The 112,467-nt window shown below is 68.3% G+C and carries 116 protein-coding genes and 2 pseudogenes (1 of these 118 running past the window's edge); 73 read left to right on the top strand and 45 right to left on the bottom strand.

The window, feature by feature from the left end; all coding sequences use genetic code 11:
- Positions 1-320 carry the 3' portion of a hypothetical protein gene (locus BM150_RS23690; protein WP_139219494.1) on the top strand. The gene continues 58 nt to the left of window position 1, outside the view, so the window shows 320 of its 378 coding nt (coding positions 59-378); the start codon falls outside the window, past its left edge; its stop codon occupies positions 318-320.
- A 331-nt stretch (positions 321-651) separates the two neighbouring features.
- The gene (locus BM150_RS09520; RefSeq protein WP_092926156.1) at positions 652-1,068 is read left to right on the top strand and encodes a VOC family protein; all 417 of its coding nucleotides are present in this window, start codon (positions 652-654) and stop codon (positions 1,066-1,068) included.
- A gap of 70 nt (positions 1,069-1,138) precedes the next feature.
- Here BM150_RS09520 and BM150_RS09515 read toward each other — a convergent pair whose 3' ends face one another.
- Positions 1,139-2,374, bottom strand: coding sequence for a cytochrome P450 family protein (locus BM150_RS09515; protein ID WP_175496754.1), 1,236 nt, complete (start codon positions 2,372-2,374; stop codon positions 1,139-1,141).
- Positions 2,375-2,578: 204 nt separating this feature from the next.
- Between BM150_RS09515 and BM150_RS25240 the strand changes: the two are divergent.
- Positions 2,579-2,644 (top strand): annotated as a pseudogene (locus tag BM150_RS25240) (hypothetical protein); the annotation flags it as partial.
- 162 nt (positions 2,645-2,806) lie between these two features.
- Here BM150_RS25240 and BM150_RS09505 read toward each other — a convergent pair.
- Complete coding sequence (locus BM150_RS09505) at positions 2,807-3,424, bottom strand: DJ-1/PfpI family protein (RefSeq protein WP_092926152.1); 618 nt, start codon at positions 3,422-3,424, stop codon at positions 2,807-2,809.
- Positions 3,425-3,574: 150 nt separating this feature from the next.
- Between BM150_RS09505 and BM150_RS09500 the strand changes: the two genes are divergently transcribed.
- Complete coding sequence (locus BM150_RS09500) at positions 3,575-3,976, top strand: PPOX class F420-dependent oxidoreductase (RefSeq protein WP_092926150.1); 402 nt, start codon at positions 3,575-3,577, stop codon at positions 3,974-3,976.
- A gap of 110 nt (positions 3,977-4,086) precedes the next feature.
- Here BM150_RS09500 and BM150_RS09495 read toward each other — a convergent pair whose 3' ends face one another.
- The 5 genes from BM150_RS09495 to yczE all read right to left on the bottom strand — a co-directional run bounded on the left by BM150_RS09495 (position 4,087) and on the right by yczE (position 8,900).
- Positions 4,087-5,472: a phytase gene (locus BM150_RS09495; RefSeq protein WP_245755385.1), complete on the bottom strand. Its 1,386-nt coding sequence runs from the start codon at positions 5,470-5,472 to the stop codon at positions 4,087-4,089.
- A 231-nt stretch (positions 5,473-5,703) separates the two neighbouring features.
- On the bottom strand, positions 5,704-5,931 hold the full coding sequence (locus tag BM150_RS09490; protein ID WP_092926148.1) for a hypothetical protein: 228 nt from the start codon (positions 5,929-5,931) through the stop codon (positions 5,704-5,706).
- Between the two features lie 399 nt (positions 5,932-6,330).
- Positions 6,331-7,359, bottom strand: coding sequence for a magnesium and cobalt transport protein CorA (locus tag BM150_RS09485; protein WP_092926321.1), 1,029 nt, complete (start codon positions 7,357-7,359; stop codon positions 6,331-6,333).
- A 37-nt stretch (positions 7,360-7,396) separates the two neighbouring features.
- Positions 7,397-8,251 (bottom strand): protein phosphatase 2C domain-containing protein, encoded by an 855-nt coding sequence (locus BM150_RS09480; RefSeq protein ID WP_092926146.1) that lies wholly within the window; start codon positions 8,249-8,251, stop codon positions 7,397-7,399.
- Positions 8,252-8,258: 7 nt separating this feature from the next.
- Positions 8,259-8,900 carry a membrane protein YczE gene (gene yczE, locus BM150_RS09475; RefSeq protein WP_092926144.1) on the bottom strand — a complete coding sequence of 214 codons (642 nt, stop codon included), beginning with the start codon at positions 8,898-8,900 and terminating at the stop codon, positions 8,259-8,261.
- A 62-nt stretch (positions 8,901-8,962) separates the two neighbouring features.
- Here yczE and yczR point away from each other — a divergent pair, with 62 nt between their 5' ends.
- From yczR to BM150_RS09460, 3 genes are all read left to right on the top strand, one after another.
- Positions 8,963-10,399 (top strand): MocR-like transcription factor YczR, encoded by a 1,437-nt coding sequence (yczR, locus tag BM150_RS09470; RefSeq protein ID WP_245755384.1) that lies wholly within the window; start codon positions 8,963-8,965, stop codon positions 10,397-10,399.
- A 1,165-nt stretch (positions 10,400-11,564) separates the two neighbouring features.
- Positions 11,565-12,158 carry an RNA polymerase sigma factor gene (locus BM150_RS09465; protein ID WP_092926140.1) on the top strand — a complete coding sequence of 198 codons (594 nt, stop codon included), beginning with the start codon at positions 11,565-11,567 and terminating at the stop codon, positions 12,156-12,158.
- Complete coding sequence (locus tag BM150_RS09460; RefSeq protein WP_092926138.1) at positions 12,155-12,709, top strand: hypothetical protein; 555 nt, start codon at positions 12,155-12,157, stop codon at positions 12,707-12,709. The genes BM150_RS09465 and BM150_RS09460 overlap by 4 nt, the downstream gene beginning before the upstream one ends.
- Before the next feature lie 232 nt (positions 12,710-12,941).
- On the opposite strand, the gene BM150_RS09455 is transcribed toward BM150_RS09460, so the two are convergent.
- Complete coding sequence (locus tag BM150_RS09455) at positions 12,942-14,108, bottom strand: pyridoxal phosphate-dependent aminotransferase (protein ID WP_092926319.1); 1,167 nt, start codon at positions 14,106-14,108, stop codon at positions 12,942-12,944.
- 244 nt (positions 14,109-14,352) lie between these two features.
- Between BM150_RS09455 and BM150_RS09450 the strand changes: the two genes are divergently transcribed.
- Positions 14,353-15,558: a DUF445 domain-containing protein gene (locus BM150_RS09450; RefSeq protein WP_092926317.1), complete on the top strand. Its 1,206-nt coding sequence runs from the start codon at positions 14,353-14,355 to the stop codon at positions 15,556-15,558.
- Positions 15,559-15,606: 48 nt separating this feature from the next.
- On the opposite strand, the gene BM150_RS09445 is transcribed toward BM150_RS09450, so the two are convergent.
- A complete protein-coding gene (locus BM150_RS09445) occupies positions 15,607-16,218 on the bottom strand; it encodes a CGNR zinc finger domain-containing protein (RefSeq protein WP_245693804.1) in 612 nt (203 codons plus the stop codon).
- 45 nt (positions 16,219-16,263) lie between these two features.
- Between BM150_RS09445 and BM150_RS09440 the strand changes: the two genes are divergently transcribed.
- Complete coding sequence (locus BM150_RS09440) at positions 16,264-16,677, top strand: VOC family protein (protein WP_092926136.1); 414 nt, start codon at positions 16,264-16,266, stop codon at positions 16,675-16,677.
- A 125-nt stretch (positions 16,678-16,802) separates the two neighbouring features.
- On the opposite strand, the gene BM150_RS09435 is transcribed toward BM150_RS09440, so the two are convergent.
- Positions 16,803-17,564: a nucleotidyltransferase domain-containing protein gene (locus tag BM150_RS09435; RefSeq protein ID WP_092926134.1), complete on the bottom strand. Its 762-nt coding sequence runs from the start codon at positions 17,562-17,564 to the stop codon at positions 16,803-16,805.
- 295 nt (positions 17,565-17,859) lie between these two features.
- On the opposite strand from BM150_RS09435, the gene BM150_RS09430 reads away from it, so the two are divergent.
- The 4 genes from BM150_RS09430 (at position 17,860) to BM150_RS09415 (ending at position 20,449) form a co-directional block, all read left to right on the top strand.
- Positions 17,860-18,327 (top strand): helix-turn-helix domain-containing protein, encoded by a 468-nt coding sequence (locus BM150_RS09430; protein ID WP_175496763.1) that lies wholly within the window; start codon positions 17,860-17,862, stop codon positions 18,325-18,327.
- Positions 18,328-18,332: 5 nt separating this feature from the next.
- Entirely contained in the window at positions 18,333-19,187 is an 855-nt protein-coding gene (locus tag BM150_RS09425; protein WP_175496753.1) for a hypothetical protein, read from the top strand.
- 171 nt (positions 19,188-19,358) lie between these two features.
- Positions 19,359-19,646 (top strand): DUF2516 family protein, encoded by a 288-nt coding sequence (locus BM150_RS09420; protein ID WP_092926130.1) that lies wholly within the window; start codon positions 19,359-19,361, stop codon positions 19,644-19,646.
- Positions 19,646-20,449: an alpha/beta fold hydrolase gene (locus tag BM150_RS09415; protein WP_245755382.1), complete on the top strand. Its 804-nt coding sequence runs from the start codon at positions 19,646-19,648 to the stop codon at positions 20,447-20,449. Before BM150_RS09420 ends, BM150_RS09415 begins: the two co-directional genes overlap by 1 nt.
- A 273-nt stretch (positions 20,450-20,722) precedes the next feature.
- On the opposite strand, the gene BM150_RS09410 is transcribed toward BM150_RS09415, so the two are convergent.
- The gene (locus BM150_RS09410; protein ID WP_092926127.1) at positions 20,723-21,472 is read right to left on the bottom strand and encodes a maleylpyruvate isomerase family mycothiol-dependent enzyme; all 750 of its coding nucleotides are present in this window, start codon (positions 21,470-21,472) and stop codon (positions 20,723-20,725) included.
- Between the two features lie 113 nt (positions 21,473-21,585).
- Positions 21,586-22,137 carry a DUF2505 domain-containing protein gene (locus tag BM150_RS09405; RefSeq protein WP_092926125.1) on the bottom strand — a complete coding sequence of 184 codons (552 nt, stop codon included), beginning with the start codon at positions 22,135-22,137 and terminating at the stop codon, positions 21,586-21,588.
- A 39-nt stretch (positions 22,138-22,176) separates the two neighbouring features.
- Here BM150_RS09405 and BM150_RS09400 point away from each other — a divergent pair, with 39 nt between their 5' ends.
- Together BM150_RS09400 and BM150_RS09395 are read left to right on the top strand one after the other, a co-directional pair.
- Positions 22,177-23,274 carry a UDP-N-acetylmuramate dehydrogenase gene (locus BM150_RS09400; RefSeq protein ID WP_092926314.1) on the top strand — a complete coding sequence of 366 codons (1,098 nt, stop codon included), beginning with the start codon at positions 22,177-22,179 and terminating at the stop codon, positions 23,272-23,274.
- A gap of 81 nt (positions 23,275-23,355) precedes the next feature.
- Positions 23,356-24,414 (top strand): chymotrypsin family serine protease, encoded by a 1,059-nt coding sequence (locus BM150_RS09395; RefSeq protein WP_092926123.1) that lies wholly within the window; start codon positions 23,356-23,358, stop codon positions 24,412-24,414.
- 236 nt (positions 24,415-24,650) lie between these two features.
- Here the strand turns inward: BM150_RS09395 and BM150_RS09390 are convergent, their stop codons facing one another.
- On the bottom strand, positions 24,651-25,430 hold the full coding sequence (locus BM150_RS09390; protein WP_092926311.1) for an SDR family NAD(P)-dependent oxidoreductase: 780 nt from the start codon (positions 25,428-25,430) through the stop codon (positions 24,651-24,653).
- Between the two features lie 154 nt (positions 25,431-25,584).
- Between BM150_RS09390 and BM150_RS09385 the strand changes: the two genes are divergently transcribed.
- The 12 genes from BM150_RS09385 (at position 25,585) to BM150_RS09330 (ending at position 40,147) form a co-directional block, all read left to right on the top strand.
- Positions 25,585-26,769 carry a L,D-transpeptidase gene (locus tag BM150_RS09385; protein WP_217641491.1) on the top strand — a complete coding sequence of 395 codons (1,185 nt, stop codon included), beginning with the start codon at positions 25,585-25,587 and terminating at the stop codon, positions 26,767-26,769.
- Positions 26,770-27,078: 309 nt separating this feature from the next.
- Positions 27,079-28,377, top strand: coding sequence for a D-inositol-3-phosphate glycosyltransferase (mshA, locus tag BM150_RS09380; protein WP_092926121.1), 1,299 nt, complete (start codon positions 27,079-27,081; stop codon positions 28,375-28,377).
- Positions 28,378-28,468: 91 nt separating this feature from the next.
- On the top strand, positions 28,469-28,996 hold the full coding sequence (locus BM150_RS09375) for a type III secretion system chaperone family protein (RefSeq protein ID WP_092926119.1): 528 nt from the start codon (positions 28,469-28,471) through the stop codon (positions 28,994-28,996).
- A 672-nt stretch (positions 28,997-29,668) separates the two neighbouring features.
- On the top strand, positions 29,669-30,418 hold the full coding sequence (locus BM150_RS09370) for a phosphoglyceromutase (protein ID WP_092926117.1): 750 nt from the start codon (positions 29,669-29,671) through the stop codon (positions 30,416-30,418).
- Between the two features lie 397 nt (positions 30,419-30,815).
- Positions 30,816-32,060, top strand: coding sequence for a sensor histidine kinase (locus BM150_RS09365; RefSeq protein ID WP_281243674.1), 1,245 nt, complete (start codon positions 30,816-30,818; stop codon positions 32,058-32,060).
- Positions 32,057-32,743: a response regulator transcription factor gene (locus BM150_RS09360; protein ID WP_092926115.1), complete on the top strand. Its 687-nt coding sequence runs from the start codon at positions 32,057-32,059 to the stop codon at positions 32,741-32,743. Before BM150_RS09365 ends, BM150_RS09360 begins: the two co-directional genes overlap by 4 nt.
- Positions 32,744-33,099: 356 nt before the next feature.
- Positions 33,100-34,089 carry a Ppx/GppA family phosphatase gene (locus BM150_RS09355; RefSeq protein WP_092926305.1) on the top strand — a complete coding sequence of 330 codons (990 nt, stop codon included), beginning with the start codon at positions 33,100-33,102 and terminating at the stop codon, positions 34,087-34,089.
- A 60-nt stretch (positions 34,090-34,149) separates the two neighbouring features.
- Entirely contained in the window at positions 34,150-35,724 is a 1,575-nt protein-coding gene (locus BM150_RS09350; RefSeq protein WP_139219493.1) for a hypothetical protein, read from the top strand.
- Between the two features lie 179 nt (positions 35,725-35,903).
- On the top strand, positions 35,904-36,758 hold the full coding sequence (locus tag BM150_RS09345; RefSeq protein ID WP_092926111.1) for a sugar phosphate isomerase/epimerase family protein: 855 nt from the start codon (positions 35,904-35,906) through the stop codon (positions 36,756-36,758).
- Positions 36,759-36,855: 97 nt separating this feature from the next.
- Entirely contained in the window at positions 36,856-37,686 is an 831-nt protein-coding gene (gene proC / locus BM150_RS09340; protein ID WP_092926109.1) for a pyrroline-5-carboxylate reductase, read from the top strand.
- 316 nt (positions 37,687-38,002) lie between these two features.
- Complete coding sequence (locus BM150_RS09335) at positions 38,003-39,037, top strand: NAD-dependent epimerase/dehydratase family protein (protein ID WP_092926107.1); 1,035 nt, start codon at positions 38,003-38,005, stop codon at positions 39,035-39,037.
- Between the two features lie 9 nt (positions 39,038-39,046).
- Positions 39,047-40,147 (top strand): lysophospholipid acyltransferase family protein, encoded by a 1,101-nt coding sequence (locus BM150_RS09330; protein ID WP_092926105.1) that lies wholly within the window; start codon positions 39,047-39,049, stop codon positions 40,145-40,147.
- Positions 40,148-40,158: 11 nt separating this feature from the next.
- On the opposite strand, the gene BM150_RS09325 is transcribed toward BM150_RS09330, so the two are convergent.
- From BM150_RS09325 to BM150_RS09315, 3 genes are all read right to left on the bottom strand, one after another.
- Entirely contained in the window at positions 40,159-40,917 is a 759-nt protein-coding gene (locus BM150_RS09325; protein ID WP_092926103.1) for a GAF and ANTAR domain-containing protein, read from the bottom strand.
- Positions 40,918-40,961: 44 nt separating this feature from the next.
- A complete protein-coding gene (locus BM150_RS09320; protein ID WP_092926303.1) occupies positions 40,962-41,711 on the bottom strand; it encodes a GAF and ANTAR domain-containing protein in 750 nt (249 codons plus the stop codon).
- Positions 41,712-41,868: 157 nt separating this feature from the next.
- A complete protein-coding gene (locus BM150_RS09315; RefSeq protein WP_092926301.1) occupies positions 41,869-42,579 on the bottom strand; it encodes a GAF and ANTAR domain-containing protein in 711 nt (236 codons plus the stop codon).
- A gap of 743 nt (positions 42,580-43,322) precedes the next feature.
- Between BM150_RS09315 and BM150_RS09310 the strand changes: the two genes are divergently transcribed.
- Positions 43,323-45,110: a putative bifunctional diguanylate cyclase/phosphodiesterase gene (locus BM150_RS09310; protein WP_092926101.1), complete on the top strand. Its 1,788-nt coding sequence runs from the start codon at positions 43,323-43,325 to the stop codon at positions 45,108-45,110.
- 32 nt (positions 45,111-45,142) lie between these two features.
- Here BM150_RS09310 and BM150_RS09305 read toward each other — a convergent pair whose 3' ends face one another.
- Entirely contained in the window at positions 45,143-45,559 is a 417-nt protein-coding gene (locus BM150_RS09305; protein WP_175496751.1) for a peptidoglycan-binding domain-containing protein, read from the bottom strand.
- 126 nt (positions 45,560-45,685) lie between these two features.
- Entirely contained in the window at positions 45,686-46,984 is a 1,299-nt protein-coding gene (locus BM150_RS09300) for a peptidoglycan-binding protein (RefSeq protein ID WP_092926097.1), read from the bottom strand.
- Between the two features lie 365 nt (positions 46,985-47,349).
- On the opposite strand from BM150_RS09300, the gene BM150_RS09295 reads away from it, so the two are divergent.
- Positions 47,350-47,835, top strand: coding sequence for a helix-turn-helix domain-containing protein (locus BM150_RS09295; protein ID WP_092926095.1), 486 nt, complete (start codon positions 47,350-47,352; stop codon positions 47,833-47,835).
- Positions 47,836-47,984: 149 nt separating this feature from the next.
- Here BM150_RS09295 and BM150_RS09290 read toward each other — a convergent pair whose 3' ends face one another.
- Together BM150_RS09290 and BM150_RS09285 are read right to left on the bottom strand one after the other, a co-directional pair.
- Positions 47,985-48,938 carry an HAD family hydrolase gene (locus BM150_RS09290; protein ID WP_175496750.1) on the bottom strand — a complete coding sequence of 318 codons (954 nt, stop codon included), beginning with the start codon at positions 48,936-48,938 and terminating at the stop codon, positions 47,985-47,987.
- 336 nt (positions 48,939-49,274) lie between these two features.
- Positions 49,275-49,919, bottom strand: a complete 645-nt coding sequence (locus tag BM150_RS09285) for a sigma-70 family RNA polymerase sigma factor (protein ID WP_245755381.1) — start codon at positions 49,917-49,919, stop codon at positions 49,275-49,277.
- A 410-nt stretch (positions 49,920-50,329) separates the two neighbouring features.
- Here BM150_RS09285 and BM150_RS09280 point away from each other — a divergent pair, with 410 nt between their 5' ends.
- The 18 genes from BM150_RS09280 to BM150_RS09190 all read left to right on the top strand — a co-directional run bounded on the left by BM150_RS09280 (position 50,330) and on the right by BM150_RS09190 (position 68,680).
- Positions 50,330-50,581 carry a glutaredoxin family protein gene (locus BM150_RS09280; RefSeq protein WP_092926091.1) on the top strand — a complete coding sequence of 84 codons (252 nt, stop codon included), beginning with the start codon at positions 50,330-50,332 and terminating at the stop codon, positions 50,579-50,581.
- Between the two features lie 738 nt (positions 50,582-51,319).
- Positions 51,320-52,168, top strand: a complete 849-nt coding sequence (locus tag BM150_RS09270) for a redox-sensing transcriptional repressor Rex (protein WP_092926087.1) — start codon at positions 51,320-51,322, stop codon at positions 52,166-52,168.
- On the top strand, positions 52,165-53,589 hold the full coding sequence (locus tag BM150_RS09265; RefSeq protein ID WP_092926085.1) for a glutamyl-tRNA reductase: 1,425 nt from the start codon (positions 52,165-52,167) through the stop codon (positions 53,587-53,589). Before BM150_RS09270 ends, BM150_RS09265 begins: the two co-directional genes overlap by 4 nt.
- The gene (gene hemC, locus BM150_RS09260) at positions 53,586-54,524 is read left to right on the top strand and encodes a hydroxymethylbilane synthase (RefSeq protein WP_092926083.1); all 939 of its coding nucleotides are present in this window, start codon (positions 53,586-53,588) and stop codon (positions 54,522-54,524) included. The genes BM150_RS09265 and hemC overlap by 4 nt, the downstream gene beginning before the upstream one ends.
- Positions 54,525-54,538: 14 nt before the next feature.
- Entirely contained in the window at positions 54,539-56,071 is a 1,533-nt protein-coding gene (locus BM150_RS09255) for a bifunctional uroporphyrinogen-III C-methyltransferase/uroporphyrinogen-III synthase (RefSeq protein ID WP_092926081.1), read from the top strand.
- Positions 56,072-56,382: 311 nt separating this feature from the next.
- Positions 56,383-57,378 carry a porphobilinogen synthase gene (hemB, locus tag BM150_RS09250; RefSeq protein WP_092926079.1) on the top strand — a complete coding sequence of 332 codons (996 nt, stop codon included), beginning with the start codon at positions 56,383-56,385 and terminating at the stop codon, positions 57,376-57,378.
- A complete protein-coding gene (locus BM150_RS09245; protein ID WP_245755380.1) occupies positions 57,375-57,932 on the top strand; it encodes a hypothetical protein in 558 nt (185 codons plus the stop codon). The genes hemB and BM150_RS09245 overlap by 4 nt, the downstream gene beginning before the upstream one ends.
- A 73-nt stretch (positions 57,933-58,005) precedes the next feature.
- Positions 58,006-58,830 carry a proline-rich domain-containing protein gene (locus BM150_RS24090; RefSeq protein WP_175496749.1) on the top strand — a complete coding sequence of 275 codons (825 nt, stop codon included), beginning with the start codon at positions 58,006-58,008 and terminating at the stop codon, positions 58,828-58,830.
- Between the two features lie 37 nt (positions 58,831-58,867).
- Positions 58,868-59,311: a hypothetical protein gene (locus BM150_RS09235; RefSeq protein WP_092926075.1), complete on the top strand. Its 444-nt coding sequence runs from the start codon at positions 58,868-58,870 to the stop codon at positions 59,309-59,311.
- Entirely contained in the window at positions 59,290-59,907 is a 618-nt protein-coding gene (locus BM150_RS09230) for a hypothetical protein (protein ID WP_139219492.1), read from the top strand. The genes BM150_RS09235 and BM150_RS09230 overlap by 22 nt, the downstream gene beginning before the upstream one ends.
- A gap of 24 nt (positions 59,908-59,931) precedes the next feature.
- Complete coding sequence (locus BM150_RS09225; RefSeq protein WP_175496748.1) at positions 59,932-60,345, top strand: hypothetical protein; 414 nt, start codon at positions 59,932-59,934, stop codon at positions 60,343-60,345.
- Between the two features lie 186 nt (positions 60,346-60,531).
- Positions 60,532-61,881, top strand: a complete 1,350-nt coding sequence (gene hemL, locus BM150_RS09220; protein WP_092926071.1) for a glutamate-1-semialdehyde 2,1-aminomutase — start codon at positions 60,532-60,534, stop codon at positions 61,879-61,881.
- Positions 61,878-62,513 (top strand): histidine phosphatase family protein, encoded by a 636-nt coding sequence (locus BM150_RS09215; RefSeq protein WP_092926069.1) that lies wholly within the window; start codon positions 61,878-61,880, stop codon positions 62,511-62,513. Before hemL ends, BM150_RS09215 begins: the two co-directional genes overlap by 4 nt.
- Positions 62,510-63,250, top strand: a complete 741-nt coding sequence (locus BM150_RS09210; protein WP_092926067.1) for a TlpA disulfide reductase family protein — start codon at positions 62,510-62,512, stop codon at positions 63,248-63,250. The genes BM150_RS09215 and BM150_RS09210 overlap by 4 nt, the downstream gene beginning before the upstream one ends.
- A gap of 214 nt (positions 63,251-63,464) precedes the next feature.
- A complete protein-coding gene (locus BM150_RS09205) occupies positions 63,465-64,250 on the top strand; it encodes a cytochrome c biogenesis CcdA family protein (protein WP_092926065.1) in 786 nt (261 codons plus the stop codon).
- The gene (gene resB / locus BM150_RS09200; RefSeq protein WP_092926063.1) at positions 64,250-65,899 is read left to right on the top strand and encodes a cytochrome c biogenesis protein ResB; all 1,650 of its coding nucleotides are present in this window, start codon (positions 64,250-64,252) and stop codon (positions 65,897-65,899) included. The genes BM150_RS09205 and resB overlap by 1 nt, the downstream gene beginning before the upstream one ends.
- The gene (ccsB, locus tag BM150_RS09195; protein WP_092926061.1) at positions 65,896-66,915 is read left to right on the top strand and encodes a c-type cytochrome biogenesis protein CcsB; all 1,020 of its coding nucleotides are present in this window, start codon (positions 65,896-65,898) and stop codon (positions 66,913-66,915) included. The genes resB and ccsB overlap by 4 nt, the downstream gene beginning before the upstream one ends.
- A gap of 262 nt (positions 66,916-67,177) precedes the next feature.
- Complete coding sequence (locus tag BM150_RS09190) at positions 67,178-68,680, top strand: MinD/ParA family ATP-binding protein (RefSeq protein WP_092926059.1); 1,503 nt, start codon at positions 67,178-67,180, stop codon at positions 68,678-68,680.
- Between the two features lie 338 nt (positions 68,681-69,018).
- Here BM150_RS09190 and BM150_RS09185 read toward each other — a convergent pair whose 3' ends face one another.
- Complete coding sequence (locus BM150_RS09185) at positions 69,019-69,207, bottom strand: hypothetical protein (RefSeq protein ID WP_092926295.1); 189 nt, start codon at positions 69,205-69,207, stop codon at positions 69,019-69,021.
- A 512-nt stretch (positions 69,208-69,719) separates the two neighbouring features.
- Positions 69,720-69,962, bottom strand: coding sequence for a BldC family transcriptional regulator (locus BM150_RS09180; RefSeq protein ID WP_092926057.1), 243 nt, complete (start codon positions 69,960-69,962; stop codon positions 69,720-69,722).
- Positions 69,963-70,131: 169 nt separating this feature from the next.
- Here BM150_RS09180 and BM150_RS09175 point away from each other — a divergent pair, with 169 nt between their 5' ends.
- Complete coding sequence (locus BM150_RS09175; RefSeq protein WP_092926293.1) at positions 70,132-70,536, top strand: DUF4229 domain-containing protein; 405 nt, start codon at positions 70,132-70,134, stop codon at positions 70,534-70,536.
- Between the two features lie 94 nt (positions 70,537-70,630).
- Here BM150_RS09175 and BM150_RS09170 read toward each other — a convergent pair whose 3' ends face one another.
- From BM150_RS09170 to BM150_RS09145, 7 genes are all read right to left on the bottom strand, one after another.
- Positions 70,631-70,855 (bottom strand): hypothetical protein, encoded by a 225-nt coding sequence (locus tag BM150_RS09170; RefSeq protein WP_092926055.1) that lies wholly within the window; start codon positions 70,853-70,855, stop codon positions 70,631-70,633.
- Positions 70,852-71,697, bottom strand: a complete 846-nt coding sequence (locus tag BM150_RS09165; RefSeq protein WP_092926053.1) for a hypothetical protein — start codon at positions 71,695-71,697, stop codon at positions 70,852-70,854. The genes BM150_RS09170 and BM150_RS09165 overlap by 4 nt, the downstream gene beginning before the upstream one ends.
- A 244-nt stretch (positions 71,698-71,941) precedes the next feature.
- The gene (locus BM150_RS09160) at positions 71,942-72,358 is read right to left on the bottom strand and encodes a hypothetical protein (protein ID WP_092926051.1); all 417 of its coding nucleotides are present in this window, start codon (positions 72,356-72,358) and stop codon (positions 71,942-71,944) included.
- Positions 72,355-72,612, bottom strand: a complete 258-nt coding sequence (locus tag BM150_RS09155; RefSeq protein ID WP_175496747.1) for a hypothetical protein — start codon at positions 72,610-72,612, stop codon at positions 72,355-72,357. Before BM150_RS09155 ends, BM150_RS09160 begins: the two co-directional genes overlap by 4 nt.
- 280 nt (positions 72,613-72,892) lie before the next feature.
- Positions 72,893-73,162, bottom strand: coding sequence for a hypothetical protein (locus BM150_RS23675; RefSeq protein WP_139219491.1), 270 nt, complete (start codon positions 73,160-73,162; stop codon positions 72,893-72,895).
- Positions 73,155-73,418 carry a hypothetical protein gene (locus BM150_RS09150; protein ID WP_175496746.1) on the bottom strand — a complete coding sequence of 88 codons (264 nt, stop codon included), beginning with the start codon at positions 73,416-73,418 and terminating at the stop codon, positions 73,155-73,157. The genes BM150_RS23675 and BM150_RS09150 overlap by 8 nt, the downstream gene beginning before the upstream one ends.
- Positions 73,415-73,633, bottom strand: coding sequence for a hypothetical protein (locus BM150_RS09145; protein ID WP_092926048.1), 219 nt, complete (start codon positions 73,631-73,633; stop codon positions 73,415-73,417). Before BM150_RS09145 ends, BM150_RS09150 begins: the two co-directional genes overlap by 4 nt.
- Positions 73,634-73,762: 129 nt before the next feature.
- On the opposite strand from BM150_RS09145, the gene BM150_RS09140 reads away from it, so the two are divergent.
- Positions 73,763-74,617, top strand: coding sequence for a helix-turn-helix domain-containing protein (locus BM150_RS09140; RefSeq protein WP_092926046.1), 855 nt, complete (start codon positions 73,763-73,765; stop codon positions 74,615-74,617).
- Positions 74,614-74,805, top strand: a complete 192-nt coding sequence (locus tag BM150_RS09135; RefSeq protein ID WP_092926044.1) for a DUF397 domain-containing protein — start codon at positions 74,614-74,616, stop codon at positions 74,803-74,805. Before BM150_RS09140 ends, BM150_RS09135 begins: the two co-directional genes overlap by 4 nt.
- Positions 74,806-75,350: 545 nt before the next feature.
- Here the strand turns inward: BM150_RS09135 and BM150_RS09130 are convergent.
- Both BM150_RS09130 and BM150_RS09125 read right to left on the bottom strand, forming a co-directional pair.
- Positions 75,351-75,749: an Imm1 family immunity protein gene (locus tag BM150_RS09130; protein WP_092926042.1), complete on the bottom strand. Its 399-nt coding sequence runs from the start codon at positions 75,747-75,749 to the stop codon at positions 75,351-75,353.
- Entirely contained in the window at positions 75,746-76,525 is a 780-nt protein-coding gene (locus BM150_RS09125; protein ID WP_092926040.1) for a DddA-like double-stranded DNA deaminase toxin, read from the bottom strand. Before BM150_RS09125 ends, BM150_RS09130 begins: the two co-directional genes overlap by 4 nt.
- A 572-nt stretch (positions 76,526-77,097) precedes the next feature.
- Here BM150_RS09125 and BM150_RS09120 point away from each other — a divergent pair.
- The gene (locus BM150_RS09120; protein ID WP_092926038.1) at positions 77,098-77,289 is read left to right on the top strand and encodes a DUF397 domain-containing protein; all 192 of its coding nucleotides are present in this window, start codon (positions 77,098-77,100) and stop codon (positions 77,287-77,289) included.
- Positions 77,290-77,399: 110 nt separating this feature from the next.
- On the opposite strand, the gene BM150_RS09115 is transcribed toward BM150_RS09120, so the two are convergent.
- The 3 genes from BM150_RS09115 to BM150_RS09105 all read right to left on the bottom strand — a co-directional run bounded on the left by BM150_RS09115 (position 77,400) and on the right by BM150_RS09105 (position 79,224).
- Positions 77,400-77,816, bottom strand: a complete 417-nt coding sequence (locus BM150_RS09115; protein WP_092926036.1) for a nuclear transport factor 2 family protein — start codon at positions 77,814-77,816, stop codon at positions 77,400-77,402.
- 123 nt (positions 77,817-77,939) lie between these two features.
- The gene (locus BM150_RS09110) at positions 77,940-78,692 is read right to left on the bottom strand and encodes an SDR family NAD(P)-dependent oxidoreductase (protein ID WP_092926034.1); all 753 of its coding nucleotides are present in this window, start codon (positions 78,690-78,692) and stop codon (positions 77,940-77,942) included.
- Between the two features lie 100 nt (positions 78,693-78,792).
- A complete protein-coding gene (locus BM150_RS09105; protein WP_092926291.1) occupies positions 78,793-79,224 on the bottom strand; it encodes an Rrf2 family transcriptional regulator in 432 nt (143 codons plus the stop codon).
- A 239-nt stretch (positions 79,225-79,463) separates the two neighbouring features.
- Between BM150_RS09105 and BM150_RS09100 the strand changes: the two genes are divergently transcribed.
- A complete protein-coding gene (locus BM150_RS09100) occupies positions 79,464-80,651 on the top strand; it encodes a dipeptidase (RefSeq protein WP_217641486.1) in 1,188 nt (395 codons plus the stop codon).
- Between the two features lie 771 nt (positions 80,652-81,422).
- On the opposite strand, the gene BM150_RS09095 is transcribed toward BM150_RS09100, so the two are convergent.
- The 3 genes from BM150_RS09095 to BM150_RS24435 form a co-directional block, all read right to left on the bottom strand.
- The gene (locus BM150_RS09095; RefSeq protein WP_092926030.1) at positions 81,423-81,857 is read right to left on the bottom strand and encodes a hypothetical protein; all 435 of its coding nucleotides are present in this window, start codon (positions 81,855-81,857) and stop codon (positions 81,423-81,425) included.
- Between the two features lie 45 nt (positions 81,858-81,902).
- Positions 81,903-82,355 carry a MerR family transcriptional regulator gene (locus BM150_RS09090; RefSeq protein ID WP_175496745.1) on the bottom strand — a complete coding sequence of 151 codons (453 nt, stop codon included), beginning with the start codon at positions 82,353-82,355 and terminating at the stop codon, positions 81,903-81,905.
- A 527-nt stretch (positions 82,356-82,882) separates the two neighbouring features.
- A complete protein-coding gene (locus BM150_RS24435) occupies positions 82,883-84,451 on the bottom strand; it encodes a radical SAM protein (protein WP_245755378.1) in 1,569 nt (522 codons plus the stop codon).
- A 346-nt stretch (positions 84,452-84,797) separates the two neighbouring features.
- On the opposite strand from BM150_RS24435, the gene BM150_RS09070 reads away from it, so the two are divergent.
- The 3 genes and pseudogenes from BM150_RS09070 to BM150_RS25030 form a co-directional block, all read left to right on the top strand.
- Positions 84,798-86,063 (top strand): helix-turn-helix domain-containing protein, encoded by a 1,266-nt coding sequence (locus BM150_RS09070; RefSeq protein WP_139219490.1) that lies wholly within the window; start codon positions 84,798-84,800, stop codon positions 86,061-86,063.
- The gene (locus BM150_RS09065; RefSeq protein WP_092926287.1) at positions 86,060-86,533 is read left to right on the top strand and encodes a hypothetical protein; all 474 of its coding nucleotides are present in this window, start codon (positions 86,060-86,062) and stop codon (positions 86,531-86,533) included. Before BM150_RS09070 ends, BM150_RS09065 begins: the two co-directional genes overlap by 4 nt.
- Before the next feature lie 524 nt (positions 86,534-87,057).
- A pseudogene (locus tag BM150_RS25030) lies at positions 87,058-87,301 on the top strand (zinc-binding dehydrogenase); the annotation flags it as partial.
- Positions 87,302-87,358: 57 nt separating this feature from the next.
- Here the strand turns inward: BM150_RS25030 and BM150_RS09055 are convergent.
- Complete coding sequence (locus BM150_RS09055; protein WP_092926022.1) at positions 87,359-88,219, bottom strand: helix-turn-helix transcriptional regulator; 861 nt, start codon at positions 88,217-88,219, stop codon at positions 87,359-87,361.
- A gap of 86 nt (positions 88,220-88,305) precedes the next feature.
- Here BM150_RS09055 and BM150_RS09050 point away from each other — a divergent pair, with 86 nt between their 5' ends.
- The 5 genes from BM150_RS09050 to BM150_RS24085 all read left to right on the top strand — a co-directional run bounded on the left by BM150_RS09050 (position 88,306) and on the right by BM150_RS24085 (position 91,951).
- Positions 88,306-89,067: an SDR family oxidoreductase gene (locus BM150_RS09050; RefSeq protein ID WP_092926020.1), complete on the top strand. Its 762-nt coding sequence runs from the start codon at positions 88,306-88,308 to the stop codon at positions 89,065-89,067.
- Positions 89,068-89,095: 28 nt separating this feature from the next.
- Positions 89,096-89,302 carry a tautomerase family protein gene (locus BM150_RS09045; protein WP_092926018.1) on the top strand — a complete coding sequence of 69 codons (207 nt, stop codon included), beginning with the start codon at positions 89,096-89,098 and terminating at the stop codon, positions 89,300-89,302.
- Positions 89,303-89,980: 678 nt separating this feature from the next.
- Entirely contained in the window at positions 89,981-91,297 is a 1,317-nt protein-coding gene (locus BM150_RS09040; RefSeq protein ID WP_092926016.1) for an MFS transporter, read from the top strand.
- A gap of 127 nt (positions 91,298-91,424) precedes the next feature.
- Positions 91,425-91,619: a hypothetical protein gene (locus BM150_RS09035; protein ID WP_139219489.1), complete on the top strand. Its 195-nt coding sequence runs from the start codon at positions 91,425-91,427 to the stop codon at positions 91,617-91,619.
- A complete protein-coding gene (locus BM150_RS24085; protein ID WP_175496744.1) occupies positions 91,607-91,951 on the top strand; it encodes a hypothetical protein in 345 nt (114 codons plus the stop codon). Before BM150_RS09035 ends, BM150_RS24085 begins: the two co-directional genes overlap by 13 nt.
- 363 nt (positions 91,952-92,314) lie before the next feature.
- Here the strand turns inward: BM150_RS24085 and BM150_RS09030 are convergent, their stop codons facing one another.
- Positions 92,315-94,645, bottom strand: a complete 2,331-nt coding sequence (locus BM150_RS09030) for a GmrSD restriction endonuclease domain-containing protein (RefSeq protein ID WP_175496743.1) — start codon at positions 94,643-94,645, stop codon at positions 92,315-92,317.
- Positions 94,646-95,578: 933 nt separating this feature from the next.
- Here BM150_RS09030 and BM150_RS09015 point away from each other — a divergent pair.
- From BM150_RS09015 to BM150_RS08995, 5 genes are all read left to right on the top strand, one after another.
- On the top strand, positions 95,579-96,184 hold the full coding sequence (locus BM150_RS09015) for a DUF3558 family protein (RefSeq protein ID WP_092926008.1): 606 nt from the start codon (positions 95,579-95,581) through the stop codon (positions 96,182-96,184).
- Between the two features lie 139 nt (positions 96,185-96,323).
- Positions 96,324-96,653, top strand: a complete 330-nt coding sequence (locus tag BM150_RS09010; RefSeq protein WP_092926006.1) for a hypothetical protein — start codon at positions 96,324-96,326, stop codon at positions 96,651-96,653.
- A gap of 127 nt (positions 96,654-96,780) precedes the next feature.
- Entirely contained in the window at positions 96,781-97,764 is a 984-nt protein-coding gene (locus tag BM150_RS09005) for a WXG100 family type VII secretion target (RefSeq protein WP_092926004.1), read from the top strand.
- A 49-nt stretch (positions 97,765-97,813) separates the two neighbouring features.
- On the top strand, positions 97,814-98,248 hold the full coding sequence (locus tag BM150_RS09000; RefSeq protein WP_092926002.1) for a hypothetical protein: 435 nt from the start codon (positions 97,814-97,816) through the stop codon (positions 98,246-98,248).
- Positions 98,249-98,258: 10 nt separating this feature from the next.
- On the top strand, positions 98,259-98,735 hold the full coding sequence (locus BM150_RS08995) for a hypothetical protein (protein WP_139219488.1): 477 nt from the start codon (positions 98,259-98,261) through the stop codon (positions 98,733-98,735).
- A gap of 91 nt (positions 98,736-98,826) precedes the next feature.
- Here BM150_RS08995 and BM150_RS08990 read toward each other — a convergent pair whose 3' ends face one another.
- Together BM150_RS08990 and menE are read right to left on the bottom strand one after the other, a co-directional pair.
- Positions 98,827-99,699: a 1,4-dihydroxy-2-naphthoate polyprenyltransferase gene (locus BM150_RS08990; protein ID WP_092925998.1), complete on the bottom strand. Its 873-nt coding sequence runs from the start codon at positions 99,697-99,699 to the stop codon at positions 98,827-98,829.
- A 111-nt stretch (positions 99,700-99,810) separates the two neighbouring features.
- On the bottom strand, positions 99,811-101,016 hold the full coding sequence (gene menE, locus BM150_RS08985; protein WP_092926283.1) for an o-succinylbenzoate--CoA ligase: 1,206 nt from the start codon (positions 101,014-101,016) through the stop codon (positions 99,811-99,813).
- A gap of 193 nt (positions 101,017-101,209) precedes the next feature.
- Here menE and menD point away from each other — a divergent pair, with 193 nt between their 5' ends.
- Entirely contained in the window at positions 101,210-102,928 is a 1,719-nt protein-coding gene (menD, locus tag BM150_RS08980; protein ID WP_092925996.1) for a 2-succinyl-5-enolpyruvyl-6-hydroxy-3-cyclohexene-1-carboxylic-acid synthase, read from the top strand.
- Between the two features lie 86 nt (positions 102,929-103,014).
- Here the strand turns inward: menD and BM150_RS24080 are convergent, their stop codons facing one another.
- Positions 103,015-103,182 (bottom strand): hypothetical protein, encoded by a 168-nt coding sequence (locus tag BM150_RS24080; RefSeq protein WP_175496742.1) that lies wholly within the window; start codon positions 103,180-103,182, stop codon positions 103,015-103,017.
- Positions 103,183-103,327: 145 nt separating this feature from the next.
- Here BM150_RS24080 and BM150_RS08970 point away from each other — a divergent pair, with 145 nt between their 5' ends.
- Positions 103,328-103,618: a hypothetical protein gene (locus BM150_RS08970; RefSeq protein WP_092925992.1), complete on the top strand. Its 291-nt coding sequence runs from the start codon at positions 103,328-103,330 to the stop codon at positions 103,616-103,618.
- Positions 103,619-103,651: 33 nt separating this feature from the next.
- Here the strand turns inward: BM150_RS08970 and BM150_RS08965 are convergent, their stop codons facing one another.
- Complete coding sequence (locus BM150_RS08965; RefSeq protein ID WP_092925990.1) at positions 103,652-103,897, bottom strand: hypothetical protein; 246 nt, start codon at positions 103,895-103,897, stop codon at positions 103,652-103,654.
- Between the two features lie 154 nt (positions 103,898-104,051).
- Here BM150_RS08965 and BM150_RS08960 point away from each other — a divergent pair, with 154 nt between their 5' ends.
- Positions 104,052-105,572 (top strand): M1 family metallopeptidase, encoded by a 1,521-nt coding sequence (locus BM150_RS08960; protein WP_092925988.1) that lies wholly within the window; start codon positions 104,052-104,054, stop codon positions 105,570-105,572.
- 225 nt (positions 105,573-105,797) lie between these two features.
- Positions 105,798-105,998, top strand: a complete 201-nt coding sequence (locus tag BM150_RS08955; protein WP_092925986.1) for a PqqD family peptide modification chaperone — start codon at positions 105,798-105,800, stop codon at positions 105,996-105,998.
- Positions 105,999-106,040: 42 nt separating this feature from the next.
- Here the strand turns inward: BM150_RS08955 and BM150_RS08950 are convergent, their stop codons facing one another.
- Positions 106,041-107,186 carry an isochorismate synthase gene (locus BM150_RS08950; protein WP_245755376.1) on the bottom strand — a complete coding sequence of 382 codons (1,146 nt, stop codon included), beginning with the start codon at positions 107,184-107,186 and terminating at the stop codon, positions 106,041-106,043.
- Between the two features lie 485 nt (positions 107,187-107,671).
- Here BM150_RS08950 and BM150_RS08945 point away from each other — a divergent pair, with 485 nt between their 5' ends.
- The 3 genes from BM150_RS08945 (at position 107,672) to BM150_RS08935 (ending at position 110,163) form a co-directional block, all read left to right on the top strand.
- On the top strand, positions 107,672-108,166 hold the full coding sequence (locus BM150_RS08945; protein ID WP_245755375.1) for a DUF3592 domain-containing protein: 495 nt from the start codon (positions 107,672-107,674) through the stop codon (positions 108,164-108,166).
- A 167-nt stretch (positions 108,167-108,333) separates the two neighbouring features.
- The gene (paaC, locus tag BM150_RS08940) at positions 108,334-109,284 is read left to right on the top strand and encodes a 1,2-phenylacetyl-CoA epoxidase subunit PaaC (protein ID WP_092925982.1); all 951 of its coding nucleotides are present in this window, start codon (positions 108,334-108,336) and stop codon (positions 109,282-109,284) included.
- Positions 109,285-109,518: 234 nt separating this feature from the next.
- Entirely contained in the window at positions 109,519-110,163 is a 645-nt protein-coding gene (locus BM150_RS08935; protein WP_092925980.1) for a hypothetical protein, read from the top strand.
- 15 nt (positions 110,164-110,178) lie between these two features.
- Here the strand turns inward: BM150_RS08935 and BM150_RS08930 are convergent, their stop codons facing one another.
- Positions 110,179-111,018 carry an inositol monophosphatase family protein gene (locus tag BM150_RS08930; RefSeq protein ID WP_092925978.1) on the bottom strand — a complete coding sequence of 280 codons (840 nt, stop codon included), beginning with the start codon at positions 111,016-111,018 and terminating at the stop codon, positions 110,179-110,181.
- A gap of 548 nt (positions 111,019-111,566) precedes the next feature.
- Here BM150_RS08930 and BM150_RS08925 point away from each other — a divergent pair.
- Positions 111,567-112,262, top strand: a complete 696-nt coding sequence (locus BM150_RS08925; RefSeq protein ID WP_092925976.1) for a demethylmenaquinone methyltransferase — start codon at positions 111,567-111,569, stop codon at positions 112,260-112,262.
- The last annotated feature ends 205 nt before the right edge of the window (positions 112,263-112,467 follow it).

The raw sequence follows: 112,467 nt of genomic DNA, 5'->3' as shown, positions 1-112,467 counted from the left end.
TGGTCATGTGGATAGTTGGCCTCATCGCACTGCTGGTGGGAATTTTACTCGTCGTATCGGGAAATCACCTTATTGCCGGGTGCGTCCTGCTGGCGTGGACAGTAGTGGACTCCGTCGTTTCCTCGGTTCGTCGCCGCAAAATTCACGCCGAATTCCGCGAGAGATTTCCGACGTCGGATGATGTGGCTCTGTCTCTGGATCGTGAAAAAATTCGACGACTGCGTGACGACGAAGGAAAAGTGCAGGCCGTTCGTCAGGTGCGTCGGGATGTCCCGGGGACGCCGCTCGTGGAGGCCGCGAACCTGGTGGATAAGCTGTGACTGGTGAGCGGACTGGTCACGAACATCGTCGTAGCGACGACGCAGCCGGCGGGCAGGTGAAGTGACGCGAGAAGGTTGACTGCCACTGCTGGCAGCCCTGCCACCAGTGGACCGACCGCGAACGCCATCTCCCCGCCACGGCATCGAGACTGATTCCGCGTGTTCACGGACCGCCCGGGCCGGTGTCGGGACGCTGGGGCGAGTTCGTGCGTGAAGAGTAAGCCACCTCGGAAACGGAACAGGAAGCAACCGCACCCGGTGCGGACCCCGCCGAATCCGTAGTGGGGCCGTGCTCGTGCTTCCGCCCAGGAAACACCGCTATGTTGGGGCCATGACTGACAGCTCGGCGTCCTCGGTCTGGCCGATCCTGCACTACGACGACACGCGCGCCGCGCTATGTTTTCTCGTCGATGTCCTGGGATTCCACGAGGTGCTCGCGGTGTCGGACGACGAGAACGACATCGTGCACGCCGAGCTGCGTCGGCCCGGCGGTGGTGCGCTGGTCTTCGGATCGACGAAGCACACCGACGGCGTGCACGGCCGGATGCGAGCCGGGAGCAGCGCCGTCTACATCGCCACCGAGGACGTGGACGCCGTCCACTCCCGAGTGAAGGAGGCAGGAGGCGACGTCGTCGAGGCGCCGCACCACACCGAGTTCGGTTCGGGAGTCGGATCGTACGCGCTCACGGTGCGGGATCCGGAGGGAAACCTGTGGACCTTCGGTACCTACCGAGGTATCGAGGCGTAGCGCGCCGACGTCGTGCCCGCTACCGCACCGCGCCGGTAGCGGAGTCCGCGCCAGTCGCTGTTTCCGAGTGTCAGCCGAGGTGAACGGGCAGCTCCTCGTAGCGTGTCCAGAACGGCATCGGTTCGAGTGCGAGTTCGGAGCGGTCGGTTGCCAGCCGCAGGTTCGGGTTGCGGCGGACGAGCGCCCGCAGTGCGACGCGGGTTTCCATGCGGGCCAGGTTGGCGCCGAGGCAGAAGTGCACTCCGTGGCCGAATCCGAGGTGGGCGTTGGGGTGGCGGTCGATGTCGAAGGTGTCCGGATCGTCGAACGCGGCGGGATCCCGGTTGGCCGCGGCCAACACGGGAATCACCGTCGCACCGGCCGGGATCGTCGTGTCGTGCCAGGTGACGTCCTCGACGGTGGTGGATGGTTTGGTTCCGCCGATCGGCCCGCCGTAGCGCACGAGTTCCTCCACGGCGCTCCGCCACAGCGCTTCGTCGTCGGGTGCGGCGCGCAGCCGCGCGAGCTGGTCGGGGTGATCCAACAGCGTGAGCACCGCGTTGGTGATCAGGTTGTACGTGGTCTCGTAACCCGCGGTGACCAGTAGGAAGACCATCGCGACCAGTTCGTCTTCGGAGAGGCGCTCTCCGTCCTCCTCGGCCTGGATCAGACCGGTCAGGATGTCCTCGCCGGGTTCGGATCGCTTGTGCTCGATCAGCTCGCGCACGAGCTCGGTCAGGGCGTTCATCTCCCGGGCCCAACTCTCCTGGCCGAGCCGCGCCATGCCCGTCACGAGGGCATTCATTCCCCGACCGAAACGCTCCCGGTCGGCGTGCGGCACTCCGACCATCTCGTTGATCACCGTAGCGGGGACGGGCAGCGCGAACCGCTCGCGCAGCTCGACTCGACCAAGGGGTTCCAGCTCGTCGAGCAGCCCGTGCGACAGCTCGTCGACTCGCCCGCTGATTCGCTCGATCGCTCGGGGGGTGAAGGGTTTGGCAACCAGCTTGCGCAGGCGTCGATGCGCCGGGTCGTCCATCAGGATCATGTTGCTGGTAGTCATCAGCCGTATCGGTTCGCGGACCGAGTCCGGAAACCCCGCGAGCATCGCCGGTCCCTGCCCTTCCGGGGAACGCAGGAACCGGTCATCGGCCAGCATCAGGCGGCAATCCTCGTAGCGGGAGACCAGCCACACGTCCTGATCACCCATGTAGGCCATCCGACCTCTGTGGACCGGTGCGTTCGTACGCAGCCACGCGTAGTGCGCGTGCGGATCGGCGACAAATTCCGGGCTGCCGACGGTGATCGTGGTGTCTGGTGTGGTCATACAGGGCTCCTCGGCCAACTCTGCACTGCCGCTCATCACGGAGGACTACGGAACCGTCGCTGTCTCCGACAGTCGTTTCGAGTGGTGGAATCGTTCGAGACCGGATTCGACGGGGCGGCGCGACACGGCTGGTTGTCGTGGTTGCTCGCAGTGTAGTGAAATGCCCGGCTCGGCGTCAGAGACCGAGGTGGAACCGCCACCGACATCGCCAGGACTCTCGGCGAAGCATCGCTCGGCATCGAGCACGTCGGTTCCACGGCGGTGGAGGGACTCGCGGCCAAGGACGTCATCGACATCGACCTCACCGCGGCCGACCCCCGGGCGAGCGGGCGTACGTCTCCGCGCCGGCGGAGCTGGGATACGTCCGCACGATCCGGGAGCCCTCCTTCCACGAGCACCGGTGCCTGCGGCTGTCGGGATCCCGCCGGTGCGTCAGCCGGTCGGTGTCGGGGCGTACTCGATGCCCTCGCGGACCTGGCGCGCCCGCTCGACACCCGCGAGGCGTCCGACGAGGTGCAGCGCCATCTCGATGCCCGCCGCGATACCGGCGGAGGTGACCACATCGCCGTCGTCGACGTACGGCACCCCGCCGTGCACCGCGACGGTCGGGTCCAGACCGCTCAGCCGTTCGAGCGCGGAGCGGTTGCTGGTGGCCGCCCGTCCCCGCAGCAGACCGCCCGCGGCGAGAACCAGTGAACCGGTGCACACGCTCGTCAGCAGCGACCCCCGCTCGCGTTGCTCGCGCAGCCACCGCAGATGCCCCGCATCGCCGCTCAGCCGCTGTGTGCCGTCGCCACCGGGGTGCAGCAGCACCTCCAGCTCGGGCACCGTGGTCATGCTGTGGTGCGCCTCGACGACGAGTCCCTTCTCGCAGTTCACCGCCGCACCGTCGTGCGAGAACGTGGTCACGGCGTAACCGTCCTCGGGAAAGTGCCTGGTCCACCACGCGAAGACCTCCCAGGGGCCGACCGCGTCGAGCTCCTCCATCCCGTCGAACAGCAGGATTCCGATGTGCCGGGTCTCGGTGGTTCCACCGTGCGTCTCGCTCATGTCCCCATGCTTCCGAAGCGACGAGGCGGAACCAAGTGGCAGGACTGCCCGGATGCACCAGGATCCTGCCATCGTGCGTACGGTGGCCGCGCTGCCGGTCGCGCGTGAGACTGGGCGACGAGCCGCTTTCCCGCTCGAAAGGTGGGCATCATGACCGAGACATCGGTGCCCGCGGTGCTGCGCCCGTTCGTCCGGCAGGGGACGGTCCTACTGCGGACCAGGAAACGCGACGGGAGCTGGGTCGACACCCCCGTCAACATCGTCGTGCGCGGCGACCGCGCCTACATCCGTACCTACGGCAAGTCGGGCAAGCACAACCGGCTGCGGAACTTCCCGGAGGTGTGGTTCTGTCCCTCGACGTGGCTGGGCAAGCCCACCGGGCCGAAGGTGTGGGGCCGCGCTCGGCGCCTGGACGGTGCCGAGGCCCGAACGGCGGCCCACCTCCTCACGCGCAAGTATCCCCTGCTGCACGGCATCCTCGTGCCGATCCTCCACCGGCTCATGCGCACCAGGACCCTGCACTACGAGCTGACCGACGTACTCGCGCGCTGACGACGGCCCACCGGTGAACCGCGACCGTTACCGCCCGAGGCCGTGATCCGGAGCGAGCGCGGACGGGGCCGCCGAGCGAGTGTCCCGACGACCCGACCGTAGAACCCCGGTCAGTCGTCGAACCGGTCGTCGAGTCCCTCGGTGAGTTCGCCGAGGTCGACGAACTTGAGGTTGGTGGCCTCGCGATCGCCGTCACCGGGCGAGTCGTGGCCGTCCTGCACCACCAGCAGCCCGTCCTCGTACCGCTCACCGAGCGGGGCGTCGAACACGGCGACTCCGTCGCAGTCCTCGGACCCGTCGACCGAACCGGAGGCGACGACCCGGAACGCGCCCTCGTACTCCGCACGACCGGGGAATCCAGGACCGGGGAATCCACCACTTGGGACCCCACGGCCGGGGAACCCGTGACCGGCGTCGCCCCGCTCGTACAGCCGGAAGGTGCTGTCGCCCTGGCTGGAGGCGATCACGTAGCCGCTCCCGTGAGCCCCACCGAGCAGCGCCAGCCCCTCCACGTCGGCGGTCAGGTGCTCGCCGCCGAATCCGGGGTCCTCCCCGGCGACGCACTCGTCGGTGGCGGGATCGTAGGTGGCCGGAACCCCGAAGCCGCGCACCCTGTCGATCAGCCTCGGAGCGCCCCGCAGGTCGGCGCGCATGCGCCACAGCCCGACCGTTTCCTGGCCCGCGTAGAGCGTTCCGTCGGCCGGGTCCACGACCATGCCCTCCACCTGCGGCAGTTCCCCTGGGTCACCGCACGGCGACCACGAGGCGCCGTCCGGCAGCCGGAAGGTCGAGGGCAGCCGCACGGAACGGACCTCCCGGTAGCCAACCGTCCCCTCTGGACTGAGGGTCAGTTCCAGCAGTGCGATCTCGGTGCGTCCGCTCCCGCTGACCAGCGCGTAGGAACGGCCACTGCGCTCGTCGGTCCAGGTGGTCAGTCCGTAGGCGGTGCGCTCCTCGTTGATCTCCGCCTGGTCGGCCGCGAAGATCGGTTCGACACCGGAGGCCGTGACGTCGACGAGTGGTCCCCGCCGCGCGTCGGGGTCGATGCGGTACACGCGCAGGCGGTCCCGGCCGCGGTCGCTGACCACGGCGTAGTCCTCATCGGGTGACTCGTCGCCGCGCGAGAGCCCCGAGTCGGTAACGATGTCCACATTGTTGAACCTGCCCGGCGCGTCGTCCGGCGTGGGCGGTTCCGGCGCGGGGATCGACTGCACCGGACGGGCGTCGAGGTCGTACACCCGCAGCCCGCCCTCCTTGGCGGTGGCGATGACGAGGCTGCGTTCGGGGGCGGCCGGGTCGCGCCAGATGGCCGGATCGTCCGCGTTGGCGTTGCCGCCGGTCGCGTCGTCGAACAGGGTCGGGGTCTCGCCCTCGGGTTCGAGCGTGAGCGGCTCGGTGGAGTCGTCGTGCGACGCCTGGGCGGGCGCGGCAGCGCCGATCACTGCGAAAGCGGCGGTCAGGGTCGCGAGGGAGCGGCGAGCGCTGGTTCCGAGCACGGAATGCTCCTACGTTCGGAAATGTTTCCGAACAACCGTGCGGTGCGGCCGTGTCCGCCGGTGATCAGGACTGTGAGCGGCGGGTGGACTACGGGTGAACGCTCGTGCCACCGCCACCCGACACCGCTGTCCGACGCCGTTGTCCGACGCGGCGCCACGTCGTGGCCTCCGGCTCGCGGGCGGGTGGTTCCCGCGGCGAGCGTTCCCGGCGCCCGGCTCGGCGGAGCGCGGTCAGCCCGCCCGGGGGTACTCCGCCGACTGCGAGTCGGCGTACTTGTAGACCCAGAATCCCCGCCCCATGTGCTGGTCCCGCTCGTACCAGGCGACGCCTTCGTTCTCCTCCGAGGCACGCGGTACGGGGAGTGGGGACAGCGGCTCACCCTCGCCGCTGACGGGAAGCGTGATCTCGCGGCCGTCCTCAGGGCCGCCGTACAGTTCGATGCGGGCGTGCAGGTTCATGGCGTGCCTCCGTGTGAAAAACCTCCGGCTTTTATTACTGACGATTAGCTCTCGGGTTTGGTTCCGCTTTTTCACCCGAACGGAGCAGTGAGCGGGTGCCGGTGCGGGCGGCCGCACCACTGTTCGCCCCTGTCCCCGATGCGTGGCGGCCCCTCGAATCGGAGCATCGCACGAGTCGCCCGGCCGCACTCGGCGAATCGGGAGCTCGCGGCACGAGTCAGCCGGAAAGGTGACACACGACCGAAAGGTGCGCCCCCGCTCTCAACCGGCCTGGGGGTCACCGGGAGTGCGGGGGCGCCAAGTCCACCCCTGGGGGTCAGGTGGACGTCGCCCAGGTTACTAAACAGTGCCGCGGATGTCTCTAGGGGAAGAGATCTTTTTTGGAGTGGATTCCGTTGGTCACAACCAGTCACGTCTCCGGAACACCGCGTACAGCGTCACCGCGACCAGCAGCATCAGCAGCAGCGACAGCGGGTATCCCGACGGCCAGTCCAGCTCCGGCATGTGCGTGAAGTTCATGCCGTAGACCGTCCCCACCAGCGTGGGAGTGAACAGGATCGCCGCCCAGGAGGAGATGCGCTTCACTTGCTCGTTCTGCCGCAGGCTCGTCTCGGTGAGCCTGGTGGCCTGCTCGTTCTGGCGTTGCGAGTGCAGCGAGGAGTTCACCAGCAGGATGTTCGCCAGCAGTTGCCGGTGCGACTCGACGCGCTCCGCCACGTCCGCCGCGTGGTCCCGGACGTCCCGCAGGTGGCGGTTCAGCTCCACGCCGTCGCGCAACTCGTGGAACGTCTGCTCCATGCCGTCCAGCACTTCCATGAGCGGGCCGGTCGCCCGCTGGAACTCGATCACCTCGCGGGAGAGCCGGTAGATCCGTTTGGACACTGTGGACTCGCCGCCGAACACCTCGGTCTCGATCTCGTCCAGGTCGTTCTGCACCCCGCGCTCGACCGGCAGGAAGTCGTCCACCACCCGGTCCACGAGGGCGTAGAGCACGGCGGGCGGGCCGTGCGCCAGCAGCTCAGGCTGGTTCTCCAGTCGTTCTCGCACCGCGTCGAGGTCGGGTCGGTCGCTCTGCCGCGAGGTGATGACGAAGTCCGAGCCGATGAACGCGTGCACCTCGCCGAGCGCCACGTTCTCGGTCGCTTCCTCGTACAGCGCGGAACGCAGCACCATGAACAGCGTCTCGCCGTAGCGGTCGAGCTTCGGCCGCTGGTGCGCGACCGTGGCGTCCTCCAGCGCCAGGTGGTGCAGTTCGAACTCGGTTCCCAGTCTCGTCAGCTCGTCCCCGTCCGGTTCGGACAGATCGATCCATCCGAAAGTGTGGTCGGAGTCGGAGCCGCACCGCAGTTCGTGCAGCGTTTGCTCGATCGTCCCGCAGCGCTGCCGCGATCTGCCGTTCACGTAGATGACGCTGTTCGCCAGCACCATGCCGGACACCTCCGCGGGAACGAGCGGTCGAGTGCTCTCAATCGTCCGACGTGAAGTCCACGACGGCGAGTGCCTGGTCGTCGTGTCGCTTGGGGCGTGGCCAACGACTGCCGTCCGGATCGGCGTGTTCGGCCGCACGGACTCGCTCCAGCACCGCCCACGCCGATTCCGCGCGGGCGTGCGCGAGCAGTTCCCGCCAGTCGCGGTAGCTGTCGTACTGCTCGACACCGCAGGAGACGCCGTCGCTGGCCAGCAGCGCCGAGCGGACCTCCGACCTGGGCCAACTCCGCCGGATCGCACGGTGCGCGGCGGACGGGTCGGCCTCGGCCACCCAGAAGCCGCCCTCGACGTTGCGCCAGCGGCCGGTCGCGTCCACCGCGGCGCGCAGCTCGTCGTGGTGCCGCTCGTCGAAGCCGCCGCCCCCGCGCAGCCGCTGCCGGTAGTCGCCCTCGCCAGTGGTGCGCAGGGCGTGCAGCCGGTCGTCGGTCACCGCGTCGGTCCCCGAAGCGGTGAACACCACGACCGGGCTGTCGGCCAGCACGAGCGCCTCCACGGTTCGCTCGTCCCACCGCAGGATCGACACCGTGGTGGAGGGGGAGTTCCCCGGGCGCAGCCCGTGGGCCGTGCTCACCTCGTCGATCGCCGACGCCAGCGAGTCGGCCAGGTCCGGGGCGGCTCCGGAATCGGGGTGGGAGCCCGAATCGGGGACGGGGGTCGGGTCGAGGCGGTGGCGCAGCGCCGTGGCCAGCTCGGCGGCGTACCAGCCGCCGGTGTGCTCGGTGGGGCGCAGCGAGGTGGCGCCGTCCAGCACCGCCACCGCGTTCGGCAGGGTGAGCACCACGTCCTCGCTGGGTTCGGTTCCCGCCTGTTCGGCTACCTCGACAGTGGGCATGTCCGGATTATCCTGCGTTCGGGGTCCGCACCGCCACAACGGGCATCGCGAGTTGCGCCGTCGGGCCGATCGCCAGCGCGTAGAGCGCCGTTCCGAGCCCCACCGAGCCGCCCAGCAGCCAGCCCGTCAGCAGTACCGACAGCTCGACGCAGGTGCGGACGGCGCGCAGCGACAGCCCCGTCCTGCCGTGCAGGCCGGTCATCAGCCCGTCGCGGGGTCCCGGCCCGAGCCGGGCTCCGACGTAGACCGCGGTGGCGACACCGTTGCACAGCACGCCACCGAGTAGCAGTGCCACCCGGAGCGACAGGTTCTCGACCGGTGGGATGAGGTGCAGCGCGATGCTCACCGAGAGCGCCACCATGAACACGTTCGCGACGGTGCCGATGCCGGGCCGCTGGCGCAGCGGTATCCAGCACAGCAGCACCAGAGCACCGGTGATCGCGGTCACGGTGCCGAAGCCCAGGCCGGTGCGTTCCACCAGGCCGTCGTGCAGCACGTCCCACGGCGCGAGTCCGAGTTCCGCGCGCACCATCATCGCCATGCTCGTGCCGTAGCAGGCGAGTCCGGTGAACAGCCGTAGCAGTCGGGTGCCGGGGCGGTGTGTCACCGGTATCGGTTCGAGGTCCACTGTTGCGGTTCTTCGGGGCATATCCGATTGATATTCGGTTTTGGCCTGTTATGGACAGGGCCAATCGTGGAATATTGGTACCCGTGACGATTTCGGAAACGGGAAGAATGGGTGCCAATGCCCTGGCGCGGTTGTTGGGCAACTGGTCGCGGGGCGACCGTCCCAGTGCCGACGCGCTGTACTCGGCACTGCGCCAGCTGGTGCTGGAGGGGCAACTGCCGCCCGGTACGCGACTACCCGCCGAACGCGAACTGGCCGACCGGCTCGGCGCCAGTCGCAATCTGGTGACCGCTGCGCTCGACCGGCTCCGGGAGCAGGGGTTCGTGCGGAGCAGACGGGGAGCGGGCTCCTGGATCGGGTTGCCGGCCACGGCCGGCGGCACCGCCGAGTCGGGTGGTTGGTACCCGCCGGAACGCGGCGAGAGCATCAACTTCGCGCAAGCCACTCCCGCAGCGTCCCCCGAGGTGTACGAGGCGTTCGAACGGGCGAGCGAACGGTTCGCCACGCGGTTCCACGGGCACGGCTATCAGACGCAGGGCCTGCCGGAGCTGCGGGAACGGATCGCGCGGCGCTTCGCGGAGCGCGGCCTGCCCACCGACCCCGAGCAGATACTGATCACCAACGGTGCGCAGCACGCCTTCGCCCTCGTGCTGCGCACGGTGCTCACTCCCGGGCAGCGGGTGCTGCTGGAACACCCCACCTACCCGAACGCGCTGGAAGCCGTCCGCGGCGTACACGCGCGGCCGCTGCCGGTGCCCATGGTCGACGGCGGGTGGGATCCGGAACTGCTGGAGGCGACCCTGGCACAGGCGGCGCCGCGGCTGGCGTATCTGATTCCCGACTTCCAGAACCCCACCGGTGCGCTGATGACCTCGGTCGAGCGGGAACGACTGGGCCACGCGCTGCGGCGTCACCGCACGACCGCGGTGGTGGACGAGACGCTGGTCGACATCAATCTCTCCGGGGAGCCGCTTCCGCTTCCCGCGGCTGCCTTCGCCGACTCGCAGACGGTGACGGTGGGCTCGGCGAGCAAGTCGTTCTGGGGAGGTCTGCGGCTCGGCTGGATCCGCGCGCCGCACGAGTTCGTGCAGCGCATCGTCGTCGGTCGTGCCGCGATCGACCTCGGCAGCCCCGCTTTCGAGCAGCTCGTGCTGAGCGAGTTGCTGGACGACGCCGATCGCACGCTGGATCGGCAGCGCACGAGACTGCTGCACCAGCGGGACCGGTTGGTGGCGGCGCTGCGCGAGCTTCGACCACAGTGGACCTTCACCCCTCCGGACGGTGGACTCTCGCTGTGGTGCCACATCGGCTCCCGCCGAGCCGGGCGGCTGGCCGTGGCCGCCGAACAACGAGGCGTGCGGCTGGCTTCCTCCGGGAGATTCGCGGTGGAAGGGGAGTTCGACGACCGTCTCCGACTGCCCTACAGCCTGCCGGAGGAAACGCTGCGGCGGGCCGTGGAGTTGATCGCCGAAGCCGACGACTCGATCGGGCCTGCCCATCCGCCCGACCTGGTTACTTAGTGAGGGAAGTGTGGGGTTGCGCCGCGTGGCGGTGCTGGTGGCGGAACCTCCGGCACGGCTCTCGCTGCGGGTGCCCCGACATCGGGTAGCGACCTACACAACGTCGGGGCCGTCCTCGCGAGAGCCGCACCGGAGAACCCGCGGCGGCGCCGACTGCGAGGGTGGTCGGAGCGCGGCCCGCGGCGAAGCGGCGCGGCGATTTCGCGAGAAATCGACGGCAGCCGGGCCGCGTGGGGTGACCGTGATCCGGTGCTGCCACGCCGTGGGCGCGTAGATTTCGTGGGAAATCGACGCCGTTCCGGAGACGGGTGGCGGAACCTCCGGCACGGCTCTCGCGGCGGGAATGGCTGTTCGGCCACCCGCCGGCACGGCCCCTCGACGTGCCGGTGGGTGGCCGCTCGACCCGGTGTCACAGGGGCAGTGCGACACCGGGGGCGGGGCTGTCTGCCGCTCTCGTGACGATTGGTTCGCCCCGATGCGGCGCCCCGACCGACCCGGTCGGGCGCAGGCAACCGGATCGGAAGTCTCGGCGTTCGGGCCGTGCGGGATGAGCGGCGAACTCTCGCTGTGCACTCTCGGCCTCTCACCGCGCACTCTCGGAATCTCGCCGGGCGCTCTCGGCCGCTCGCCGTGCCCTTTCGGTCAGCCGCCGTCCGCTGCCCGCGGTCTGGAGCGGAAACGCCCGGCGTGCTTCGGGAACCGGAGCGCGCCAACCGGCGATCGTCCGGTCTCGGTGAATGTGGACGTTCCCGCATCACTCGGGACTGTCCGTTGCATCAGAATCACCGCCCCGTGTCTCGCTGCCCGCGTTCGACCATCATCCTCCCGGGTAATCGGCGAATTGGCATCCGCAACCGCCGCCTATCACCCGGTTAGGCGGTGTTACGAATCAACGATCGCCCGTTGTGACTCGTTGGTTTTTCCCGAATGCCGTCCGCCGGTGAGTGAGAACGGTCCGGGGTGGGGCCGGCGGCTTCCCGGTGACTACGCGGCAGGTACGTAGTACTACTCGAACTCTTGCCCCGTTCGGGGGTTTACGGCCGCACCGCGAATCCAGCGGCGGCCGTTACGTCTCCTATTCGGCGAACCGGCCCGAGTCGTGTGCTTCGCTCGACGCCCACGGCTCCCGGGTCGGGACCGATCCCGAAGTAGGAAAGGTGTTCCAGTGACGGAACGGGAGCGATCCTGCGGTACCGCCGTGTTGCTCAGTCGGCTGGCCGTCGGTGACGAACGCGCCTGGCGCGAGCTGGTGGACCGCAACAGCGGTGTGGTGTGGGGAGCCGTTCGCGCCTACTCGGCCAACCGGGCCGATGCCGAGGACGCGTGGCAGGCGACCTGGCTGCTGCTGGCCGAGAACCTGCACCGACTCCGCGACTCCGAGGGGGTGTCCGCTTGGCTGGTTACCACCGCCCGCCGCGAGTCGATGCGATTGGCGCGGGCACGACGCAGGGAATCGCCCAGCGGGCTGGCCGGGCTGCTGGCCGAAACCGCCGACGGCACCGAGACTCCGGAGAGCAGCGCGGTGCGTTCGTTGTCGGCCGCGCGGATGGCACAGGCGTTCGCGCAGCTGTCACACCGCTGCCAACAGCTGTTGCGGATCATGGCTGTGGCCCCGGACGCGAGTTACGAGCAGATCGGTACCGCGCTGGGGATGGCCCGCGGTTCCATCGGTCCCAAGAAGCAGCGATGCCTGCGAGCGCTGCGCCTGCGGATGCTCGCGTCCGGGAGTCCGGAAGCCGTGGAAGGGGTGGCGGTGTGAGCGCGGGGGTCGGTGGGAGCGCGGGGATCGATGAGAGCACGGGGATTCCCGAAGAGCTCCGGTCGTTGGGCAGGCTGTTCCGTCGAACGGATCCCACCCCCGATCGGGCGATCAGCGCGGCCTACGGTGCCGCGCGGCGCCTGGTCCGGGAGCGTGACTCGGTCGGAGTGCTGGAACCGCTCGGCGATTCCGCCCTCCGGTGCCGCGCCGTCGAGGAGTCGTCCGATGTCGCCGAGGAGTCGTCCGGCGCTGCCGAGGTGCGCACGTTGAGCTTCGCCGCACCGGGCAGACTCGTCGAACTGGAACTGCGCCCCGCGCGACAGGGGATGTTCCTCGCCCGCGGCATCGTGCTCAGCCGAGCGGGGCAGCCCAGCCCGGCGGGCGCGGTGATCGTGCGGCACGGCCAGGGGGAGTGCCGGGGCGAGCTGGACGACTGCGGTGGGTTCGCCGTGCCCGGCGTTCCCGCCGGACCGATCTGTCTGCGGCTGCACACCCGGCGAGCGGACGGGCTAGTCACGCATCGGACGGGCAGCGACTGGTTCGTTTGCTGACGCGGGGCACGGTGCTTCGCGAGCGCGGCGGAGAGGCGTTCGGTTGGCCGGATTCGCCCGGATCCCGGCCAACCGGGGCGTCATCCGTGGTGTGGTGGCGACGCGGTGGTCACGTCGTCACCCGTGAAGTCGGGTATTCGCTGGTGAGGTCCGGTATCCGCTGGTGAGGTCCGGCAAGGGCTACGCCGGGGGAGCCGGGCAGCCGCCCGGCGGAACTCCCTCAACCCAGCCCTCAACCCAGCTTGTGCAGTCGCCGGACTCCCTCGTCGATCACCTCGTCGCGTTTGCAGCAGGCGAACCGGACGAGGTGGCGTACCGGCTCGGGATCGTCGCAGAGCACCTGGAGCGGAATGGCCGCGACACCGGCCAGCTCGGGTAAGGCGCGGCAGAACTCGGCGCCGTCGGAATAGCCGAGCGGCCGGATGTCGGCACACAGGAAGTAGGTGCCCTCGCAGGACAGCACCCCGAAACCCGCCGAGCGGAGCCCGGCCCCGAGACGGTCCCGCTTCCGCTGCAGTTGGCCGCGCAGTTCCGGCAGCCAGTCCCGCTCCTCGCGCAGGGCGTGGGCCACGGCGGGCTGGAACGGGGCGCCACCGACGAAGGTCATGAACTGCTTCGCCGCGCGAACCGCCGCGACCAGTTCCGGGGGGCCGCAGACCCAGCCGATCTTCCACCCCGTGACGTTGAAACTCTTGCCCGCGCTGGACACGGACAGGGTGCGCTCGGCCATTCCCGGGAACGTGGCCAACGGCAAGTGGTCGCGCCCGTCGTAAACCAGGTGTTCGTAGACCTCGTCGGTGATGGCGAGCAGATCGTTCTCCCGGCAGACCGCCGCGATCTCGGCCAGCTCCGCCTCGGTGAACACGGTGCCGGTCGGGTTGTGCGGCGAGTTCAGCACGATCGCGCGGGTGTTCGGACCGACCGCCGCTCGCAGGGCCGCGGCGTCGAGCTCGAACCGCTCCCCGGTCACCCGCAGCGGCACGGTGCGTCGCGTCCCGCCCGCCAGCGAGACCGCCACGGGGTAGGAGTCGTAGTAGGGCTCCAGCAGCACCACTTCGTCACCGGGCTCGACGAGACCGAGCATCGCCGCGCTGATCGCCTCGGTGGCACCGACGGTCACCAGGATCTCGGTCTCCGGATCGTGCTCGATGCCGTAGTCGGCGGCGCGCTGGGCACCGATGGCGGCGCGCAGCTCGGGCTCACCCGGCCCCGGTGGGTACTGGTTCGTGCCGTCCGCGATCGCCCGTTCCGCCTCGCGGAGCATGCCCGCTGGGCCGTCGGTGTCGGGGAACCCCTGTCCCAGGTTGACGGCTTCGTTGCGCCGGGCGAGCTCGGTGATCTCGGCGAAGATCGTCGAGGTGAACGGGCGCAGTCGACTGCTCAAGGGTGGAGTACGCACGGATCGCACCCTACTAGTGGAAGCTCGGATGACCAGGTTTCCGTGGTGCTCGCCCGACGAACTTCCGCCGGTTCCGGGTGCCTCCCGTCGGGGACGCGTCCGGGTCGTGGGGCTTCGTCGCGGCGCTCGCCCCGGTAGGCCGAGGATCGAGCGCGGTGGCGGCCGTGGTCGGCAGCGCTGCCACAATCGTGGGGTGTCGGATACTTCGGTGGCCGAGCTTTCCCGCAGGCGCGGGCTGCGCCGCATGAAGGGCGTCGCCACGGGGCTGTTCCTGCTGGCCGCGCTCGTTTATCTGTGGACCGGGTGGCTGGTGCCCGACGGCTCCGGCTGGGTCGGGTACGTCAACGCCGCCGCCGAGGCGGGGATGGTCGGCGCGCTGGCCGACTGGTTCGCGGTGACCGCGCTGTTCCGCAGACCGCTGGGACTGCCCATCCCGCACACCGCGATCATCCCCAACCGCAAGAACGCGCTCGGTCAGAGCCTCGGTGACTTCGTCGGCACCAACTTCCTGTCCGAACGGGTCGTGGTGGACAAGCTGGACCGTGCCGGGATAACCGGCCGGATCGGCGAGTGGCTGTCGCGGCGGGAGCACGCGGAGCGCGTCACGGCGGAGTCGGCAGCGGTGTTGCGCGGTGCGGTGCGGGTGCTGCGGGACGAGGACGTGCGGCAGGTGCTGGAACAGACCGTGCTGCGCAAGGTAGTCGAACAGCCGTGGGGACCGCCGTTGGGTCGCGTTCTCGGCAGGGTCTTCGAGGACGGTTCGCATCGCGGGCTGGTCGATCTGGTCTGCGATCGTGCCTACGACTGGGTCCGGGACAACTACGAGACGGTTTCGCGGGTGGTGGACCAGCGTGCTCCCTCCTGGTCACCCAGGTTCTTCGACTCGCTGGTGGCGGACAAGATCTACAGCGAGGTACTGGCCTTCGCCTGGGCCGTCAAGACCGATCCCGAGCACCAGATGCGCAAGGCGGTGGACCGGTTCCTGGTCGAGTTCGCGCGGGATCTGCGGGAGGACCCGGCCACGATGGCCAGAGCCGATCGCATCAAGTGGCAGGTGCTGGAGCACCCCGAGGTGCGGAGCCTGGTCACCGACGCCTGGACGACGGCCAAGGGCATGCTGCTGGAAGCCGCCGAGGACCCCGACAGCGAGCTGCGGCAGCGGGTACGCGACGGCCTGGTCTCACTCGGTGGCCGCCTCGCCGCCGAGCCGGAGTTGCGTGACAAGGTGGACGGCTGGCTGCGCGAGGCGGCCCGTTACGTCGTCAACCACTACCGTGCCGAGATAACCACGCTGATCACGGACACGGTCGACCGCTGGGACGCGGCCGACACCTCCCGCAGGATCGAGCTACAGGTGGGGCGCGACCTGCAGTTCATCCGCGTCAACGGCACGGTGGTGGGTGCGCTGGCCGGACTGGCCATACACACGGTCACTGAGTTGTTGTTGTGACCACCCGCGGTGACCACACGGCTGTGCCGAGCGGTGTCGTGGTGGTGCTCAATGTGGGGTGTGGCGTTCCCGCCAGGAACGTGCCTTCTCCCGGTTGCCGCAGACCCGCATCGAGCACCAGGTGCGCGATCGGTTTCTGGAGCGGTCGTAGAAGGCCCACAAACAGTTCGTCGCGGGACAGATCTTGATGCGGTGCCAGCGTCCCACCGTGGCGATGCGGGAGGCCGCCGCGAGGACGGCTCCGAGTGCATCGCTGCCGGAGGCGACCGGCACTCCTTCCTCGAGATGAATGCGCACCGGCCATTCCGCTGTCGCGGGAGGTATGGCCGTTGATTCGCCTGAACCGCAACTGATCGAATCGCGCATCAGGTCGCGAATCTCGCGTGCTGCTGCCGTGTCCACGGATGCCTGCCCGGTGTGTCGCAGGCACCACTGCTGCCATTGTTCCGTCTCCGCCAGCACATCAGTGCCGGTCTCGGCGTCGACGGTGTTGAGAAACGCCAGCAGAAGGTCGATGTCCTGTTCCGTGTCGGGCCCGACGGGCTCGGAGGGCGCCGCTGATAGCCCGTTCGGCGCGACGGCTGCGACGGCTTTGCTGTTCACGGTCCCATCGTAGGCCAGCGATTCCTTGCGGTAACGCGGTTGCGAGGTCATAATCATCGACTGGTAACCATTGAAACAGTTACGGTAGTTACGGAGACTTCGATGGCAGGAACCGAACGCGCCACCTCGCCCCCGCCGCGCGTGATCTCCTTCGTGCTGGACGGTCCCGATCCGCGCGGGCTGGCCGAGTTCTACGGCGAGCTGCTCGGCTGGCCGGTCGACGAGTCGGTGTCCGACGAGCGGTGGGTGGAACTGGCCGATCCCGAGGGCGGTGCGCGGATCTCCTGCCAGTTGGATCCGCACCACACAGCCCCGGGGTGGCCCGATTCGCCGCCGCAGCAGCAGGCTCACCTGGACGTCAGAGTGACCGATTTCGAGGCCGTCGAGGCCCGTGCGCTGCGTGCCGGAGCCACTCGGCTGCCCCAGCCCGCGGACGAGGTCGACTCGAAGTTCCGCGTCTACGCGGACCCCGCCGGGCATCCGTTCTGCCTGTGCTGGGGACCGCCGCCCGCGTGATTTCGCGGGAAATCGACATCCCTCGAACGGGGCCGACGGTGCTCCGCGTGTCGACCGGTGGGGCGGCACCCCGTCCGGTGGCCCCGGAGAGGTCACCGGCACCGGCGCCGTCCGCACCACGGTCGTCACGGAATCCGCGCGGCCACGGTTCCGAACAGTTCGTTCGCCTCGTCGAAGGCCCGTCGCAGTGTTTCGGGGTCGGGTCCCAGCCCGGCCACGATTCCGTCCACGCCTTCCAGGTCGGCCTGCCGCAGCAACCACTTCTCGTTGGTCACCCACTCGCCACGAGCCGCCAGCACGGCGTGTGCCAGCTGCATGGCCGCGGTCGCCAGCGCACCGGCGAATCCGGTGACCCGTCCGGGCCGGACGAAGGCGCCCTCGGCGTACCGGAGCGTGAGCATCGCTCGTTCGCGCCACACCGGGGGTGCCGCCGCACGCAGCGCCTCCGGATATTCGGGATCGGGCGGACTGCCGCGCAGCACCCGGTTTCGCGCCAGTTCCGCGAGCAGCAGGTAGCTGGGGATGCCGGCGAGGTGGAACATCAGCGGCTCCCAGTGGAAACGTCCCTGCCTCGCCTCGGCGAGTTCGCGTTCCACGACGTCCAGGTCGCGGTAGTGGACGTCCACGTGTCTGCCCTCGATCGTCAGCCAGGCCCCGCCGTTGAACACACCGCCCCAGTCGCCGATTGCGGAGACCTCGCCGGGCCAGCCGAGTCCGCGCAACTCCGCCGGGTCGAAGTCACCGCGGTAGTACAGCGCGAAATCCCAGTCGCTCTCGGCGGTGTGGGTGCCCAATACGCGCGAGCCGCCCAGCGTCACCGCGCGCACGTCGGAGAGTGCCGCCAGCCGTTCGGCGACACGCTCGGGAAAGATCTCGTCGTCGTTCATCGGGAATCCGATCGGATGAAGTGGACAGGAAGGAATCCGCTCTCGGCGTGCGTGGCCGGAGCGCGTCGGACGACACGGGACCGCGATGCGGTCCGCGACGGATCACCACTTCATCGCGCTCGATCTTAGCGAACACCGAGCCCGCCACGGCGATTTCGCGAGACATCGACAGCCGTCGCCAACGCGGTGTCGGTTACCGCTCTCCTCACCCGTTCGAGTGCAAGCAATGTGCTTGCAATAGTTAGCAACGCTGTTAGCGTGGAGGTGAGGGAAAGGTGGCGCGATCGTGGAACGGATGGAGCGCCCGGTCAAAGCCGTGAACCGGGCTGTCAACGATCTGGGGGGCTACATCCGCGCGCAGCGCGCCACCGCCCAGATCTCGCTGCGCCAGCTGGCGAAACGGGCCGGAGTCTCCAACCCGTACCTCAGCCAGGTGGAACGAGGACTGCGCAAGCCCAGCGCGGAGATCCTGCAGCAGATCGCCAACGCCCTGCGAATCTCGGCCGAGGCGCTGTACGTGCGGGCCGGGATCCTGGAAAGCCGTCCGGGTGGGCCGGTGGTCGACGCGATCCTGGCCGACACCGAGCTGAACGACCGGCAGAAACAGGTGTTGCTCGACGTCTACACCTCGTTCCGCGGCGAGAACGCGGCATCCGGGGCGGTGCCCGTGCGGGACCCGGAGCCACGGGATGAGCCGGAGTCACGGGAGTCGCGGGACGGGACCGCCGTCCACGAGGCAGTTCGATCCGAATCCGAGGAGTGAGCACCATGGCGACACGAACCGAGAACAGCGATACCGAGCAACCGGGCGGTCGTGCGGGCCAAGCCGCCGAAGGCCTCTACAAGCAGGCTCGGATGCCGCTGGTGGCGGCCCTCGGCGCGGGTGAGGTCGCCGCGCACGCCGTGGCCGACAGCGTGCACCGGGTGCGGGAGCAGCTCAACGAGCACGCGGGATCGGCACGCGAGACCGTGAGCGAACTGCCCTCGGACCTCGGGGAGCTGCGCGAGCGGATCCGTTCCGGAGAGGTGCGCGAACTGCTCGACGGTTATCGCGATTCCGCCGCGAGGCTCTACGGCTACTTCAGCGAGCGCGGTGAGGACGCACTGCAGCGGCTTCGTGAGCAGCCGGGAGTGCGGCACGCCAAGAGCCAGGTCGAGCACGCCCAGGAACGTTTCGAGGGAGCCGTCGGCGAGGCCCGCGAACTGGCCGACGACGTGCTCGGCAGGGTCAGCACCACCACCCGCTCGTTCGGGGAGAAGGCGGCCCGCACCACCCGGACCGTGGCTGAGGAGACCGCCGGGGCGGTACGCGAGACCGGTGCCGAGGCGGCCAGTACCGCCGAGGAGACCGCCGAAACGGTGCGTGAGACCGGGGAACGTGCCGCCTCGGAGACTCGTGGCGCGACACGACGCGCCGCCAACCGCGCCTCGGCGGCGAAGAGCGGCGGCCGGAGTGGTTCCGCCAGTGGGAGTTCCGGCAGCGGCAGCTCCGCCAGTGGCAGCTCCGCCAGTGGCAGCTCCGGAAGCGGGAGCCGTTCCGGTGGGCAGCGTGGTTCGTCCGGGAGCAGGAACAACCCCTCGAAGCAGCCCAGGTCCGCCGCGCGGAACAAGGAGCAGAGCTGACTGGACCCGGCCGCCCGCGGGAACGACCGCGGGTGCGGCCGACGTCCGACACCGCCACCGTCGGGCGCGGACCCGTCGCTCGCGCAGCCGTGGCCGCGCCCGTTCGGTACAGGACCGGCACTTCCGATACACGACCGGGACTTCCGTGAGGATTACACGTATCCTGGGGGTGTGCTTCTGGCTCAGGTGATCGTGACGGCTCTCTGGATAGCGGGTATTCCGGTTGGGGTGTACGCGTTCGGACACGCGCTGATGCAGCGCGCCGATGCGTTCACGGCGGTGGACAAGCAGTCCAAGCCGATTTGGCTCGGGATCACCGGCGCGGGCGCGCTGGTGCTCATACTCATGGTCCGAGGCCCCATGACGATTATCTGGATCGCCGGTCTGGTCGCGGCGCTGGTCTACATAGTGGACGTGCGTCCCCGGGTTACCGAGGTGCAGAAAGGCAACTCCTGGTAGTGGCGATCGGTTCTGCGGGAACTGCCGGCGGTGACCGACCGGAACTCGCCTCGGGAGCCACGTGGCGCGTGCACGGCAGCGGTGCGCCGGTGACGCTGGTGGTGCACGGCCTCGGCGCCACCGAGGGTGAGGCTCGCATCCCCGCCTCGGGACTGCGCGGTACCCGTGTGGTCCTCACGCTGCCCGGTCACGGTGGTGCCGCGGACCCGGCGGACGGTTACTGGAGTTACGAGCGCGTGGCCGACGACGTGCTCGAAGCGGCCGATCAGGTGGGTGCCGAACGGGCGGTCGGGGTCTCGCTCGGCGCCGGGGCGCTGACCCGGATAGCCGCGCGGAATCCCGTGCGTTTCGAGCGGCTCGTCCTGCTGCTTCCCGCCGCGCTGGACCAGCCGCGTGGTGGTGAGGTGACCGAGGTCTTCGACCGGCTCGCCGCCGGTGTGGCCGCCGCTGCAGAGGACGACGGCGAGTGGCTGCGCGCGATCGTGGGTTCCGGGCTCCCGGGCGATGCCGACGTCGGCCACTACGTCGAGCAGCGCGCGGCCACGCTGCGGCGTCTCGGTCCCGCCCTGCGCACCCTGCCCCGGCAGGCTCCGCTGGACGACAGCGCCGAACTCTCCGCCGTTGCTTCCCCCGCCCTGGTGATAGGCGCCGCTTCCGATCCGCTGCACGATCCCTCGGTCGCCGAAGGGCTCGCGGCCGTGCTGCCCGACGCGCGGCTGGAGGTGTTCGACTCCGCCGCGCCCATGCTCGACAGGCGTCCCGAACTGCGGAAACTGCTGACCGGTTTTCTCAACGACCGATAGTTGGATTCTGTCGATGTTGTTCGAGGGTGGTTCCGTGGCGGAACCTCTGGCACGGCTCTCGCCGCGGGGAGGCCCGACATCGGGTAGCGACACCTACACAACGTCGGACCTTCCTCGCGAGAGCCGCACCGGAGACCCCGCGGCGGTGCCGGTGGCGAGGGTGGTCGGAGTGCGGCCTGCGGGAGTGGTGGGAGCTCGGCCGCGTCGACGGCGCGGCGATTTCGCGAGAAATTGACGCTGCCCGGGCGGCCGGTCCTCGGCACCCCGCGGTGGTCACCTGCCGTTTACCAGCTCCGCCAGTCCGAGATCTCCGCTGGTCTTCGCCGTGTTGGGGCGTCCCCACACCCTGCGGTAGAGCGTGTCCGCGTCGCCCGCGACCGTCGCCTCCGGTTCGATGCCACCGAACGCGGTGTCGCGGCGGCGTTCGATCCTGGGGAACCGCCCGGCCTCGAACGTCACCAACCACGCCCGCTCCACATCCACCGCGTGGAACAGCAGTTGTCCGGCGGACCGGTCGGTCGACCAGTCCTGCCCGATCCCGAACAGCACGTTGAGGAATTCGTCGATCCCGTCCGCGGCGAATTCGGCGTCGAACAGCAGCCCGCCGCCGTTCGGTCCACCGTCCGAGAGCGCGTACTCGGTGTCCAGCCGGTGAATGGCGGTCTCGTGCACCATTCGTCTCGCCCAGTTCCGCGGGGTGCCGCCGGGGAAGAACGACCAAACCGCGCGGTCCGGTGAGTCCGTGGCCAGCTGTGCGGTCAGGTCCCTCAACCGCTCGTCCATCCAGTTCAGCGCGGCGTCGAACTCGCGGGGAGCCGACTCGGGCCTGGGCCGGGAGTCACCGGGACTCAGCTTCAGTGCCCGGCCCACCATGTCGTAGACCTTGCCCAGGTGCCGGACCAGTTGCAGGATGTCCCATTCCGGGCAGGTGGGTACGGCCGCGTCGGCTCCCGCACCGCACGCCGCCTCGCGGAGCGCCGTCGCGTGTTCGCGTAACAGTGCGTGATTCGGGTCGTCGTTCATGGCACGGAGTTTAGAAGGAGATCGGCGGTTCGGTCGTCTCCCGTTCTCGGTCGGCGGGACCTCTCGTGGGCTCCCCTGCGGGGGATCGACATCGAGCGGGTACGGCGACCCACCTACCCGTCCTCGCGACTCAGCCGGTCGGCCAGGAACTTCCGCTCCCGCGCGATCACGCGCCGCACCTGGGCGGCCAGCAGTTCTTCCGCCCTGTCGGTCAGGAACGGCAACCGTACGCTCACCTCGCCGCGGAACACGAACTCACTGGCCCACGGTCGCTCCTCGGCCGTCGCGCCGGTGGTCTCCACCGCTTCACCGGGTGCGAGGTCACGCAGCCACAGTGAGCCGGTGACGGTGCTCGGAACTCCTCGCAGGGTGGCGGCCACCTCGCCCACGAAATGACCGTCTTCCCGCCGCCAGGTCTCGCTGCGGTCCACGACCGGACTCCCGCCGAGCACACCGCGAACCACGCCGGGCAGGTCCCGCTCGGGAAGCTGTTGCCGACACTGGAACCGGACGTCGTGCTCGGTGACCGTGTGGGACACCAACAGCGCGGCCGCACCGCCCAGCTCGTCCAGTCGCTCGCGCAGACACGCCTCGTCTACCAGCGCCGCGTGGATCCGTGCCGCGGGCCAACGCGACATGCTGTGGTGCTCGATGCGGCGTGTCATGCGGCGCAGGTTACCGTGACGACCGTGACCTCCAGCTCGATGTCCGAAGGCGGTGCCGTGGAGGCCACGGCTTCCGCCGCCCCCAGCCGTTCGCTGGCCCGACACACCACCCTGCGGTTGGGTGGCCCCGCGACCGAACTCGTCACCGCCACCGACTCCGAGCAGCTGGTCGAGCTGGTGCGTACCGCCGATCGTGCCGGAACGCGGCTGCTCGTGCTCGGCGGTGGTTCCAATCTGGTCGTCTCAGACGAGGGGTTCGACGGCAAAGCGGTGCGCATCGCCACGAGCGGAGTCACCTACGACCGGTTGGGGGACGGTCTGGTGCGGCTCACCGCCGAAGCGGGCGAGGACTGGGACGACGTGGTCGCCGATACGGTCCGTCGCGGCCTGGGCGGTCTGGAGTGCCTTTCCGGGATCCCCGGCCTGACCGGTGCCACCCCGGTGCAGAACGTGGGGGCCTACGGGGTGGAGATCTCCGGACCGCTGATGTCGGTGGATCTGCTCGATCGTCCCACCGGTGAGGTGCGCACGGTGCCCGCCGATGAGCTGGGGCTGAGTTACCGCAGCAGCCTGCTCAAGCGCACGGATCGAGCGGTGGTGCTGCGAGTGCGGTTGCGGCTGCGGGAGGACGGTCTTTCCGAACCCGTCCGCTACGGCGAGCTGGCCGGTGAGCTGGGAGTGGACCCGGACGAGCGCGTCCCGGTGGAACGGGCCAGACAGGCGGTGCTTCGGCTTCGCGGCGGGAAGGGGATGGTGCTCGATCGCGATGATCACGACACCTGGAGCGCGGGTTCGTTCTTCACCAACCCGATCGTGGGAGCCGAGCACCTGCCCGGCGTGTTGGAACGCATCGAGGAACGGGTGGGGCAGCAGCGCATCCCGCGTTATCCCGCCGCGGACGGGGCGGCCAAGCTGTCGGCCGCCTGGCTGATCGAACGCGCGGGCTTCGCCAAGGGCTACGCCGGTCCCGGCGGGCGGGTGGGACTGTCCACCAAGCACACCCTGGCGTTGACCAACCGTGGTTCGGCCACCACCGTGGATCTGCTCAGCCTCGCGAGTGAAGTACGGGACGGAGTGTGGGACACCTTCGGCGTGTTGCTGGCTCCGGAACCCGTATTGGTGGACTGTCTGCTCTGATGCGGACCCGACACACTCCACTGTGTTGACTTTAAGTGACTAATTATCACCCTGCGTGTTAAATGGTGGGCGGAGGCTGCCATGATTAGCATCAGGGAAGCACACGACCGGGCGGCTATTCGTCCGATCAAGCGTGCCGTGGAGGATCAGCTGCTGGATCTTCCAGGCGTGGGAATAGTCGACATCGGCGAGAAGTGGACGTCCGGCCGTCCCACCGGACAGCAGGTGATCATCGTTTCCGTCGCACGCAAGAAACCGATGGAGCGGCTCGAGGTCGGCGAGTGCGTGCCGCCCATGATCCTCGGCATCCCCACCGATGTGGTGGAGGAACGGGTGTTTCCGCAGCACGCCCACTGTTCGCTCGACGAACTCGTTCCGGCCGTGGTGCCCACGCCGACCGGCACGGTGTTCGGCGGGGTGGGGATAGCGCCCTGCCGCCCGGTCGTACTCGGTCCGGCTGGTTCCGCCGCCGAAGGCCGGTACCGGGGCTGGGATCGGTACCGTGGCGAGGGCGAGTACCGGCGGATCGGAACACTGGGCACCCTCGTGGCCGGACAGGGTTCGGCAGTGCTCACCATGGGACTGACCACTTTCGACGTGGCCTGCATGGACGATGCCTGGTCGGTGGGCCACGCGATGCTGGATCCGCAGACCGGCCGCTGCTACGCCGAGCTCTCGCGCGCGGCGTTGTCCGGGAGGGTGGACGCGGCGGCGGTCATGATCGACGAAGCGTTCGACTGCTGTCGCATGATCCCCGGGCTGGGTTCGGTCACTGGTCAGGGGGTCGCCGAGGTCGGGGACACGGTGCGCAAGAGCGGGTTCGGCACCGGACTCACGCGAGGTTCGGTGGCTTCCACCGACGCCACGCTGCGGATCGACCACGGTGACGCGCTGGGCGTTCGGACCAGCCGTGAGCAGCTCAGAGTGGTCACCGCCCGCGAGAAACCGTTCACCGGTGCCGGTGACGCGGGGGCCGTGGTGGTGAACGGCGATGGTGGCGTGGTCGGCCTGCACACCGTCGGCAGTGCGGACGGCCGCACCGGATTCGCCTGCCCGATAGCCGATGTGCTCGCCGAACTGGACGTGAAGCTGGCCGTCACGTTCCGCAGACTGCGCCCCCACGACCAGCGCACCCGCTGATCTCGGACGTACCTTGCTCGCACGACGCCGTGCGGGCCATCGACTCCGGACAGCACCAAGGCGCAGCGCCGAATCATCACTCCCGCGGGCCGTACTCCGGCCGCCCCGAGCTCGGTACGGCGTCAATTTCTCGCGAAATCGCCGCGCCCCTACCGCTCCCGGAGTCGGCACCGCCGTGCGAGAGGTTCCGCCACTCGCACCGCCGGGCAAGCCGGGTTCCACGGTTCTACTGTCGTTCAGGTGCGGTGGGCACGCGTGGCTGATGCCTGATCCCGCGGCTTCACCACGATCTGGTCGAGGTTGACGTGTGCCGGTCGCGTCGCCGCGAAAGTGATCACGTCGGCCACGTCGTCGGCGACGAGCGGTGTCAGGCCGCGGTACACGGCTTTCGCCCGTTCGGTGTCGCCGTGATACCGCACCTCGGAGAACTCGGTTTCCACGAGTCCCGGCGCCACCTCCGTGAACCGGACCGGCTCGCCGAGGTGCTCACCGCGCAGGGTGCGGTGCAGCGCGGCCTCGGCGTGCTTGGCCGAGGTGTAGCCCGAACCGTTGTCGTAGACCTCCAGTGCCGCCACCGAGGTCACCGTGATCACGTGCCCGTTCTCCGAGGCGACGAGTTTGGGCAGCAGCGCTTTGGTGAGTCGGAGCGTTCCCAGCACGTTCGTTTCCCACATCCAGCGCCAGTCGTTCTCGTCGGCCTCCGCGACCGGGGCCGAGCCCTTCGCGCCGCCCGCGTTGTTGACGAGGATCCGGCAGCTGGGGACCCGCTCGACGAAGGAGTTCACCGAGTCCTCGTCGGTGACGTCGAGCGGCAGGGCGGTGCCGCCTGTCTCCGCGGCCAGTTCGCGGAGCCGCTCCACGCGCCGTGCGCCCAGGACCACGTGGAATCCCTCGTTCGCCAGGCCGCGCGCGGTGGCCGCTCCGATTCCGGAACTCGCGCCGGTGATCACGGCTACGTTTCGATCATCGGCGATGACGGATCGCTTACTCGTTGCCGCTGTCGACTCTGTGCTCACGTTACGATTCTCCCGTACGCGGGATGTGTTTCGCCCGATACGGGGACAGTGTGATGCAGCACACTGTGCTGCGTGGGCATCCTGCGGAGGCAGCCAGGCGTCCCAGGGAACGAGAAACGGAACACATGTCCATTCGCGATGGATCGAGGTAGGAGTGTCCACTAGGGGAGACGGTTCGCGCGGGTATTCGTCGAGGGGCGCGCTCGGTGTCGTGACGGCGGCGTTGCTGCTGCTCTCGGGCTGTGGCGGCGGTGCGGCGAATGTCGCGGGCTCCGGAGGCGATGCGAAGAGCTCCGCGCCGGAACCGCAAGTGTCACTGCAACCCACCGACGGCGCGACCGGGGTCAACCCCAAGGACTCGATCAAGGTATCGGCTGATCACGGGAAGTTGCGTGACGTTTCACTGGTCAACTCTTCAGGTGAAGAAGTCGAGGGCAAGCTGGTGAACAACGACTCGGCCTGGAAGGTCACCGAGCCGTTGGGCTATGGCAAGACCTACGAGTGGTCCGGCGAAGCGGTCGGTTCCGGTGGACAGAGCTCTCAGGTCGGCGGCGGTTTCCGCACGGTCGATCCGCGACGTGTGGTGCGCGCCACGATCAATCCGATCGACGACAAGACCGTCGGTATCGCGATGCCGATCAGCATCAAGTTCGACGCTCCGGTGGAGAACAAGGCCGAGGTGCAGCGTGCGCTGAGCGTCGATCCGTCCGAGGACGTCAAGGGGTCGTGGGCCTGGTTGAACGACAAGCAGGTCGACTGGCGCCCCAAGGAGTACTGGCCCGCCCACACCACGGTCAAGGTCGACGCCCCGCTCTACGGTCTCGACTACGGCGGCGGCAAGTACGGCAAGGCCGACCTGACGACCGAGTTCGAGATCGGCAGGTCGCAGATCGTCAAGGCCGACGTGCAGGGGCACCGACTGCGGGTGATCCGCGACGGTGAGCAGATCGCCAGCTACCCGGCCAGCTACGGCCTCGACTCGGTCCCGGACCGGCACACCCACGACGGCACCTACATGGTCATGGCCAAGCACCCGGTCGAGATCATGGACAACCCGAAGTACGGCTACACCGACGTGAAGAAGAAGTGGGCCGTGCGCATCTCCAACCACGGTGAGTTCATCCACGAGAACGAGCAGAACCGTGCCAACATCGGCAGCCGCAACACTTCCCACGGTTGCGTGAATCTCACCAACGCCGACGCGAAGGACTACTTCGACAGCGCGATGATCGGGGATCCGGTGGAGGTCAGCGGCTCCGGAACCGACATGCCCGCGAAGTACGCGGTCTACGACTGGATGCTGAGCTGGGACCAGTGGCAGGACATGTCCGCGCTGTGAGCCGACTCCGCTCGCGTGGCGGGTGCCGCGCCCGCCACGCGAGCGGACCGGGGCGGTCCGACCGGCGACCCTTGCCTCCGGTGTGTCCTGAAGCACAGTCGCGTTGTTCGGTCCTGCCGTGCCGCCACGCCGAAAGTCAGCGGTTTTCGCCGGTCAGCGTCCCGATGTTCGGCTCGCGGTGCCCGATCGGCCCGGATCGGGGCGGCGAGCTCCCGCCCGGGTGCCGGAATGTTTCCGGCGGGTTGTGCGTCGTGACCGCACGGGCCCGAAGGTCTCGGGTGTGCACGACGAGCTTGCGATGAGCGTTAGATGACTTCCAGCAGACTTCAGACTCGCCCTCGGCGTGTCGCCGTGTTCTCGTTGCATACGTCGCCGCTGGAGCAGCCCGGAACGGGTGATGCCGGTGGTATGAACGTCTATATCGCCCAGACGGCGACCAGAATGGCCCGATTGGGCACCGAGGTGGAGATCTTCACGCGTGCCACCTCCTCGGATGTTCCACCGGTGGCGGAACTGGCTCCCGGCGTCACCGTGCGCAACATCGTGGCGGGGCCGTTCGAGGGACTGGACAAGAACGAGCTGCCCGCCCAGCTCTGCGCTTTCGGGGCGGGCGCGCTGCGCGTCGAGGCGCGACACGAACCGGGCCACTACGACATCGTGCACTCGCACTACTGGTTGTCCGGACAGGTCGGCTGGCTGGCGCGGGAACGCTGGGGAGTCCCCCTGGTTCACACCGCGCACACCCTGGCCAAGGTGAAGAACGCCTCGCTGGCCGAGGACGACAAACCCGAGCCCAGGGTGCGGGTGGTCGGCGAGGAACAGGTCGTCGCGGACGCCGACCGGCTGGTGGCCAACACCGGTGCGGAGGCGCGGGAACTGGTGTCCCGCTACGACGCCGCTCCCGAGGAAGTGACGGTGGTACCGCCGGGAGTGGACCTGGAACGCTTCACTCCGGGGGACGTCGGTGCGGCACGGGAATCATTGGGGATCGAGCCCGACGCCCACGTGCTCGCCTTCGTCGGCAGGGTCCAGCCGTTGAAGGGCCCGGACGTGCTGTTGCGCTCGGTCGCCGAACTGCTGACCCGTCACCCGGAGCTCCGCCCCCGGTTGCGCGTGCTGCTGGTGGGAGGCCCCTCGGGCAACGGCATGGAACGGCCCGAGGCCATGCACCGGCTGGCCGAGTCACTGGGGATCACCGATGTGGTGCGCTTCCTGCCCCCGCAGCGGGGCGGGGAGCTGACCGCCGTCTACCGTGCGGCGGACCTGGTGGCGGTGCCTAGCTACAACGAGTCGTTCGGGCTGGTGGCTCTCGAAGCGCAGGCCTGCGGCACACCGGTGATCGCCGCGGCGGTGGGAGGGTTGCCCTACGCGGTGGCGGACGGTGTCTCGGGGAGGCTGGTTGCCGGTCACGATCCGGTGGACTGGGCCGACGTGTTGGCCTCACTGCTCCGTGCTCCCGAGCTGTTGGCCCGGTTGGGCGAGGCGGCCCCCACCAACGCGGCGGGTTTCTCCTGGCAGCGGACCACCGAGTCGTTGCTGGACACCTACGCGCGTGCCCGGCGGGACTTCCGCGAAGCGCCCGTGCCGTTGACCGGGTTGTCGGCGTGAGTGGAACCGCCGGAGTACCGTTCGGAGCGACAGCGCGCGGTGCCCGGAGCGGTGCGGGTAACCGGTTGGTCAGGACTCGACGAGGAGGACGATGAGCGCTACGACACGGGACTCGCTGGATCGGGTTATCAAAGCCACGCTCGACAGTGGCGAACTCGAGTACGAACACCCCGAGACCGGTCGTTTCTTCGTCGCCCTGCCGGGCGACAAGAAGCTGCGCACGAACTGCTGGCTGATCGTCACCGAGCACGCCCTGCTCGTCGAGGCATTCGTCTGCAGACAGCCTGACGAGGCCCACGAGGAGTTCTACCGCTACGTGCTGCGGCGCAACGCGCGGCTCTACGGGGTGCACTACACGGTGGACAGCGCCGGTGATCTCTACCTGGTGGGCAGGACCGCCCCGCACGCGGTCACGAGCGAGGAGCTGGATCGGATCCTCGGTCAGGTTCTCGACGCGGCCGACGGCGACTTCAACACCCTGCTGGAGATCGGCTTCGCGACCGCGATCAGGCGGGAGTGGGGTTGGCGCGAATCCCGTGGTGAGTCCTTGGCGAACCTGCGTGCCTTCAGCTCGCTGGTGGAGCGGGAGGGAGCGCTTCCCCCGATGTCCGAGGGGTAGGGAGTTCGTTCCCCGGAACGAGGTGATCGAGCCGTTCCGGCGGTTGTCTCGGAGCCGGATCCGAACCCGGCGTGGGGACGGCTCGGGAGAGAGGGGGAGTCACGAGCTCGAGCCGTCCCCACGCGGGGGTTTCGCTGTGCCGGGCGCAGTAGGCGGGGAGACCCTGGCCCGGCAGGCACGACCCGACGGGGGAGGCGGGCCGTACGCCCACTCCGGCGGGATCGGGGAGTGCGTGGGAGCCGATCACGCCAGAGCGTTGCCAAACTTCGCAGAGTCGGGCTGATGACCACAAGGCCATTAACCTGCTCTATTCGAGTGAAGTTTGAATTGAAAAGTAACGCTGTGAAGCCCCTTTGTCGCTAGTTCACACTAAGATGTGACGAGTAACACTTTCGAGGGAACAAAAAGGTGGCAGAAAAATAACTGTACGGTTTCGGTGGCCCTTTCGCTCCTAGTCAGGAGGCCGGGCAGCGCGTTTTCGGGGGAGTCCCCGAAAGTGGATCGAAATTTTCCGTTCGTCTCGCGAACTGACCCGTGGGGCTTTTCCGGCCGTGCTGTCGACCGGGGGTGTCGTTCGGTGTGCCCGCCTCGGTCCCTCGCGGGCTCGCTTCCGAGCGGCGGACCCGACGAGCACGAGTCGGCACGGCCGCGCGCGACGGATAGCCTGGCGACATGACTGCTGTCGGGACTCTTGTACTGCTGCGCCACGGTGAGAGCACTTGGAACGCGCGGAACCTGTTCACCGGCTGGGTGGACGTTCCGCTGTCGGAGGACGGCGAGACCGAGGCGCGACGTGGGGGTGAGCTGCTCGGCGAATCCGGCCTGCTGCCGGACGTGCTGCACACCTCGCTGCTGCGCCGCGCCATCAGCACCGCCAACATCGCGCTCGACGTCGCCGAACGCCACTGGATCCCGGTGCGCAGGCACTGGCGGCTCAACGAGCGTCACTACGGAGCTCTGCAGGGCAAGAACAAGAAACAGACCATGGAGACCTACGGCGAGGAGCAGTTCATGCTCTGGCGCCGTTCGTACGACACGCCTCCTCCCGAGATCGACCCGGCGGACCCCTACAGCCAGGAGGGGGATCCGCGCTACGCCGACCTCGGGGACGAGATGCCGCGCACCGAGTGCCTCAAGGACGTGGTGGCGCGGCTGCTGCCCTACTGGGAGTCCTCGATCGTCCCCGACCTGCGTGCCGGGCGGACCGTGCTGGTCGCCGCGCACGGCAATTCGCTGCGCGCCATGGTCAAGCACCTGGACGGGGTTTCCGACCAGGACATCGCCGCGCTCAACATTCCCACCGGCATCCCGCTGCGTTACGACCTGGACGAGAACTTGAACCCGGAGAACCCCGGCGGAACCTATCTGGATCCGACGGCGGCCGAGCAGGCCGCGGCCTCGGTGGCGAGCCAGGGTCGCTGAGCCCTCCGGAGACTGAATTCGGGGCCGCTGAACTTCAGGGGTGGCGAGCCCGGTGTGTCGTGGCTCGCACCGGGTGGCCGTTCCGACGTCCGTCATCCGGGGTGGCCGCCACGGTCGGTCCGGGCAGTGATACGCCGAGTGAGCGGGGTCGCTGCCCGGTTCGCCGACCGTGGCATCGAACCGGTTCTTCGCACTTTCGGTGTCATGCTTTCGAAGGGGGAGGCAAAACGGGCATAGCCGCGTGTGACTGACTGAGACACGCGCTGTCCTCGCGTTGAACAACGGGCCACTCGGAAGTGACATGAGGATGAAAAACTTCACTTTCGAGTGTCACGGGCGTCACTGAATGGCCGCATACTATGGCCCACCCCTGCCCCCGCTTGCTTACGATGCGGTTGTGACCGCATTGGGCTATAGCGCCCTGTTGATCGGCGTGCTGGCGCTGGGCTTGGTGGCGGGGTACCGACTCGCCGCGGCCAACGGGCGTCCCCGGCGCAACCGGCCGACGGGGCCAACAGTCGCGGAACTACTCCAGCGCTTGGTGCACACCAGTGACAACGGCATCGTCGTGCTCAACAGCTTCGGCGACGTCGTGGTGCACAACCCACGTGCGGACGAGCTCGGCTTCGTCCGGGACAACCGCCCCGACGCGCGTGCCCGCAAGGCTTCCGAACAGGCGCTGAAGACCGGCAGGCCGGTGCCGGTGGACCTGTCCCCGCTCAACCGGGACGAGCCGCACGGGCGCTCCCCCGCCGCCGTGCTCGGTGACGTTCGTCCGCTGGGGGACGGCTTCACCGTCGTGGACGCGGCCGACGAGTCCGAGGCGGTCCGCCTGGAGGAGACCCGCCGTGACTTCGTCGCCAATGTCAGTCACGAACTCAAGACACCCGTCGGCGCGCTGGCACTGCTGGCCGAGGCCGTGCTGGACGCCGCCGACGACGCCGAAGAGGTCAGGCGGTTCTCCGGCAAGATCCTGCACGAGTCGACCAGGCTCGGGACCCTGGTGTCAGAGCTGATCGCCCTGTCCAGGTTGCAGGGGGCCGAGCCGCTGCCCGAGCTCTCCACCGTCGACGTCGACGACGTGGTCGAGGAGGCCCTCGGCCGCTGCCGCATGCCCGCGGAATCGGCCGGTATCGAGATCACGCTGGACGACTCCAGCGGGCTGCGGCTGGAAGGGGACCGCACGCTGCTGGTCACCGCCCTGAGCAACCTGATCAACAACGCGATCTCCTACTCGCCCGACGCGAGTCCCGTTTCGGTGAGCAGGCGGCTCCGGGACGGCTGGGTGGAGATCGCGGTCACCGATCGCGGCATCGGCATCGACCCCGCCGACCAGGAGCGGGTGTTCGAGCGGTTCTACCGGGTAGACCGGGCGCGATCCAGGGCGACCGGGGGTACCGGCCTGGGACTGGCCATAGTCAAACACGTCGCCGCCAACCACGGCGGCGAGGTCAAGGTGTGGAGCAAGCCGGGTACCGGTTCCACCTTCACACTGCGGGTACCCGGATCCCCGGATGGCGGGGCCGCCCGCACCACCGAAGACGCGTCAGCCGGGGACGACCGTCCCGAGGGCGATACCGAGGACCGCGCGCAGCGCGGGGTGCAAGGGACGCGAACCGTCGAAACGGGAGGAGTCCGGTGACCAGGGTGCTGATCGTGGAGGACGAGGAGTCCTTCGCCGACCCGATGGCTTTCATGCTGCGCAAGGAGGGATTCACCGCATCCGTGGCCACCACGGGCCAGCAGGCTCTGGAGGATTTCGAGCGCAACGGTGCCGACATCGTGTTGCTCGACCTGATGCTTCCCGGCATGAGCGGCACGGACGTGTGCAAGGAGATCCGGCAGCGCTCCGCTGTCCCGGTCATCATGGTCACGGCCAGGGACGCCGAGATCGACAAGGTGGTCGGGCTGGAGCTGGGCGCCGACGACTACGTGACCAAGCCGTACTCGGCGCGTGAGCTCATCGCCCGGGTACGTGCGGTGCTGCGGCGCGGCGGTGAGGCGGAGGAGCCGGCCCAGCCTGGGCAGGTGCTGGAGGCGGGACCGGTCCGGATGGATGTGGAACGCCACGTGGTCACCGTTTCCGGTGAGGAGGTCGGGCTGCCGCTCAAGGAGTTCGACCTGCTGGAGTACCTGCTGCGCAACATCGGGCGGGTACTGACCCGTGCTCAGCTGATCGACCGGGTGTGGGGAGCCGATTACGTCGGCGACACCAAGACCCTCGACGTGCACATCAAGCGGCTGCGAGCCAAGCTCGAGCCCGATCCCACCGATCCCAAGCACTTACTGACCGTACGAGGACTCGGCTACAAGTTCGAAACCTGACTTCTCTTCAGGCTGAGCGATTTTCGTAGCTGGCCGCTTGGCGGAACCTCCGGCACGGCTCTCGCTGCGGGTCCGGCGACATCGGGTAGCGATCTACACAACGTCTCCGGCGTCCTCGCGAGAGCCGCACCGGAGAACCCGCGGCGGTGCCGATTGTGAGGGCGGTGGGAGTTCGCCCTGCGGGCGTGGTCGGGGCTCGGCTTTGGGAGCTTCGCGGACGCGGCGATTTCGCGAGAAATCGACGCCGGTCCGAGCTGGGAAACCGCCGCGGGAGTGGTCGGCCGGTGTCGGAAAATCCGGGTGAGTTCGACACACCACGCATCCGTGATCCCCTCGCGCACGGTAGGTTGGCCGCCATGCGCCTAGGGGTGCTCGACGTGGGTTCCAATACGGTTCACTTACTGGTGGTGGATGCGCACCGAGGTGCGCATCCCACCCCGATGACCTCTGAGAAGTCGGTGCTGCGCCTGTCCGAGCGGATCGGGGCGGGCGGAGCGCTGACCGATTCCGACATCGAGGAGCTGGTCAACACCGTCCAGGCCGCCAGGGACTCGGCCCGGGGACTCGGTTGTGCCGAGCTCATGGCCTTCGCCACCTCCGCCATCAGGCGGGCGGACAACGCCACCACCGTGCTCGAAACGGTGCGTCAGCGGACCGGGGTCTCGCTCGAAGTGCTCTCCGGGGAGCAGGAGGCCCGGCTGACCTTCCTCGCCGCAAGGCGCTGGTACGGCTGGTCGGCGGGCAACCTGCTGCTGCTCGACATCGGAGGCGGCTCGCTGGAGATGGCGCTGGGCATCGACGAGCAGCCCGACATCGCGGTTTCGCTTCCGCTCGGAGCGGGGCACGTGGCGCGCACCGCCTCGCTCGGGGACCCGCCGGAGCGCGAGGAAGTGAAGCACCTTCGGCACCGGCTGTCCGAACAGCTCTCGGACACCGTTGAGCGGTTCGCCGCGTTCGGCGCGCCCGACAAGGTGGCCGCGACGTCCAAGACCTTCCGATCGCTCGCCCGGTTGGCCGGTGCCGCGCCGCCCGCCGCGGGGCCCAGGGTGCGGCGCACCCTCACCGACACGGCGTTGCGGCAGCTCCTGGCGTTCATCACCAGGATCTCGGCGCGGGACCTCGCTTCGCTCGACGGGGTGAGCGGAGCCAGAGCCCACCAGTTGGTCAGCGGCGGGCTCGTGGCCGAGGCGACCATGAACGCCATGTCGCTGCGCGAACTGGACATCTGTCCGTGGGCGCTGCGCGAAGGTGTGATCCTGCGCCGTCTCGACCACGTCAACGGCGCCGGGAGTCCGGATGACGGCCTGGGCACACTCTCTCCGACCGGTACGGGCGATACTGGGTAACGGCCGCGCGATCGCGGAGTGAACTGGACGCGAGATCTAGCACGGGGCACGGTGGAGTCGATGAGTCGGGACAGTGGGTCCGGTGACCCTAGCCAGCGCACCGTCGCGGAACTGCTGGCCGAACACGGCGGCGGTGGGCAACGCGGCTCCCGCCGCAGGCGCAGGCGTGCCGAGGACCCTTCCGAAACGGCTCCGCAGGCGATCATCGAACGGGTGAATTCGGACAGCGGGAGGATGCTCCCCGTCGACGCACCCGAGGCCGAGGACGCCTCGCCGTCCGAGCACGGGACGGCTTCCGGTGCGGAGACCTCGGCATCGTTCGGCACCGCGGCGCAACCGCCCCAGACCGCACCTCCACCGGCCGCCGGGGCTTCCCCGGAGCCACAACCGGGTCCCACCGTCGACCAGCCGACGCGCCCGTCGACCGACGATTCGTCGCCCCCGTCGCGCAGGCGTGTTTCGGGGGCCGGACCCCGCCGTCCCACGCGACCGGGGGCGCGATCAGCCGAGCCGGCCGCGCAACCGGAGCCGGGGGACGAAGCCGGGAAGTGGTCCACTCCCGCGGCCGAATCGGGAACGGCAGCTTCCTCCGCTGCCGCGACACCTCCCGCCGCCGCGCCGCCCCCTGTCGCCCCGACACCTCCCACAGCGGCCACACCACCCACCTCGGCCACCACGAACTCCGCGCCCCCCGCCGATGACACGGAGACGACCGCCCAGCAGCCCCCGCTGCCGGTGCGGACGCCCGGCACGAGCGGAATGAGCCGGAAGGGGCCGTCCGCTCCTTCCGGCGACGCGCCGCAGTGGCAGGAGGGGCAGTGGCAGGAGGGGCAGTGGCAGGACGGCACGGCCCGTACCTCCGACCCCGACACCTGGTCGGCCCCGGCGCAGGACGCTCCGCCCCTGACCGGCGCCGTGCCGGACAACCCCGTGCCGGACAGCGCCGTGCCGGACGCGGTGTCTCCGGAGACTCCGGCTCCGGAACCACCGCCCGCACGGGAGGACGCCACCGAGCAGTTCCCACCTGTGCGGGGGAGCAGCGCTTCCGCCGGGGACCCGGAAGTGACCGACGGCGACGGAACCGCGTTGCTGGAGTATCCGATCCCAGCGGAGTCCGTCGGGGCGGAACCGATCGAGGTCGATCGGGACGAGACCGACGATCCCCACGGCACCGCCTACTTCGACCCCTACGAGGGCGTGGACTCGGAGTTCGGGGACTCCGACGCCTTCTACACCGGCATGGTGGACGACCCCTATGCCGATTCGGACGACTACGTCGACGAGGAGGACGAGTACGCCGCGGAACAGCCCCCCACCGGTATTCCGGCCGAGGAGTACGAGGCCGATCGGGAGACCGAGTACGGCGAACGTTCCGCTCTCCGGGAATGGGCGATCCTCATCGCGCAGACGGTGGCCGGGCTGGTCGGCGGCGGCCTCGTGTGGATCGGGTTCCGCTGGTTGTGGAGCGAACTGCCGCTGCCCGCCCTGGCCGCGGCGCTGGCCTTCACCGGCACGCTCGTGCTGGTGGCGCGGAAAGTGCTGCGTACCGATGACCTGCAGACGATTCTGCTGTCCGTGCTGGTCGGTCTGGTCTGTACCGTTTCGCCGGTGGCGTTCCTGCTGCTCGGTTACTGACCACCCCGAAACGTGACTCGCCGGGCCGGGGGCGTCGGGGTGTTACGGGGTCCGACGGCCCCGGTTCCGGACTGGCCGCTGCCACGACGCGTTCCCGGCTACCGTGGTGACGCCGCGTACACCAGTCCGCGTCAGCACCTAAGCCTGACGGGGACACGACCAGTGAAACGGTTCCAGTGATGTCCGAACCACACCGGCCCGCCGTTCCAGTCGGTCTCTCCAGCGCGTCCGTCTGGCCACAGCCGGTCCGTGCCGCTTTCGAGATGGCCGCCGATCTGGGCTACGACGGGGTCGAGGTGATGGTCTGGGCCGACGCGACGAGCCAGGACGTCTCGGCGCTTCGGCGACTGGCCGAGCAGCACGGCGTGCCGGTACTGGCGGTGCACGCGCCCTGCCTGCTGATCACCCAGCGGGTGTGGTCGCCCGAGCCGGAGGAACGGCTGCGCAGGGCGGTGGTCGCCGCCAGCGACCTCGGTGCCACCACGGTCGTCGTGCATCCCCCGTTCCGCTGGCAGCGCAGGTACGCCGAGAACTTCGAGGAGCTCGTCGCGGACCTGGAGGAGGCCAGCGGCATCCGGATAGCCGTGGAGAACATGTTCCCCATCCGCCCGCCGAACAGCTGGGACAGGCTGCGCGGTACCCGGGCCTCCGGGCTGTCGGCGTTCCGCCCCTCACCCGATCCGACCGAGGTAGGGTTCCGCAACTACACCCTGGACGTCTCGCACGCCGCCGCGGCCCAGATCGACCCCCTGGAGCTGATGCGCCGCATGGGGGAACGGCTCGCGCACGTCCACCTCACCGACGGAACCGGAACCCCCAGTGACGAGCACCTGCTGCCGGGACACGGCAGTCAGCCCTGCGCCGAGATCTGCACCGCGCTGGGATCGGGGGGATACACCGGGACCGTCATCATCGAGGTCAACACCAGGAAGGCCAAAACCGTGGACCAGCGCGCCGCGCAGCTCGCCGAGGCGCTGCTGTTCGCCAGACTCCACCTGGAGCCGCTGCGGGACAAGCCCGACTTCCAGCTGTGAACCACACCGTCCACCCCGAGACGTTCAGGATGTGGGAGAACTTCGACGTCACCGGGCCGGCAGCTGATCGAATCGCCTGCTCTGGCACCCTGACCGCATGTCGACGATCGCCGTACTCGGGGCGGGAAAGATCGGGGAGTCGTTACTCTCCGGCCTGCTCAACGCGGGATACTCCCCGGAGAACCTGTTGTTCACGGAGCGGTACCAGCAGCGTGCCGAGGAACTGACCAAGCGATACGGCGTGCGGGCGACCGATCCGCCCACCGCGGCGCGGCAGGCCGACGTGCTGGTCGTCTCGGTCAAGCCGCAAGACATCGAACCGCTGCTCGACGAGGTGGGTGAGCTCGTCACCCCGGACAAGCTGGTGGTCACCCTCTGCGCGGGCCTGCCGACCTCGATGTTCGAGCGCAGGTTCGCCTCCGGCACTCCCGTGGTTCGGGTGATGCCGAACACGCCGATGCTCGTCGGCGAGGCCATGAGCGCGGTCTCCGGAGGAACCCACGCCAACGAATCTCATCTGGAACTCGTGGAGGGGATGCTCGGCAGCGTCGGCCGGGTCGTGCGGATTCCGGAGGACCAGCAGGACGCGGTCACCGCGCTGTCCGGTTCCGGGCCCGCCTATTTCTTCTACCTGGTCGAGGCCATGATCGACGCCGGAATACTGCTCGGGCTGCCCCGCTCGGTGGCGGCCGAGCTGGTCGTGCAGTCCGCCGTCGGCTCGGCCACGATGCTGCGCGAGGGGGAGGGGCATCCGGTGATCATGCGCGAAGGTGTGACCTCGCCCGCGGGCACCACCATCTCCGGCGTCCGCGAGCTGGAGAAGCACGGTGTCCGGGCGGCGTTGATCGACGCCGTCGAGGCGGCCCACTCCCGATCGGTGGAGCTCGGTGCCAAGCACCGGCAGGAGACGGACTCGGACGGAGCCTGACCCGACCCGCCGCCCCGATGGTCCCGCGACGGTGCGCGATCGGGGCGGTGACTCCGACGAGCGGGACTGCTCGTCGGAGCGCGCGGCTCCGCCGTGATCCCGTTTTCGCTCGTCCACCGCGTGTCGTAACGGCACTGACACGCGGTGGTGACGCGATCGCGGTTACGATCGTCATCGGGAGCCGGTGCTCCGCGATGTTCCGAGGCACCGGTCGCCCGGTTCTCGTGTGCTCGGCAGTCTCACGGTGTGCTCGACAGGCGTGCCGCGATCACCTCGCCGAGGTGGTTCGACACCGCGGCCGCGGTCAGGAGGCCCCATGGTTCCGAACGTCGTGCTCGTCACGGGAGTAAGCCGTTTCGTCGGTGCTCACCTGGCGGGCAGGCTGGCCGAGAATTCCGCGGTGGGACGGGTGCTCGGTGTGGACAGCGAACACCCGCGCCGCGAGCTCTCCCGCCGCATGGGGCGTGCGGAGTTCGTCCGGGCCGACATCCGGAACCCGCTGATAGCCAGGATCATCTCCGAGGCGGCGGTCGACACCGTGGTGCACGCCTCGTCGAACACCGACGAGATGCCCGTGGCCCGTGCCGCGATGAAGGAGATGAACGTTCTCGGCACGATGCGGCTGCTGGCCGCGTGCCAGGAGTCCCCGCACGTCCGCAAGCTGGTGGTCAAGTCCACCAGCGCCGTCTACGGCGCGAGTTCCCGGGATCCGGCGGTCTTCGACGAGGAGATGGCACCCAAGGATCTGCCTTCCTCCGGCTACGCGAAGGATGCCGTCGAGGTCGAGGGGTACGTGCGTGGCTTCGGCAGACGTCGTCCCGACGTCGACGTGACGCTGCTTCGCTTCACCGATCTGATCGGGCCGCGCATCGACTCCGTGCTCACCAGGTACTTCTCGCTTCCCCTCGTGCCGACGGTGTTCGGCCACGACGCGCGCCTGCAGCTGCTGCACCCGGAGGACGCGCTGGCGGTGCTGCGCCGCGCGGCGCTGGAGGATCTTCCGGGTGTCTTCAACGTCGGGGCCGACGGGGTGCTCATGCTGGGGCAGGCCATTCGTCGAGCGGGACGGATTCCCGTTCCCATTCCGGGGACGATGGTTTCGCCGTTGGCCGGATTCTTCCGGGGAGCCAATCTGGCCTCGCTGTCCGCCGAGCAGATGAGGTTTCTGAACTTCGGACGTGTGGTGGACACCGCGAAACTGCGTGACCGGTTCGGTTTCGCTCCGAGATGGACCACGCGGCAGGCGTTCGACGATTTCGTGCACGGGCGTGAACTGCGTCCGGTGATCGATCCCGATGTGGTCGAGAGCGCCGAGCGGGAAATCAACAGGACGATCACCCGGCTACGTTGAGGAGGTGCGATGGCGGACGCACGAGTCATTCCGCTGCACCCGGAGGATGACGGGGGTGGCCGGGCTGGGGCGGGCTCCCAGGGGCGATCGGCCGGGGACGGTCGGTCCGCGATGTCCGGGGCACCGGGCTCGGCTCGGGAGCGTCCCGCTGCCCGGGACGACAGCGCCCGCGACGCCGCTGCCGGGGACAGCGGTGCTCGGGACGACGATGACGGCGACCACGGTGCCGGCGGTGGCGAGGACGCGGAAGAGGGGACGGACGGCGGTCCGGACTGGCACGAGACCCTCGCCGACCTGACGGCCTTCGCCCGCAGGCGGTTGCTCGGGCAGTACCGGGTGGACGAGTTCGGCTTCGACCGCGAACTGACCGAGCGGTTCTTCCTGCCGCTGTTGCGCACCGTCTACGACAACTGGTTCCGGGTCGAGGCGGTGGGGCTGCACAACGTGCCCCACGATTCCGGTGCCCTGGTGGTGGCGAACCACTCCGGGACACTGCCGTGGGACGCGTTGATGACGACGGTGGCGCTGCACGACTACCACCCCACCGGGAGACAGCTGCGGATGCTCGGGGCCGACGTCGTCTTCGGGACGCCGCTGGTCGGTGCGCTGGCACGGAAGACGGGACAGACCCTGGCGTGCAATCCGGACGCGGAACGGTTGCTGCGCGGTGGTGAGATCGTCGGTGTCTGGCCGGAGGGGTTCAAGGGAATCGGCAAGCCCTTCCGGGACCGGTACAAACTGCAGCGGTTCGGCCGGGGAGGGTTCGTCTCGGCCGCGATGCGCAGCGGCGTGCCGATCGTGCCGTGTTCCATCGTCGGCGCGGAGGAGATATACCCCAAGATCGGCGACATTCGTCCACTGGCCAGGCTGCTGGGGCTGCCGTACTTCCCGGTCACGCCGTTCTTCCCCCACCTGGGGCCGCTGGGTACCGTGCCGCTGCCGTCCAAGTGGTACATCGAGTTCGGCGAACCGATCGACACCGCCGAGCACGGTCCGGAGGCGGCCGAGGATCCCATGGTCGTTTTCAACATCAGTGACCAGGTGCGCGAGACGATCCAGGAGACGATCTACCGGTTGCTGGCACAGCGGCGGACCGTCTTCTTCGGCTAGTGACCGCGCCGTCACTCGTGGGCGTCGGTGCTGGGATGTGGCTGGGAGTCGAGCAGGTCGCCGGGCCGGATGGTGCGGGTGGTGAGGCTGTGGGCGAGGTCGGTGAGGTGTTGGCCGTGGGCGCGGGCGTGCTCGCGCAGCAGCCGGAACGCCTGGTGCATGGTCAGGTTCCCGGCTTCGGCGAGGACGCCCTTGGCCTGCTCGATGACGATGCGGTGATGCAGGGTGGCCTGCAACTGTTCCGTCAGGGTTTCCTCACGGCGCAGGGCGCGGTGATGCAGGATGCCGACGGTTGCCTGGTCGGCCAGGGCCTGTGCCAGTTGAATGCTGTCGGTGTCCACGGCGGCGGGTTCGGTGTCCAGCAGCGTGAGGGCACCGATGGTCCGGCGGCGAAGCCGCATCGGTACGGCTGAGGCGGTCCGGAATCCGGCGGCCACGGCCGCCTCGCCGAAGGTGGGCCAGCGGGCGTGCTCGGCGCTGAGATCGTAGCTGGTGACCGGGGCAGCGGTGGTGATGCTGTCCTGGCAGGGGCCTTCGTGGGTCTGGGTGGCCAGCAGCTGCAACAGATGGGCGTCCTCGGTGGACGCGGCGGTGGGATGCCAGCCACCACGTTGGTCGGACAGGATCACTCCGGCGGCGGTGACTTCGAGCAGTGCGGTGGCTCGTTCGGCCAGCAGGGTCAGGAAGTCGAGCACGTCGAAGTCGTCGACCAGTGTGTCCGACAGCGCCACGAAGGTCTGGGCCAGCCGTTGTTCGCGTCGGGTAGTCATCGCCGCTCTCGTTTCCTTCTCGGTATCGAATCCGTCGTGCCGACTCAGGCGGGTGTGCCCTGCTGATCGTCATCGGACTCGTCGGTGAAGCGCAGTCGTCTGTCGGTGATCCGGCGGGCCACGTCGAGCAGGGGCAGGGAATAGGTGTAGGCGTGGGCGCGGAGCCGCAGCAGCGCGTTCTCGGTGGTGGTGTTCAGCTGGGCCTGGATCATGCCGGTGGCCTGGTGTATCTCGGCGTGCGGGTCTGCCAACCAACCGGCGTCGCCGCTGGCGTGACCTTCGAGTTCGGTGACGACTGCGTGGGTGGCCAGATCGGCCAGGATCAACGCGTCGGAGATCTGGATGTCCGACAGCTTGCCGGGACGGTCGTGGTACAAGTCCAGCGAGCCGAGTCTGGCGGCGCCGATGTGCAGCGGGAACGAGAACACCGAGGCCGCGCCCCAGGCCAGCGCGCCGGGTGTGAAACCGGGCCACCGGGTATGGTTGTCCGCCAGATCGGCGATGAGTACCGGTCCGCCGGTTACGAAGGCGTCCAAGCACGGTCCTTCGCCGACGGTCAGCTGCAGGTCCTCCAGACCGGTGCTGATTTCGTTGGTGGCGTGCACCAAGCCGCGACTCGGATCCTGTCCGTCACCGTCGGCCAGCGAGGCCAACACCGTGGCTCCCGCCCCGGACACGGCCAAGTGCTCGACTGTCAGCGCACACAGCACACTCATCCGCGACGCCGTCTCCCCGGCGGCGTCGAGCCTGTTTTCCAGCCGGGACAACAGCACGGTTCGCCGGTCCTGACTCATCACCATCTCCCACCGCGCGGGCGGTCTCGATGTACTGTGCGGTGGCCGTGCCACCCGCTGGGCGGTGAACCGGCACGGCCCGCGGGTTCATCGTAGCTCGGCCCACGAGAACGACCCGCCCACCAGGGGCGTGCCCCGTCACGTCGGCTCGCAGTCCTCACGCGTCCCGTTCGTCCGGCACCTCGGCTCGGGTCAACCACCGTGCCACCGTCACCAGTTTCATGTTTGCGTCCTGGGCACTGCGAACCAGCAGCTGAAACGCCGTATCGGCATCCAGGTCGAAGCGTTCCATGAGGATGCCCTTGGCCTGTCCGATCACGTCGCGGGTGGCCAACGCTTGGTGCAGCTGAGCCACGTGGCGGGCACCGCCCAGGGTGGCGGCGGCGTGCGCGGCGAACAACCCGCCCAACAGCTGTGATTCCGTCCCGAAACCGCGCGGGATCCCGGAGTACAGATTCAACGCGCCCATGGTGTCGTCATGGGTGAACAGGTGAAACGACAGCATGCTGGCCACTCGCAGCGCGGCCGCGTCGGGTGCGAAGCGGGGCCAGCGGTCCTCCTCGGAGGTCAGATCGTCGACTATGACCGTGTGCTGCTCCCGCAGGGCGGTCACACAGGGGCCTTCCTGATAGTCGGCCTGCAGCTGATCCACCTCGTCGACAGTGGCATCGCTGGTCGCCGCCGAGGTGATCCCGCCATCGCGATGCAACAACGACACACCCGCCTGCTCGGCGCCCGGCACCGTGTCCACGGCGCCGGTCACGATCAATCGCAACGCCTCGGTCTCCGAGTCCGGACGCTGCAACCGCCGCGCGGCCCGTGACAGCTCGATCACGAGGCCGTTGTCCTCGTCACTCGTCTCGCTCATCATCACCACCTTGACTGATTTCCGAGGCACGCACCGCCCGGTTCGTCGTGCTGTCCTCACCCGAGGTCGGTCGATCCGTCCGGTCGCGGCAAGTGTCACGCGGGTTCGAGTCCCCGCCCCCTTGCCGGGCGGTCCGGGCCGTGGCCGCCGCGATGCCGGGCGATGAGATCAGTCACCGGAACTCGGTCGTGCCGCGGCGGTGTCGACCTCGCACGACGATGAGGACCCCTTCATCGGGCGGGGTCCCAACGTGATCTCCGGCCGGGAGAGCGAAAACGCCTCTTTCTCACCGAGCCACACGTGTTGACGCTCTCGTCGGTACGCGCAATCAGCTGGCCGTGACGGGCGAACAATTCATACGTGGTCACCAGGGCCGCGTCCCGAGTCATACGTGGTCAGCGGGGCCACGCCCCGAGGTATCCGAGAGCCCGTCGACGGTCCGACGGTGCTACCCCCTCTCATCATTACGAGTGTATACGGCTGTACACCGTGTGGTGGAACCGGTCGGCCCGTTCCTCTGTTAGGCTGAAGTCAGCTGGTTGAGCAAAAGCTGGCACGATTTACTGATGCTGGCCACGAGTGATCCTGGCCACGAGCCCGCTTCGACGAATGAGAATTCCTGTGGCTCGACTTGTCTTGCTCGACCGCTCAGCGAGGGTGTCTTCCATCGCGGCCGGCCGTGACGATTCCGATACTTACACCGTCCGCACGGAGATGGCTCGGTCCTGCCGTTGGGGGGACTGATGGTTGATTCGGCTCATTTCCTGCGGCGGGATGCGCTGGTCAGCTTGCGGGAGCGGCTGAGCGACCCGGATGGGCACCACGACAGCGTGATAAGCCATCTGGACGCGCTCGACGACGCCATCCGAGTGGCGGGACGGCCGCCGTCATCGCGGCTGATACCGGGTTTGTTCGACCTCGTGCCGGTGGCCCTGTTCATCGTCGGCGAGTCCGGTCGAATGCTGGATGCCAACGACGCGGCAGGGAGACTGATCGGCCGCGACCGCGCGGAACTGTTCGGCACGAGCGATTCCTCGTTGCTGGGCGGAGCCGCCTCCGGGACGACGGCGAAACCGGCGAACCTGCACCACGGGGAACTTCTGCCCCACGGGGAGCTCCGGGCGTTGACCCACGCCGACGGGCACACCGTGTACTGCCAGATCCACACCGCTGCCTCGGCCCAGCACGACGGCACTCGCCTGTGGCTGAAGGTGGCCCAGGACGTCACCTCGCAGCAGCAGCGCATCGAACAACTGCACCACCGGGCCAACCACGACGAACTGACCGGGCTTCCCAATCGCCAGGGGCTGCACGCCCTGCTGGCCCCTCACCTCGCCCAGGGGCCTCCGGCAGGATTCGCCGTGCTGTTCTGCGACATCGACAACTTCAAACGCGTCAACGACTCGTGGGGCCACGTCATCGGCGACGAACTGCTGATCACCGTGGCCCGGATGTTGGCCGACGCGTTGCCGCACGACTGTCGGGTGGGCCGCTTCTCCGGCGACGAGTTCCTGGTCACCTGTCCCGACGTGGCAGTACACGGGGGCCTCGAGACATTCGCCGCCCGCGTGTCCGGAATCCTGCGGGCCAGCCTCCCCCTCGGAGGGCGTCTCGTGCGAATCTCGGGCTCTGTCGGTGCCGCCGCCATCAACGGCAACGCGGCCACCTACGGCGACCTCGTCCGCTTCGCCGATGCCGCGATGTTCGACGCCAAGCGACGCGGAACCGGCCGAGTCGCCATCGCCGACACCACCCCCGACAACACCAGCACCGGTCAGCTCGATCTCGAGGACCAACTCCGCGTCGCGCTGGCCAACGACGGGCTCGCGCTGCACTACCAACCCCTCGTCGACACCCAGGGCCGGACCACCGGTGCCGAAGCGCTCCTGCGGTGGCCGCACCCGCAGCGGGGCGTGCTGGCTCCCGACGTGATACTTCCCCTGGCCGAGCAGGGCGATATGCTCGCCGAACTCGATCGCTGGGTACTGCGCACCGCGCTGGCCGAGGCGACCACCTGGCCGGAGATCGACATCGCCGTCAATCTCTCCGGGCCGCCCACCAACGAACCCGGCCAGCTCGAAGCCCTGTCGACGCTCGTCACGGATTCCGGCATCGATCCTCACCGGGTCATTCTCGAGCTAACCGAAACCGCACTACTGGAACTGCCGCTGCTCCAGCGGCACACCATGGGCCATCTGGCCGAGCGCGGCGTGGCCTTCGCCATCGACGACTTCGGAACCGGCTACTCCTCGCTGGCTCGCCTGCGGGAAATGCCCGCGCAGATCATCAAACTCGACCGCACTTTTCTGCCAACCACCGATGCCGACGACACCAGCGTGGCCATCATCCGCGCCATCGTGGACCTGTGCCGAGCCACCGGACACCACTGCATCGCCGAAGGCGTCGAGACCCGAGTCCAACGCGACCTGTTGGTTCACCTCGGTATCGACGCCTACCAGGGCTGGCTCTTCGGCCACCCGGTACCCGCAGCCGAATTCCGTCGGACCGTGATCACGGACCTCCGGGGGTAGCCGGCCCGGGCGGCCGAACCGGAAGGGCTCCGTCAGCCCCAGCCGTACTGGTAACTGACGCAGTCGGCGCCGACGTGCCAGCTCATCGCGTCGCGGGTCTGTGGCCCGTACACGCCGTCCCGCGAGATCCCGGCCCGCCGCTGCACGTTCAACACCGCGTTGCGGGTGGCGGGACCGTAGATCCCGTCCACCGCGATGGACTGTCCCTCGCAGGCGCGCAGCGAACGTTGCAGCGCGGTCACGGGTGAACCGCCGTTACCCACTCCCATCACGCAGTAGTGGGAGCCGCTGGAGCTCGCCGGGATCACCCCGTCGGTGGTGGTGCAGCTCGGGATCGCCGTGCTCGCGGCCGTGGCGGTGAGCGGGAACGCCAGTGCGGCCGTGGCCGAGGCCGTGGCGAGGCCGAGCGCCTTGAGAGTTCGTTTCGTGCCGTTCGTCGCTCGTGGCATCGGTTTCCTGCCAATCATGGAGGTCGGTGGAGGGGGCCGTGCGAGGCCCACCGGTGACGGAGCCGATCGGGGCCGGTTCGCGGTCAGCCGGTGGTTCCTCGCACGGCGCGAGGACATCTCGACCGGTTACGGGCTGGTGTAGCCGTAGATGTCGGCCGAGTACGGATCCACGTTGTACTTGCGGGTGACGGCGTCGGAAACGTTGCCACCGATGAGGTTCAACGTGCCGTTCGCGTTGACCGACTCGACGAGGTCCACGTGATAGCTGGTCGAGGTGTTCGACGGCCCTGATCCCCAGAAGACCGCGTCACCCGGCTTGATGTTGGAGAAACCCTGCGAGGCGGGCACGGAGTGCCCGTTGCTCAGTCCCCAGCGGTACCAGTCCCCGGTGAACCAGTAGGTCGGTACGTCGACCCCGGCGTTCTGCCACACCCAGGTGCCGAACCGGGCGCACCACGCGGCGCACCAGTCGTCGTACTTCTGGCAGTTCGTGCCGTATTCCTGGTAACCGTGCTCACCCGCGGCGATCGACACGATCTTCTCCCGCGTCGACCCGTCGGCCGGAGGCGTCGAATCCCCGGAGGACTGGTCGCACATCACCCGGGCGATGCCCATCTCGCTCATGGTGTTCGGTCCGGCCATGCCGTCCACGGCCAGGCCGTGAGCGCTCTGGTAGTCCTCTACCGCGGCGCGGGTGTTCGGGCCGTAGGCACCGTCGACGGTGGTTCCCGCGGCCCGCTGGATCTCCGTGATCTGCTGGCTCATGTGGTCACCGGTCACCGGGCCCGCGATCGCGTCGGTGGAGATGCAGGCGTCCCGCTGGAACTCCATGGTCGCCGAACGCGTCTGCGGCCCGACGATGCCGTCGATCCCGCTCCACGGCAGGTAACCCATTCCCGCCAGGTTCCACTGCACCTGATGGGTGTACGAGGATGGGTAGGGCAATCCCTGGACGTCGTCGGAACAGCCCTTCCGCCGCTCGATCCCCATCGAGCTCATGGTCTGTGGCCCGGCGATGCCGTCGTAGGTGAGGTTGTGTTCGAACTGATAGCGCTCGACGCTCTGGAGCGTCCACAGTCCGTAGACACCGTCGGCGGTGGTGTGGGCCGCTCGTTGGACCTCCTTGACCTTGTCCATCAGCGCGGTGGTCGTGTTGGGGCCGGCGATGCCGTCGACCGCGAGGCACTGCGAGGACTGGAACTTGGTGATGGCCCCGGAGGTCTGCGGACCGTCGACGCCGTCCACCCCCGCCCAGGGCAGGTAGCCGAGCCCCGCGAGGTCCTGCTGGATCTCGCGAACCGACAGGCTGGGTGCCGCCGCCGACTGGCCGGGGGCCGCCACCGCGCCCGTGGTGGCCAGCAGCAGTGCCAGCAACCCGAACAGCAGGTTACGCGCACCCGCCTTGGGTAAATATGACTTGCGCATGGATTCCTTTCCGGACGAGCGGAAAGCCGGGCGTGTTCGCGGCGAGCACCGCGCCTCGGACGCGGGAGGTGGACCGATCCACCTCCGCTCGTCGGAAGGACACGTGTCGGAACACGGTCGTCACCCGGCGAAGCTGTCGTTCCGGAATCATCGCGGTGTCCCGTTCCCGCGACCAGGGCTGTGGGAACTGACGGGAATTTCCGGGCCGTGCGGGACGGTGAACGAACCCGGGGCGTTCGCCGCGCTGAAGCACTGTCGAAACGGGACACACCGTCTAGAGTCATCCGTGATCGCGGCAACCGCCGAACGGTTTGTCACACCGCGTCGATTCAGGGTGCGTACGACCGTCACGAGAGGACCGGAGCATGTCACGACAGGGTGATCGGAGTGCTGAGACGGTGGGGACCGACGAGCTCGTGGCCCAGTTGCGAAGACTTCGGGCTCGCAGCGGACTCACGTTGGCGGCGCTGGGGGAGCGGACGAACTACAGCAAGTCCTCGTGGGGGCGTTATCTCAGCGGTAGGAGTCTGCCGCCCTATCAGGCGGTGCTGGCCTTCTGCCGGGCGGTGGAGACCGATCACGAACGTGTGCTGGCGCTGTGGGAAGCGGCGCACCGGGAACGTGCGCGGTGGACGGTTTCGCGGCAGCACCGGCAGGTGGTCGAGTCCGGTTCGGACCGGGGAACCGACGAGGGCGAGGTGCTCGTCCCGGAACCGGTGAACCAGCCGAGTCCGTCGCCGCCGACGACGAGTCGGGACCACGTGCCGATCGGTCTCGTGCTCGGCTGCATGCTCTGCGGTCTGGGTGTGGGCTGCCTGTTCGGGGTGTGGGCGTCCCGGGCCCGCGATTGAGCCCCGGGACGCTGTCGGCCCGTGTCGCGGGTCGTTCGTGCAGCGGGCCGCTCGCGCGACTGGCCCGCTCCGCACGTGGTCGGCGTGCCGGAACTACCGGGTGGGCCGGTGGATTACCGGGTGGGCCGGGGAACCACCCGATCGGTCGGTCAGGAACGATCCCTGCGGCGGAACGCGAGTCCCGCGGCCAGCCCCGCCCCCAGCGCCCCCATTCCCAGTACGGAACGGGCCCCGATCCGCGCCGCCTTGCGGCCGGTTCGGAAGTCACGGATGTCCCAGCCGCGCGCGCGTGCCGTCTCGCGCAGCCGCTGGTCCGGATTGACGGCCACGGCCGTTCCCACCACCGACAACATCGGAACGTCGTTGGCCGAGTCCGAGTACGCGGTGCAGCGACGCAGATCCAGCCCCTCGCTGGCCGCCAGTGCCCGTACCGCGTGCGCCTTCGCGCCGCCGTGCAGCATCTCCCCCACGAGTTTGCCGGTGTAGATACCCCGCTCGTGTTCGGCGACGGTGCCGAGAGCGCCGGTCAGCCCGAGCCTGCGTGCCATTACCTGCGCCAGCTCCACCGGCGTCGCCGTCACCAGCCACACCCGCTGGCCCGCGTCGAGATGCATCTGGGCCAGTGCCCTGGTGCCCGCCCAGATCCGGTCGGCCATCAGTTCGTCGTAGATCTCCTCGCTGAGTCCTTCGAGGTCCGAGACGTCGCGGCCCGCGACGAACGAGAGCGCCTGCTCCCGGCTGGATTGCAGATCCGTCGCGTTCTCCGCTCCCCCGACGCGGAACTTGATCTGTTGCCAGGCGAACCCGGCCAGATCCCCGGCCCGGACGAACTTCCGAGCCGCCAGCCCCCTGGCGAAGTGGAACAGTGACGCCCCCATCATCATCGTGTTGTCCACGTCGAAGAACGCGGCCGCGGTGAGATCTGGCGATGTCGCCGTGTTCTCGTCCTCCGAGGTCGTGGTGACAGCCGCTTCCGCCGAGGCGCGTCCCGCGACTTCGGCGCTGTCCGGGGCGTCCGCCAGCTCCGGCTCCCGTGGTTCGGACACGTTGTCGTGCTGGTCCCCGTCGTTGGTTTCCTCGGCTGAGCCTGGCCGTGTCGGCACCGCCGCGCCTCCCGGTCCCTCCGGAGTCGTCCGTTCGCTGCTGGTCCGCGAGCGGTGGGGCCCGCTCTCGTGCTGTTGCCCACCACCAGCATTCCTAGCTTAGATGTATTGTCCGTTTTCGGTGTTGACCCAGTCGGGGGCGGCGTCGTTCCAACGGTGGGAGTGATCGCGAGTTCGCGTCGTCCTGCCCGTGGCCGTACGAGTGTGGCCGTGCGGGCTCGGTCGCTGTGGTGCTGGTGGCAGTGGCGGGGTGTGTCCCGCTCCGTGGAGCGGGATGGTCGTCCGCGACTTCCGCGGCCCTCGGGGTTGGCCTGCCGCCGTGTCGGCGGGGCGGTCTCAGCGCGGATCGTCCGGCAGCAGCTGTGCCAGTCTGCGGATCGCCCGGTGCTGCAGTGCCTTCACCGCTCCCTCGTTGCGGTTCATGACACCGGCCGTCTCGGTCACCGACAGGCCCAGCAGGAAGCGCAGCCTGATGCACTCCCGCTGATCCGGGTTGAGCCTGCGGACGCAGTCCATCAGTTCGTGGTGGGCCGCTTCGGCCAGTACGTGCTGTTCCGGCCCCGTCGGTTGTTGCGGGGTGCCGCCGCTGTTGGCCTCGCTCGGATCGGCGAGCGGGACCTCCAGCTTGTTGCGGCTGGACTTGATGTGGTCCAGCAGCAGGTTCTTGGCGATGGTTATGAACCAGGCGGCGACGTCGCGCCCCTGGTAGCTCACCGAGGCTATCCGCCGCAACGCTCGTGCGAAGGTCTCGCTGGTGATGTCCTCCGCGAGGCAGTGGTCGCTGACCCGCAGCAGCACGTACCGGTAGACCAGGTGCGCGTACTGGTCGTAGAGCCTGCCGAACGCCTGGTTGTCACCCTCCTGCGCGGCGCGCACGTGGCTCCAGCCGTCGGGCTCACCGGGTTCCGGCACGGCCGGGCGCGGTGACGGTGGTTCGGTGGGTAGCCGTGATTCCTCGGCGGGTGTCGGCTCCCGTGCCACCGAGGGCTCCTCGCGTAACGGGGCTGCTGACGACTGCTGGCGCGCCTCGTGGCGTGCAGGGGGGCGTCGCGGCGTTCGCTGATGTTGCACCGTTGCCTGAAGCATTTCTGGTCCCTGGAGTCTTCGGTGTGATCGTGCGAGCCTCGTCGGGAATCGGTTGTCAGGATCGGCAGCATACGTCTTGTTACTGCCGGGTAGGTAGTGCATTCGGGGTTCGAATTGATACCGATTCCCCGGAGCCCCCGCCTGCCCTCGTCCTCCGCGCGCGAATTCCGGTGATTTCCACCACCCGCGATCCGCCGTTCTCCCCGCTCAGCGGGTGAGCCGGAGCCGCTCGGGTCGGCCGTGGGATGGACAATCACCCGTGACGGGCGATCGTGTCCGCGAAACTTCGAGACGAGGGGGTACCGGTGTCCGAGACGGCCACGCACGAGGTGACGCTGCTCGTTCGGCGGGACTGTCCCGCCTGTGACACCGCCGCGGCCGAGATCGACCGCGTGTGCTCCGAGACGGGGGTTTCCTGGAGCACCTCGGACGTCGACGCCGACGCCGAACTCAGGGCGGAGTACGGCGACAGGGTTCCGGTGATACTCGTCGACGGCGTCGAGCACGGATTCTGGAAGGTGGAGCCGCAGCGGCTGCGCGCCGCGCTGACTCGCTGAGATCGGGCCTGCCCGCTGGAGCCGGATCGCCGCGGCCCCTCCCGAACCGTGCCACCGGCGTCGCCGGAGCTCCCCGTTCAGGTCCTCTCGGAGGCGTCGTGGCCCGCAGACCACTCGTTTTGGCACCTCGGGGGGCTGTCGGGGAGGATGTGTTCAGTACCTGTTCCACAGCTCGGTCCGGTGGTCGAGGGTCACCCTTCGAGTCGGTGTCCGATCGTGTCGCGGAGCGTGTCGGAGCTTTGTCCGTCCGTGTCCGTTGCCCGTTCGTTCTTCCGGCTCGGTTTCGGGGAATCCCGATCGATTCGGGCGGAGCGCCCGGTCCGGTCGGATCGGTTCCGGAACGGGTGCCCACCCGGGAGTCCTTCGGGAAGCCGGGGGAGCGGACGATCGGGTCGGCGGGGCCGCGACAGCACGGTCGAGCCCGGCGACAGCCCGAGAATTCGGCCCCGCGTCCGGTAGGGCGTTCGGATGGTTGTGGGGCTCGTTACTACGGGCCGGGTCGACTTTGTGCGTGTGTTCACAAATAGCTACGGTGGGCGGTGTCGTGTTGCCGGACTCGTTCCGCGGAATCTCCGCACGCGATTACTGGTGGCGTTGGCACGCGCCCCCGGAAGTCACCCCTTCGTGGTCGGTGCTGCGTCCAATCGGTCGTCACGTTGTCCAACGGGGCGGCCGCCGGTTCGCGCTTCCTCCGGCCACCGACGAAAGCAACAGCAGGCAGCTCGAGGGAGATCCAGCGTGACGGCGCACGGAGACGACGTGCGAGACGGCGAGGCGAAAGCCGCGAGCACGGCGGAATCGCGGTCGTCGGAGTCGGAAGGGGTGAGCATCCCCGAGCCGCAGGATCGCGCCAGGTCGATCCCGGAAGCGGCCGTGGCACGGCTCGCGGTGTACCTGCGTGTGCTTTCCGGTCTCCACGAGCGTGAGGTGCACACCGTCTCCAGCGAGGAGCTGGCCGTCGCTGCCGGTGTGAACTCGGCGAAGCTCCGCAAGGATCTCTCCTACATAGGCTCCTACGGCACCAGGGGTGTCGGCTACGAGGTCGCCGTACTCATCGGGCAGATCGAACGCACCCTGGGGCTGACCCAGCAGAACAGGGTCGCGGTGATCGGTATCGGCAACCTGGGGCACGCACTGGCGAACTACGGTGGTTTTCCCAGCCGGGGTTTTCCCGTCGCGGCGCTGTTCGATCTCGATCCCGACCTGATGGGGGTGCCCGTCGGCGGGATCCCGGTCGACCACGTCGACGACATTCCCCGGGTGTGTGCCGAACGGGACGTGACCATCGGTGCCATAGCCACTCCCGCGAAAGGTGCCCAGGACGTCTGTGACCGGTTGGTCAAGGCGGGGGTTCGGTGCATCCTGAATTTCGCGCCCGTGGTTCTGCAGGTCCCCGAGGAGGTCGAGGTGCGCAAGGTCGATCTCGCCGTGGAGATGCAGATCCTGTCCTTCCACGTGGCCCGGCGGAGTCAGGAAACCCCCGACTCCACCGACTCCGAGCACGCGGCGACCGGGGCGCCCCAGTCGGAAAATCGTGATGTGAACACCGGGATCAGCCCGGTGGACGGGATGGTGGTTCGGCCGTGAATCTGCTCACCGTCGGTCTGTCGCACAACAGCTCCCCGGTACGAATGCTCGAACGCATGGCGGTCGGTGCCGACGACGTCGGCAAGCTGCTGCACGAGCTGCTTCGCAGCGAGCACATCTGCGAGGCGATGCTGGTGGCCACGTGCAACCGCGTGGAGGTCTACGCGGTGACCGAAACCTTCCACGGTGGTCTCGACGACGTCACCTCGGTGCTTTCCAGGCACGCCGGGGTCGAGTTCAGCGAACTGGCCGACCACCTCTACGTGCACTACGCCGGAGCCGTCGTCGAGCACCTGTTCTCCGTCGCCGCCGGACTGGACTCGATGGTCGTCGGTGAGGCCCAGATCCTCGGACAGCTGCGGCAGGCGTACAGCGACGCCGACGAGGCCGAGACGGTCGGCAAGACGCTGCACGAGCTGGCGCAGCAGGCGCTCCGGGTCGGTAAACGGGTGCACTCCGAGACCGACATCGACGCCGCCGGAGCCTCGGTGGTCTCCGAGGCGCTGTCCGACGCCGAGAACGTGCTGACGAGCCTTTCGGGCCGTTCCGCCCTGCTGGTCGGTGCGGGATCGATGGGCGCGTTGGCCGCTTCGCAGCTCAAACGGCTCGGGGTCGCCGAGGTGGTGATCGCCAACCGCACCTCCGGCAACGGTGACCGGCTGGCCGAGTCGCTGCGTTCGGAGGGGCTGTCGGCCGACACGGTCGCGCTTTCCGAGCTCAGCGGCGCCATCCGCGACGCCGACCTGGTGGTCACCTGCACCGGAGCCGTCGGTGCCGTGGTCGACACCGCCACCGTTTCGAGTGCTCTCGCGGAGAGGTCCTCGGACGCACCACTGCTGTGCTGCGATCTCGGGCTGCCGCGCGACATCGAGCCCGAGGTGTCCGAGCTGGCGGGTGTCACCGTGGTGGACCTGGAGTCGCTGCAGCGCAGGCTGGCCGATCAGCACGGTGGCGGAGCCAGGCAGGAGGCGGGCGACATCATCGCGGAGGAGGTCCGCTCCTACCTGGCCGCGCAGCGTTCGGCCGAGGTGACCCCCACCGTGACCGCGTTGCGCAAGCGCGCGGCGGAGGTCGTGGACTCCGAGCTGCTCCGGTTGGACTCCCGGCTGCCCGAGCTCGACACGGACGTCCGTGGGGAGCTCGCCCGTACCGTCCGCCGCGTGGTGGACAAGCTGCTGCACGCTCCGACCGTCCGGGTCAAACAACTGGCGTCGGCCCCGGGTGGCTCCGGTTACGCCGACGCGCTTCGTGAGCTATTCGAACTCGATCCGCAAACCGCCGCGGCCATCGGCACCCCGCAGGCCGTCGAGGAGGGCGAGCACGCCGTGTCGGGCACGCGCACCTCGGTCTCGCACGCCCAGCCGTCCAAGGCCGCTGCGGTCTCGCGCGATCGTCCCGAACAGGACGGTGAGGACCGTTGACCAGAACCCTCCGTATCGGCACCAGGGGAAGTGCGCTCGCGATGGCGCAGAGTTCCATGGTCGCCGAGGAGTTGGAACGCGCCGGTTACACGACCGAACTGGTCCGGATCGCCACTTCCGGTGACCAGTCACAGGCTCCGGTCACCGAGATCGGTGTCGGTGTCTTCACCTCCGCGTTGCGCGAGGCACTCGCCGCCGGAGAGGTCGATGTGGCGGTGCACTCGTACAAGGATCTGCCCACCGCGCCCGATCCCCGACTGGCACTGGCGGCCGTCCCACCGAGGGAGGACCCCCGGGACGCGCTGGTGGCACGGGACGATCTGACGTTGGGGGAGCTGCCTCCGGGCTCCGTCGTGGGGACCGGTTCGCCGCGCCGCGCAAGCCAGCTGGAAGCCCTGGGACTGGGGCTGGAAACGCGCGGTATTCGTGGCAATGTGGACACCCGAATGCGCAAGGTGAGCGACGGCGAGCTGGACGCCGTCGTTCTGGCCCGCGCGGGCCTGGCCAGGGTGGGCCGGCTTGAGGTGATCACTGAATCGCTCGATCCACTGCAGATGCTGCCCGCACCCGCTCAGGGCGCGCTGGCGGTGGAATGTCGCGTCGACGACGTGGACACCGAGCACTTGCTGCAGTCCGTGTTGGACGATGAGGCCAGCCGCGTCGCGGTGGCCGCCGAGCGCGCCATGTTGGCAGCGCTCGAAGCCGGCTGTACTGCGCCCGTCGGCGCATTGGCCGGGGTGGTGGAGGACCTCGACGACGACGGCCGTGTGGTTTACCGGCTGTCCATGCGCGGGGTGGTGGCGACCGACGAGAACAGGTTGGTGCGCGCATCCGCCACTGGTGAGACGACCGCCGCTGAGCAGCTGGGCAGGGATGTCGCCGCCCAGCTGCTCGAAGCCGGGGCCGCGTCGCTCAGCGGCCCCGGCAGTAGTTGATGGGGAGTGCCCTGATGACCCGAGCACGCAATACCCCCGGACGAGTGGCTTTCGTGGGCTCCGGTCCCGGTGATTCGGGCCTGCTCACCGTCCGGGCCAGACAGTTGCTTACACACGCTTCGCTCGTCGTCACCGATCCGGACGTGCCCGCCGAGGTGTCCGGACTCGCCGACGACGCCGCCGAGGTGCGTCCGGCCGTCGGTGATCCCGCCGACGTGGCGGGCAACCTGGCGGGCGAGGCCCAGACCGGCCGCCCCGTGGTGCGACTGGTCGCCGGTGACCCGTTCACCGCAGACGCGGTGGTGCGCGAGGTGCAGGAGATCGCCAAGACCGACGTCTCCTTCGAAGTGGTTCCGGGAGTGTCCGCGGGGACGGCCGTTCCCGCCTACGCGGGCGTCGCGCTCGGTTCCGCACACGCGGAGGTCGACGTGCGCGGCGAGGTGGACTGGGCCGCGCTGGCCTCCACCAACGGCCCGATCGTGCTGCACGCTTCCGGCAGTCACCTCGCGGAGGCTGCCTCGGCGCTGACCGAGCACGGCATGAGCCCGCAGACTCCGGCCGCGGTCACCGCCTCCGGGACCACCGTGTCCGAGCGCACCATCGACACCACCCTGGCCTCGCTGCCCGGCGACGCCGGTGAGCTCCAGGGACAGCTGGTGGTCACCGTCGGCACCGCCGCGGGCAACCGCGCGGCGCTGTCCTGGTGGGAGACCAGGGCGCTCTACGGCTGGAAGGTCCTGGTGCCGCGCACCAAGGACCAGGCCGGGGCGATGAGCGACCGGCTGTGGTCGCACGGTGCCGTCGCGCACGAGGTGCCCACCATCTCGGTGGAGCCGCCGCGCAGCCCGGCCCAGATGGAGCGGGCCGTCAAGGGGCTGGTGGACGGTCGCTACCAGTGGGTGGTGTTCACCTCCGCCAACGCGGTGCGCGCGGTGTGGGAGAAGTTCCACGAGTTCGGCCTCGACGCGCGCGCGTTCTCCGGTGTCAAGATCGCCTGCGTCGGGGAGGCCACGGCCGAGAAGGTGCGTTCCTTCGGGATCAACCCCGAGCTGTTGCCCTCCGGTGACCAGTCGAGCGAGGGGCTGCTGCAGGACTTCCCGCCGCACGACGACGTGCTCGACCCCGTCGCCAGGGTGTTGCTGCCGCGCGCCGACATCGCCACCGAGACGCTGTCGGCCGGGCTGACCGAGCGCGGTTGGGAGGTGGACGACGTCACGGCCTACCGCACCGTCCGCGCCGCGCCGCCGCCCGCCGAGACCCGCGAGATGATCAAGACGGGCGGGTTCGACGCGGTGTGCTTCACCTCCTCGTCGACCGTGCGGAACCTGGTCGGCATCGCGGGTAAGCCGCACGCCAGGACGCTGGTGGCCTGCATCGGACCCAAGACGGCCGAGACCGCCAAGGAGTTCGGTCTCCGGGTGGACGTGCGGCCGGACCAGGCCCAGGTGCCGTCCCTGGTCGACTCGTTGGCCGAGCACGCGGCCAAGCTGCGTGCCGAGGGGGCGCTGCCGCCGCCGAAGAAGGCCAAGCGCACCCGCCGTTCTTGAGTGAACGGTGCCCGTCGGGTTGCCTGCGGCTTGCTCGGCGGAACCCCGGTGGTAGCCGAAAATCTCGGCGGGGTTTTCGGCCGGATCGTGAACCGAGTGGTGCTCTCCGGCGCGCGAGCGCCGAACCACCACCCGATCAACCGGCACCGCCGCGGGTTCTCCCGTGCGGTTCTCGCGAGGAAGGCCCGACGTTGTGTAGGTCGCTACCCGATGTCGGGCCTCCCCGCAGCGAGAGCCGTGCGAGAGATTCCGCCAAGGAACCAATCTCGACAACTGGATCACCCCTCTTTTTCCCGCGAGGTGTTCGAGAGATGTATCCATCGGTCCGCCCGCGCAGGCTGCGCCGCAACGCCGCGCTGCGGCGACTGGTCTCCGAGACCGACGTGCGGCCGCGCCATCTGGTGCTGCCCATGTTCGTCAGGGAGGGGGCGGACGAACCGGTGGAGATCCCCTCCATGCCGGGTGTGATGCACCACACCCGGGACTCGCTGCGTGCCGCTGCCGTGGACGCGGTCGAGGCCGGGGTCGGCGGGCTGATGCTGTTCGGCGTCCCGAGTGAACGGGACGCCACCGGCTCGGCCGCCGCCGACCCGGACGGGATCCTCAACGTGGCGCTGCGCGACGTCGCGGCCGAGGTCGGCGACGACACCGTGCTCATGGCCGACACCTGCCTGGACGAGTTCACCGACCACGGCCACTGCGGGGTGCTGGACGACCAGGGCAATGTGGACAACGACCGCACGCTGCGGCTCTACGGCGAGATGGCGCTCGCGCAGGCCGAGGCGGGGGCGCACGTGCTCGGCCCCAGCGGCATGATGGACGGGCAGATCGGCGCCATCCGGGAGACGCTGGACGCCGCCGGCTTCCACGACACCTCGCTGCTGGCCTACTCGGCCAAGTACTCCTCCGCCTTCTACGGCCCGTTCCGCGACGCCGTGGACTCCCAGCTGTCCGGGGACCGCAAGACCTACCAGCAGGACCCGGCCAACGGCAGGGAAGCGGCCCGCGAGGTCGGGCAGGACATCGCAGAGGGCGCGGACATGGTGATGGTCAAACCCGCCATGTCCTACACCGACCTCGTCAGACAGACCGCCGAGATCTCCGAGGTCCCGGTCGCGGCCTACCAGGTCTCCGGGGAGTACTCGATGGTCGAGGCCGCCGTCGAACGCGGCTGGCTGGACCGGCAGCGGACGGTGCTGGAGACCCTGACCTCGATACGCCGTGCCGGGGCCGACATCGTGCTGACCTACTGGGCCGCGCGGGCGGCCCGCTGGCTGCGCGAGGAGCCCGGAGGGGGTGCCGCGTGACCGCGCCGCCCGACCCGCACGGCGGGGTGGACCACCGCACCTCGTCCGCACCCGCCACACCGCCCCGCTCGGTGTGGTTGGCCAGGTGGCTGTGGATAGCCGCCGCGCTCGTGGGGCTGGGGAACACGCTGGTGCGGTTGTCCGACCGCGAGATGCTCATCGGCGAGCTGCGGCGGGTCAACCCCGAGCTGTCGCAGCGAGAGGTGGACGCGGCGGCCAACGGCGGGATCATGTTCGCGCTGTTGTTCATGGCCGGGCTGACGCTGTTGTACGTGTTCTTCGGCAACCGGATGGCGCGTGGTGCCAACTGGGCACGCGTGCTGGTGATGGTGTTCTGCGGGTTGTACGTCGGCGGCAGGTTGTTCGCGTGGTTCGTCATCAGCATGGCCCGGTCACTGCTGGATCCGCGGCTGATGCCCGACATGGCGGTCGGGCCGCTGACTGTGCTGTTCACCACTGTGATCGCGGCGCTGAACATCGCGGTGTTCGTGCTGCTGCTGCGTGGTGATTCCAGGCGTTTCTTCGCCGGAGCCGGAGTTCCTCGCCCCGGCTGAGCGGGGGTTCCGGCGGGTTTTCCCGCTACCGCGGAAATTGGACATCTCGACGGCGGGTTTCTACGGTTTCGGCGTGACTTCCCCACAGAATCCTTGGGAACAGGATCCCGCGAATCAGGGGCAGTACCCGCAGCAGCCCGGGTACCAGCCCGACCCGCAGTCGGGTGGTTTCCAACAACCCGATCCGCAGTCCGGCGGATTCCAGCAGTCCGGCTACGGTCCGGCTCCCCACCCGCAGCAGGAATATCCCCAACAGGGCTACCCGCAGCAGGGCTACCCGGGACAGGGGTATCCGCAGCAGGGTTACCCGGCCGGTCCCGCGCAGGGCGGCTATCCCAACCCCTACGCCGCACCCCCGGTCTCGGCGCAAGAGATCGAGGGACCGCCGCGGCCGAAGACGATCGACATCTCCTTCTGGATCGCGATCGTCACTCCCGTGCTGTACCTGATGCTCTCGGTGGTCTCGATGGTGCTGCAGTGGAACTACATGAACCGGATGCTGGAGGAGATCTCCGACAGCTCCAGGGCCATGAGCGACGACATGCTGCGGTTCGCCATGATGTTCGGCGTCGTGTTCGGATTGATCATCTCCGTCGTGCTCACCGGACTCTGGATCTTCTTCGCGTTCAAGCTGCGCGCGGGCCGCAACTGGGCCAGGATCACGCTGACCGTTTTCGCCGGTGTCTGGATACTCAACGCCCTCAGCGGCATGGTCACCGCCGCCATCCCGCAGACGGTGCAGCTCCCCGAAGGGAGCTACACCCTGGAAATCCCCACGGCACAGCTGGTGACCGGCTACACGCAGAGCATCCTCACGCTGCTGGCGATGATCGCCTTCATCGTGCTTGTCTACCTCAAGCAGTCCAACGGGTTCTTCCGGGCGACGGCGCGACGGTGACCGGACTCCGATACCACGGCGAGCGGAGCGGGCACGGATGACGAACACTTCCGAACCGGTACCCACCGGGGTGCCGCGGACGCTGCGAGCGGGACTGGGGCTCTGGGTGGCGCTCGGCGTTTTCCTGCTCGTCCGTGCCGCGATCTCGTGGACCGAGCTCGGTGCGATGCGCGCCAGGCTCGTCGCGGCCAGTGGGCTGCTCCCCGAGCGGGCCGAGCAGCTGGCCCGCGATCTCCTCGTGGCCAACACGATCCTGGCGGTCGTGTTGGCCCTGGGATACGCGGGGCTGGCGTGGCTGGTGCTGCGGCGGCACTCCTGGGCGCGGATCGCGGTCAGCCTGCTCGCCGTGGCACACGTGCTGTTGCTGCTGCTTTCCGGATCCTGGAGCGCCTCCAACCTGATCGTGCTCGTGCTGGCGGCGCTCGCGTGGGCGTGCTTCTGGCGCCGGGAAACCTCGGAATGGCTGGCCGGCGACCGTTGACCGAAACCGCCGAGATCCGCTATGCCGAGCCGGGGTCGAGTTGGTGGCCACTGCTCTGGGGACCGGCGTTCGCCCTGCTCGGCCTCGTCGTCGAGCTGACCACCCCGGGACCGCTGCACCTGCCGCAGTGGCCGGTGCTGGCGGTCCTGCTGGCCGCGGCGGCGGTGCCGTGGATCCGTGCGCGCAGGCGCTTCCACTCGGTAACACTGACCACAGTGGAACTGACCGTGGGCGGGGAGTCCGTCCCGCTCGACCGTCTCGCGCTGCCCGAGGCGGAACCGGCGACGCGCGCCGCCCGCGTGCTCGGTGCGGCGAGCACGGTGCCGAAGGGAATGACCGAGGTCCCGCTGCTGCTGCGGCAGCCCGCCGACCCCGACAGCGCTGGTGGCTCCGATACCGCTGGTGATCCCGGCAGCGCTGCTGGCTCCGGTACGGCTGTCGATTCCGTGGCCGAGGCGGGGACCGAAAGCGCGAGCGAACCGGTGAGCGGACTCGAATCCCACACCACGGCCGGAACCGAGACCGTGGTGCTGGCCTGGGCCCGCTCACCGGAAGCGTTGCGTGCCGAACTCGCGACACTGCTGCGTTCGGAGTAGTTCACGGCATGCGATGCTGGTTCGGTGCATGATCCCCAAACCGAGCCGACCGCGTCCGAGCGGCCACCACGTCGGTTGCACCAGCCGTGGCGACTGGTCGTGTTCGGGGTCGAGGTGCTGCTGGCGGCGGTACTGATCGCACTGGCCTTTCCCGCCTGGGAGAACTCGGTGGTCCGCATCGAACTGCCCGACGCCTCCGGCGGCACCGTCGTCTCCCGCATGCTGGGCAGTTGGGTCGCGCTCGCGGTACTCGCCGTTACGACCGGCGGGCTGCTGCTGATCGACGCCCTCCGCCACCTGGCGCTGGGAGTGCGCGCCGGTGGCCCGGACAGGCGGTCCAGGGCCGGTCCCGAATCGGAATCCCGTTCCGAGTCCGCACCCGAGTCCGGGAGCACATCCGAGTCCGGGGACACCCCGGATTCGGACTCGCGGTCGTGAACCGAACGTCCGCGCACTGATCGGTTCGGCCCACGCCCCGGCATCGCCCCAGGGCATCCGTCGACCGGGCACCACTCGAACGGAAGCGGCTCGGTCGGAAAGCGGCCGGAAGGCGTCGCGAGATTCACCACCCCGGTTGGGGGATCCCCGGGTAGCACTCATCCGCTGCCTGGCAAACTGGGCGACGTGACTGCCGATAATCCCGCCAACGCGACGACAGCAGCATCCGATCCGGCGCCCCGCTCCCGGCAGCTCTTCGAACGAGCGGAGGCGGTGACCCCGGGCGGGGTCAACTCCCCGGTGCGTGCGTTCCACTCGGTCGGCGGCACACCACGGTTCATGGTCCACGGTGAGGGCGCGTACCTCCGGGACGCCGACGGCAACAGCTACGTCGATCTCGTCTCCTCGTGGGGGCCGATGATCAACGGGCACGCGCACCCCGACGTGGTCGGCGCCGTGCGCGAGGCCGCCGTCGACGGTCTCTCGTTCGGTACTCCCGCCGCCGGTGAGATCGAGCTCGCGCAGGAGATCATCGACCGGGTCGAGCCCGTCGAGCACGTGCGGCTGGTCAACTCCGGCACCGAGGCCACCATGACCTCCATCCGGCTGGCGCGCGCGTTCACCGGCCGCGACAAGGTCCTCAAGTTCACCGGTTGCTACCACGGTCACGTCGACTCGCTGCTCGCCGGAGCCGGATCCGGCGTGGCGACCCTCGGGCTGCCCGGCACTCCCGGCGTCACGGAGGCGCAGGCAGCCGACACCATCGTGGTGCCCTACAACGACCTGGAGGCGGTGCGGCGGGCCTTCGCCGAGCACGGCGACCGGATCGCCTGCGTGATCACCGAGGCCGCCGCGGGCAACATGGGCGCGGTGCCGCCCCGCGAGGGCTTCAACGCCGCGCTGCGCGAGATCACCCGCGAAGCCGGTGCGCTGCTGGTGATGGACGAGGTCATGACCGGTTTCCGCGTCTCGCGCGCGGGCTGGTACGGCGTGGACGGCGTCGCCGGTGACCTCTACACCTTCGGCAAGGTGATGTCGGGCGGGCTGCCCGCCGCCGCCTTCGGTGGCCGGGCCGACGTGATGGACCTGCTGGCGCCACGCGGTCCCGTCTACCAGGCGGGCACCCTCGCCGGTAATCCGGTGGCGGTGGCCGCCGGGCTGGCGAACCTGCGCGCCGCCGACGCCGATGTCTACGCCGCGCTGGACCGCAACGCGAGCCGTCTCGGGGAGCTGTTGGGCGATTCGCTGCGTGAGCGGGGAGTGCCGCACCGGATCTCCTTCGCGGGCAACATGCTCAGCGTCTTCTTCACCGAGAACCCGGTGCACGACTTCGCGGGTGCGCAGGCACAGCAGACCTGGCGTTTCCCGGCCTTCTTCCACGAGCTGCTGCGGCGCGGGGTCTACCCGCCGCCGAGCGCGTTCGAGTGCTGGTTCGTCAACGCGGCCATGGACGACAACGCCTTCGAGATCATCGCCGACGCGCTGCCACACGCCGCGGCCGCGGCGGCAGCGGCCGAGCCGGAGGAATCCAAGTGAGCGGCAGAACGACCGTGGTCCACTTCGTGCGGCACGGTGAGGTGCACAACCCGGAGGGCATCCTGTACGGGCGCTTACCCGGCTACCGGTTGTCCGAGGAGGGGCAGCGGCAGGCCAAGGTCGTCGCCGGTTTCCTGTCCGACCGCGACGTCCGGGTGGTGCACGCCTCCCCGATGCAGCGGGCGGCCGAGACCGCGAACCCGGTTGCCGAGCGGCACGAGCTGGACATCGACACCGACGAGCAGCTGATCGAGGCGGCCAACCGCTTCGAGGGCTGCCGGGTGTCGGTGGGTGACGGCGCGTTGCGCTCGCCGCGCCACTGGCCGAAACTCTGGAACCCGGTGCGTCCCTCCTGGGGCGAGGCGTACCTCGGTATCGCGCACCGGATGATCGCGGCGGCTCACCGCGCCCGCGAGGCGGCCGGGTCCGGTGAGGCGGTCTGCGTCTCCCACCAGCTGCCCATCTGGATCCTGCGCAGATTCATCGAGGGCAAGGCGCTCTGGCACGATCCGCGCAAGAGGCAGTGCTCGCTGGCCTCGGTGACCAGCCTGGTGTTCCGGGGCGAGAAGTTCGAACGCCTGGCCTACGCCGAGCCCGTGGGCGAGACCGACGCGAGAGCGAGCGGTGCATGAGACCCAACCGGTTGTGGAGCCGCGGCAGCGTTCGCGGGGGCAGGCCCGTCGCCGCGTTGGCGCTGGTCGCGCTGTTCGCGTTGCTGTCCGGGTGCGCGGGCAGCGAGAACGCGGTCTCCGACAACGGTGAGTTCACGTTCGTCTCGCCGGGTGGGCGGACACGGCTGTTCTACTCGCCGGACGAGCGCGGACGCGTCACGGGCCTGAAGGGCGAGTCGTTGGCCAACGCCGACGACACCATCCGGTTGTCGGACTTCAGCGGCGAGGTCGTGGTGCTCAACGTGTGGGGTTCGTGGTGCCCGCCCTGCCGCGCGGAGGCCGACGACCTGCAGGCGGTGCAGGACGAGCTCGGTGACCAGGGTGTTCAGGTTCTCGGGATCAACGTGCGCGACAACCGCGACGCCGCCAAGGACTTCGTGCACAACCTGGAGGTCGACTATCCCTCCATCTACGACCCGTCCGGCCGCGCGATGCTGGCGCTGAACGGCTTTCCCCGGAGCACCACCCCGGCCACGGTGGTGCTGGACCGCGAGCACCGCGTGGCGGCGATCTACCTGAGCGAGATCACCGAGAAGGGCCTGTTGCCGAAGGTTCGCGACATCGCGAACGAGAACTCCGGCTCCGGTGAGACCGGAAACACCGGTGAGGCAGGCGACACGGACAACTCCGGCAGCACTGGTGGTTCCGGCAGCACGGGTGGAGCGAACCCGTCCGAGCGGTCGGAGTCCGGTCGGTAACGGACCAGCTGGTGACGGACCGGCCGTCGCCGAACCGGCCGGTGAGGGTTTCCCCGCGAGGACGTTACCCAACGGTTCGGTGTGACGCTGACCGCTCTCCGAGGACGCTCAGCGCGGTAAGGTTCGCTCCCGCGCGGGGCCGCTAACCCCGATGTGGTTTCGGTCACCAGGGGCGCTGTGCCGACTCGGCAGCGGCTTACCTACCCTCGGGTTCGTGGATCCGACCGAGCTAGTCCAGACCGGGCCGCTGATCGTGGCGGTCGGATTCGCTGTTCTCGCCGGGACGGTCAGCTTCGCCTCCCCCTGCGTGATTCCGCTAGTACCCGGCTATCTCGCCTATCTGGCCGGTCTCGTCGGTGCCGACGCGCCTGCGGTCGACACCGCGGAAACCACCGCGGGCCGTCGCCACGGGCGATGGCGGGTCGCGGGTGCGGCACTGCTTTTCATGCTCGGGTTCACCGCCGTGTTCGTGATCGCCACGGTCGGGGTTCTCGGACTCTCCGACGCGCTGGCTCTCAACGAGCCCGTACTGCGCAGGCTCGGCGGTGTGGTCACCGTGCTCATGGGCCTGGTCTTCCTCGGCGTGTTCCCCGCGTTGCAGCGTGACGTGCGTGTTCGACGGGTGCCGCGCGGCGGCTTATGGGGCGCTCCCGCCCTCGGTGCCGTCTTCGGCCTCGGCTGGACACCCTGCCTGAGCCCCACGCTCACCGGAGTCGTCTCGCTGGCCTACAGCACCCAGTGGCAGGGCGGCGCCGCGTTGCGGGGTGTCGTGCTGGTGCTGGTCTACTGCCTCGGCCTCGGGATCCCGTTCGTGGTGCTCGCGCTCGGCGCGCGCTGGGCCGTACGCGGCACCGGCTGGCTGCGCAGGCACTCCCGCGCCATCCAGTGGGTCGGTGGGGTGCTGCTCATACTCGTCGGCCTGCTGCTGGTCACCGGCCTGTGGGGAAGCATGATCGCGTCGCTGCGCGCCCCCATCAACGGATTCGAGTTGCCCATCTGATGAACACTTCGGTTCCCCGGCGAGTCCTGGCCTTCCTGCGCAACACCTGGCGTGGGCTCACCTCGATGCGCACCGCACTGGTGCTGCTGTTCCTGCTGGCGCTCGCGGCGCTTCCCGGCGCGTTGCTGCCGCAGTGGTCGCTGAACCGCCGGAACGTCGAGACGTTCTACGACAACCACCCCACCTGGGCGAAGGTTCTCGACTCCATCGGCGCGTTCAACGTGTTCAGCTCGGTGTGGTTCGCCGCGATCTACGTGCTGCTGTTCGTCTCGCTGATCGGGTGTCTGGTCCCGCGCAGCGCGGAGTACCTGCGGCAGCTGCGTGCGCGTCCGGTGCGCACCCCGCGCAACCTCGAGCGGATGCCGCACCACGCCGCCGGTACCGTCTCGCTCTCGCCGGACGAGATGTCCGACTTCACGCGCCGCAGGCTGCGGCGCTGGCGCGTGTCCGAGAGCACTGAGCAGGACGGCACCCGCACGTTCAGCGCCGAGCGCGGATACCTGCGCGAGGCGGGCAACCTCGTGTTCCACTTCGCGCTGGTGGGACTGCTGATCACCGTCGGCGGCGACCAGCTGATGCGCTACGAGGGTCAGGTGGTCGTACAGGCCGACGGCTCGGGGTTCTGCAACTCGGGAACCTTCAACTACGACTCCTTCGACGCGGGCCTGACGGTCGACGGCACGAACCTGAGCCCGTTCTGCGTGCGGCTCAACGACTTCGACGTGCGCTACCTGCACTCCGGCCAGCCCGAGCGGTTCCACGCCGAGATCGAGTACCAGTCCGGCGAGGCGCTCGACAACGGAAACTGGAAGCCCCACGACCTGCGGGTCAACAACCCGCTGCGCACTGCGGGCGACCGCATCTACCTGACGGGCAACGGCTACACCCCGATCTTCACCGTCACCTTCCCGGACGGCACCCAGCGGACCAAGAAGACGCAGTGGCAGCCGGTCGACACCACCACCATGCTCTCGCAGGGCGCCACCAAGTTCGACCGGCCCGGCATGTCGAACGAACAGCGCAGGCACAACAACCAGCTGGCGATCACCGGGCTGTTCGCACCCACCGCCAGCCTCGACGGCAAGGTGCTCAGCTCGCGCTTCCCCGCGCTGCGGGATCCGATGGTGGCCGTGGACGTGCTCAAGGGGAAGCTCGGACTCGCCGGCAGCACCGGCCAGTCCATCTTCAGCGTGGACCAGTCCCTCATCGACTCCGGTGAGCTGAACCGGGTCGCCCGCGAGAACCTGGCCGTCGGGGAGACGATCCGGCTCGACGACGGCACCACCATCCGGTTCGACGGGGTGCAGCGCTGGGCGAACCTGCAGGTCTCGCACAACCCGTTCCAGCGTTACGTACTGGTCTTCGCCGCCGCGATCGTTATCGGGCTCGGTGCCTCGCTGAGCATCAAGCGCCGCCGGATCTGGCTGCGGATCAAACCCCTCGCGGCCGGTTCCAACGACACCGACGAGAACGCTTCCGCCGCCGGTGGCACCACCGGTGGTGCCTCGGTCGAGATCGGTGGACTCGCGCGAACCGATCAGGCCGGTTACGGCGAGGAGTTCACCAAGCTGGCCGACGAGCTGCTCGGAAGTGGGGCGGAACCCACCGCGGGCTCGTCGGGGACCGCCTCCCCCGGAAGGAGCAGTTGATGGTCAACCAGACACTGTCCGATTTGAGCGACATGGCGTTCGCGACCTCGGTCGTGGTCTACATCCTCGCCATGTTGCTCTACTTCGCCGAGTTCGCCTCCGGCAAGGCCACGGACAACGTCGCCGAGAACGCCGAACCGGCGCGGGCGACCGTCGGCTTGGGCGGGGTAGCCACCAAGGAACCGGGCTCGGGGCCGGTCGTCGGTCGGTTGGAACCCGAGCCCCGCAAACCGTGGTCGGAGCGGTTCGGCGGCATGGCCGTGGCCGTGACCGTGCTCGGCGTGCTCGTGCACGCCTTCTCGCTGATCACCCGTGGTGTGGCCGTGGGGCGCGTGCCGTGGGGCAACATGTACGAGTTCGGCTCGGCGATCTGCCTGGTCGCGGTCGTGGCATGGCTGGTGGTGCTCTACCGGCAGTCCCGCGCCGTCCGCAAGCCCACCACCGCGCCCAAACTGCGGGGGCTGGGCGGTTTCGTGCTGCTTCCCGCCACGCTGCTGCTGTTCCTGTCCGGCACCGCGCTGTACGCCACCGCCTCGCAGCTGCAGCCCGCGCTGCGGTCCTACTGGATCTGGATCCACGTCTCCGCCGCGATCGTGTCCACCGGTGTGCTGATGTTCGCCGGTGTCGCCAGCGTGCTCTTCCTGGTTCGGCTCCGGAGCGAGAACGATCCGGGCGAACCGGGCCGCATCGGCGGGCGACTGCCCAGCAGCCAGGTGCTCGACCGGTTCGCCTACCGCGCCACCGTGCTGATCATGCCGGTGTGGACCTTCGCGATCATCGCGGGCGCGATGTGGGCGGAGGCGGCTTGGGGACGCTTCTGGGGCTGGGACCCCAAGGAGACCTGCTCGCTGATCGCCTGGATCGTCTACGCCGCCTACCTGCACGCACGGGCGACGTCGGGGTGGCGGGGGACCCGTGCCGCCTGGATCAACATCTTCGGCCTGGCGGTGATGATCTTCAACCTGTTCTTCATCAACATCGTGATCTCCGGGCTGCACTCCTACGCGGGGCTGTGACCGGCCGTTTCCTCCCTCGTCGGTGACCCTTCGGCGAACCGTGGCGGCGTGTTGGCGGTCGAGGAACCCGGTTGCTCGCGTGATCGTGGATATTGTCCGTAAGATCGCGGCTGTGGTATGGCCCGGTGATCCGGGCGGGCCCGCGGGAAACGGCGCGGGCCGGGGTCCCGCGTCGGCCGCCCGCCGTGAACCGGGTGAGTTTCCGCCACTACCGTGCACACGGGCCGGGTAGGTCTCGATTCGTTCTTGGAGGATTCGAACGGTGACCGGAAGAAACGACGAGCCGGACTCCCGGCAGGATTCGGGACGGTTTCCCGCCGGGGAAGGAGCGGAACCGAACGCGGAGTCGGCCGAGAGCTCGTCCCAGTCTGGGCACGCCGCCCCCGACTACGGCGCTCCCGCCCCGCCCGCGGCAGGCCATCCCGAGCAGGCACAGCAGTACCCCGCGCCGGGGCAGTACCCCCAGTCCGGTCCGAACCCGGTGGTCAACCCGTACGCCAACCCCGCGGCTTCCGGGCCCAGGCCGGTTCCCGGCGGTGACCCGAACCAGGCGCAGTCCGGTCCGTACCAGATGCCGCCCGGCGCCCCCTCCGGTCCGTACCCGGCTCCGGGAAGCACTTCCGGGCCGTACGCCGCCGCACAGGGGCAGCAACCCTACCCGCCACAGGGGTACGCGCCCGGCCAGCAGGCGCCCAACCAGCAGGTGCCCGGCCAGCCCCCCGCCCCGGGGCAGCAGTGGGTCCAACCGCAGCCGGGCCAGCAACCCCAGCCCGGTCAGGCCGTCCCCGGGGCGCAGCAGGTGCCGCCCGGACAGCAGGACCCCGCCGCCGCGCAGGACCTGTCCTCGGCGCAGCTGCTGCGGCAGTCCAAGCGCCCACCGCAGTCCGGTTGGCGGCGCGCGATCTACCTCGCCAGCGGGAAGACCATCAACCCGGGCGAGAGCCCGGCGGACGTGCACCGCAGGGAGCTGATCTCGCGCATCAACCAGCCGCTCTACGGCTGCTACAAGATCGCCATGCTCAGCCTCAAGGGCGGGGTCGGCAAGACCACGACCACCGCCACGCTCGGCTCCACGTTCTCCTCGCTGCGCGGTGACCGGGTGGTCGCGGTGGACGCCAACCCGGACCGGGGAACGCTGAGCCAGAAGATCCCGTTGGAGACCACCGCGACGGTGCGCCACCTGTTGCGGGACGCGCAGCGCATCCGCAAGTACAGCGACGTGCGCTCCTACACCTCGCAGGGGCCGAGCAGGCTGGAGATCCTCGCCAGCGAGCAGGACCCCGCGGTTTCCGAGGCGTTCAGCGAGAACGACTACCGCACCGCCGTCGACCTGCTGGAGCACTTCTACAACGTGGTGCTCACCGACTGCGGGACCGGGCTGATGCACTCCGCGATGAAGGGGGTGCTGGACGTGGCGGACTCGCTCGTCATCGTCTCGCCGGGTTCCATCGACGGCGCGCGCAGTGCTTCGGCCACACTGGACTGGCTGGACGCCCACGGTTACGGCGAGCTGGTGTCGCGTTCGGTGGCGATCATCAACTCGGTGCGGCCGGGGTCCGGCAAGGTCGACGTCGACAAGCTGGCCGCGCACTTCGGTTCGCGCTGCCGCTCGGTGTCCAAGATCCCGTTCGATCCGCACCTGGAGGAGGGCGCGGAGGTCGACCTGGACCAGCTGGCCGCTCCCACCAGGCTGGCGCTGCTCGAACTGGCGGCCACCGTGGCGGACGACTTCCCGTACGCGGCCGGTAGGCAGCAGTCCGACTGACGAGACGTTTACTTCGCGGGCTGCCGAAGGGCTAGCTTGGCGGAACCTCTCGCACGGCTCTCGCTGCGGGTCCGGAGACATCGGGTAGTTACTACACAACGTCTCCGGCGTCCTCGCGAGAGCCGCACGGGAGAACCCGCGGCGGTGCCGGTGGCGAGGGTGGCCGGAGCTCGGCTTGCGAGGGTGCTCGGAGCTCGGCCCGCGTCGAAGGGGCGCGGCGATTTCGCGAGAAATCGACGCTGCCCGCGCCGCGCACCGCCGTACTGGGGGCGTCAATTTCGTGGGAAATTTACGGCCCCAGCGGCCGGAGCCCGACCACGGGCGCCGGCCGGGGTGCCTCAGTTCTCGTCGCGGGGTTTGCGCTGCTGCTCGGAGATCCTGCGGAGGAAGTCGGGGTCGTCGTCCGGCGCGGTTGGGCGTTGAGGTTGTTCGCTGCGCTTCTCCAGCGTCTCCCGGATGGGACCGAAGCCCTGCCACAGCAGCACGACGAGCGTTATGGCACCGATTGCCGCCAGGATGTAGACCATCGTGGTCACCTCCGTTGTTCCGTCGGGGCAGCGGATCCGCCGGTTAAGGGGACTCGTCCCGCTGTTCGTTGCCGCATGCCGGATCGCTCGCCGTGGTGCGGGGATTTGTCCGATCCGTGTGGCGTGCGAAGTTCCATGATAACCGGTCGGCGAAACCGGTAGGAGTGCCGAGCATCGCGCGATGCGGTGAGGATGTCGCGCGGATGGGGGCCGTCGCCGTACGGGACCGCGGCGGTGGTCGTCCGGCCGAATCCGGTCCTGCCGCCGACCCGGTGGGGCGGAGTGGTCTCGGTGGTCAGGGGCGACGGTGGCTGTGGTTCCGGCCGGGGCCGAGCCGGTCGCATTGCCGGACGGCAGGGTTCGTGACCTCGTGGGTTCGTACCTCGCGGTCCCCGTGCCCTGCCACGCAGCAAGGCGTCGGCTCGGCCGGGCCGTGGTTCCCCGTTCACCTGGAGTCGGGTGAGCACCCGGTGGAGGGTGCGCGGAGAACTCCGATCAACCGGGAACTCCGGTCAGCGGGCGGTGCCGATTCCGTTGGCCATGTCCGCGTCGTTGGTCAGCTCGGCGAGCATCGTGCGGACCTCGGACTCGCGGAACCGACGGTGTCCGCCCGGCGTGCGGATGGAGCCGATCCGGCCCGCGGTGGCCCAGCGGGTCACGGTTTTCGGGTCAACCCGGAACATAGCGGCGACCTCTCCTGGGGTGAGCAGATGGTCCTGGCCGTTCTGCGGGATCTGTTGGGTCGACGCTGTCACTGGTGACCTCCACGGTCGAATGGATGGTATCCGGGCATTCCGGTCGCATCCTGGCACTGATGGGGGCAGGTACTCGAACCGTTGGGTCCAGGTAAAGGGAAAGTAAGGGACGAAAGGTGCGGTTCGGGCGGAGCGTGGTGCCGTGGGGTCGTCCTCTACCCTGGCTGACGTGCAGCAACAGCAGCAGGGAACGCCCGAGGGCCCGGAGGGACCGCGCGATCGGGAGACCTCCGGCGCGGACCGGCCACCGCGCGGTGGCGATCTCGCGCGGGACATCACGCTCTACACCGTCGCCAGGTTCGGACTGCTCGCCGTGCTGGCTGCCGTACTGGTGCTCTTCGACGTTCCGCTGCTGGTGGCGCTGGCCGTGGCCGTGGTGGTGGCCATGCCGCTTTCCCTGGTGGTTTTCGCGGGGCTGCGCCGCAGGGTGGCCACGGGCATGGCGGAGCGGGCCGCCGAACGCGCCGAACGTAAAGAACAGTTGCGGGCGCAGCTGCGCGGCGAGGCCGACAGCGTCGAATCCGACCCCCCGGTGGACGACGAGCACTCGGAGTCCGACCCGCCCCGTGACTGAACTCACCTTCCGGTTCGGTGCGTGCCCCCACCCGCCCGGCGATTTCGCGAGAAATCGACACCGGGCAGGCACTACCCCGAGCCGTGTGCTCCGATCAGTCACCCTGTTCGGGATCGGGGGCGAGGGTCCAGCCGTCGGAGTACCCGTCGGCGTAGCCGTCCCGGTAGCCGCGCGTCCCGTCCCGCTGGAGCTGTTCCTTCGGCTTACCCGAGCGCTTGTCCCGCTGTCCGTGTTCCTCGCCGTCGGCGAGTCCGCGACGGTATTCGTTCGGCACGCTGTCCTCCCGGTGGTGGTCGGTGAGGTCGTCAGACGCTGTCATTGGTCACCCTTGTTGATCTTGTAGCGTTCCCAGGCGTCCTTCCAGGCGTCCTTGCGTCCCTCCCGGTAGGCGTCGTCGGCCTTCCGCTGGCAGTTCTTCCGGCACTCCTCCAGTTCCTTGCGCAGTTGCTCGCGGTCCTTGCCGGTGTCGTCCTGAATATCGTCATCGTTGGAGGATCCCGCTTTTCGGACGGATATTCCCGTGACGTTCGCCCCCGTCAATCCGTCATGATGGCTTCCGGTTTTCTTCTCCGACGCCGTCCAGTCGACCAGCCGGATGATGGTCAGTGCCGACTGTGCTGTGAAACTCGTCTCGGCTTTCGTCCAGTTCGGTTTCGGGCTCTCGTTTCTGGGACTCACTGTGCCGTTTTCGGCTACTGTGGTTATCGTTCTCCCGTTCAGCGTGTTCTTGCTGTAGCCGTCCATGATGTAGCCTCGTGCGGCTACTTTTTGCTTTCCCTTGGACCCCGGGTACATGTCGAACCCGACCCAGTAGGAGAGCGTGTAGCGTACTCCCTCGGTGGTGGGGATCTCCTGCTGGATGTATCCCTGGTTGCCCCACCCGTTGAGGTCGGCGACCTCCGCGTCCTCGGGGGCTCCCGGGGGAAGCATCTGCTCCGGGTCGTCGAATTCCATGTATACGGTTACGGGAATGTCCGCGCTGCCCTCCATTCCTATGTAGTAGGCCTCCCAGTGCTTGAAGTAATCCACGAAGCTGTATCTGAAGTCCACGTACCGTGATATGCTTCCCGCTCTGGGGGTTCCCTGTTTCGTGTGGAACTGTTTCAGCCAGGGATCGCGTACCAGTTCCGTCGTGGTGGAGGGCTTATCCGGCGCGGGCATTCTTTCTCCTTCCGTGGCGGGAGGAATCGCGGAATGATTCCGTTCTTCGTTTCGCCGCTGTGAAGGTAGTCAGCGTGGCAGGAGCGCCGGAAGGGGAGTTGCCCGAACCGGTGAACTCGCGTTACCCGTTCGTCCCAGTGTTTTTCCCGTTTCTTGCCCCGCACGTGTGGCCGGGGCGACGATTTCGCGAGAAATCGACGAGAACCAGGAGCGGGCAGTGCGGGCGGGATGACGGCGGAAGGTCCTAGAGCCGGTGGAGTCCGTCGAGCACGCGGCGCAGGAGCGCGAGATCGGGATGCTCGGCTCCGGGACTCTCCGTGCCACCGGCGGGGTTTCCGTTCCCGGTGGTCGCACCGGAGATCGGTTGTACGGGTTCCGGAATCGACGGGCCGGGCGGCGGAACCGGTTGTGGTGTCGCGAGGTCAAACAGCCGCGGGTATCGGTCCGGGTCGTGCGGCGGCCAGTCGATGACTTCGGCGGCGGGTCGCTCGGCCCGGAAGTAGGCCTCCAGTCGCAGCGCGGCCAGCCGTCGGGCGGCGGGACCACTGCCGCCCGCGTGGCGGGGTCGGTAGCTGACGCGGTTTCCCCAGGCGCCGAGCACGATCGCGGTGCCCACCAGCAGCACCGCCGTGCCCAGCAGCATCGCCGGATGGGTGTTCATTCGGAATCCTCTCGCTTCCGCGGTTCCTCGGGAGTTGGCCCGGTGGTGGGTGGCTGCTCGCTCGGTGGCGGGCCGCCGAAGGCGAGTACGGCGGCGTGGTCACTCAGTTCGTGGGAGAGGTGCCGCAGCGCCGAGGCGGTCTCGGCGCACTGCCGGGCGGTGGCCCTACCGGCCGCTATGTCGTGGATGGTGCGGTTCAGTTGTTCGGGGTCGTGGCTCAGGGCGATGTTCGGCCGCGTCGGGTGACCGGTCACGAGGCATCACCGGCGCGCGGCGCCGTGTCCGGCTCCGTCTCCCGCGTGCGGGGAGTTCCGCGTTCGGCGGTCGTCATTCCGGTTGTCCTTTCCGCGTAGCTGTGTCGGCTCGGGAGATCGTCGTGTCGTTCCGGGGAGTCGTTGGCGTTTCGGTGCTTGGGGCGCGCGGTTCTCGCGTTCGGTTGGGAACCGCCCGGCCGGGACGGGGAAGGGGAGCGGCCCGGCCGGGCGGCGGACGGTCCGGACCCGGAGGTCGGGGCTCACGGGACCGGGCCGTGGTTCACAGGGCGCGTAAGCCGGTGAGGACGCGGGCGAGCAGCTGTGGGTGCGGCGGGGCGAGGGTTGTCGGCGCGTTGGTTCCGGTGGGTCGAGCGGGTAGGTCGCTGCTGCCCGGTCGGCGCTTCGCGATCGCGGGCAGTGGCAGCGTGCCGCGCCAGCGGGACCAGCGCCCCGCCCGCAGGGCGGGCATGATCTCCGTGGGTGCCGCGTCGGCCCGGAGCTGCTCCGGCGGGGCGGCGGGTGGCGCTTCCGGGGGCGGTGCCTCAGGCATCCGATTCGTTCGCGTCGTCGGTGGGAGTGCCGTCAGCGGGAGTGCTGCCGGGGGGAAGTTCGCCGGTTGGGAGCTCGCCGCTCGGCAGTGCGGCGGCGTGTTGGCGCAGCGCGGCGGCGAGTTCGTCGAGCACGGTGGCGGTGTCGCGGCACTGCGTCGCGGTGTAGCGCTGCCCGCCGATCTCGAAGGCGGCGTCGCTGAGCATCCACTCGCCGCGTCGGAGGAAGACGGAAAGCTGGGTGTGCGGATGGCTCATGACCGCTCGCCCGCCCGGATCGCGTCGTCGAGCACGTCCCGCAGCAGCTTCGCCTGCTCGACCGTCCACTTGGTCCGGTTGTAAACGGTCGGCGTGTCGATCCGGATCACCCTCGGCGTCCACTGTGACCGCCAGACCCGCAGTGACGACGAGCCGGACTCGTCCCTGCACCGCAGTCGTGTTCCCGGGTGCGATACATCGTAGGTGTGTGGCATTGCGTAGTATTCCTTCAGCGTTTCGTATCCGATTATTTGGCTAGGAACCACTTTGATGGTTCGGATCCACCCTTGCAATGCCTCGATCGAGTGATCCAGTAAGCGCGAAGGCTGTTCTACGATTGGTTCATGACGGGAACCAGGCCAGGAAGCCCGAAAGCGCGCACACTTGGAGCTGAACTGCGAAAAGCGCGTGAATCAACCGGCACCGGAGTACGCGAACTGGCTCGCAAGCTCAATATCGGGCATGCGTGGATTACCCGAACGGAAACCGGAGTCCGAACAGCAACCCCGGAGGATGTCGCTGGTATAACCGTCGCACTCGGACTCTCGGCCTCCGAACGAGACCGGCTCACGGAATTGGCGCGTGAGAGCGACGGTCCGGACTGGCTGCGTGCTGGCATCCCCGGTGTCCATCAAGAGCTCGTTACCTTGATTGAGTACGAGCGCACCGCCTCGGCGATCACGGAGGTAGCGCCGCTGCTCGTTCCGGGATTGCTTCAGACGGCCGACTACGCTCGTACCGTCATGGCGACTTCACAGGGGCCGGAGCAGGAAACACGGATCGCGATGCGTTCCAGTCGTCGCGATATTCTCACCAGTCGGCAGGCTCCCACCTTCGAGGCGATCCTCATGGAGCGCGCGCTCACCGAACGCATCGCAGCGCCGGAAATCATGGCCGACCAGCTACGGCATGTCGGAAAGATCGCGGACCTGCCGAATGTGACACTGCGAATCATTCCATCGAACCCCGGCGCATGGACTTCCGCGCACAGTGGCCAGTTCATGTTGATCGAGTTCCCTCGCGCCGCGCCGATCGTGCACCTCGAACACCTCGGGTCCGCTGCGTTCCTCACAGCTCCCCACGCCGTAGAGATTTACAAGGACGCTGTAGGTAACCTGCGCGATGCAGCGATGACCCCGGAACAGGCAAAGGAGTTCGTCGCCGCACGCGCAAACGATTTCGAGGAGAGCATACCGTGAAACAACATCCCGCAGGATGGCGGAAGTCGAGCCGGTCCAGTAATAACACTGCGTGCGTCGAAATCGGCCGCTTCAACGACGGCGCGGCGGTGCGTGACACCAAGGATCGCTCGGTCGGGTACTTCACTACGACTGGTGCTCAGTGGTCGGCGTTCATCGACGCGGTGAAGGCCGAGAAGTTCGGCTGACTTTCGCGTGTGAAGTCCAGCGCCTCCGGAGTCGTTCCGGAGGCGCTTTTTCGTGTGAGCCCCGCCCGTTCACCTCGGTGTCGAGGTGCTCTCGCGGGCTTATGCGGGCGGCCAATCCCCGCGTGCGCGGGGCCTACCAGCAGACCGACTACGACACCGGAGAGCCGCTGGGTCTATCCCCGCGTGCGCGGGGCCTACCGCCTCTATGGGGCTAGCCTGCGACGTCGACTGTGGTCCATCCCCGCGTGCGCGGGGCCTACTCGTCCGCGAACCGCTGCAACAGCGGCTGGACCGGTCCATCCCCGCGTGCGCGGGGCCTACACTTACTGACCTGGGATTCTAGCGGGGTGAAGGCGCTGTGAGAACCACTTCGTGTGTCCTTTCTGGTCGTTCGTGGCGGCGGAGCTCGGTCTCGTGTCGCCTGATCACTCCGGAACAACTCCGGAGTGAGACCTCGCGCCGAGCCATCGCGTGACTACTGTGGACTGAATTGGACGGGTGGATCGTGCTGTTCGACGGCAAGCGCCTCGTTCTTCCGGAACAGGTCAGTCCCACACCCACTCGATGTTGGTCGGGCGTTCGTGGGTGCGCAGGAATTCCTGTAGGGCCGTGAGCGCGTCGTCGGCGCTGATCTCGTGTCCTTCCGGAAGCTGGGAGTGGTGACCACCGCGCCAGTAGTCCACGGGCTCGGTGTTCGTCCCGTGCGCCGGACGAAAGGAATCCTGCCCGTCCCACCACGTGACGACGCCACGGTCGCCGTCGAGACCGATCGAAAACTCGGGGGACGCGGCGTCCGCGATGTTCACGAAGAACGACCACGCCTGCTGCGGTTGCCGTTCGTTCGCCTCCCGCAGCGTCTCGACCACATCGAGATCGGCGGGCAGCTCGCCCACGTCGATCCCGCCTTCGGTCAGCAGTTCGGAGGCAATCGCGTTCGTTGTCATGGTTGTACCCGCCCCCTGTAGGTCTTCGTGAACGTGGAGCCGTCCTGCCTGCTTCCGTAGACCGTCAAGCTATACCCCTCCGGGAGCAGGCACGGCAGTGCCTTGTCACACGTGTTGGGGAAGCTTCGTTGCCGTTCGATCCCGCACGGGACGTTGTTGATCGCCAGCTCCCCGTGCGGCTGTTTGCCGTCGATCATCAGGGCAGCGAAATTCGCTTCCACGTGGCCATCCACCCACTTGGGGTTGAGACCAGCACTTTTCAGGCGCTCGCGGATGATCTGCGAGTAGTGCTTACTCATCCCGGAGTGCATCGGGGGAAGCGGAGGCCCGTCATCGCCGAAGCGGCCGACGCCCATCGTCTTCTCGCCCACACCAGAGGTCACGCGCTTGTCCAGGTGTTCCGCCAGGCCAGCGGCTCTCGGCGGGTAGGAGTCACCGTGCGGACTCTTGATCGGCTCGGGCGTCGGTACTGGCTCCGCCTCCGGCCGGGTGGGCTCCAGTGGAGTCGGTTCCCCTTCGATGCTGGTGCGGTACCGCTGGATGGCGCGGAGGGCCAGCGTGATCTTGCGCCATGCTTCCCGCATGCTCTCGGCGGTGGTCTCGTGCTGGTCCAGGAGGTGCTGGGCGTCCGCGTTGTTGGTGCCGGAGAGGTGTTCGGTCAGTTTCTGGCCGCGTTCGTTCCAGGCGTTTCCGGCCGCGGCGATCGCTTCTTGGGCGTCGGTGGCTTTCGTGACAGTGGTCGCCAGTGACTGCCCGACCTCCTCCAGCGCGCTCATAGTCGGTTACGAGAAGCCAGTGTAGTCATCGGCGGTTCGCCTCGCTTTCCGAGAAGAACCCTTGGTTCGCACCGGTGCGGCGGGGCTCTGCTGGATTTCTTGGTGCACAGGCGAGCCCCTTGTCCGAACTTCTTCGATACCTGCCGTGTGGGGCATTCGGTTCATCCCCGCGTGCGCGGGGCCTACATGTTGGAAGATATTTACCGACAGATTTCCGAGGGTTCATCCCCGCGTGCGCGGGGCCTACACTCACTGTGCTGGGATTCTAACGGCGTGAGCGCGCTGTGAGGACCACTTCGTTCTGGCCTCTCTCGGGGTTCGTAGTGAGGGAGCTCGGTCGTGTGTAGTCGGGCCGCTGCGGAAGGTTATGGAGTGTGCCCTGCTTCGGGCCAGTTTATGACCTGTGTGGACAGTTCATGTGACCGGAGCGCTGTAGCGACTTTGGCTGTCTTCGGAGTCACGGTGACGCGGAGAGTCACGGAAAAGCGATGGGTGCGCTACCGTTCGTGAAGCGAGGGCTGGATGGCCCGTTGGGTTCATGGCCGGGTTGGCGGGAGACCGGGAGGTAAGCGATGAAGCCGCACCCTACGAACTGGCGCAAGTCCAGCAGGTCGGGCCAGAACAGTAGCTGCGTCGAAATCGGCCGCTTCAACGACGGCGCGGCGGTGCGTGACACGAAGGATCGCTCGGCCGGGTACTTCATCACTACCGGCCCGCAGTGGTCGGCGTTCATCGACGCGGTGAAGGCCGAGAAGTTCGGCTGACTCAGCGGCGAGAGGTCCAGCGCCTCCGGATGCGCTCCGGAGGCGCTTTCTCGTGGGAGTGCCGCCCGGCTGGGCGGCCCCGTGCCACGGAGTTCCCGAGTCCTCTCCGCTCAGTCAGCGGTGAACGCCTCGTCGACGGTCAGCGTGTCCTCGTGCAGGTGCATGCGGACGATCCGGCCGTCCTCGACCACCAGGTGCATGGCCACCGGTGTGGTGAACTCCTTGCCGGTGGACACGACGGTGTGCGTGAAGACCGCCAGCAGCATCACGTCACCACCGTCGACGATGACGCGATCCAGCGCGACCTCGCTCTTGCCGTGCGCGAAGTGCGGCCACATCGTGGTGAAGTACGGCGCGACCTCCTCCCGGTGGGTGCGGCGTCCGGTCCAGGGCAGCTCGTCACTGCCGGGGACGTACCAGTCGATCTCGGCGGCGAACAGTTCCTGGATGCCTTCCGGGTCCTGCCTGCCGAGGCGTTCCACGAACTTCTCCGCCACTGCCCGCGAGGTCTGCGTATCCGTTGCCATCGTCCTCGTCCTTCGTCCTGTCGTTCGCGTGTGGTGTGTCGGTCGGGCCGCAGCCCTGGAACAGGAAGCGCTCGCCGCTCAGCGGTCCGCCGAGCACGGGCGTTCCGCATCGCCGATCGGTGCCTAGAGCTGCGTGGCGCCGCCGTCGACGAGCAGTTCCGCACCGGTGGTGAAGCTGCTCTGGTCTCCGGCCAGGTAGAGCGCGGTGGCGGCGACCTCCTCGGGACTTCCGATCCGGCCGAGCGGGCTGAACGTGGCGGGCTCGGCCGCGGTGGGCTGATCGCCGTGCGGGAAAGCGGCGCGCAGTTCGTCCCCGCCCGGGGTCTCGACGTCGCCGGGGGTGAGGGTGTTGACGCGGATTCCGCGGTCCGCGAGCTCGGCGGCCCAGGTGCGGGCCAGGCTGCGGATCGCGGCCTTGGTGGCGGCGTAGACGCCCAGGCCCGGGGCGGCCCGCAGGGCCGCGCTGGAGGAGACCAGCATCACCGAGGCGCCCGCCGTCAGCAGCGGCAGTGCTTTCTGGACGGTGAAGACCGTGCCCTTGAGATTGATCGAGGTCGTGCGGTCGTACTCCTGCTCGGTGATCGTGCCGAGCGGACCGTAGTCCCCGACACCGGCGTTGGCCACCACGATGTCCAGTCGGCCGCTGCGGTCCGCGATCTCGGCGAAGAGCCGGTCGAGGTCGCCGTGGTCCGAGGCATCGCTCTGGACGGCGATGCCTCGGGCGCCGACCCGCGCGACGGCGGCGTCCAGCTCGGCCTTACGACGGCCGGTGAGGTAGACCGTCGCGCCCTCGGCGGCGAAACGGCGGGCTATCGCCAGGCCGATGCCGCTGGATGCGCCGGTGACGAGGGCACTCTTGTCGTCCAGCTGTCCCATGGGATTCTCCGATTCCTTGCTGTAACCATTTTTGTTACATCGATGACCGATGTTCGCGGGCCGCTATTTCCCTCGAACGGGGAAGATCAACGACCCGAGGTCAGGCGGCTTTCAAGACGTCCCGCAGCACGTCCTCCAATGTGGTCTTGGCCAGCTCCCCGCGCAGGGCGGCCTCCACCTCGTCGTACACGGCGGTCATCGCGGGCCCGATGCCGTTTCCCACGACGCACTCGGGGTTCGGTGTCGCGCGGTGCAAGGCGAAGATCGGTCCTGGATCGATCGCCTGGTAGACGTCGAGCAGGGTGATCGTCTCCAGGTCCCGCACGAGCATCCAGCCCGCTCCCGCTCCCCGCTGCGAATCGGCCAGGCCCGCCTTGCGCAGCTCGGCCAGCAGGCGGCGGATCACCACGGGGTTGGTGTTGACACTCGTCGCGATCTGCTCGGAGGTGGCGACCTCATGACCGCGCCGCTGGTACAGCCCGATCCACGTCAGGGCGTGCGCCGCGACGGTCAGTCTGCTGTTGGCGCTCACGTCGGTCTCCACCTCCCCGCTCGATCCTGGTCGTAACACTAATCGTTACAACGACATGCGGCAAGTCCCGCGGAGCGATCCCCGGTCGGGCCGGGTGTGCCCCGGCCACGGTCGAGAGCATCGCCCGGCCCGTCGCCGCTGTCCGGAGGTCCCATTCCGGGCCGCCAGTGCACTGCCGGTCTGTCCCCGTGCACGCGGGGATGGACCACGGATCGGTGAAAGCGCTACGGTTCGCGTTCGTGGCTCGGATCAAGCGCGGGTGGCTGTGGTGGACCGTCAGTGCGGGCTCGATCTTCGTGGTGCTCGCGGTGATCGCGTTCTTCGTGTTCGCACCCGGGATCGTCGAGCGCCGCATGAACCAGGTCGTCGACACCCGCCTTCCCGCGGTCGACGCGTCCACACGGGAGCTGCACGATTCACTGTCGATCGTGGACATGCACGCCGACACGCTGATGTGGGACCGTGACCTGCTCGAGCGCTCCGACCGAGGGCACGTCGACCTGCCTCGGCTCGAGGAGGGCAACGTAGGTCTCCAGGTGTTCTCGTCGGTGTCGAAGTCCCCGAGGGGGCAGAACTACGAGTCCAACTCCGCCGACACCGACAACATCACCCCGCTGGCCATCGCCCAGCTGCAGCCACCGGCGACGTGGACCTCGCTGCTCGAACGGTCGCTCTACCACGCCGAGAAGCTCAGCGACGCGGCCGCGCGTTCCGACGGTCGCCTGGTGCTGATCCGCACCCGAGCCGACCTCGACGAGCTGGTCGCCGCCCGCGAAGCCGGTGAGCGGGCCACCGGCGCTCTCTTCTCCGTCGAGGGCCTGCACAACCTTGAGGGCGAGCAGCGCAACGTCGAGGTGCTGTTCGACGCCGGCATGCGGATGGCGAGCTTCGCCCACTTCTTCGACAACGAGGTCGTCGGCTCGATGCACGGTATCGACAAGGGCGGACTCACCGACCTGGGACGCCGGGTGTTCGACGAGCTGGAACAGCGGGGGGTCATCGTCGACATCGCGCATTCCAGCCACCGCGCGGTGGCCGAGATGCTCGACCGTGCCACGAAACCGGTGGTGTACAGCCACGGCGGTGTGCAGGCCACCTGCGACGTCAACCGCAACCTGACCGACGAGGAGATCCGCGGCGTGGCGCGTACCGGCGGAGTCGTCGGCATCGGCTACTGGGACGCCGCCGTCTGCGACACCACTCCCGCCGCCGTGGTCGACGCCATCGAGCACGTCATCGACGTCGGCGGCATCGAGACGGCCGCGCTGGGCAGCGACTACGACGGGTCGACGACGGTCGGCTGGGACACCAGCGACATCGCGGTGATCACGCGGGAACTGCGTGAACGCGGGCATTCCGAAGCCGACATCGCCGCGATCATGGGCGGCAACACAATCCGGGTCATGCGCGAGGTGCTGCCCCGCTGACCGGCTGCCGATCTTCTTCGCCCCGGATTCGCGGTGAGCGTCGCCAGCGGCGGTGGGGTTCGCGGTCAAGTGGCTGCGGCTCGGCGACAGGTTCATCCCCGCGTGCGCGGGGCCTACGGCGGCGGCACGCTGGACTCGCTGCGCAGTCGCGGTCCATCCCCGCGTGCGCGGGGCCTACACACTCACTGACCTGGGATTCTAGCGGCGTGAACGCGCTGTGAGAACCACTTCGTTCTGTCCTCCTGCTCATGTTCGTGGTGACGAAGCACGATCCTGTGTTTCCGTGCTTGTTCCAGCACCCCGAAGCGGGGGCGCTCACCAAGTCATCGCATGACCATTGTGGATTGATGTGCGGGATTGAATCGTAGCGCTGGACGAGGGCCACCATTGTCTCCCGGAGTCTCTCAGCGGTGGTGAGGAAGAGCTCACTGACGCTCCGCGACAGGGACGGCACATCGCTCGTCTAGCCACGGCCTCGGCTCTTCCCCTTGGCTGGAGTGAGCCATCCGTACGGGCCCGTGCAGCTGGTCGTTGGTTGGTTCGTCTGCGCTGTGTCCGTCATCGACGCATTCTTCGGACTTGTCGTCGGCAGGCAGTGCCCGGCCAGCGAGGGAGGGCGGTTTCTCCGAACCGTGATCCGCCGAGCCACGCCGTTCCACATCCTCTGACCACATCCGTTGCCAGTCGGGGGCCACCCCGCGCATGCGTGGGCGAGCGACGGGCACGAACAGCATGAGCGGAGACCCTCCTCCGATGCGCCTCTTCGAGGAATCAGCCGGTGCGTCGACGTCGTAGGCGTTGGGCCCGCTGGACCAGGTCGATGATCTCCTCGTCGTCCGAGGGTGGGTGCCCTTCTTCGTCGCAGCAGGGTGGTTTCGTCCGCGTCCGCGCGGACGGGGTTTCGATCCCGGCCAGTGAGTACAGGTGCCGGTAGACGTCGATGCCGGGGTCGCCGTCGTCGTGGGGCCCGATGAGAACGATTGTGGCGTGTTCGGCGCTGTGGAACGCGACGATCACGCGCAGCGGGCCGGTGAGGTGCCGTACGCAGAGTCGTTCGACGAGATCGCCGGTCAAGCGGTATTGGAGCGCACGGCAACCGTCCCGTTTGAGTTTTTCCAACCACTGCTCGAAGTGTTTCGCGTGTTTGTTACGAAGCATCTTTCGCTGCTGCTGAGCAGTGCTGGTGATTTCGACGTCAACGGTCACGCGGTGATGATCCCAACACAACCGGTAGTCATTGATAACTGTCGGTCATGCTTTGTGCACGTCGCCGCGACGCATCTCCGCCAGGCTGTCGGCCAGGTCCTCCCGGTCGAGGACGGCCTGGTCGCTGAGCTTCCACCACACCGCATCGAGCAGATCCGCTCGTTTGCCGTTGGCGCGCAACTCGCGCACGATGTGCAGCACTTCGTGCAGCCGTTCGGGGTCCAGCAGTCGTCGGGTGCTGGCCGTGTCGGCCTCGGTGAGCACACCTTCCTCGGTCCAGCTCCTGATCGTTTTCTCGTCGAGGTCGAGCAGCTCACTGGCCAGGGAGACACGAACCGGCTTGATGCCCGCGAGCGTGCGTCGCGCCACGGAGCGCAAGCGTTCGAGCTGGGTGGGGTCCAGCTGCGCCGAGGCCTGTTCGGCGACCTCTTCGAGCTCTTCGACCCGCTGGAACTGGTCGAAGAGCTCGTCGCGCTCACGCTGTTTGGTCGTGGTCACGGCACACCTTCCACAGCCGAACCAACATCTTGCAGTCCCGAGAATAACCCAAAAAATCGGGAATGAAACCTCGGCGGTATGGCCGAGCGCGTTACTTGCCCATCGGGGCTGACTTCGCGGGCCCAGGGCGACCGCGAAGCGTAGTCGCGGTGCGGAGGTGGACTGTTCCAGGTGGCGCCCTACCGGGTGTGGGCCTCGTCGGCCTCACGGAACCCGGCGGTTCGCTCGCGCGGCCGATCGAGTGGGCCGCCGTTGCTCGCACGCTCTGCGACACTGCCATCGGTGAACTCCTGAGCGGCGCAACCGAGGGCAAGGTGCCGTGCGCGACGGGGGCAGGAATCCCATCTTCTACGGGCGTCGAGGAGTGATCCCCGCGTGCGCGGGGCCTACACTCACTGCGCTGGGATTCTAACGGCGTGAGCGCGCTGTGAGAACCACTTCGTTCAGTCCTGCTCGTTTGTTCAAAGCGACGAGTTCTGGACACTCCGCGAAGGGAAGGGCACGTCGCTCGTGCACTCGAAGTTGCCTTACCGGTTCACGTTGGCGTCCGCAGTGAACGCCAGGTGGCTGATCGAACCGAGGTCGATGCCGTACCGGGCATAGATCTTGGTCGTGTTCTCGCCGGTGAGATCTTGCTCGGCGTACCCGAGCCGGTCGGCGACCGCGAGCACCGCCGATGTGCTGTCGGCCTCGATCTCGGCATACGGCGGTATGTGCGGCCATGCGTCGATGGTGACCTCGGCGCCGTCGAGCTCGAACCGTACCCGCGTATTCTCCTGATATGCCTTCGGGCGGTAACCCAGCTTGTCGAGCAGGACGTTGGTCGTCTCGAAGTCCGAGACCGCGACCTCGGTTTCGGTGGTACCGCTTATGCCGTCGTCGGCGATCTCCTTGATCGTGAGCGTGGTCTCGCCACCCGTGTCTCGCAGGCGAACCCACCGCGATTGATCTCCCGTGACGATGTCGTAGACGTAGCGGCGTTGCCATGCCTTGTCGATCCTGCGCCCGCCGAGCGCGACGACGCGGTGTTCGAACTCGTCCGGATCGATCTCCAGTACTTTCGCCTCGTGCTCGATCGCCATGACGTGATGATCCCTTCGTTGCTGTGAGGAGTGCGGCGCGTGCTGAGCCGGGGAAGTGGCGTGCCGAGCGAGCCGGGCGTACTCCGCTTCGCGGAACCGTACGACCTCGCTGGCGAGCTGCCCCGACAGGAACTCGTCGAGAGGTTGGCACAGGTCCATCCGTTGGATGCAGACGCCGACCATCCACCGGCCATCGCGAGCTCGGTACAGGCGCAGGCCGTAGAAGCCCTCCTGGCAGTCGGTGCCGTTGTTGAACCGGCACCCGGCGCACGTGTCCGGCAAGCGTGTGGGACGCAGCCGCTTGAACGAGATGTGCCGACCGTCAGCCATGCGGTACTCGGTCCGTGCACCGGAGACGCCCGCCGTTACGTGGTCCGCTACGGCGACCGCGCCTCGCTCGGTGAGGACGCGCTCGATCGCGTCGACGGAGGCCGTCCCGTGGTCGAGGCTGTTCAACAGGCGTACCGAGATCGCCGATGAGTACTCGTCGAGCAACCGGTGGACCCGTTCGACGTGCGTGTGGTCGAGCACGACGATGTTCGCCCGTGCTCCGATGCCGTGTCGTTCGCAAGCCGCGATGGAAGCACGCAGTGCCTCGATCTTCTTCTCGGCCCGCGCAGTGTCCTGAAACCGCGTGCTCTGTACTCGAGCGAGTTCGGTCGCCGTGGTGCCGAACACCGAGAAGTTCACGTGATCGAGCCCAGCGCGAGCGCACGCCCCGAGCACCTCGGCGCCGTTCTCGCCGTTCGAGGTCATGCGCACTCGATACCCGGCGTCGCGAGCGAGGCGCACGACCTCTGTCAACCGGGGGTGCAGGGTGGGTTCGCCTCCCGTGATGTGCAACTCGCTCAGTTCGAGTCCACGCAGCGCACGAAGCGCACGTTGGTATTCCTTATTCGGTTCAACTGTCGTGGGCAAGAAATTCGCCCCGTTACTCGCCACGTAGATGGACACACGCCCCGACTTGCCCGCGGTGACGAACTCCCCCGACGCTCGGCGCCGATTGTCAGCCACCACTGGCGTGCCCTCGTTGTGGCAAAACGTGCATGTCATCCCGCACGCGTCCACAACTTTGATTCGCAAGGTCGCATCCTTGTTCACATAGGTCGGAACGTTCGCGGCAAGATCCGACATCATTCGATCTCCTGCGTTGATTACAGCCCGTGGGGCGGAGCGGAGCAGGTCGAGTAGGTCCGACCTCTCCACCGTTTTGGCAGTGACACGACGAGCCTCCGTCGTCGCGCCCCGGGACGGGAGGGAGCGAAGTTGGGAGCGCAAAGGGAGAGTTCTGGGAGAGTTGAATTTCTCCGCTTGTATTCGGTCCGTTACTGTCAGAAACGGACTGATCAGAGGAGCAGGTGTGCCGGAGCCCAACGAAGCCCTACGCGTTGCACGACAACGTCTTGGGTCGCCGTCATCACCAGGTCAGCCGATGACCCGCCAGGAACTGGCCGAAGCCGTGAACGCCCAGACCTACCGGCTGACGGAGAAGATCACCGAGGTCGACGCCAACCACATCGGCAAGTGGGAGCGCGGCGTCATCCGTTGGCCTTCCGCTCACTATCGGCAAGCACTACGGCACATCCTGAATGCCGACTCAGACCTCGAACTCGGGTTCAGGCGAAGTGGCAACGGGTGTACCACTGAGAACGTGGACAGAAGGACCTACCTCGGAACGACCCTCGGGCTTGGTGTCGGCGTAGCGCTGGCACGAACTCGCGGTACGGGCGCGGCGGCGGACACGAGCGACGGGCTCGTCGCATCGATATCCGTACCGACCGAGTCTTATCGGCGCATGGAAGCGTCGGTCTCTTCGCAGCATCTCGCACCCGCCGTTGAAGGGCATCTGCGGTTGGTGAAGCAGGTCGTTCGGGGCAAGCTGCATGATGCTCGTGGATTCGCCGCTCTGAGCGAGGTCGCTGGTTTCTCAGCGTGGCTCGCGGCTGACCGAGGCGATACGGTCCTCGCACGTGCGCGATACCAGGAGAGCATCCGATTCGCCGAGTCAGCCAGGAATCCCCTGTTGGTGTCCTACATGATTGGGAGCCTCGGACACTTCGCCGTCGAGATCGGTGACCCGCACCAGGGTGTGCGACTGCTCGACAAGGCGGCTCGTCAGCTCGACAACAGTAGCCCGGTCGCCGCCCGAGCATGGCTCGCATCCTTGCGTGCGGTCGCCTTCGGCGCGCTACGAGATCGAGCGGCGATGACCGGAGCGCTCACCACCGCGGAACGCCTCGCTGATCGACATGCCGGCGAGGCCCGATGGCCGTGGGTGTTCGCTTTCACGGCGGCGAAGGTGGCTCGCTATCAGTCCAGTGCGCTGGCGAAATTCGGTGACGTCTCGGCGGCGAGGAGTGTCTACGCTGCCGTCGTTCCGTCGATGGCGGCTCCCAAGCCCCAGGCGCTCGCGAAGGTCGAGCATGCGTTACTACTGGCACGGGCAGCTCATCAGGACGAAGCCGCCAAACTCGGCTTGGAAGCGCTGCGGGTCGGCAAGCGGTACCGTTCTGAGCGGATCGTGTCGAACGTCCGAACGCTGCGATCCGAGCTGCCGGAGGGCGGTCGTGAGGTCGAGGATCTCGATCGGATGTTGACCAAGCTCTACGACGAGGATCAGTGGTGACGAAGCTAGCTATCACGGGACACCGGGGTCTCCCCGGCGATACGGAACGACTCGTGGACACCGCGCTCCGCGATGAGATAGCGAGCGCTCCCGAGGTCGTCGGGCTGAGTTGCCTGGCGGACGGCGCCGACAGCCTCTTCGCCCGGGCTGTACTCGATCACGGGGGAAAGCTCGTGGTCATCGTGCCCGCGGCTCAGTACCGGGAGGGGCTTCCCACAGAGCATCACCCGATCTACGACGCCCTCATGGCACGTGCTTCGGACGTGGTGCGGCTCAACCACGTGGAATCGACCTCGCGGTCCCACATGGACGCCAGCCTCGAAATGATCGACCGTGCCGACCGGCTGATCGCGGTGTGGGACGGCGAACCGGCACGGGGCTACGGCGGGACCGCCGACATCGTGGCGGCGGCGGAGGACCGTGCACTGCCGACCACCGTGATCTGGCCGGAGGGCGCCCGCCGCGACTGATCCCGAGCACGCCCGAGGGGGCCTACGGTGTCAATCCGGAAATACCCCTGACTGACGTAGGTCCATCCCCGCGTGCGCGGGGCCTACACTCACTGACCTGGGATTCTAGCGGCGTGAACGCGCTGTGAGAACCACTCCGTTGTGTCCTCTCTGGTCGTTTCTGGCGACGGAGTTCGGGATCGTATCGCCGGGTTGTTCCAGTACTTCGCTCGAAGCGAGGCTGCTCACCGGGTCATCTTAAGACCGTTCTGGACCGGGTTGGTGGGCGATCTTCGTGGCACACGAGGCCCACGCGTGGACGGGATGGCAGGCAGCAGCGGGATCAGGGCTTGACTTTCGTGGGGTCGTCGAACCGTCCGGCCATCCGCCCGAACCGTCCCACCGTCCTGCGGGCGCTGCGCTCTCCCCGGAATCAACGGGCGGACCACAAACTCCCGCGACGCGCCCGCGCCAGTCGCCGCGACGACCGATCCACCAGCAACCACGAGCATGCTGGCCCTTACTCCCCGCGTGAGACGTGAATCCGAACGGTTCCGTCCGCGGAACTGGGACGGTTCGACGTGGTCCTCGATGCGGTGGGCACCGACCTGCGGGGCTTCCGGCGTCTGCTCAAACCGTGCGGACGCTCTTCGACGATCTCGCCGGTCAGGTGGCTGAGGGAGACCGCGCCCGGCGGTGGACACGGTTTTCCCGCTCGAGGAGACAGCGGCGGCACACCGAACACTCGAATCGGGCGGTGTGCGCGGCAAGTACGTGGTCACGCCCTAGTGGTGCGATCGTTTCGCATACATCGCGTTCCCACAGCGGGCGAGGGGGCGATCCGGATCAGGTTCGGCTGTCCGTGAGGTCCTGGGTTCCGATCACCGAGAGCATGTCGAACGCTTCGGCGGTGCCGCTGCCGGGCACGGGAGTGAACCACAACAGCCGCTGTCGGTGATCTTCGCTGAACAGGTGGAGGCAGTTGACCTCCAGCAGGCCGAGTTCGGGATGGATGATGCGCTTGCGGTCATTGCGGCGGAAGGCGACGTCGTGCTCGGCCCACAGGGTCGCGAACTCGCGCGAGTTCGCCAGCAGTTCCTCGATCATCGATGTGGTTTCCGAGTCGCGCGCGCTGCGGGTAGCGGCCGCGGCACGCAGGTCGGCGGCGAAGGCGCGGGACTGGGTGTCGTGATCCTCCTCCGGATAGAGGTGTCGCGCCTGGTCGTCGGTGAACCACCGGTAGATGAAACTCGCTCGTTTGCCGTGAAAACCGGAGTGATCGCCGAGCAGCGCGGTGGCGAGCGGGTTCTGCACGAGGGTGGAATGAAGATCGGTGATCACCTGGGCCGGTGTCGACGGCAGGCGGGCGAGCAGGTCGAGCATGCCGGGGTGCACGTGGGCGGCGGGGCCGGTTTCCGAAGGGACGGGCCGGTCGGCGAGGTGGAAGAGGTAGTCGCGCTCATCGCAGGTCAAGCGTAAAGCCCGGGCCAGGGCAGCCAACATCTGTTCGGACGGCTGCGAGCCGGCGCCACGCTCGAGCTCGTTGTAGTAGTCCACCGACGCCCCGGCCAGTTGTGCCACCTCGTCGCGGCGGAGCCCGGGGACCCTCCGGCGCGGACCGGTGACGAAACCGACGTCGTCCGGGCGGATTCGTTCGCGGCGGGAGCGTAGGAACGCCCCCAGCTCGCCGTACTTCGCGGCACTCATGTACCCAGTGTGCGTCTGGTGGGGGTGCGGACACAGGGGATGGGATCCCCTGGTTGCCCCGTTCGGGCGGCCGCATCGTGGGGGACATGACAGACAACGGCACCACCAACCCGGCCGGCCGGCGGGTCGCCGTCGTCACGGGTGGTTCGCGTGGCATCGGCAGCGCCGTCGCCAAGCGGCTCGCGGCGGACGGACTCGCCGTGGTCGTGAACTACGCGGGAAACTCCGCCGCCGCGGCGGACACCGTCGCGGCGATCGCCGCCGGGGGCGGCACGGCGGTCGCGATGCGGGCCGACGTCGCTGACGAGTACCAGGTGTCCGCGCTGTTCGACCGTGCCGAGCAGGAGTTCGGCGGGATCGACGTCGTCGTGAACTCGGCAGGACGCCTGGCGCTCTCGCCGATAGCTGATCTCGATCTGGAGGTGCTCGACGACCTTCACCGCACGAACATCCGCGGCACGTTCGTCGTGGCGCAGCAGACCGCGCGGCGGCTCCGCGGTGGTGGAGCCTTCGTCGGCTTCTCGACCAGCGTCGTGGCCACGCAGTTCCCCGATTACGGTGCCTACACCGCCAGCAAAGCGGCCGTGGAGGCGATCACCCTGATCCTCGCGCGGGAGTTGCGCGGTCGCGACATCACGGTCAACGCCGTCGCACCCGGCCCGACGGCGACCGAGCTGTTTCTCGACGGCAAATCGCAGGAACAGATCGACACGCTGGCCAAGACCCCGCCGCTGGAGCGGCTGGGCACCCCCGAGGACATCGCGGCCGTCGTCGCCTACCTCGCCGGCGAAGACGGGCGGTGGATCAACGGTCAGGTGCTGCGCGCCAACGGTGGTATGGCCCGATGACCCACTCGAACCGAAATGGAGTAATCACATGCCTTTCGCGAACGTCAAGGTACCCGCGGGGACTCTTACCCCGGAGTCGAAGAAGAAGTTGCAGGACGCCGTCGTTGATGCGTTCACCGGCGTTTATGGCGATCGTGCCCGGTCGAACACGCTCGTGATCCTGGAAGAGGTCCACGACGATGGCTGGTGTCTCGGCGGGACCATCCTCAACCAGGATGTTTTGGGTCGCAGCTGAATCGCGAGGCTTGACGCGGCGGAAACATCGCTCCGCCGCGTCAGCTGTCCTTGGCCCGGGTGCGGAGGTGCTCCGGTTCGGGGTGCGCGGCGATGAACGCCTAGAACCGGAACGAGCGGAACGGGCCGCCCGTCGAGCCTGCTGATCACGTCGGGACAAGCCGGTGACGCTCCTGCTTTCCTGCCGTCGCTGGCAACCGTGCGCGTTCCTCGGCCTGGCCGTGACGATTCACGCACCGGGTCCATCCCCGCGTGCGCGGGGCCTACACTCACTGACCTGGAATTCTAGCGGCGTGAGCGCGCTGTGAGAACCACTCGTTCCGGCCTCCTCCGATCGTCCGGCATGACGACGAGGCTCGGGGCTCGTCCCTGCGAGCCACTTCTCCCGCCGCAGCGTACGAGCATTGTGGACCGTGCTGTGCCGGGGCGGCTCGAGCCCCCGGAAGACGGTCGCGCTCTCTTCCGCCGCGCTCTTCCGCCATGCTCTCCCGCTCTCCGTCGGCGCCCGCTCTGCTGCCGCCGGTCCTTTTCGTCCTTTTCAAGATCGAGTTCCGTCGCCCTCTTGTGATTGCCGCGTTCCGCCGTTAACGTTCCCAAAACTTACAGCGTTAGTTATCTGCGCCACACCCACCTGTCCGTGCGAGTCCCCGTAAGCTTCGACACGAAGGGTGCATACCAAATGGTCGGTACGTCCCAGCCGAACTCCCGAAAAGTGGCCTTCGCCAGCCTCATCGGCACCACCATCGAGTGGTACGACTTCTTCATCTACGGCACCGCCGCCGCGCTGGTGTTCAACAAGCTGTTCTTCCCCGAACTCGACTCGATGGTCGGCGCGATCGCCTCCTTCGCCACCTTCGCCGTCGGCTTCATCGCCCGCCCGCTGGGCGGCGTCGTGTTCTCCCACTTCGGCGACCGCCTCGGGCGAAAACCGATGCTGATCTGGTCGCTGATGCTGATGGGCGTGGCCACGCTGGCCATCGGGCTGCTGCCCACCTACGAGACGATCGGTGCATGGGCACCGCTGCTGCTGGTCACACTGCGCTTCGCCCAGGGCATCGGCGTCGGCGGCGAGTGGGGCGGCGCGGCCCTGATGGCCGTCGAGCACGCCCCCGAGAACCGACGCGGCTTCTACGGCTCCTGGCCGCAGGTCGGCGTGCCAGCCGGGCTGCTGCTGGGCAACCTCACCTTCTCGGCGATCTCGGCCAGCGTCGGCGACGAACAGTTCTTCGCATGGGGCTGGCGGATTCCCTTCCTGCTCAGCGCCGTGCTGATCGTGGCAGGGCTGGTCATCCGCATCACGATCAGCGAGAGCCCGGTCTTCGAACAGGTGATGAACACCAAGGAGAAGGCCAAGATGCCGGTGCTGGAGGCGCTGCGCTCGCACCCGAAGACGATCCTGCTGGCCACCGGCATGTTCCTGGGCACGCACGCCACCTTCTACATCACCAGCACCTGGATGGTCTTCTACACCACGCAGGAGGGGTTGTTCGAGCGCACCACGGTGCTCAACGCGAACTCGCTGCTGAGCTTCGTCGACATACCGCTGATGCTGCTGTTCGGGCTGCTGTCCGACTTCTTCGGCAGGCGCAGGATGGTGCTCGGCGGTATGGCCGTGATGGCGCTGATCGCCGTGCCCTACTTCATGCTGGTGGGTACGGGTTCGATCATGCTGTACCTGCTCGGCGGCATGGTGATGCAGCTGTGCCGGACAGCGGTCTACGGCCCCCAGTCCGCCTACTTCTCCGAGCTGTTCTCCACCCGGCTGCGCTACAGCGGCATCTCGGTGAGCTACCAGCTCGCGTCCATCCTCGGTGGCGGCATAGCCCCGATGATCTGCACCTGGCTGTACGGCACCACGGGTTCGGCGATGTCCATCGCCGCCTACGTGATCGTGCTCGCGGTGATCTCGTTCGGCTCGGCCTACCTGCTGACCGAGACCTACAAGCGTGACCTCACCAACGACGAGGCGGACACCACCCCGGCCGGGCAACGCTAGGAACTCCGGTTTCCGAAGTGGACACCGAGGCGCTTTCGCTAGGGGCTCGTCCCGGATCGTTGGCCGGGAAATCGATCTCCGTGGTGATGGGTCAGGCTAGTTCTCGCACGTCGTGTGGGAGGTGGAGATGGTTCGTCGTCCGGAGGTGTTCGTCCGGTCATTGACGATGGAAGAAGGCCGCGATCTGCGGCGGATCAGTCGCACTGTGAAGGATCCGGTCAAGCTGCGACACGTGATTGGGGTGCCGATGTCCGGGCCGGGACAGGCAGTTCGTTACATCACCTCGTCGATGCAGTTCAGCGAGGATATGTGCCGGATGTGATCCATCCGCTCAACGAGCGGTGGTTCGATGCGCTGGCCCTCTCAATGGATCGGGGACGTCCGAGAGTGATCGGTGAGCAGCTGCGAGAACGTGTCTGCCTGATCGCCAGGACGTCCCCGTCCGACTGGGGCATCACCGCGCTTTCGATCTGGTCGTTTGCCGAACTTCGTGATCACCTCGTCCAACGGAGATCGGTGGTGCCGGTCTCGATCGAGATGCTGGAGCGGATCCAGCGGGCCGGGGGCGTGTCCTGGCAGACCACCATCACGGGGATGCGCCTCCACCGACCCCGACTTCATCACCAGGATGGCCCGCATCCTCGAGCTGTATGACCGCACTGGTCGACGGTCGGATGGTCTGCGTCGACGAGTTCTACCCCCTTGAGCCTGCTCTGCCCAGGTCCGAAAGACCTGGCGCCCAGGCCAAGACCGGATTCGCCACCGACTCACTCATCCGTACCTGGATCCATTACCCCACCAAAGTTGCCTGATGAACCACCAGCAGGAGAAGCAGGAAGGCGTCACCGCACCTGTTGAGGACGTGTCTCATATGGATGATCAGGGACTGGCATGATCTTGGCCCGCCGGGTGTGACCCCCAGCTCTGCAGGCGCTGTGGGCACACCCCGTGCCCAGTCTGACCGCACGTGCTCGGTGTAGCCGCTAGAGTTCGGCCGCTACCTGTTTGGACCAAAGATCAACTCGGCCACCGCCGCTGCTGGTAGTCGAGTATCTCTTGGCCCAGCAACTCGCGGGTGCTGTTGTTGATGCGCACGAAAAAGCACGGTTTTTTCTCTCCTTTCTGCGGTGTCGCGAAGATCGGTTTGGCCGAGGGGCCGACTTCGATTTTGGAGACCACGTGGTCGTCGATATCGCAGAACTTGACCGTCATCTCGGCCGCCGCCGTACTTCCTAGAGCGCTCGCGATGAGGTCGGTTAGCCAAAGCTCCCAACCGTCGCGATCGCCGCCGGAGACGAACTGGAAGTCCTCATCGACGCCGATGACCGATCCCTCGTCCGTAACGCCGACCAGGAGGTTTCCACCATGTGCGTTCATGAAACCCGCGATCGACTTCACGATCTTCCACTCGTTGGCCGGATCTTTCTCACCCGTGTGAAGATTGCGCCGGGCCGTGGCCTTGAACTCCACAACCTTGCTTTCCTCGGCGGCGATCAGTGACTTCACGTGGGACCGGAGCTGTTCGGGCTCCTTGTCGCGGTCGACAAAGGGGCTCTCGCTCCGATCGGCGCTGCGGTTCACCGGCTTGCCCATGGATTCTTCTATCTGCTTGATGAGTCGTTCGAACCGATGGTTGAAGAAGCCGGCGAAGTCATCGTTGCGCAACGTAATTGGGTCGACGTCGTGGGAATGCAGGATGGCGTCGAGCTCACCTGTCTCGATGCCGTGCACTGACTCGATGCGCGAGAGGTATCGGCTGGGCGCGGAGTTCCCGATCCTGCGGTTGGTTCGTGCGTCGATCGCGGTCTTGTTCACGATGCTGTTCGCGATGCTGTCGCTGATCTCGTTCGCGGAGCACCAGCGCTGAGGGAAGAGGTGGCGGATATCGATGGAGTCGCTCAGGTACGACTGCATGTTGATGGTGTCACCGGTGTGGAAGTCGCGTGCGCCGCGCTTCATCTGCAGCGCGTAGAGGCCCTTGTAGGCAGCGCTGTTGCGCGTTCGCAGCGTAAGCAGTCGCTCTGCCTGGAACTGCGCTTCCCGGACCGTGCGGGGCTCCGAGCCGTCGTCCGCGATCCAGGCTGCGACGTCCACCAAGTCGTAGGCGAACCGTGTCTCAGTCGATCCGCCGTACATCTCGCCGAAGACCCCGCACCAATACCACTGCCGGAGTCGTTGCCGGTTGTGGTGCTTCTCGGCGTCTTCACCGAGAAGAACGAACAGGGCGGTCAGCGGGACGAGTTGGGTGGAGTAGGGAAGGTCGCGGGCGTGGAAGACGTGTTCGCCGTGCAGGAAGGACACGACTCGTTCGAGCGCGTCGCTGACGGTGTCGGCCCACTTTCGATACTCGGTCAGTTCGAGCCTGAGGATGTCGCGCCGTTTGCAAGATACCGGTGGGGCCTTGTCGTCACCGGGTTTGACGGCAAGTTGTCGTTGACGGCGTTCGTAGGTGGACAGCAGCGTGATGGTTTGGAGGAAGTCGGTCGCTTGGAAGAGTCCGAGAACCGGATGTTTTGCGAACCGGTTGGCCCGGCCGTTCCAATCTTCGCGTAGGTGGTAGTCGTCGGCGGCATAGGTCGCGGTCAGCAGCTCGAAGACAGTCAGCGTGACGCCGCCGGTATTGACCTTTTCGAAAACCTGGCACACCGCTTCTTTTGGCGTCGATCGAACGAGTTGAATCGCCGGGACCTGGTAGTGTACGAACGCGTTGATGACGTTCTCGGTGAACGCCTTCCACCGTTCTACCCGAGCGTTGTGCTCACCTGGTCCATACTGGATGTATTTCAGTTGCCACGACATGGTCTCGCTGTAATCGAGGACAATGTCCAGTGGAAACATTTCGGAGGTCACTTCAGCATCCCGGGACGATACATCGATCAGGACCTCGCCGCGGAATGTCCGGACGATGCCGTCCTCTGGAACACCGAACACGGCGTCCTCGCGTTCCTTGAACGGGTCGAGGCACGCGTTGATGTCGGCGTAGTAGCGCTGCCGCAGGTTGTTACCCCTCGCATCCTGGGTAGGTACGGCCCCGCCGGAGCTCAGCGCGAGGTACAGCGATGTCATCCGCTGCTGCCCATCGAGCAGGAGGAATTCGGGCTCGACCGACGGGTCCGGTTTTGCGCCTTCCAACGGCCGAGGCCGGAACCGGACATCGGGGTTGCCTGTTTGCAGCGTCATGACCGCACCGATCGGATACGACGTGGAAATCGAGGCAAGCAGGCTCGCGATATGACCGTCGTCCCACACCCACCCGCGCTGGAAATCCGGGAGCTGAACTTTTCCGGTGCGCACCTGGTCGAGAAGTTGTGCGAGCGGGATCTCATCGCTCGTGAACTTCTTTTCCACAAGGCTCTCCTGAAGATTCGACGAAGAGGACGTCATCCCGTTTGGGAGATCAACGCCTTCACGATATCGAGCCGCGGCTGACCGGTGTGGGCTGTTGCAGCATCGTGATCACGAGTGGAGCAACGGTGTCTTGCCTCCTCGTGGGCTGAACGAGCCGGCGACGAATCGGTCGCTTCGATGCGCGCACTCGACGTTTCGCTTCGTCCTGATCAACCCAGCCTGTGGTTTTTCGGTGCGATCTAGCTACGCCGGCGGCACGATCACTGGCCAACCACAGCTTTGACTGGCTCAAGTTCGGCTTCCTAAGCCTGCTGCCCAGTTCCGGAAACTCTGGCGGCCGTTGCTCAAGCCCCGGCTATTGGTGGCGACCTACCAAAGCAACTGCGGGTTGATGCGCATGCTCGCGGCTTTGAATCTGACTACCGGAAAGATTCACTACCGGGTTGTTCGTGACCGCAAACCTCGTCCCGAGTTCCTCCAACTACTCACGGGCTTGCGGACCCGGTGGCCCGGTGAGATGCCTCTAAATCGTCTGTGACGACTTCTCCCCGCACCAACATCTCGCCGTACGAGTGTGGGCAGCTGCCAACAAGGTCGAGTTGCTGTTCCTACCGACCTACGGATCCTGGCTGAACTGGATCGTATCCGGGGTGCCGCCCTACATTCCTTCGGACTCGAGGGCACTGATCAGCGCAGCCACACCGAGCAGAACGCCGCGATTCGCGCCTACGTTCGCTGGCGCAACGCCTGCGCCCAGCCCAAGACCGGATTCGCCACCGACTCACCCATCCGCACCTGGATCCATTACCCCACCAAAGTTGCCTGATGACCACCAGGTCGTCGTCGGGGCACCTTGGGCTTGCACAACCGTCAATTTCTCGAGAAATCGCGGAGGCGCCGCGAAGTGTGGCGGTCTAGGGCATCCTGGGGAGCATGTCTTGTGCTTCTGGCGTCGGCTCCCGGTTCGGACGCACCGGGATGTCCCGCGTTTCGGTCTGCGCGGGCGCGCTGCTGGTGTTCCTGGGCGGCTGCGGCGGTGGCGGCAGCACCGATACCGATACCGATTCCAACGGCACCGGGGGAACGTCGAAACCGGCGCCCTCGTCCTCGGCCACCCCCACCACTCCGGCGGAGCAGCGCGACAAGCTGGCCGAGCTCTCCGCCGAGCGGATGTGCTCGCTGGTCGAGCCCGCCGAGCTGCGCGAGCCCGCGTTCGCCGTGGGCAACGGCAAGGCGGAGGAGGTCAGTTTCGATCCGCCGGTGCGCGGCTGCCGCTTCCCGGCCGAGCAGGACAGCGAGGCCGACGACTCGGTGCTCCTCGCCGCCCAGCCCGACGGTTTCGACCAGCTCGGCAGTGAACGGGTCTCCGACTTTCCCGTCGCCGCCAGCAGAACCTCCTACGCCAACGACTGCACCGTCTACTCCGACGTGACGGGAGCCACCCTGCAGGTCGTGGTCAGTGACCAGGATTCCGGCACCGAACAGTGCGAGGCCGCCGAGCGGATCTCGCGCCTGGTGCTGGACTCCGTGGCGCACTGAGCGGAAAGCTCGATCCACCACCGACTCGAAAAATCGGTTTCTCCCGGAACCGTCAGCCGTGCGGTCGCGTCACAGTCGTAGTCCGAACGAGTGAGAAGCATCCGGCCACGTCCGGAACGGCTCCGCAGAGGGGGAAACGGTGTCGGAGAGAGTCGAAGCCGTACCGTCGCGGCTCCGCGACTACGGCGGTCTGTTGCGGCGCAACGCCGAGTCGTTCAACGGTATCGAGAGCTACGCCAACGAGACCGCTTCGGACACCAGCGGTTTCACCGGCGTCATGGCGACCCTGATCCCGGTCGTGCAGGGGGCCACCGCGCTCTACTCCGAAACCCTGCGACTGGCGCACGCCAAGCTGCTCCGGGTCAGGGAGGAGCTGGACAACACGGCCGCCGAGTACGAAGAACGTGAACGCGAGATCGAGCAGCTGCTCAGCGGAATAGCGACCGCCCTGAGCGGGATGCGGCCCTGACCGCTCGGCGTCAGAAAGATCGACAGCGCCGGGTGGCCCCACCGCGTCGGGCTCCGCAAGGAGCGACCACGGGAGATTTCCCGGGGCCGGTGCGAGCCATTACGGGGCAGTCGTACGAGGGGGACGAATGGCATTCGCCGATGTGGACGATCCGATCGCGAAGCTCGAACAGCGCACCGGGCAGGCGGACTCGGAGACCCTGAAATCGGCCATCCAGGACGCGAGCTGGCAGGTCCAGGGGGTCAACTGGATCTACGAGCAGGTTACCGGGCAGAACCTGGTCGAGTCGTTGATCTCGCCCATCACCGGTGACTTCGCCAAGATCGAGCAGAACGCCAAGGCGTGGAACGACATCGGCGAGTCGCTGCGGGCGGTGCGGCGCAACCTCAATCACGGTGTCAGCGATCTGCGGCAGAGCTGGGACGGCGCCGCCGCCGCGGCTTTCGAGTCCATGATGGTCGGTGGCTGGACGGTCGCGCTGGAGGCCGACGCGGCGGCGGCCGACCTGGTGAGCACGGCCTTCACCAAGGCCGCCGACACCTCGAAGATGCTCTGCTCGAAGATCCTGGAGCTGATCGACAAGCTCGTGAACCGGCTGATCCAGGCGGCTTGCACGGCCTGGGTACCTGTCGGGGGCTGGGCCAACGCGGTTCGCATCGTGATCCAGTGCGTCGACATCGTGTTCATGATCATGGACATGATCCAGGCGATCATCCGGATCTACCAGGGCGTGAAGCAGGTGATCGAGGGAGTCAAATCCACCGGAACCTCACTCGCCAGGATTCAGGAGGTCGCCAGTGGCGGTGGTCCGCGCGGTACCGGTGACGCCGTCAACGTCGCGCTGGACCGAACACGTGAGCTCACCGGTGCCGTGTCCGGAGCGACGGACGGGATCAACCAGGTGAGCGAGGGCGCGACGCAGGTGCGCGGTGGGGCCTCCGACGTGCGACAGACCACCTCGGACATGGGCGGGAACGGAAACACCACGGTGCGACAGGGCAGTACGGAGCAGCGGGCCGGTGCGCGACAACAGCACGGAACCGATTCGCCGGAGCGGTCCGGCGAGCAGCACGGTTCGGGTCGCCGCACGAGCATGGCGGGAAATCTGTGACGCCGGACCCCACCGAACCCGTCGAAACCGGCGAACCCGAGGTGAGGACTTGCAGGACTGGAAAACGCGGGAGATCCGCGACGCGGAGGCCGCACTCGACGAAGCCGTGGCCGACGCGGAGCGCGTCGCGGCGCGTGCCGAGGAGATGAACGGCGAACTATCGGAAGCGGAGCTCTCCGAGGAGCAGACCGAACGGATCGAACAGCTCGTCCGGCGGGGCGAGGCGCCTGCCGGGATCGCCGAGTTGCAGCGGCGCATCGACGAGGGGGAGTTGAGCTGGCAGCAAGTGACCAGCGGCCGGGCGATGGCGGACGAGGGGGTGCGGCGCGCTTTCGAGGCGGGTGTGCCTGCCATGCGGCAGGTCAAGGAGATGCTGGACGAGGGGCACGAGGCCACCGAGATCATCGCCAATGATCCGAACCGTTCCCCGGAACAGGACGACGAGGAACCGCCTGATTCGTTCCTGCGGAGCGGTAACTGGTGAGTGAGGACGGATGTTACGGAAAGCAGTGCTGTACCTGGCGATCGGCTGGATCGTACTCGTGGTCGCCGGGTTCGGGGTGCTCTACGGGGCCGCGACGCTGAACGCCACCACGGTGCACTCGGATCGCGGGGTCACCGAGGAGAACGCGGACGAGTACCGCTGGAGCGGTAAGACCATCGCGCTCACCGACAACCTCAGGAAGAACGGATGGGCCAGTTGCGAGGTCGTTCCCGACAGCGGCGAACGGCGCGACATCCGGAGCCCGCGCGACGACTCAGCCGTCTCCTACCGGCAGTACCAACCGTGGTTCTCCGGCACAGCCACGGTGACCTGCGGTGAGAAGGTCACCATCAGGTCGGGTGCCACACTGGCGATGTACAAGCTTGCGACCTCGCGGCTGGTGTGGTTCGGTTCCGCCGCGATCGCCGCGATCCCGCTGGTGCTCGCGCTGATCCGGCACTACGGGTTGGTGCGCGTTCGGCGGTGACGCGTTCTCGGTGGCGAGCGGGGTGCCCGGTTCGGCAGTGGAACGCGACTTTCAGGACCCCGGATGCCGGTCCTTCCGGCATCCGGGGCTCTCAACCGATCGTCAGCCCCACCGCGGTCGCCACCGCCCACAGCAGCATCGCCAGCCCGGTGTCGCGCAGCACCGGAAGCAGGCTCAGCCCGGTGTCGCCGCGCGTCACCCGCCGTATCGGCGATATCACCAACGCCAGCGCGAGGTAGCCGAGCAGGGCGGGCGTGATCCGCAGCCCGGTCAGCGTGGTGATCAGGAACGGCGCCAGCACCAGGGTCACGTACAGCGTCCGGGTGTCCCGGTCGCCGAGCAGCACCGCCAGCGTGCGCTTGCCGCTCTGTCGGTCGGTGGGGATGTCCCGCAGGTTGTTGGCCACCAGCACCGCGCTGGAGAACGCCCCCATCGCCACGGCCGCGCCGATCCCCGAACCGTTGATGCTGTCGGCCTGCACGTACATCGTCCCGAGCACGGCGGCCGGACCGAAGAAGCAGAACACCGCCAGCTCGCCCCAGCCCGCGTAGCCGTAGGGATGCTTGCCACCGGTGTAGAACCAGGCTCCCGCGATGCTGACCGCCCCCAGCGACAGCAGCCACCAGTGACCGCTCAGGTAGAGCACGGCCAGCCCGGCGATCGCCGCGATGCCGAAGCAGCCCAGCGCCACTCCCAGCACACTGCCCGGACGTGCCGAGCCGGATCCCACGAGCCGCTGCGGCCCGGTCCGCACCTCGTCGGTGCCTCGGATGCCGTCCGAGTAGTCGTTGGCGAAGTTGACCCCCGTGATCAGGGACAGCGCCACCACCAGCGACAACAGCGCCAGCGGGAGGTCGAATCCGGCTGCTCCGGCGGCGGTGGCGCTACCCGCGATCACGGGAGCCACGGCGTTCGGCCAGGTCCGGACCCGAACACCTTCAACCCATTCAGCGACTGAGGCCATGCGGCAATCCTCGCGCACCGGTGATCCGTGATATCGCCCCAGGGTGTCGCGCCTGATCTCGGTCACCGATCGGTGACGATGCGCGACGTGGCGCGCACGAGGGGCGCACGGTCAGCCGAACAGCTCCAGCAGCGCCCGCTTGTCGGGTTTGCCCGGACCACGCAGCGGCAGTTCGTCGAGCACCACGAACCGCTTCGGGGTCGCCGCCGCGCCGAGACGCTGTCGTACCCGCCTGCGCAGCTCCCGCTCGTCGGGTGCGCCGCGCTCGGGAACCACGGCCGCCAGCACGGCCTGCCCCCACTCCGGGTCGGGACCGCCGAGCACGCACGCCTCGCGGACGTCGGGGTGCTCGGTCAGCGCGCGTTCCACCACCGCGGGCACCACCTTGACGGCGCCGGTGACGATCATGTCGTCCGCCCTGCCCAGCACTTCGAGGTGCCCGTCGCGCCACTGTCCGACGTCACCGGTGCGGAACCAGCCCGCCTCGAACGCGGCCCTCTCGGGGGTGTGGCTGCTGGGGGAGTGGCGATAACCACGCGCCAGTGTCGGGCCGGACAGGCTGATCCGCCCCGGCTCCGGGGAATCGATGTGAACCCCGACACCGGGCAGCGGGGTGCCGTCGTAGACGCAGCCGCCCGCCGTCTCGCTCATGCCGTAGGTGGTGACCACGTTCACCCCCGCCGCGCGCGCCCGCTCCAGCAGGTCCGGTGCAGCCGCCGCACCGCCGAGCAGCACCGCGTCGAAGGTACGCAGCGCCCGGAGCCCGCGCGGATCGCTCGCCGCGTCGAGCAGCCGCCCCAACTGGGTGGGCACCAGCGCCGTGTAGTGCCGGTGTTCGGTTCCCAGCAGCGGCTCGGCCGCGTCGGCGAACACCTCGGCGGTGAACCCTTCCCGAGCGTCCACGGCTCGCGGGGTGTGACCCGCCACGATCGAGCGGATCAGCACCTGGATTCCCGCGATGTGGTGGGCGGGCATCGCCAGCAGCCACTGGCCGGGGCCGCCGAGGCGATCGTGGGTGGACCGGGCGGAGGCACGAAGCGCGGACGCGGGCAGCAGCACCCCCTTGGGCGCGCCGGTCGAGCCGGAGGTCGCGATCACCAGACTGGTGGGATCCGACTCGGAGTCCTCGACAGCGGCCAGCGGCTCCCCGGCGCCGAGCGCACGGGCCGTTTCCTCGGCGGCGGGGTCGTCCGCCGCCAGCGGCAGCAACGCCGGGCCGGTCCCGTCCAGCGCGTTCCGCAGCTCCGCGAGCACCGCCGTCAGCTCGCCCGGATCCCGGGGAATCGTCAGGGTACGGAGTTCTCTGGCGCTGCTCATGGCCTCCATTGTCCGCCCGGCCCGGCCGCGGTTCCGCCGTCCCCGCTCCCGGCGCCGTGCCGGCCGCAACCGAGGTCCGCCGTGCTCCGCTGTCCGGGTTCCCGAGCGGCCGAACCTGCGAAAGCGGAGGTGAGAAGGTTCTGTAGAGTGACGAGCAGTCCACCGCAGCTCTCCCGGACACCGGGGTGATCCATTGAATCCCGCGACGGCCCAGGCCGAGGTGCTCGTCGACGAGCTGGTGCGCAACGGGCTGCGCCACGCCGTGCTGTCCCCGGGGTCGCGCAACGCCGCGCTGGCCTTCGCGCTGCACCGCGCCGCGTACCGACGACGTCTCGCGCTGCACGTGCGGATCGACGAGCGCAGCGCGGGCTACCTCGCCCTCGGCATCGCCGCGGCGAGCGGGGAACCGGTGGCCGTGGTCTGCACCTCCGGTACCGCCGCGACGAACCTGCACCCAGCCGTCACCGAGGCGGGCCACGCGGGGGTGCCGCTGCTCGTGCTCACCGCCGACCGTCCTCCCGAACTCCGCTCGGCCGGGGCCAACCAGACCATCGATCAGCACGGGCTCTACGGCACCTCGGTGCGGTGGTTCGACGAACTGGCGGTCGCCGAGAACCGTCCCGGACAGCACGCCTACTGGCGCGGTCAGACCTGCCGGGCGGTGCGGGCGGCCCTCGGCGGTGCTCGCCCGGCCGCGCCGGTGCACCTCAACCTGCCGTTCCGGGAACCACTCGTGCCCGACGAACCGGCCGCGATCGTCCCGACCGAGTCGGACGGCGAGCTCGCCACCGACCGACCGGAGTGGTGCGAATCCCTGGCGGGACGCCCCGGCGGGCGCCCCTGGACCGAGTTCGCCGAGGCACCGCGCGAACCCGCCCGGTACCAGCCCGACTCGCCGTACGGGCTGGTGCTGCTCGCCGCGGACGGCGGGGAGCACGATCTCGACTGGGCGAGACGGCTCGGCTGGCCGCTTCTCGCCGAGACCGGAGGCGTGGGCCACGGTGGGGAGACGTTGCTGCCCACCGGGATGTGGCTGCTGGAACTCGCCGAGTTCGTCCGCGCCAACCGCCCCGACCTGGTCGTCTGCGTCGGCAGGCCGACGGTGTTCCGGCAGGTGCAGCGGTTGCTGGCCGACCGAGAGGTGGAGACGGTCCTGCTGCACGGGCGGTCGGACACCTGGCCCGCGCCCGCGCACGACGTCTCGCTGCTGGCCGACTCGGTGGAGCCAGCCGGGGTGACTCCCGACCCGGCGTGGCTGGACGCGTGGTCGGCGGCCGACCGGAAGGCGGGGGAGGAGCTGGCAGCCGCGCTCGACCGCGAGTCCGGTTCGCACGGCCTCGTCGTCGCCGCCCGAGTGCTCGACGAGATTCCGGCCGACTCGACGCTGGTCGTGGGATCCTCGAACCCCGCACGTGACGTGGCGCTGTCCGCCAGAGCGCGCCCCGACGTGCGGGTGCACCGCAATCGGGGCGTGGCGGGCATCGACGGCACGGTCTCCACGGCGCTCGGCGTGGCCCTGGCTCGTGAGAAGCCCACCTACGCGCTGCTGGGCGATCTCACCTTCCTGCACGACACCAACGGCTTGCTGCTGGGGCCGCACGAACAGCGCCCGGACCTGACGATCGTGGTGTGCAACGACGACGGCGGCGGGATCTTCTCGCTGCTGGAGCAGGGGGACCCTGCCTACGCCGAGACGTTCGAGCGGGTCTTCGGCACCCCGCACGGCACCGATCTGGCAGCGCTGTGCGCGGCACACGGGGTGCCGCACCGGTCGGTCGGGATCGACGACCTCGGTGATGCGCTGCGGTACCGGCCCGGGTTGCGGGTGGTCGAGGTCCGCACCGCGCGTGACGGGCAGCGCGAACTGCGGGAACGGCTGTCGGAAGCCGTCGCGTCCGCCGTGCTCGGCTGAGCGGAGCCGAAGTCAGCGAACGAGTCGGACCTCCACGCCGGTATCCAGATCCTTCCAAGCCCGATCAGCGGTGACGGCCGGGACGTTCAACCGGGTCGCGACGGCCAGACATGCGCTGCCTCCGAGATCTCGACAGCGGCGGCTGTACGGCGTTCGGCCAGCGGTTCTTCTACGGCGGATTCTCCGGCGCTCCAGGCCGCTGCCACGTCCCGCCGGGTTCGTTCGATCAGATGATCGCGGGTTTCGGTGACCACGCGTCCGGTTTTATCGAATTCGCCGGGCGGTCGGGTGAACACCCCTCGTGTCGGAGCGGTGTCGGTGCGAGACTGTCGGATCACGGGGGTGCCGTGCCGCTGAACGCGCGGCGCCGACAGCCAGAATCCGACCACGGGAGTAGCGATGCCCCGGCTGTACACCGCCGAGGAGATCACCGACCAGCACTACGAGCCGATCGTCGACCAGGAGCGGGGCACCGTCGGCTACGAGGTCTACGTCGCCGGGGACCACCTCGGCAGCGTCATGTACAACGTCGATCCGGCCGGATGGATCGCCTACACCACCTACACCGACGTGCCGATCCCGCACCGGCGCGGCCCGATCGCGGGAACCAGCATCGAGGCCGTGCTCGACCTGCTGCAGCACCTGCGCGATCACGACCACATCGGACCGGCCATGCCCGGCAAGGAGTGACGGTTTCTCGCGCACCCGGTGTCCCGAGGAATGTCACCCGCTCGTGTGGTCCTGGCGTGTTGCCGTATCCGGATTCGTTTCCGGAGCGCGTTCCCGTATCGCCGACTCGATCCGCAGTCCCGTTCCCAGCACGCAGAGCAGCAGGGCCACGACGTAAGGGCCTGCCGCGGCGGGACTGCCGCCCGACAGCTGTATCGCGGTGACGACTCCGGCCGCGAGCAGGGCGGTGTTCCCGATCGGACGGACGCTCGGGGCGGTTCTCCGTGTGCTGTTCGACATGCCCGCATTGTGTGTCCGAGCCTCCGGGGTCCGACAGGATCCGCCCCCACGGTTCGATGTTCGGCCGGTGCCCGTTGATCCGGTGCTGTCCCGCTTCGCATGCGTATGATCACTGGTTGTGTTCCGGATCGAGCACCGTGTTAGGAGTTGTCACTTGTTGCGGAGACGAGCGCTACGCACCGCTGTCGCCACCTGCGCCGCGACGGCCGTTCTCGCGGCCCCGGCCCTGGCGGGAACCGGCGGCGCGGGCGCACCCGGCGTCGGCGATTCGTACTACCCGGAGGCGGGCAACGGCGGCTACGACGTGTCCCACTACGACATCCGGCTGCGCTACCAGCCGGAGAACGACCTGCTGCGCGGCACCACGACCATCGTGGCCGAGCCGACCGAGGACCTGAGTTCGTTCAACCTGGACTTCGCGCTGAAGATTCGGTCCGTGCGGGTCAACGGAGCCCCCGCGCGGGTCGAGCGGCAGGGTGCCACCGAGGTGACGGTCACGCCGAAGCGAGCACTGCCGGAGGGGAGCCTGGCCACGTTCGTGGTCAGCTATGCCGACAAGCCCTCCACGGTGGAGGTCAACGGGCAGACCCCCTGGAAGCGCACCGAGAACGGTGCCGTCGCGGTCGGACAGCCCCTGATCTCCGAGTGGTGGTTCCCCGGCAGCGACCACCCCTCGGACAAGGCGTCCTTCGACATCTCGGTGGCCGTGCCGAACGGAACCGAGGTGCTCTCCAACGGCAGGATGACCGCTCGTGTCCGCCAGGGCGACTGGACCCGCTGGAACTGGCGCATGCCCAGCCCCAGCGCCACCTACCTCGCGTTCCTGGCCATCGGGCAGTACGACGTGCACGGCAAGAAGGGCGCCTTCGACCAGCCGATGATCACCGCTTACGCCGACGGGCTCGGTGACATCAAGGGGCCCGCCGAGGCCAGTCTGGAACGCACCCCCGAGATCCTGGAATTCCTCTCGGGAATCGTCGGACCGTATCCGTTCGAGACCCAGGGCGGTGTGGTGCCCGCCGAAGGACTCGGTTTCGCACTGGAGAACCAGACCAGGCCCGTTTACAGCCCGAACTTCTTCCGGATCGGTTCCAACACCTCGGTGGTCACCCACGAGCTCGCGCACCAGTGGTTCGGTGACTCGGTGGCGTTGGAGGACTGGTCGAGCATCTGGCTCAACGAGGGCTTCGCGAGTTACGCCGAATGGCTGTGGGCCGAGCACGAGGGCAACGGAACGGCTCAGGAGCTGTTCGACCACTACTACTCCTCCTATCCGGCCGATTCGCCGTTCTGGCAGGTCACGCCGGGTGATCCCGGTAAGGAGGACCTCTTCCACGCCTCGGTCTACAACCGTGGGGCCATGACGCTGCACGCCCTGCGGAATCGGATCGGCGACGCGAAGATGCTGCGCACCGTGCGGACCTGGTTCGAGCGGAACCGGGGCGGCAACGCCACCGTGTCGGAGTTCATCGAGCACGCCGAGCGCGTTTCCGGACAGCGGCTGGACGGCTTCTTCGACGAGTGGTTGTTCAGCACGGGCAAACCTCAGGTGGGCAGTGCGACCGGGGTTCCCCGAACCGCCGCCGCGCGGACCGCGGAAGCGTCCGCACCGAAGGCGGTCGAGCAGCTGAATCACACGCACGAGTTGCTGGCCAGGATGCACAACCGCGGCTGAACCCGCGGGTTCCGTCACCGTCCCCGCTCGCACCGCGCGGGCGGGGACGGTTCTTCGCGACCCCCGCGACATCGAAGCGAGTCGTACCTTCGCGTGAATTCCGGTGCGGCGGCTTTGCGGTGCCCGGAGACCCCGCTAGCCTTCGAGTGAAAGGACCGGGTCGGTCCGCTGTGGATTCGCGGAGCCGTGTCTTCGGTCGGGCGGGCTCGTGGAGGTCCGAAGAGGATGTTGTTGCACGACGAGGAGTCCGGACAGCTCAACGCGACCGGAGCCAGGGTGTTGCGCGATCTGCTCAACGGCGAGGATCCCGAGCGTGTGACGGAGAAGCTGATCATCGCCTACCGGGCGGATCCCGGTGCGGCCGCCGACGACGTGGACGCTGCGCTGCGGAAACTACGCGCCGCGTACCCGATCGAGCACGAGTGAACACCCCGCGGAAGGAAGCTCGGCGTCGACGACCAGCCGCGCTCAACGTACCCCTTCCAACGCCTCCCGAACGGGGAGAAGTTTCGCCTCCGCCTCGGTGACCTCGGTGTCCGGATCGGAGTCGGGGACCACGCCGCAGCCCGCGAACAACCGCGCCCGCGACCCCTCGCCGGAGTGCCACGTGATCCGTGCACAGCGCAGTGCGATACCGAACTCCCCGTTGCCGTCGGCGTCCACCCAGCCGACCGGTCCCGCGTAGCGCTCTCGGTTCATCTCCTCCAGCTCGTCGATCAGTTCGATCGCGCTCGCGGTCGGGGTGCCCCCGACCGCGGCCGTGGGATGCACCGACTGCACCAGCCGCAGCAGTCCGGCGTGGCCGCTCTGCGCGAGCATCGGGTCCAGTTGTCCGGAGACGTCCGAAGCCAGGTGCATCACGTTGCGCAGTCGCAGCACCTCGGGAGTGGTGGGCACGTCCAGCTCCTTGCAGAACGGCTCCAGCCCGTTCGCCAGCGAACGCACCGCGTAAGTGTGCTCCCCGCGGTTCTTGGCCGAGCCCAGCAGCTCCGACATCAGCTGCCGTTGGGTGCGACCCTCGTGCGGCCAAGCCGTCCCGGCGAGCACCCGGGAACTCACCTCGTTGCCGTTGCGCTGCAGCAGTAATTCCGGAGTGGCTCCCACCAGCCCGTCCACCGCGAACGTCCAGCACCCGGGGTAGCGCTTGCCCAGGTTGCCCAGCAGGTAGCGCGAGTTCAGTGGTTCCGATGTGGTGGCCAGCAGATCGTGCGCCAGCACCACCTTGCTCAACTCGGTCGAGCCGCGCATTCGGCGTACCGCCTCGGCCACCGCCTGCCGGTAACGCGTGGTGGGGAACTCGCCGTCGCTGTAGCGGATGGTGCCGGGAGCCCGGGCGGGAGTGACACGGGAAAGCCGCCGGTCGTGCTCACCGATGGTGGTGATCCAACGCACCCCGCCGCGCTGTCCCAGCACGACCTCGGGGACTATCAGCACCGAGGAGCCGGGGTCGTCGCCGAAGGCGATGCTGGCGAAGGCCACCGGACCCGTCCCCGGCAGCTTCACCTCGTCGTCGACCTCCATCCGAGCCGCCAGCCGCTGCCACCGCTCGTCCGCCGCCACGAACCGCTCGCCGCCCTCCGTCTCGATGCGCAGTGCTTCTCCCCAGCCGACCAACCCTTCACCGTGTCGCGTCCAGCAAAGCGGCCCCGAATCGGGTGATATCCCTTCGGGCAACAGGTCCAAAAGATCGTAGTGTCCCTCTGGAGACGGAACCCTACGTGTGCGGACAGTCAGATTCTGCTGGAAGTGCTCCACGTTTCGAGGGTAGGTGTCCTGCGACTCTGTCGGGTGACACCCGCCTCGCGCGTGCCCGCCGCCACCTCGGAGGTGTCGGCCGTCACGGGAAGCGCGCGCCGTACGTCGCGACGCGAAACGGGGTGGCGCGTACGTGAAGTCGGTCCTGACGCGCGGAGCGCGTCGCGGAACCGCCTGGTCGGGCGAGCCGGTGACCTGCTCGGAACAGTGTTTTCGATTACCCGCACGAGCGGGCGGGAGCTCCGCGGGGAAAGTCCTCGTGCCGGGGAGGGCGGACCTCGCCCCGGGTTTTCGAACGGGTCGTCTCGTGGTCCGGTTCGCCGGGCGCACTACAATCACTGGTCGTGACTGGCGAGACGCAATCGGAGCGGACGGTCGGCACCGCGGAACCGAACAGCGCCGACAACCGTTCGGGAACGCGGTGGTTTCCACGCGGGTTCCGGCGCCTCGCGCCGTCGCTGGTGCTGGCGGTGGGTGGTTTCTTCACCGCCCTCGGGCTGGCGTTGCTGCTGGCCTGCCACATCGACGACCGCAGCATCGAGCAGGACATGGGAACCGCCTCGGCCGAGGTCGTGGAGAAGTCATACCTGCGTACCGTGGTCCGGTTCAACACCGACAGTGGTCGGGTGTACACCCCGCCGAACGGCGTGCTCTACCCCGTGGGGTTGCAGGAGGGGCAGCTGGTCAGCGTCGAGTTCGACAAGGGGAACCCGGATCTGGTGCGCGTGGCGGGCAGGAACATGTCGGTGGCGCTGCTGCCCGTCGGCAGCGCGCTGGCGGTGCTGTGGGCGATCGTGCTGCCCGCTTACTGGCTGACGCGGCGCACTGTCCGCGCTTGAGGCGCCCCGACTGTTCTTCACTCTATTGGGGGTATCGCGTTGCGGTGGGAGAATGGCGGTGTGACCCGGCGCTGACAGCCGAACCAGTGCCGACGGCCGGAGTGGCATCCCGCGGTTCGGGCTGAGTGGACCGGAGCCGAGCGGACCGGGTCGGAACGGGGGCGGCCATGGTTACTTCCGGAATCGGCGACGCACCGAGGTGGTTCCCCTACCGGCGGGGAGCTCGTGAAGGCGGGGGCACCGCCGCGCCCGAAGACATTTCGAATCCCCTCGGTGAGCGGCAGCGTTGGACCGTGCGGGCCGCGGGCACCCCACTGACGTCGACGGATCGCGGCGTTCCGGACGATGTTTCCGCGGCCGATCTCTCGGTCTACTGCATGATGCTCGGCGACGACGCTCTCGTGCTGGCACGACGTCAGATCGGTTGGTGCCAGCACTCCCCCGACCTGGAGGAGGACTGTGTTCAGGTCGGCATACTGCTGGAGTTGCTCGGCCACGCCAGGGAGCTGTTGCATCGCGCCGCGACCGTGGAGGACAGCGGGCGCGACGAGAACCTGCTCGCACACGAACGAGGTGTGGAGGAGTTCCGCAACGTCCGGCTCGTCGAGCTCGATTGCGGCCCCGGAGCGGGTGGGGACTTCGCCGTCTCCATCGCCAGGCTGATGGTCTGCGCGGCCTGGCGAACCGCCCTGTTCGGCAAGCTCGTCGCCAGCCGTGACCCGGTGCTCTCGGAGCTGGCGCGGGTGGCGCTGCCGGAAGTGCGCGGACATCGCGATCACGCCGCGCAGTGGGTTATTCGCCTCGGCGACGGCACTTCCGCGTCGCGGGAGCGGATGAGCACCGGCCTGGCCCGGGTCTGGCCGATGACCGGCGAACTGTTCGTCCCACACCCCGTGGAGCGCAGGCTGGCCGACCTCGGCTTCGCGGTGGATCCGGCCGGGTTGCGCACCGAAGTGGCGGCGTTGCTCGACGAAGTGCTCTCGGTGGCGCGACTGGAACCGCCCGACGCGCGGGTCTTCCACGACGACGTGGAGCCGCTGGGGCGTACCGGTGTGCACACCACCGCGCTGGAGTTCCTGCTCGCCGAGATGCGGCAGTACGAGACGGTCGAGGCCTGAGCGGCCGTCCGGAACCCGAGAGCCCATCGGGAATCCGAGAACCCTTGGGGGACTCCGCCGGTCGGTATTTGAGTACTTTCCCCCAAGCGAACCGGACCGCTCTCCGGGCACACTCTTCGAGTGGCGTAGTGCGCGCCTCGGGAGTCCTCGTGGAGCGGAGCTTTTCACCCGTTCCGGTCAGGAGGAACCCCGGTACACGGCCAGGGGGAGTTCGAGCGAAGGGCACCGCGGGAAATGGGCGGATTCTGGACGCACCTGATCGTGGCGTTGGCCGCCGGCGTGCTCGGTGTGCTCCTGGGGGTGTTGGCTCGACGTTCGACGAGCGCGCCTCCGGTCCCCGAAGAGCCGCCGAAGACCACGCCGGGAACCAGCACCGACGCCCGTGTCGGGCTCGAACACGCGCTGACCGAGCACCGCGACGCGTGGCTGTGCGAACTCAACCGGTGCGAGCAGGCCGTGCACCGGGCGGTTCGAGCCGCGGACACGGTCTCCTCGCTACCGGTGCGTCGCGGGTTGCGGCAGGTCGTTTACCGCATGGACGCCGAGCTGCCCACGGTACGAACGCTGGTGCAGCTCGCCCGTGAGCTCGATGCCGGTGACTCCGCGGTCGCCACCGCCGATTCGACACGGCGCGTCGCGCTCCGCAGGATTCAGGAAGGCGTCGTGATGGCGGTCTCGCGGTTCACCGAGCTGGGAGACCAGTTGGCAGGTGTGGTCGCCGAGTTGGCCGCGGGGGCCGACCAGGAGCACGCACAGCGGCGAATCGCCGCGTTGCGAGAGCGCTTCCCCCTCTTACCCGCGATGTCGGCGATCCTGGAGGGCAGGGTCGGTTCGGGTGGAACGCCCGAGACGACCTCGCTGGTGAGGGCGCGGGCCTGAACGGTGGACTGTTGGTCAGTCCGCTTCCGATGCGTACCACCACCACCCGAACGCGGTCTCGGTGACCCCGGGAGCGGCCACCAGGAGACCGTCGTGCGGCAGCGAGGCGGGCCTTCCGTAGCTGTCCAGCACGTTGGCCCCGGACTCCACGGCCAGGGCCAGCGCTCCCGCCACGTCCCACTCCCCGTAGGAGGGAAGCACGGCGGCCACCGCCTGCCCGAGCGCCACCTGCGTGATCGCCAGCGCGGGTGAGCCGAGAACCCGAACCCCCACGTGATCGGCAGCGGCGTTGGCTATGAACCTGTCCATGCCTCGCCAGGGGCCGCACCTGGTGAACTCGGTGCAGACGATGCTCGCCCTGGGGGAGCGCGATTCCGTCAACCGCACCGGTTTCCCGTTCGCCCGCATCCCCCGGTCGCGAGCGGCCGCGTATATCTGCGCCCGGTAGGGATCGGCCACCACACCGACCACGGGGCCCTGTGCGTCGAGCATCGCCAGGCTGTAGGCACACCAGGGCACCCCGGCGACGTAGTTCGCGGTGCCGTCCACCGGGTCGACCACCCAGCGGAAACCACCCTGTCCCTCGCCCAACGCGGCCGCGTCGAACTCCTCGCCGTACACCGGTATTCCCGGAAAGTGCTCCGCCAGGATTCTCCGGGTGTGGCGTTCCAGGGTGCGTCCCACATCGGTGACCCAGTCGAAGGGGGAGTCCGGCTCCGACGGTGGTGTGTCGTGTCCCGCCGTTGCCGTGATGACATCGGCCGCTTCGTTGGCCAGCCGCCCCGCGGTCTCCAACGCGCGTGAGATCAGGGCCTGTTCCGCACGGCCGGTCTTCGGGGGAGGCGAAACACTCATACCGCACCATTGTGGTCGCTATGGGTAACCGGCAGGCCAATTGCGTGTGGACGCGCGGCGATGCTCCGGTCAAGAATCCCGTGCGGCGTACGGAGCGGTGCGGAGTGGTCCGGGCCGACTGGCCCACACGCAGTGCGTGCCACGCCCGATCGGACGAGAGGGATTCTAATCGCTCGGCCCGGGACGCGGTACCGCTTTCGGGGGCAGCGGCGTCAATTTCTCGCGAAATCGCCGGGCCCCCGGTGCGGCGGCACCGGATCGGATCGCCGGAACCACACCGGAGCGCGGTCACCACCACGCCGCCCGGCTGCCGTCAATTTCTCGCGAAATCGCCGCGCCGCTGGGTGGCACGGTGCCGGGCTCCCAACGCCCTCGCGATCGGCACCGCCCCGGGCTCTCCGGTGCGGCTCTCGCGAGGACTGCCCCGACGTTGTGTAGGTCGCCACCCGATGTCGGGGGCACCCCGAGGCGAGAGCCGTGCCGAAGGTTCCGCCGAACCACCACCTGCGGAGGCCGAGTCGCCGAACTCCTACTAGTAGGCTGCGGGTGTGTCTCGAGCCGGCCTGGACAGGAATCCCCGTGCGGTAGCGGCGATGTTCGACGGCGTCGCCCGTGGCTACGACCGCACCAACACGGTGCTCTCCTTCGGGCTCGACCGCCACTGGCGGGACGCCACCCGCCGGGCGCTCGCGCCCGCACCCGAGGAGCGGATCCTGGATCTGGCCGCCGGAACCGGAGTCTCCACCGCCGAGTTCTCCCGCGGTGGTGCGTACTGCGTGGCCGCCGACTTCTCACTGGGGATGCTCGCGGCCGGGGAGCACCGGGAGTTGTCGATGGTGGCCGCCGACGCGCTGCGGCTCCCGTTCGCCGATGGTGCCTTCGACGGAGTCGCCATGTTGTTCGGACTGCGGAACCTGGCCGACACCGAGGCCGGGCTGCGGGAGATGGCCCGCGTGGTCCGGCCCGGTGGCAGGTTGGTGATCTGCGAGTTCTCCACTCCCACCAACAGGTCGTTGCGCGCCGCCTACCGCAACCTCGCGTTGCGCGCGGTTCCGCCGGTCGCACGGACCGTCGCCAGCAATCCGGACGCCTACGTCTATCTGGCCGAGTCCATCCTCGCCTGGCCCGATCAGCGGGAGCTCGCCGCTACGATCGCCCGTTCCGGCTGGTCCGAGGTGGCCTGGCGGGATCTCACCGGTGGGATCGTAGCCCTCCATCACGCCCGCAAACCTGAGGTCGAGTAGCGGGCTCTGTTCGCGTGGTCGGGTAGCCGGCACGTGAGTCGGCGTCTTGGGAGCGTTGGGCCGGCTCTTGAGTAGCGACCTACGCGGCGAGCGGCCCGGCCTCGCGATGCATCCGACTCACGCACCGGGGACACCCGCGCTGCGTAACCCCGAATCATGGACTCCTCGGCCCGGTGGTCGTGGGTGGTGCTGTTGCGGAACCTCT

It is taken from the genome of Actinopolyspora alba (assembly GCF_900112765.1).
Taxonomy (GTDB): domain Bacteria; phylum Actinomycetota; class Actinomycetes; order Mycobacteriales; family Pseudonocardiaceae; genus Actinopolyspora; species Actinopolyspora alba.
Note: the sequence above shows the minus strand (reverse complement) of the source record. Positions and strands in the feature narration are given on the sequence as shown.

Bases quoted from the DNA above. Each gene is read 5' to 3' on its own strand.
- mshA (WP_092926121.1), top strand. From the start codon at position 27,079: ATGACTTCCAGCAGACTTCAGACTCGCCCTCGGCGTGTCGCCGTGTTC.
- BM150_RS09110 (WP_092926034.1), bottom strand. From the start codon at position 78,692: ATGGGACAGCTGGACGACAAGAGTGCCCTCGTCACCGGCGCATCCAGC.
- BM150_RS08970 (WP_092925992.1), top strand. From the start codon at position 103,328: ATGCCCCGGCTGTACACCGCCGAGGAGATCACCGACCAGCACTACGAG.
- BM150_RS09500 (WP_092926150.1), top strand. From the start codon at position 3,575: ATGACCGAGACATCGGTGCCCGCGGTGCTGCGCCCGTTCGTCCGGCAG.
- BM150_RS09330 (WP_092926105.1), top strand. From the start codon at position 39,047: ATGGCGGACGCACGAGTCATTCCGCTGCACCCGGAGGATGACGGGGGT.
- BM150_RS09485 (WP_092926321.1), bottom strand. From the start codon at position 7,359: ATGGTGCTGGCGAACAGCGTCATCTACGTGAACGGCAGATCGCGGCAG.
- BM150_RS09490 (WP_092926148.1), bottom strand. From the start codon at position 5,931: ATGAACCTGCACGCCCGCATCGAACTGTACGGCGGCCCTGAGGACGGC.
- BM150_RS09305 (WP_175496751.1), bottom strand. From the start codon at position 45,559: ATGCCACGAGCGACGAACGGCACGAAACGAACTCTCAAGGCGCTCGGC.
- BM150_RS09055 (WP_092926022.1), bottom strand. From the start codon at position 88,219: ATGAGTGCCGCGAAGTACGGCGAGCTGGGGGCGTTCCTACGCTCCCGC.
- paaC (WP_092925982.1), top strand. From the start codon at position 108,334: ATGGTTACTTCCGGAATCGGCGACGCACCGAGGTGGTTCCCCTACCGG.
- BM150_RS09400 (WP_092926314.1), top strand. From the start codon at position 22,177: ATGTCCGAAGGCGGTGCCGTGGAGGCCACGGCTTCCGCCGCCCCCAGC.
- BM150_RS09120 (WP_092926038.1), top strand. From the start codon at position 77,098: ATGAAGCCGCACCCTACGAACTGGCGCAAGTCCAGCAGGTCGGGCCAG.
- BM150_RS08990 (WP_092925998.1), bottom strand. From the start codon at position 99,699: ATGGCCTCAGTCGCTGAATGGGTTGAAGGTGTTCGGGTCCGGACCTGG.
- BM150_RS09440 (WP_092926136.1), top strand. From the start codon at position 16,264: ATGGCAGGAACCGAACGCGCCACCTCGCCCCCGCCGCGCGTGATCTCC.
- BM150_RS09235 (WP_092926075.1), top strand. From the start codon at position 58,868: ATGACGAACACTTCCGAACCGGTACCCACCGGGGTGCCGCGGACGCTG.
- BM150_RS09515 (WP_175496754.1), bottom strand. From the start codon at position 2,374: ATGACCACACCAGACACCACGATCACCGTCGGCAGCCCGGAATTTGTC.
- BM150_RS08965 (WP_092925990.1), bottom strand. From the start codon at position 103,897: ATGTCGAACAGCACACGGAGAACCGCCCCGAGCGTCCGTCCGATCGGG.
- BM150_RS09445 (WP_245693804.1), bottom strand. From the start codon at position 16,218: ATGATTATGACCTCGCAACCGCGTTACCGCAAGGAATCGCTGGCCTAC.
- BM150_RS08930 (WP_092925978.1), bottom strand. From the start codon at position 111,018: ATGAGTGTTTCGCCTCCCCCGAAGACCGGCCGTGCGGAACAGGCCCTG.
- BM150_RS09210 (WP_092926067.1), top strand. From the start codon at position 62,510: ATGAGACCCAACCGGTTGTGGAGCCGCGGCAGCGTTCGCGGGGGCAGG.
- BM150_RS09145 (WP_092926048.1), bottom strand. From the start codon at position 73,633: ATGCCACACACCTACGATGTATCGCACCCGGGAACACGACTGCGGTGC.
- BM150_RS09050 (WP_092926020.1), top strand. From the start codon at position 88,306: ATGACAGACAACGGCACCACCAACCCGGCCGGCCGGCGGGTCGCCGTC.
- BM150_RS08995 (WP_139219488.1), top strand. From the start codon at position 98,259: ATGTTACGGAAAGCAGTGCTGTACCTGGCGATCGGCTGGATCGTACTC.
- BM150_RS09170 (WP_092926055.1), bottom strand. From the start codon at position 70,855: ATGACAGCGTCTGACGACCTCACCGACCACCACCGGGAGGACAGCGTG.
- BM150_RS09150 (WP_175496746.1), bottom strand. From the start codon at position 73,418: ATGAGCCATCCGCACACCCAGCTTTCCGTCTTCCTCCGACGCGGCGAG.
- BM150_RS09310 (WP_092926101.1), top strand. From the start codon at position 43,323: ATGGTTGATTCGGCTCATTTCCTGCGGCGGGATGCGCTGGTCAGCTTG.
- BM150_RS09410 (WP_092926127.1), bottom strand. From the start codon at position 21,472: ATGAACGACGACCCGAATCACGCACTGTTACGCGAACACGCGACGGCG.
- BM150_RS09230 (WP_139219492.1), top strand. From the start codon at position 59,290: ATGGCTGGCCGGCGACCGTTGACCGAAACCGCCGAGATCCGCTATGCC.
- BM150_RS09035 (WP_139219489.1), top strand. From the start codon at position 91,425: ATGGTTCGTCGTCCGGAGGTGTTCGTCCGGTCATTGACGATGGAAGAA.
- BM150_RS09375 (WP_092926119.1), top strand. From the start codon at position 28,469: ATGAGCGCTACGACACGGGACTCGCTGGATCGGGTTATCAAAGCCACG.
- BM150_RS09405 (WP_092926125.1), bottom strand. From the start codon at position 22,137: ATGACACGCCGCATCGAGCACCACAGCATGTCGCGTTGGCCCGCGGCA.
- BM150_RS09480 (WP_092926146.1), bottom strand. From the start codon at position 8,251: ATGCCCACTGTCGAGGTAGCCGAACAGGCGGGAACCGAACCCAGCGAG.
- BM150_RS09115 (WP_092926036.1), bottom strand. From the start codon at position 77,816: ATGGCAACGGATACGCAGACCTCGCGGGCAGTGGCGGAGAAGTTCGTG.
- BM150_RS09295 (WP_092926095.1), top strand. From the start codon at position 47,350: ATGTCACGACAGGGTGATCGGAGTGCTGAGACGGTGGGGACCGACGAG.
- resB (WP_092926063.1), top strand. From the start codon at position 64,250: ATGAACACTTCGGTTCCCCGGCGAGTCCTGGCCTTCCTGCGCAACACC.
- BM150_RS08955 (WP_092925986.1), top strand. From the start codon at position 105,798: ATGTTGTTGCACGACGAGGAGTCCGGACAGCTCAACGCGACCGGAGCC.
- BM150_RS09430 (WP_175496763.1), top strand. From the start codon at position 17,860: ATGGAGCGCCCGGTCAAAGCCGTGAACCGGGCTGTCAACGATCTGGGG.
- BM150_RS23675 (WP_139219491.1), bottom strand. From the start codon at position 73,162: ATGCCTGAGGCACCGCCCCCGGAAGCGCCACCCGCCGCCCCGCCGGAG.
- BM150_RS09435 (WP_092926134.1), bottom strand. From the start codon at position 17,564: ATGAACGACGACGAGATCTTTCCCGAGCGTGTCGCCGAACGGCTGGCG.
- BM150_RS09335 (WP_092926107.1), top strand. From the start codon at position 38,003: ATGGTTCCGAACGTCGTGCTCGTCACGGGAGTAAGCCGTTTCGTCGGT.
- BM150_RS09450 (WP_092926317.1), top strand. From the start codon at position 14,353: ATGAAGGGCGTCGCCACGGGGCTGTTCCTGCTGGCCGCGCTCGTTTAT.
- BM150_RS09040 (WP_092926016.1), top strand. From the start codon at position 89,981: ATGGTCGGTACGTCCCAGCCGAACTCCCGAAAAGTGGCCTTCGCCAGC.
- yczE (WP_092926144.1), bottom strand. From the start codon at position 8,900: ATGCCCCGAAGAACCGCAACAGTGGACCTCGAACCGATACCGGTGACA.
- menE (WP_092926283.1), bottom strand. From the start codon at position 101,016: ATGAGCAGCGCCAGAGAACTCCGTACCCTGACGATTCCCCGGGATCCG.
- BM150_RS09185 (WP_092926295.1), bottom strand. From the start codon at position 69,207: ATGGTCTACATCCTGGCGGCAATCGGTGCCATAACGCTCGTCGTGCTG.
- BM150_RS09425 (WP_175496753.1), top strand. From the start codon at position 18,333: ATGGCGACACGAACCGAGAACAGCGATACCGAGCAACCGGGCGGTCGT.
- BM150_RS09320 (WP_092926303.1), bottom strand. From the start codon at position 41,711: ATGAGTCAGGACCGGCGAACCGTGCTGTTGTCCCGGCTGGAAAACAGG.
- BM150_RS09165 (WP_092926053.1), bottom strand. From the start codon at position 71,697: ATGCCCGCGCCGGATAAGCCCTCCACCACGACGGAACTGGTACGCGAT.
- BM150_RS09520 (WP_092926156.1), top strand. From the start codon at position 652: ATGACTGACAGCTCGGCGTCCTCGGTCTGGCCGATCCTGCACTACGAC.
- BM150_RS09015 (WP_092926008.1), top strand. From the start codon at position 95,579: ATGTCTTGTGCTTCTGGCGTCGGCTCCCGGTTCGGACGCACCGGGATG.
- BM150_RS09045 (WP_092926018.1), top strand. From the start codon at position 89,096: ATGCCTTTCGCGAACGTCAAGGTACCCGCGGGGACTCTTACCCCGGAG.
- BM150_RS08935 (WP_092925980.1), top strand. From the start codon at position 109,519: ATGGGCGGATTCTGGACGCACCTGATCGTGGCGTTGGCCGCCGGCGTG.
- BM150_RS09345 (WP_092926111.1), top strand. From the start codon at position 35,904: ATGTCCGAACCACACCGGCCCGCCGTTCCAGTCGGTCTCTCCAGCGCG.
- BM150_RS09505 (WP_092926152.1), bottom strand. From the start codon at position 3,424: ATGAGCGAGACGCACGGTGGAACCACCGAGACCCGGCACATCGGAATC.
- BM150_RS09325 (WP_092926103.1), bottom strand. From the start codon at position 40,917: ATGACTACCCGACGCGAACAACGGCTGGCCCAGACCTTCGTGGCGCTG.
- BM150_RS09355 (WP_092926305.1), top strand. From the start codon at position 33,100: ATGCGCCTAGGGGTGCTCGACGTGGGTTCCAATACGGTTCACTTACTG.
- BM150_RS09130 (WP_092926042.1), bottom strand. From the start codon at position 75,749: ATGACAACGAACGCGATTGCCTCCGAACTGCTGACCGAAGGCGGGATC.
- BM150_RS09140 (WP_092926046.1), top strand. From the start codon at position 73,763: ATGACGGGAACCAGGCCAGGAAGCCCGAAAGCGCGCACACTTGGAGCT.
- proC (WP_092926109.1), top strand. From the start codon at position 36,856: ATGTCGACGATCGCCGTACTCGGGGCGGGAAAGATCGGGGAGTCGTTA.
- BM150_RS09160 (WP_092926051.1), bottom strand. From the start codon at position 72,358: ATGAACACCCATCCGGCGATGCTGCTGGGCACGGCGGTGCTGCTGGTG.
- hemB (WP_092926079.1), top strand. From the start codon at position 56,383: ATGTATCCATCGGTCCGCCCGCGCAGGCTGCGCCGCAACGCCGCGCTG.
- BM150_RS09315 (WP_092926301.1), bottom strand. From the start codon at position 42,579: ATGAGCGAGACGAGTGACGAGGACAACGGCCTCGTGATCGAGCTGTCA.
- BM150_RS09350 (WP_139219493.1), top strand. From the start codon at position 34,150: ATGAGTCGGGACAGTGGGTCCGGTGACCCTAGCCAGCGCACCGTCGCG.
- BM150_RS09395 (WP_092926123.1), top strand. From the start codon at position 23,356: ATGATTAGCATCAGGGAAGCACACGACCGGGCGGCTATTCGTCCGATC.
- BM150_RS09300 (WP_092926097.1), bottom strand. From the start codon at position 46,984: ATGCGCAAGTCATATTTACCCAAGGCGGGTGCGCGTAACCTGCTGTTC.
- BM150_RS09125 (WP_092926040.1), bottom strand. From the start codon at position 76,525: ATGAGCGCGCTGGAGGAGGTCGGGCAGTCACTGGCGACCACTGTCACG.
- BM150_RS09370 (WP_092926117.1), top strand. From the start codon at position 29,669: ATGACTGCTGTCGGGACTCTTGTACTGCTGCGCCACGGTGAGAGCACT.
- BM150_RS09255 (WP_092926081.1), top strand. From the start codon at position 54,539: ATGACCCGAGCACGCAATACCCCCGGACGAGTGGCTTTCGTGGGCTCC.
- BM150_RS09005 (WP_092926004.1), top strand. From the start codon at position 96,781: ATGGCATTCGCCGATGTGGACGATCCGATCGCGAAGCTCGAACAGCGC.